Annotated in this window: 103 protein-coding genes and 1 pseudogene (2 of these 104 cut by a window edge); 65 read left to right on the top strand and 39 right to left on the bottom strand. The window is 71.3% G+C overall.

The annotated features are described in order from the left end of the window. Together ACYSUO_RS05085 and ACYSUO_RS05080 are read left to right on the top strand one after the other, a co-directional pair. Positions 1-44: pseudogene (locus ACYSUO_RS05085) on the top strand (tetratricopeptide repeat protein) (its annotated part extends 751 nt beyond the left edge of the window); the annotation flags it as partial. Between the two features lie 312 nt (positions 45-356). After that, entirely contained in the window at positions 357-1,064 is a 708-nt protein-coding gene (locus ACYSUO_RS05080) for a hypothetical protein (protein ID WP_461774773.1), read from the top strand. A 69-nt stretch (positions 1,065-1,133) separates the two neighbouring features. Here the strand turns inward: ACYSUO_RS05080 and ACYSUO_RS05075 are convergent, their stop codons facing one another. After that, positions 1,134-2,435 carry a DUF1015 family protein gene (locus ACYSUO_RS05075; RefSeq protein WP_461774751.1) on the bottom strand — a complete coding sequence of 434 codons (1,302 nt, stop codon included), beginning with the start codon at positions 2,433-2,435 and terminating at the stop codon, positions 1,134-1,136. Positions 2,436-2,507: 72 nt separating this feature from the next. Between ACYSUO_RS05075 and ACYSUO_RS05070 the strand changes: the two genes are divergently transcribed. The 4 genes from ACYSUO_RS05070 to ACYSUO_RS05055 all read left to right on the top strand — a co-directional run bounded on the left by ACYSUO_RS05070 (position 2,508) and on the right by ACYSUO_RS05055 (position 6,730). Then, entirely contained in the window at positions 2,508-3,575 is a 1,068-nt protein-coding gene (locus ACYSUO_RS05070; RefSeq protein ID WP_461774750.1) for an HAD hydrolase-like protein, read from the top strand. 160 nt (positions 3,576-3,735) lie between these two features. After that, positions 3,736-4,782: a FecCD family ABC transporter permease gene (locus ACYSUO_RS05065; protein ID WP_461774749.1), complete on the top strand. Its 1,047-nt coding sequence runs from the start codon at positions 3,736-3,738 to the stop codon at positions 4,780-4,782. After that, the gene (locus ACYSUO_RS05060; RefSeq protein WP_461774748.1) at positions 4,779-5,858 is read left to right on the top strand and encodes a FecCD family ABC transporter permease; all 1,080 of its coding nucleotides are present in this window, start codon (positions 4,779-4,781) and stop codon (positions 5,856-5,858) included. Before ACYSUO_RS05065 ends, ACYSUO_RS05060 begins: the two co-directional genes overlap by 4 nt. Then, complete coding sequence (locus ACYSUO_RS05055; RefSeq protein ID WP_461774747.1) at positions 5,855-6,730, top strand: ABC transporter ATP-binding protein; 876 nt, start codon at positions 5,855-5,857, stop codon at positions 6,728-6,730. Before ACYSUO_RS05060 ends, ACYSUO_RS05055 begins: the two co-directional genes overlap by 4 nt. Here ACYSUO_RS05055 and ACYSUO_RS05050 read toward each other — a convergent pair. Beyond that, positions 6,714-7,061 carry an SCP2 sterol-binding domain-containing protein gene (locus ACYSUO_RS05050; RefSeq protein WP_461774746.1) on the bottom strand — a complete coding sequence of 116 codons (348 nt, stop codon included), beginning with the start codon at positions 7,059-7,061 and terminating at the stop codon, positions 6,714-6,716. The genes ACYSUO_RS05055 and ACYSUO_RS05050 overlap by 17 nt on opposite strands. A gap of 42 nt (positions 7,062-7,103) precedes the next feature. Here ACYSUO_RS05050 and ACYSUO_RS05045 point away from each other — a divergent pair, with 42 nt between their 5' ends. The 6 genes from ACYSUO_RS05045 (at position 7,104) to ACYSUO_RS05020 (ending at position 13,165) form a co-directional block, all read left to right on the top strand. After that, on the top strand, positions 7,104-7,388 hold the full coding sequence (locus ACYSUO_RS05045) for a hypothetical protein (protein WP_461774745.1): 285 nt from the start codon (positions 7,104-7,106) through the stop codon (positions 7,386-7,388). Between the two features lie 6 nt (positions 7,389-7,394). After that, on the top strand, positions 7,395-8,210 hold the full coding sequence (locus ACYSUO_RS05040; RefSeq protein ID WP_461774744.1) for a TlyA family RNA methyltransferase: 816 nt from the start codon (positions 7,395-7,397) through the stop codon (positions 8,208-8,210). Next, a complete protein-coding gene (locus tag ACYSUO_RS05035) occupies positions 8,207-9,112 on the top strand; it encodes an NAD kinase (RefSeq protein ID WP_461774743.1) in 906 nt (301 codons plus the stop codon). Before ACYSUO_RS05040 ends, ACYSUO_RS05035 begins: the two co-directional genes overlap by 4 nt. Before the next feature lie 136 nt (positions 9,113-9,248). Continuing rightward, the gene (recN, locus tag ACYSUO_RS05030) at positions 9,249-10,973 is read left to right on the top strand and encodes a DNA repair protein RecN (protein ID WP_461774772.1); all 1,725 of its coding nucleotides are present in this window, start codon (positions 9,249-9,251) and stop codon (positions 10,971-10,973) included. 101 nt (positions 10,974-11,074) lie between these two features. Then, complete coding sequence (locus ACYSUO_RS05025; RefSeq protein ID WP_461774771.1) at positions 11,075-11,821, top strand: hypothetical protein; 747 nt, start codon at positions 11,075-11,077, stop codon at positions 11,819-11,821. 213 nt (positions 11,822-12,034) lie between these two features. After that, on the top strand, positions 12,035-13,165 hold the full coding sequence (locus ACYSUO_RS05020) for a glycosyltransferase family 4 protein (RefSeq protein WP_461774742.1): 1,131 nt from the start codon (positions 12,035-12,037) through the stop codon (positions 13,163-13,165). A gap of 17 nt (positions 13,166-13,182) precedes the next feature. On the opposite strand, the gene ACYSUO_RS05015 is transcribed toward ACYSUO_RS05020, so the two are convergent. Then, positions 13,183-14,862 (bottom strand): PucR family transcriptional regulator, encoded by a 1,680-nt coding sequence (locus tag ACYSUO_RS05015; protein WP_461774741.1) that lies wholly within the window; start codon positions 14,860-14,862, stop codon positions 13,183-13,185. Positions 14,863-14,924: 62 nt separating this feature from the next. Further along, the gene (locus ACYSUO_RS05010; RefSeq protein ID WP_461774770.1) at positions 14,925-16,727 is read right to left on the bottom strand and encodes a glycoside hydrolase family 15 protein; all 1,803 of its coding nucleotides are present in this window, start codon (positions 16,725-16,727) and stop codon (positions 14,925-14,927) included. A gap of 539 nt (positions 16,728-17,266) precedes the next feature. Between ACYSUO_RS05010 and ACYSUO_RS05005 the strand changes: the two genes are divergently transcribed. The 11 genes from ACYSUO_RS05005 to ACYSUO_RS04955 all read left to right on the top strand — a co-directional run bounded on the left by ACYSUO_RS05005 (position 17,267) and on the right by ACYSUO_RS04955 (position 30,201). Next, on the top strand, positions 17,267-18,961 hold the full coding sequence (locus ACYSUO_RS05005; RefSeq protein WP_266721180.1) for a CTP synthase: 1,695 nt from the start codon (positions 17,267-17,269) through the stop codon (positions 18,959-18,961). Between the two features lie 117 nt (positions 18,962-19,078). Further along, entirely contained in the window at positions 19,079-19,717 is a 639-nt protein-coding gene (locus tag ACYSUO_RS05000) for an NUDIX domain-containing protein (RefSeq protein ID WP_266721182.1), read from the top strand. A gap of 348 nt (positions 19,718-20,065) precedes the next feature. Further along, positions 20,066-22,048, top strand: a complete 1,983-nt coding sequence (locus ACYSUO_RS04995; RefSeq protein ID WP_461774769.1) for a tetratricopeptide repeat protein — start codon at positions 20,066-20,068, stop codon at positions 22,046-22,048. A gap of 143 nt (positions 22,049-22,191) precedes the next feature. Continuing rightward, complete coding sequence (gene ald / locus ACYSUO_RS04990; protein ID WP_461774740.1) at positions 22,192-23,307, top strand: alanine dehydrogenase; 1,116 nt, start codon at positions 22,192-22,194, stop codon at positions 23,305-23,307. Between the two features lie 342 nt (positions 23,308-23,649). After that, positions 23,650-24,828 (top strand): ParA family protein, encoded by a 1,179-nt coding sequence (locus ACYSUO_RS04985; RefSeq protein ID WP_461774739.1) that lies wholly within the window; start codon positions 23,650-23,652, stop codon positions 24,826-24,828. Further along, positions 24,813-25,400 carry a hypothetical protein gene (locus tag ACYSUO_RS04980; RefSeq protein WP_426904533.1) on the top strand — a complete coding sequence of 196 codons (588 nt, stop codon included), beginning with the start codon at positions 24,813-24,815 and terminating at the stop codon, positions 25,398-25,400. Before ACYSUO_RS04985 ends, ACYSUO_RS04980 begins: the two co-directional genes overlap by 16 nt. A 27-nt stretch (positions 25,401-25,427) precedes the next feature. After that, positions 25,428-26,504, top strand: a complete 1,077-nt coding sequence (locus ACYSUO_RS04975) for a segregation and condensation protein A (protein ID WP_461774738.1) — start codon at positions 25,428-25,430, stop codon at positions 26,502-26,504. Then, complete coding sequence (scpB, locus tag ACYSUO_RS04970) at positions 26,501-27,136, top strand: SMC-Scp complex subunit ScpB (protein ID WP_461774737.1); 636 nt, start codon at positions 26,501-26,503, stop codon at positions 27,134-27,136. The genes ACYSUO_RS04975 and scpB overlap by 4 nt, the downstream gene beginning before the upstream one ends. An 11-nt stretch (positions 27,137-27,147) precedes the next feature. Then, the gene (locus tag ACYSUO_RS04965) at positions 27,148-28,350 is read left to right on the top strand and encodes a pseudouridine synthase (RefSeq protein ID WP_461774736.1); all 1,203 of its coding nucleotides are present in this window, start codon (positions 27,148-27,150) and stop codon (positions 28,348-28,350) included. Between the two features lie 91 nt (positions 28,351-28,441). Next, positions 28,442-29,188: an NUDIX hydrolase gene (locus tag ACYSUO_RS04960; protein ID WP_461774735.1), complete on the top strand. Its 747-nt coding sequence runs from the start codon at positions 28,442-28,444 to the stop codon at positions 29,186-29,188. After that, entirely contained in the window at positions 29,185-30,201 is a 1,017-nt protein-coding gene (locus tag ACYSUO_RS04955) for an ADP-ribosylglycohydrolase family protein (protein ID WP_461774734.1), read from the top strand. Before ACYSUO_RS04960 ends, ACYSUO_RS04955 begins: the two co-directional genes overlap by 4 nt. A gap of 37 nt (positions 30,202-30,238) precedes the next feature. On the opposite strand, the gene ACYSUO_RS04950 is transcribed toward ACYSUO_RS04955, so the two are convergent. The 4 genes from ACYSUO_RS04950 to ACYSUO_RS04935 form a co-directional block, all read right to left on the bottom strand. Next, the gene (locus ACYSUO_RS04950; protein ID WP_461774733.1) at positions 30,239-30,946 is read right to left on the bottom strand and encodes a nucleotidyltransferase domain-containing protein; all 708 of its coding nucleotides are present in this window, start codon (positions 30,944-30,946) and stop codon (positions 30,239-30,241) included. 22 nt (positions 30,947-30,968) lie between these two features. After that, positions 30,969-31,478 carry a Rieske (2Fe-2S) protein gene (locus ACYSUO_RS04945; RefSeq protein WP_461774732.1) on the bottom strand — a complete coding sequence of 170 codons (510 nt, stop codon included), beginning with the start codon at positions 31,476-31,478 and terminating at the stop codon, positions 30,969-30,971. Further along, complete coding sequence (locus tag ACYSUO_RS04940) at positions 31,475-32,053, bottom strand: DUF6529 family protein (protein WP_461774731.1); 579 nt, start codon at positions 32,051-32,053, stop codon at positions 31,475-31,477. Before ACYSUO_RS04940 ends, ACYSUO_RS04945 begins: the two co-directional genes overlap by 4 nt. Before the next feature lie 82 nt (positions 32,054-32,135). Beyond that, complete coding sequence (locus ACYSUO_RS04935; protein ID WP_461774730.1) at positions 32,136-32,813, bottom strand: hypothetical protein; 678 nt, start codon at positions 32,811-32,813, stop codon at positions 32,136-32,138. 224 nt (positions 32,814-33,037) lie between these two features. Between ACYSUO_RS04935 and aroH the strand changes: the two genes are divergently transcribed. The 5 genes from aroH (at position 33,038) to der (ending at position 37,499) form a co-directional block, all read left to right on the top strand. Next, complete coding sequence (aroH, locus tag ACYSUO_RS04930) at positions 33,038-33,400, top strand: chorismate mutase (protein WP_266721209.1); 363 nt, start codon at positions 33,038-33,040, stop codon at positions 33,398-33,400. After that, positions 33,397-34,482 carry a prephenate dehydrogenase gene (locus tag ACYSUO_RS04925; RefSeq protein ID WP_461774729.1) on the top strand — a complete coding sequence of 362 codons (1,086 nt, stop codon included), beginning with the start codon at positions 33,397-33,399 and terminating at the stop codon, positions 34,480-34,482. Before aroH ends, ACYSUO_RS04925 begins: the two co-directional genes overlap by 4 nt. A gap of 125 nt (positions 34,483-34,607) precedes the next feature. After that, the gene (gene cmk / locus ACYSUO_RS04920) at positions 34,608-35,300 is read left to right on the top strand and encodes a (d)CMP kinase (protein ID WP_267070951.1); all 693 of its coding nucleotides are present in this window, start codon (positions 34,608-34,610) and stop codon (positions 35,298-35,300) included. Further along, complete coding sequence (locus tag ACYSUO_RS04915; protein ID WP_461774728.1) at positions 35,297-35,944, top strand: lysophospholipid acyltransferase family protein; 648 nt, start codon at positions 35,297-35,299, stop codon at positions 35,942-35,944. The genes cmk and ACYSUO_RS04915 overlap by 4 nt, the downstream gene beginning before the upstream one ends. A 79-nt stretch (positions 35,945-36,023) precedes the next feature. Next, positions 36,024-37,499, top strand: a complete 1,476-nt coding sequence (gene der / locus ACYSUO_RS04910) for a ribosome biogenesis GTPase Der (protein WP_461774727.1) — start codon at positions 36,024-36,026, stop codon at positions 37,497-37,499. A 102-nt stretch (positions 37,500-37,601) separates the two neighbouring features. Here the strand turns inward: der and ACYSUO_RS04905 are convergent, their stop codons facing one another. Then, positions 37,602-37,889 carry a hypothetical protein gene (locus ACYSUO_RS04905; protein ID WP_461774726.1) on the bottom strand — a complete coding sequence of 96 codons (288 nt, stop codon included), beginning with the start codon at positions 37,887-37,889 and terminating at the stop codon, positions 37,602-37,604. A 205-nt stretch (positions 37,890-38,094) separates the two neighbouring features. Then, positions 38,095-38,895, bottom strand: coding sequence for a hypothetical protein (locus tag ACYSUO_RS04900; protein WP_461774725.1), 801 nt, complete (start codon positions 38,893-38,895; stop codon positions 38,095-38,097). A gap of 400 nt (positions 38,896-39,295) precedes the next feature. Between ACYSUO_RS04900 and ACYSUO_RS04895 the strand changes: the two genes are divergently transcribed. Then, positions 39,296-39,931 (top strand): LysM peptidoglycan-binding domain-containing protein, encoded by a 636-nt coding sequence (locus tag ACYSUO_RS04895; protein ID WP_461774724.1) that lies wholly within the window; start codon positions 39,296-39,298, stop codon positions 39,929-39,931. Positions 39,932-40,041: 110 nt separating this feature from the next. Next, positions 40,042-40,599, top strand: a complete 558-nt coding sequence (locus tag ACYSUO_RS04890; RefSeq protein WP_461774723.1) for a transglycosylase family protein — start codon at positions 40,042-40,044, stop codon at positions 40,597-40,599. Here ACYSUO_RS04890 and ACYSUO_RS04885 read toward each other — a convergent pair. The 3 genes from ACYSUO_RS04885 to ACYSUO_RS04875 are packed head-to-tail and all read right to left on the bottom strand — an operon-like array spanning position 40,577 to position 44,445. Beyond that, positions 40,577-41,362, bottom strand: a complete 786-nt coding sequence (locus ACYSUO_RS04885) for an ATP-binding cassette domain-containing protein (protein ID WP_461774722.1) — start codon at positions 41,360-41,362, stop codon at positions 40,577-40,579. The two genes, ACYSUO_RS04890 and ACYSUO_RS04885, sit on opposite strands and share 23 nt — an antisense overlap. Next, complete coding sequence (locus tag ACYSUO_RS04880; RefSeq protein ID WP_461774721.1) at positions 41,359-43,968, bottom strand: ABC transporter permease subunit; 2,610 nt, start codon at positions 43,966-43,968, stop codon at positions 41,359-41,361. Before ACYSUO_RS04880 ends, ACYSUO_RS04885 begins: the two co-directional genes overlap by 4 nt. A gap of 12 nt (positions 43,969-43,980) precedes the next feature. Next, positions 43,981-44,445 (bottom strand): hypothetical protein, encoded by a 465-nt coding sequence (locus ACYSUO_RS04875; RefSeq protein ID WP_461774720.1) that lies wholly within the window; start codon positions 44,443-44,445, stop codon positions 43,981-43,983. A 157-nt stretch (positions 44,446-44,602) separates the two neighbouring features. On the opposite strand from ACYSUO_RS04875, the gene ACYSUO_RS04870 reads away from it, so the two are divergent. The 4 genes from ACYSUO_RS04870 (at position 44,603) to ACYSUO_RS04855 (ending at position 48,707) form a co-directional block, all read left to right on the top strand. Then, entirely contained in the window at positions 44,603-45,208 is a 606-nt protein-coding gene (locus ACYSUO_RS04870) for a hypothetical protein (protein WP_461774719.1), read from the top strand. Further along, the gene (locus ACYSUO_RS04865; protein ID WP_461774718.1) at positions 45,183-46,463 is read left to right on the top strand and encodes an ABC transporter substrate-binding protein; all 1,281 of its coding nucleotides are present in this window, start codon (positions 45,183-45,185) and stop codon (positions 46,461-46,463) included. Before ACYSUO_RS04870 ends, ACYSUO_RS04865 begins: the two co-directional genes overlap by 26 nt. A gap of 166 nt (positions 46,464-46,629) precedes the next feature. After that, positions 46,630-47,880: a glycosyltransferase family 4 protein gene (locus tag ACYSUO_RS04860; RefSeq protein ID WP_461774717.1), complete on the top strand. Its 1,251-nt coding sequence runs from the start codon at positions 46,630-46,632 to the stop codon at positions 47,878-47,880. A gap of 56 nt (positions 47,881-47,936) precedes the next feature. Continuing rightward, the gene (locus ACYSUO_RS04855) at positions 47,937-48,707 is read left to right on the top strand and encodes a hypothetical protein (RefSeq protein WP_461774716.1); all 771 of its coding nucleotides are present in this window, start codon (positions 47,937-47,939) and stop codon (positions 48,705-48,707) included. Positions 48,708-48,748: 41 nt separating this feature from the next. Here ACYSUO_RS04855 and ctaD read toward each other — a convergent pair whose 3' ends face one another. After that, positions 48,749-50,434, bottom strand: coding sequence for an aa3-type cytochrome oxidase subunit I (gene ctaD, locus ACYSUO_RS04850; protein WP_461774715.1), 1,686 nt, complete (start codon positions 50,432-50,434; stop codon positions 48,749-48,751). Between the two features lie 333 nt (positions 50,435-50,767). On the opposite strand from ctaD, the gene ACYSUO_RS04845 reads away from it, so the two are divergent. After that, entirely contained in the window at positions 50,768-50,983 is a 216-nt protein-coding gene (locus ACYSUO_RS04845) for an I78 family peptidase inhibitor (protein WP_327664062.1), read from the top strand. Positions 50,984-51,104: 121 nt separating this feature from the next. On the opposite strand, the gene ACYSUO_RS04840 is transcribed toward ACYSUO_RS04845, so the two are convergent. After that, positions 51,105-52,094 (bottom strand): phosphatase PAP2 family protein, encoded by a 990-nt coding sequence (locus tag ACYSUO_RS04840; RefSeq protein WP_461774714.1) that lies wholly within the window; start codon positions 52,092-52,094, stop codon positions 51,105-51,107. Between the two features lie 222 nt (positions 52,095-52,316). Continuing rightward, a complete protein-coding gene (locus tag ACYSUO_RS04835; protein ID WP_461774713.1) occupies positions 52,317-53,450 on the bottom strand; it encodes a hypothetical protein in 1,134 nt (377 codons plus the stop codon). 260 nt (positions 53,451-53,710) lie between these two features. On the opposite strand from ACYSUO_RS04835, the gene ACYSUO_RS04830 reads away from it, so the two are divergent. Further along, positions 53,711-55,342, top strand: a complete 1,632-nt coding sequence (locus ACYSUO_RS04830) for an MFS transporter (protein ID WP_461774712.1) — start codon at positions 53,711-53,713, stop codon at positions 55,340-55,342. A gap of 30 nt (positions 55,343-55,372) precedes the next feature. Here the strand turns inward: ACYSUO_RS04830 and ACYSUO_RS04825 are convergent, their stop codons facing one another. Further along, on the bottom strand, positions 55,373-55,822 hold the full coding sequence (locus tag ACYSUO_RS04825; RefSeq protein WP_461774711.1) for a cell division protein SepF: 450 nt from the start codon (positions 55,820-55,822) through the stop codon (positions 55,373-55,375). Between the two features lie 329 nt (positions 55,823-56,151). Here ACYSUO_RS04825 and ACYSUO_RS04820 point away from each other — a divergent pair, with 329 nt between their 5' ends. The 9 genes from ACYSUO_RS04820 (at position 56,152) to adhE (ending at position 67,682) form a co-directional block, all read left to right on the top strand. Beyond that, positions 56,152-57,414, top strand: coding sequence for a DUF5685 family protein (locus ACYSUO_RS04820; protein ID WP_461774710.1), 1,263 nt, complete (start codon positions 56,152-56,154; stop codon positions 57,412-57,414). 219 nt (positions 57,415-57,633) lie between these two features. Then, positions 57,634-59,994 carry a sensor histidine kinase gene (locus ACYSUO_RS04815; RefSeq protein ID WP_461774709.1) on the top strand — a complete coding sequence of 787 codons (2,361 nt, stop codon included), beginning with the start codon at positions 57,634-57,636 and terminating at the stop codon, positions 59,992-59,994. Then, positions 59,991-60,419, top strand: coding sequence for a roadblock/LC7 domain-containing protein (locus tag ACYSUO_RS04810; RefSeq protein ID WP_327664068.1), 429 nt, complete (start codon positions 59,991-59,993; stop codon positions 60,417-60,419). The genes ACYSUO_RS04815 and ACYSUO_RS04810 overlap by 4 nt, the downstream gene beginning before the upstream one ends. Continuing rightward, the gene (locus ACYSUO_RS04805) at positions 60,416-60,766 is read left to right on the top strand and encodes a DUF742 domain-containing protein (protein WP_461774708.1); all 351 of its coding nucleotides are present in this window, start codon (positions 60,416-60,418) and stop codon (positions 60,764-60,766) included. The genes ACYSUO_RS04810 and ACYSUO_RS04805 overlap by 4 nt, the downstream gene beginning before the upstream one ends. Next, complete coding sequence (locus tag ACYSUO_RS04800; RefSeq protein ID WP_461774707.1) at positions 60,750-61,346, top strand: GTP-binding protein; 597 nt, start codon at positions 60,750-60,752, stop codon at positions 61,344-61,346. Before ACYSUO_RS04805 ends, ACYSUO_RS04800 begins: the two co-directional genes overlap by 17 nt. A gap of 234 nt (positions 61,347-61,580) precedes the next feature. Next, on the top strand, positions 61,581-62,486 hold the full coding sequence (locus tag ACYSUO_RS04795; RefSeq protein ID WP_461774706.1) for a S1 family peptidase: 906 nt from the start codon (positions 61,581-61,583) through the stop codon (positions 62,484-62,486). Positions 62,487-62,666: 180 nt separating this feature from the next. Next, entirely contained in the window at positions 62,667-63,599 is a 933-nt protein-coding gene (locus ACYSUO_RS04790) for a slipin family protein (RefSeq protein ID WP_461774705.1), read from the top strand. Positions 63,600-63,829: 230 nt separating this feature from the next. After that, the gene (locus ACYSUO_RS04785; RefSeq protein ID WP_461774704.1) at positions 63,830-64,912 is read left to right on the top strand and encodes a S1 family peptidase; all 1,083 of its coding nucleotides are present in this window, start codon (positions 63,830-63,832) and stop codon (positions 64,910-64,912) included. Positions 64,913-65,084: 172 nt separating this feature from the next. Then, positions 65,085-67,682 (top strand): bifunctional acetaldehyde-CoA/alcohol dehydrogenase, encoded by a 2,598-nt coding sequence (gene adhE, locus ACYSUO_RS04780; protein ID WP_461774703.1) that lies wholly within the window; start codon positions 65,085-65,087, stop codon positions 67,680-67,682. A 78-nt stretch (positions 67,683-67,760) separates the two neighbouring features. Here adhE and ACYSUO_RS04775 read toward each other — a convergent pair whose 3' ends face one another. Continuing rightward, complete coding sequence (locus ACYSUO_RS04775) at positions 67,761-68,807, bottom strand: DUF3533 domain-containing protein (protein WP_461774702.1); 1,047 nt, start codon at positions 68,805-68,807, stop codon at positions 67,761-67,763. 200 nt (positions 68,808-69,007) lie between these two features. Between ACYSUO_RS04775 and ACYSUO_RS04770 the strand changes: the two genes are divergently transcribed. Next, complete coding sequence (locus ACYSUO_RS04770; protein ID WP_461774701.1) at positions 69,008-72,508, top strand: DNA polymerase III subunit alpha; 3,501 nt, start codon at positions 69,008-69,010, stop codon at positions 72,506-72,508. Continuing rightward, positions 72,505-73,524 (top strand): DNA polymerase Y family protein, encoded by a 1,020-nt coding sequence (locus ACYSUO_RS04765; protein ID WP_461774700.1) that lies wholly within the window; start codon positions 72,505-72,507, stop codon positions 73,522-73,524. Before ACYSUO_RS04770 ends, ACYSUO_RS04765 begins: the two co-directional genes overlap by 4 nt. Before the next feature lie 10 nt (positions 73,525-73,534). Here the strand turns inward: ACYSUO_RS04765 and ACYSUO_RS04760 are convergent, their stop codons facing one another. Next, positions 73,535-73,909: a cupin domain-containing protein gene (locus tag ACYSUO_RS04760; protein ID WP_461774699.1), complete on the bottom strand. Its 375-nt coding sequence runs from the start codon at positions 73,907-73,909 to the stop codon at positions 73,535-73,537. Between the two features lie 97 nt (positions 73,910-74,006). On the opposite strand from ACYSUO_RS04760, the gene ACYSUO_RS04755 reads away from it, so the two are divergent. Further along, complete coding sequence (locus tag ACYSUO_RS04755) at positions 74,007-74,453, top strand: MarR family winged helix-turn-helix transcriptional regulator (RefSeq protein WP_461774698.1); 447 nt, start codon at positions 74,007-74,009, stop codon at positions 74,451-74,453. 78 nt (positions 74,454-74,531) lie between these two features. Here ACYSUO_RS04755 and ACYSUO_RS04750 read toward each other — a convergent pair whose 3' ends face one another. Both ACYSUO_RS04750 and ACYSUO_RS04745 read right to left on the bottom strand, forming a co-directional pair. Continuing rightward, complete coding sequence (locus tag ACYSUO_RS04750) at positions 74,532-75,512, bottom strand: lytic polysaccharide monooxygenase auxiliary activity family 9 protein (RefSeq protein WP_461774697.1); 981 nt, start codon at positions 75,510-75,512, stop codon at positions 74,532-74,534. A gap of 131 nt (positions 75,513-75,643) precedes the next feature. After that, positions 75,644-76,333, bottom strand: a complete 690-nt coding sequence (locus tag ACYSUO_RS04745; protein ID WP_461774768.1) for a response regulator — start codon at positions 76,331-76,333, stop codon at positions 75,644-75,646. Positions 76,334-76,480: 147 nt separating this feature from the next. Here ACYSUO_RS04745 and ACYSUO_RS04740 point away from each other — a divergent pair, with 147 nt between their 5' ends. The 4 genes from ACYSUO_RS04740 to ACYSUO_RS04725 are packed head-to-tail and all read left to right on the top strand — an operon-like array spanning position 76,481 to position 79,989. Beyond that, complete coding sequence (locus ACYSUO_RS04740; RefSeq protein WP_461774767.1) at positions 76,481-77,464, top strand: Bug family tripartite tricarboxylate transporter substrate binding protein; 984 nt, start codon at positions 76,481-76,483, stop codon at positions 77,462-77,464. Positions 77,465-77,478: 14 nt separating this feature from the next. Beyond that, positions 77,479-78,009 carry a tripartite tricarboxylate transporter TctB family protein gene (locus ACYSUO_RS04735; protein ID WP_461774696.1) on the top strand — a complete coding sequence of 177 codons (531 nt, stop codon included), beginning with the start codon at positions 77,479-77,481 and terminating at the stop codon, positions 78,007-78,009. A 4-nt stretch (positions 78,010-78,013) separates the two neighbouring features. Then, complete coding sequence (locus ACYSUO_RS04730; protein WP_461774695.1) at positions 78,014-79,522, top strand: tripartite tricarboxylate transporter permease; 1,509 nt, start codon at positions 78,014-78,016, stop codon at positions 79,520-79,522. Then, the gene (locus ACYSUO_RS04725; RefSeq protein ID WP_461774694.1) at positions 79,519-79,989 is read left to right on the top strand and encodes a GNAT family N-acetyltransferase; all 471 of its coding nucleotides are present in this window, start codon (positions 79,519-79,521) and stop codon (positions 79,987-79,989) included. The genes ACYSUO_RS04730 and ACYSUO_RS04725 overlap by 4 nt, the downstream gene beginning before the upstream one ends. Before the next feature lie 36 nt (positions 79,990-80,025). Here the strand turns inward: ACYSUO_RS04725 and ACYSUO_RS04720 are convergent, their stop codons facing one another. Beyond that, positions 80,026-80,163 (bottom strand): hypothetical protein, encoded by a 138-nt coding sequence (locus tag ACYSUO_RS04720; RefSeq protein WP_461774693.1) that lies wholly within the window; start codon positions 80,161-80,163, stop codon positions 80,026-80,028. A 108-nt stretch (positions 80,164-80,271) separates the two neighbouring features. On the opposite strand from ACYSUO_RS04720, the gene ACYSUO_RS04715 reads away from it, so the two are divergent. Beyond that, the gene (locus ACYSUO_RS04715; RefSeq protein ID WP_461774692.1) at positions 80,272-80,883 is read left to right on the top strand and encodes a class I SAM-dependent methyltransferase; all 612 of its coding nucleotides are present in this window, start codon (positions 80,272-80,274) and stop codon (positions 80,881-80,883) included. Here the strand turns inward: ACYSUO_RS04715 and ACYSUO_RS04710 are convergent. After that, positions 80,876-81,397 carry a ribonuclease FAU-1 family protein gene (locus ACYSUO_RS04710; RefSeq protein WP_461774691.1) on the bottom strand — a complete coding sequence of 174 codons (522 nt, stop codon included), beginning with the start codon at positions 81,395-81,397 and terminating at the stop codon, positions 80,876-80,878. The genes ACYSUO_RS04715 and ACYSUO_RS04710 overlap by 8 nt on opposite strands. After that, positions 81,375-82,310: a GNAT family N-acetyltransferase gene (locus tag ACYSUO_RS04705; RefSeq protein ID WP_461774690.1), complete on the bottom strand. Its 936-nt coding sequence runs from the start codon at positions 82,308-82,310 to the stop codon at positions 81,375-81,377. The genes ACYSUO_RS04710 and ACYSUO_RS04705 overlap by 23 nt, the downstream gene beginning before the upstream one ends. Positions 82,311-82,381: 71 nt before the next feature. Between ACYSUO_RS04705 and ACYSUO_RS04700 the strand changes: the two genes are divergently transcribed. Further along, positions 82,382-82,747 carry a GntR family transcriptional regulator gene (locus ACYSUO_RS04700; protein ID WP_461774689.1) on the top strand — a complete coding sequence of 122 codons (366 nt, stop codon included), beginning with the start codon at positions 82,382-82,384 and terminating at the stop codon, positions 82,745-82,747. Between the two features lie 127 nt (positions 82,748-82,874). On the opposite strand, the gene ACYSUO_RS04695 is transcribed toward ACYSUO_RS04700, so the two are convergent. After that, positions 82,875-83,969: a DUF5925 domain-containing protein gene (locus ACYSUO_RS04695; protein ID WP_461774688.1), complete on the bottom strand. Its 1,095-nt coding sequence runs from the start codon at positions 83,967-83,969 to the stop codon at positions 82,875-82,877. A gap of 162 nt (positions 83,970-84,131) precedes the next feature. Between ACYSUO_RS04695 and ACYSUO_RS04690 the strand changes: the two genes are divergently transcribed. Continuing rightward, complete coding sequence (locus tag ACYSUO_RS04690) at positions 84,132-85,553, top strand: GH39 family glycosyl hydrolase (RefSeq protein WP_461774687.1); 1,422 nt, start codon at positions 84,132-84,134, stop codon at positions 85,551-85,553. A 33-nt stretch (positions 85,554-85,586) separates the two neighbouring features. Here the strand turns inward: ACYSUO_RS04690 and ACYSUO_RS04685 are convergent, their stop codons facing one another. From ACYSUO_RS04685 to ACYSUO_RS04665, 5 genes are all read right to left on the bottom strand, one after another. Next, positions 85,587-89,555, bottom strand: a complete 3,969-nt coding sequence (locus ACYSUO_RS04685; RefSeq protein ID WP_461774686.1) for a lipopolysaccharide biosynthesis protein — start codon at positions 89,553-89,555, stop codon at positions 85,587-85,589. Next, positions 89,548-90,360 (bottom strand): polysaccharide deacetylase family protein, encoded by an 813-nt coding sequence (locus tag ACYSUO_RS04680; protein WP_461774766.1) that lies wholly within the window; start codon positions 90,358-90,360, stop codon positions 89,548-89,550. The genes ACYSUO_RS04685 and ACYSUO_RS04680 overlap by 8 nt, the downstream gene beginning before the upstream one ends. A gap of 44 nt (positions 90,361-90,404) precedes the next feature. After that, the gene (locus tag ACYSUO_RS04675; protein ID WP_461774765.1) at positions 90,405-91,409 is read right to left on the bottom strand and encodes a glycosyltransferase family 2 protein; all 1,005 of its coding nucleotides are present in this window, start codon (positions 91,407-91,409) and stop codon (positions 90,405-90,407) included. Between the two features lie 20 nt (positions 91,410-91,429). Then, positions 91,430-92,260, bottom strand: coding sequence for a glycosyltransferase family 2 protein (locus ACYSUO_RS04670; RefSeq protein ID WP_461774685.1), 831 nt, complete (start codon positions 92,258-92,260; stop codon positions 91,430-91,432). Positions 92,261-92,656: 396 nt separating this feature from the next. Continuing rightward, positions 92,657-93,067, bottom strand: a complete 411-nt coding sequence (locus ACYSUO_RS04665) for a hypothetical protein (RefSeq protein ID WP_461774684.1) — start codon at positions 93,065-93,067, stop codon at positions 92,657-92,659. Between the two features lie 225 nt (positions 93,068-93,292). Here ACYSUO_RS04665 and ACYSUO_RS04660 point away from each other — a divergent pair, with 225 nt between their 5' ends. Further along, entirely contained in the window at positions 93,293-94,102 is an 810-nt protein-coding gene (locus ACYSUO_RS04660; RefSeq protein WP_461774683.1) for an SGNH/GDSL hydrolase family protein, read from the top strand. Between the two features lie 35 nt (positions 94,103-94,137). Here ACYSUO_RS04660 and ACYSUO_RS04655 read toward each other — a convergent pair whose 3' ends face one another. The 4 genes from ACYSUO_RS04655 to ACYSUO_RS04640 all read right to left on the bottom strand — a co-directional run bounded on the left by ACYSUO_RS04655 (position 94,138) and on the right by ACYSUO_RS04640 (position 100,492). Next, the gene (locus ACYSUO_RS04655) at positions 94,138-95,811 is read right to left on the bottom strand and encodes a serine/threonine-protein kinase (protein WP_461774682.1); all 1,674 of its coding nucleotides are present in this window, start codon (positions 95,809-95,811) and stop codon (positions 94,138-94,140) included. A gap of 49 nt (positions 95,812-95,860) precedes the next feature. Further along, positions 95,861-97,396 (bottom strand): nickel transporter, encoded by a 1,536-nt coding sequence (locus ACYSUO_RS04650; protein ID WP_461774681.1) that lies wholly within the window; start codon positions 97,394-97,396, stop codon positions 95,861-95,863. Beyond that, positions 97,393-98,751 (bottom strand): tetratricopeptide repeat protein, encoded by a 1,359-nt coding sequence (locus tag ACYSUO_RS04645; protein WP_461774680.1) that lies wholly within the window; start codon positions 98,749-98,751, stop codon positions 97,393-97,395. The genes ACYSUO_RS04650 and ACYSUO_RS04645 overlap by 4 nt, the downstream gene beginning before the upstream one ends. A 178-nt stretch (positions 98,752-98,929) precedes the next feature. Then, positions 98,930-100,492: a DUF4331 domain-containing protein gene (locus tag ACYSUO_RS04640; RefSeq protein ID WP_461774679.1), complete on the bottom strand. Its 1,563-nt coding sequence runs from the start codon at positions 100,490-100,492 to the stop codon at positions 98,930-98,932. A 324-nt stretch (positions 100,493-100,816) separates the two neighbouring features. On the opposite strand from ACYSUO_RS04640, the gene sigK reads away from it, so the two are divergent. From sigK to ACYSUO_RS04620, 4 genes are all read left to right on the top strand, one after another. Then, positions 100,817-101,359, top strand: coding sequence for an ECF RNA polymerase sigma factor SigK (sigK, locus tag ACYSUO_RS04635; RefSeq protein ID WP_461774678.1), 543 nt, complete (start codon positions 100,817-100,819; stop codon positions 101,357-101,359). Further along, positions 101,356-102,135, top strand: coding sequence for an anti-sigma factor (locus ACYSUO_RS04630; RefSeq protein WP_461774677.1), 780 nt, complete (start codon positions 101,356-101,358; stop codon positions 102,133-102,135). The genes sigK and ACYSUO_RS04630 overlap by 4 nt, the downstream gene beginning before the upstream one ends. A 126-nt stretch (positions 102,136-102,261) precedes the next feature. Then, positions 102,262-102,531: a hypothetical protein gene (locus ACYSUO_RS04625; protein WP_425835700.1), complete on the top strand. Its 270-nt coding sequence runs from the start codon at positions 102,262-102,264 to the stop codon at positions 102,529-102,531. Positions 102,532-103,014: 483 nt separating this feature from the next. Next, entirely contained in the window at positions 103,015-104,730 is a 1,716-nt protein-coding gene (locus ACYSUO_RS04620) for an amidohydrolase (protein WP_461774676.1), read from the top strand. An 18-nt stretch (positions 104,731-104,748) separates the two neighbouring features. Here ACYSUO_RS04620 and ACYSUO_RS04615 read toward each other — a convergent pair whose 3' ends face one another. Beyond that, entirely contained in the window at positions 104,749-105,534 is a 786-nt protein-coding gene (locus ACYSUO_RS04615) for an ABC transporter permease (protein WP_461774675.1), read from the bottom strand. Further along, positions 105,531-106,508, bottom strand: coding sequence for an ATP-binding cassette domain-containing protein (locus ACYSUO_RS04610; protein WP_461774674.1), 978 nt, complete (start codon positions 106,506-106,508; stop codon positions 105,531-105,533). Before ACYSUO_RS04610 ends, ACYSUO_RS04615 begins: the two co-directional genes overlap by 4 nt. A 63-nt stretch (positions 106,509-106,571) precedes the next feature. Here ACYSUO_RS04610 and ACYSUO_RS04605 point away from each other — a divergent pair, with 63 nt between their 5' ends. Further along, positions 106,572-107,282 carry a TetR/AcrR family transcriptional regulator gene (locus ACYSUO_RS04605; RefSeq protein WP_461774673.1) on the top strand — a complete coding sequence of 237 codons (711 nt, stop codon included), beginning with the start codon at positions 106,572-106,574 and terminating at the stop codon, positions 107,280-107,282. Between the two features lie 75 nt (positions 107,283-107,357). Here the strand turns inward: ACYSUO_RS04605 and ACYSUO_RS04600 are convergent, their stop codons facing one another. The 3 genes from ACYSUO_RS04600 to hmgA all read right to left on the bottom strand — a co-directional run bounded on the left by ACYSUO_RS04600 (position 107,358) and on the right by hmgA (position 110,807). Beyond that, positions 107,358-108,575 (bottom strand): type ISP restriction/modification enzyme, encoded by a 1,218-nt coding sequence (locus ACYSUO_RS04600; RefSeq protein ID WP_461774672.1) that lies wholly within the window; start codon positions 108,573-108,575, stop codon positions 107,358-107,360. Positions 108,576-108,666: 91 nt separating this feature from the next. Beyond that, the gene (locus ACYSUO_RS04595; RefSeq protein WP_461774671.1) at positions 108,667-109,416 is read right to left on the bottom strand and encodes a GntR family transcriptional regulator; all 750 of its coding nucleotides are present in this window, start codon (positions 109,414-109,416) and stop codon (positions 108,667-108,669) included. A gap of 53 nt (positions 109,417-109,469) precedes the next feature. Next, positions 109,470-110,807, bottom strand: a complete 1,338-nt coding sequence (gene hmgA / locus ACYSUO_RS04590; RefSeq protein ID WP_461774670.1) for a homogentisate 1,2-dioxygenase — start codon at positions 110,805-110,807, stop codon at positions 109,470-109,472. 180 nt (positions 110,808-110,987) lie between these two features. Between hmgA and ACYSUO_RS04585 the strand changes: the two genes are divergently transcribed. From ACYSUO_RS04585 to ACYSUO_RS04570, 4 genes are all read left to right on the top strand, one after another. Beyond that, complete coding sequence (locus ACYSUO_RS04585) at positions 110,988-111,476, top strand: hypothetical protein (protein ID WP_461774669.1); 489 nt, start codon at positions 110,988-110,990, stop codon at positions 111,474-111,476. 222 nt (positions 111,477-111,698) lie between these two features. Next, on the top strand, positions 111,699-112,310 hold the full coding sequence (locus ACYSUO_RS04580; protein WP_461774668.1) for a TetR family transcriptional regulator: 612 nt from the start codon (positions 111,699-111,701) through the stop codon (positions 112,308-112,310). A gap of 171 nt (positions 112,311-112,481) precedes the next feature. Beyond that, the gene (locus tag ACYSUO_RS04575; RefSeq protein WP_461774667.1) at positions 112,482-113,885 is read left to right on the top strand and encodes a CitMHS family transporter; all 1,404 of its coding nucleotides are present in this window, start codon (positions 112,482-112,484) and stop codon (positions 113,883-113,885) included. Positions 113,886-113,906: 21 nt separating this feature from the next. After that, positions 113,907-114,213, top strand: the start of a protein-coding gene (locus ACYSUO_RS04570) for an MFS transporter (protein ID WP_461774666.1). 920 nt of this gene lie beyond the right edge of the window; 307 of the gene's 1,227 nt are visible here — the first part of the coding sequence; it begins with the start codon at positions 113,907-113,909; its stop codon lies off the right edge, out of view.

Raw genomic sequence — 114,213 nt, 5'->3', positions numbered from 1 at the left:
ACCGGCGCGACGACAATCGCGGTGGGGGTTTCCGGCGGGACGACCGTCGGGACGACAACCGTGGTGGCGGGTTCCGCCGTGACGACCGCGACCGTGACCGTGATCGTGGGCCGCGTCGTGATGACCGGCGTGACGACAACCGTGGTGGCGGCTTCCGGCGGGATGACCGGGGCGGGCGTCCCGGTGGGTTCCGTGGGCGTGACGACCGGCGTGATGACCGTGGGCCGCGTCGTGACGACCGCCGTGACGACCGGCGCGGTGGGCCGCGGGTGCGGGACGACCGGGAGCGGGACCGTGAGCCGATCAAGCGGCTGCCGATCCCGGACGACGTCTCCGGTGCCGAGCTCGACAAGAGCGTGCAGCAGGAGCTTCAGTCCCTGCCGCGCGGGCTCGCCGAGGATGTCGCCATGAACCTCGTGATGGTGGCGCGTCTGATCGACGAGGACCCGGAGCGCGCGTACGCGTACTCCAGGATCGCGCTGCGTCTCGCGTCGCGCGTCGCCGCCGTGCGGGAGGCCGCCGGGTTCGCCGCGTACGGGAACCAGAAGTACAGCGAGGCGCTCGCCGAGTTCCGGGCCGCGCGGCGGATGACCGGGAGCGCGGAGCTGTGGCCGCTCATGGCCGACTGCGAGCGCGGGCTCGGGCGTCCCGAGAAGGCGCTGGACATGGCCGGTGCCCCCGAGGTGTCGAAGCTGGACAAGGCCGGGCAGGTCGAGATGCGGCTCGTGGCCGCCGGCGCGCGGCGGGACATGGGGCAGCTGGACGCCGCCATCGTGACCCTGCAGAGCCCCGAGCTCGCTTCGAACTCCTCGCAGCCGTGGACCGCGCGTCTGCGCTACGCGTACGCCGACGCGCTGCTGGAGGCCGGGCGCGAGGGCGAGGCGCGGGAGTGGTTCGCCAAGGCCGTCGAGTCCGACAAGGACGGCAGCACGGACGCGTCGGACCGGCTCGCCGAGCTGGACGGTGTCGAGTTCGTGGACGCCTTTGACGACAGTGCCGAGGACGGCGCCCCGGCGCCGCAGGGCGACAGCGACAGCGCGGGCGTCGAGGGTGACGAGCGGTAGAGCGTGACATGAAGAACGGGCGGGCTCCCTCAGGGAGCCCGCCCGTTCTTCGTTTCGCAGCCGTCGTACTCAGTCGTCCGTGAGCGTGCGCAGCACCAGGCCCGTGGCCGGCTTCGGGCCGAACGACGTGGACTTGCGGGGCATCGTCACGCCCTGGCGGGCCAGCTCGCGGACGACCTCCTCGCGGACCGGGTGCATCAGGACCGCCGTGCCGCCGTCTTGGCGCGCCTTGTCGACCGTCGCCTGCGTGTCGTGGATGTACGTGACGTCGGCGGGGGAGTCCTCCGGGATGCCCCAGACGTCGCCGAGGAGCGTGGAGTGCAGCACTGTGGCGTCGAGGGTGCGCCAGGCCTCGGGGCGATCGGCCGGGATCGTACGGTCCAGGAGCGCCGGGTCGGGGCGGTCCAGGAGGTGGTACGTGTCCTCGGTGCCGGTGAGGAGGAAGGCGTTGCCGTGGGACGCCGCTTGAGCCAGGGCCTCCATCGCGTGCGGGAGCGGGCCGGCGACCTCGCGTACGCGGAAGTGCGGGGCGGCCGCCGCCAGGGCCCGGTCGAGGGGGAGGCGGCCCAGCAGGCGGTGGATGGCGCGGACCCGGAGGGGGTAGCGGGCCGTGTCGACCAGGAGGACCAGGCCGTAGTCCCAGGGGGTGCGGTCCGTCGAGCCGTGTTCGGTGCGCAGGCGCAGGTAGGTGGCCCAGCGGTGGTGGCCGTCCGCGATCAGCGCCTGGTGGGCGGCGAGACCGTCCTGGACCTGGCGCTGGTCGGCGGGGTCGGTGAGCGCCCAGAGGCGGTGGCTGTAGCCGTCCTCGGTGGTCGTGGAGAGCAGCGGGGCGCGCTGGACGGTGCGCTCGATGACGGCGGTGGCGCCCGTCGCGTTGCCGTTGCCCCGGTAGGTCAGCAGGAGCGGTTCGAGGTTCGCGGCCGTCGTGCGCATCAGTCCCGCCCGGTCCTCGACCACATGCGGCATGACGTCCTCGTGGGGGAGGACCACACCTTCCGAGGCCTCGGAGAGGTGGAGGGCGCCGATGATGCCGCGCTGCAGCATGTCGCCGTTGCGCTGCTCGTATACGTAGAAGGCTGGTTCGGCGTCGGGGGCGAGGACGCCCTCGGCGAGCCAGCGGTGCAGGGTGGCGGCCGCCAGTTCGTTGCGGGTCCGGGGCTCCACGGCCTGCGGCAGGATCAGGCGGACGATGTTGTGCGGGTCCGCGTTCTCCAGGTGCAGCAGACCGTCCGGCCGTACGACCACGTCGTACGGGGGTGAGGTCACGGCGGCGAGGCTGCCGACCTGTTCGGGGACGTAGCGGACGCCCCTGAACGGGATGAGGTCCAGGCCGTTGCTGCCCGACTGTGCCGTGCGACCTGCAGTGTTCATCCCCGCATCGTACGAGTGTCAGTGCCGTGAGGGATGATCGGGGGAGTGGGATCGAGCGAGGAGAGATGCGGAATGAGCCAGGGCCACAGTGCGAGCGGGACGGCCGACAGTGGGGCCCGGCTGCGGCCCGGTGGCAGCGAGCGAAAGCTGAGCGAGGCGTACGACACCGCGCTGCTCGATCTCGACGGGGTCGTGTACGCGGGCGGGCAGGCCATCGCGCATGCCGTCGAGTCGCTGGCGGTGGCGCGTGGCGGCGGGATGGGGCTCGCGTATGTCACGAACAACGCGCTGCGCACGCCGGATGCCGTGGCCGAGCATCTGACCGAGCTCGGTATCCCGACCGGCGCCGCCGATGTCATCACGTCGGCGCAGGCCGTCGCGCGGCTCATCAGCGAGCAAGTGCCCGAAGGGGCGCGGGTGTTGGTGATCGGGGGCGAGGGCCTCCGGGTGGCGCTGCGTGAGCGGGGGCTCGTGCCGGTGGACTCCGCGGACGACGACCCGGCCGCCGTGGCGCAGGGGTACGGCGGGCCGGACATGGCGTGGGGGCGGTTCGCCGAGGCCTGTTACGGGATCGCGCGCGGTGTGCCGTGGTTCGCGTCCAATACCGACCTGACGATTCCGAGTGCGCGCGGGATCGCGCCGGGGAACGGGGCGGCGGTGGAGGTCGTCCGGATCGCGACGGGTGCCGAGCCGCAGATTGCGGGGAAGCCGTTGCCGCCGATGCATCGCGAGACGATTCTGCGGACCGGGGCGAAGACTCCGCTGGTGGTCGGGGACCGGCTCGATACGGACATCGAGGGGGCGTTCAACGGGGGCGTGGATTCGCTGCTCGTACTGACCGGTGTCACCGATGCCGCGCAGCTGCTTGCCGCGCCGCCGCAGCATCGGCCCACGTATGTGGATGTGGATCTTCGGGGACTGCTTACCGGGCAGCCGGAGGTCGAGGAGGTTCAGGGCGGCGACGGTGGGTTCCGGTGCGGGGGCTGGACGGCGCGTGCCGGGAGCGGGGAGCTGGAGCTGGAGGGGGACGGTGCCGCGATCGACGGGTTGCGGGCGTTGTGCGCCGCCGCCTGGGCGGCTGCCGGGGACGGGGCGTGCGAGCTGGATTCGGGAAAGGCGGTGGCTCGGCTGGGGCTGTAGGCGGGGCGTTTGTGCCGGGGGAGGGAAAGTCGCCCCCTCCGCCCCTTCCCGTCCCGTCCCTGGGGGCTGCGCCCCCAGACCCCCAAAAAAGATGCGCAGTTCCCCGCGCCCCTGGGGGAGCGGGATGTGACCGAGTTGCAGGGTAGGCTAACCTAACTTCGTGTTGGTCGACAGTCCTCCCGAAGCCAGCGCGGTGACCGCTCCCGCGCCCCCCGACCGTCGTGCGTTGATACGCACCGTCGGGCTGCTCGCGTCTGTCCTGGTGCTGGTGGCCGTCCTTGTGGCGAGCATCGCCGTGGGCGCCAAACCGCTCTCCCTGGACCAGGTCTGGCACGGCCTGTTCCAGGACACCGGGAACTACGCGGACGTGGTCGTCGGTGAGCGTGTCTCGCGCACCCTGCTCGGCCTGCTGGCCGGAATCGCGCTCGGCCTCGCCGGCGCCGTCCTTCAGGCGCTGACCCGCAACCCCCTCGCCGACCCCGGCATCCTCGGCATCAACATGGGCGCCTCGGCCGCCGTCGTCTCCGCCATCAGCTTCTTCGGGGTCACCTCGCTCACCGGCTACGTATGGTTCGCCTTCGCGGGCGCCGCAGCCGTGGGTGTCCTTGTCTACGCGCTCGGCGGCACCCGCAACGCGACGCCCGTGCGGCTCGCGCTCGCCGGTACCGCGATCAACGCGGCGCTCTCCGGCTATCTCTACGCGGTGATGATCACCGACGACATGGCCCTCAACCGGATGCGGTTCTGGCAGGTCGGCTCGCTGGCCACGTCCACCATGCACACCATCCAGCAGGTGTGGCCGTTCATCGCCGTCGGCGCCGTGCTCGCGCTGCTGCTCTCCCGCCCGCTCAACGCCATGGCCATGGGCGACGACACCGCACGCGCGCTCGGCGCCCACCTCGGCCGCACCCGCGCCCTGAGCATGGTCGCCGCGACGCTGCTGTGCGGCGCGGCCACCGCCGCCTGCGGCCCGATCGCCTTCGTCGGCCTGATGGTGCCGCACATGGTCCGCTCGTTCACCGGCCCCGACATGCGCTGGATCATGCCGTACGCGGCGGTCCTCTCGCCCGTCCTGCTGCTCGGCGCCGACGTCATCGGCCGGATCGTGGCCCGCCCGTCCGAGCTCCAGGTCGGCATCGTCACGGCCGTCATCGGCGCGCCGGTCTTCATCGTGCTCGTACGTCGCCGAAGGATGGCCCAGCTGTGACCGCCACGAAGAACGCGACCGAGACCCGTACCAAGAAGGCCGCGAAGACCAAGGCGATACGCACCCCGGGCGGCCTCTCCGTCCGGCTCGACGTCCGATCGCTCGTCGTCGTGGCGATCCTCCTCGTGGCGGCGCTCGCCGCGAGCGTCTTCCTCATCGGCACCGGCGACTTCCCGATCCCGGTCTCCGACGTGCTGCGCACCCTCGCGGGCAACGGGGACGCCGGTCAGGAATTCATCATCAACGACCTGCGGCTTCCGCGGGTCCTCGTCGGCCTGCTCGTCGGCGCCGCGCTCGGCCTGTCCGGCGCGCTCTTCCAGTCCGTCTCCCGCAACCCGCTGGGCAGCCCGGACGTGCTCGGCCTCGGGCAGGGCTCGACCGCGGGCGCGCTCGTGATGATCGTGATCTTCGGGGGCAGCGCCACGCAGGTCGCCCTCGGCGCGCTCGTCGGCGGTCTGGTCACCGGGTTGGCGATCTACGTCCTCGCGTGGAAGCGGGGCGTGCACGGCTACCGGCTCGTCCTCGTCGGCATCGGCGTCTCCGCGTTCGTGACCGCGATCAACGGCTATCTGCTCACCAAGGCCGACTTCGTGGACGCCGCCCGCGCCACCGTGTGGATGACCGGTTCGCTCAACGGCCGTGACTGGGCGCAGGTCTGGCCGCTGCTGATCATGTTCCTCGTCCTGATCCCGGTCGTCGCCGCGTACGCGCGTCCGCTGCGGATGCTGGAGATGGGCGACGACGCGGCGGGCGGCCTCGGCGTGCGCGTCGAGCGCACCCGGCTGCTGCTGCTCACGGCCTCCGTCGTGCTGACGGCCGCCGCCACCGCGGCCGCGGGCCCCGTCACCTTCGTGGCGCTCACCGCCCCGCAGATCGCCCGCCGGCTGACCAAGTCGCCGGGGCCGAACCTGGCGGCGTCGACGATCCTGGGCGCGGCCCTGCTGATCGTCGCCGACCTGGTCTCGCAGCGGGCGTTCGGCGCCGACCAGCTGCCCGTCGGCGTGGTCACCGGCGTCGTCGGCGGCATCTATCTGCTGTGGCTGCTGGTCACTGAGCGGAAGGCGGGGCGGATATGACCTCGCGCGACCCGCACACGCCCCGCCCCTCTCGTACGAACCAAAGGAGCACCGCAGTGAACAGGCTGATAGCCGACGACGTGACCCTCGGATACGACCAGCGCGTCATCGCCGAGAAGCTGTCGGTGGAGATCCCCGACAACTCCTTCACGGTGATCGTCGGCCCGAACGCCTGTGGCAAGTCCACGCTGCTTCGCGCCCTGTCGCGGATGCTCAAGCCGAGCGCGGGCCGCGTCCTGCTCGACGGCAGCGTCATCCAGTCGATGCCCGCCAAGAAGGTCGCCAAGACGCTCGGCCTGCTGCCGCAGTCGTCGGTGGCGCCCGACGGCATCACCGTCGGCGACCTCGTGGCCCGCGGCCGCTACCCGCACCAGGGGCTGCTGCGCCAGTGGTCGTCCGACGACGAGCGGATCGTCCAGGAGTCGATGGCCTCCACCGGCGTCGCCGAGCTCGCCGAGCGGTACGTCGACGAGCTCTCCGGCGGCCAGCGCCAGCGCGTGTGGATCGCCATGGCGCTCGCCCAGCAGACGCCGCTGCTGCTGCTCGACGAGCCGACGACGTACCTCGACATCCAGCACCAGATCGACGTCCTCGACCTCTGCGCCGAGCTGCACGAGGAGCAGGGGCGCACGCTCGTCGCCGTCCTGCACGACCTCAACCACGCGGCCCGCTACGCCACCCACCTCATCGCCCTGCGCGACGGCGCGGTGATCGCCGAGGGCGCGCCCAAGGACATCGTCACGGCCGAGCTCGTCGAGCAGCTCTTCGGCATGAAGTGCCAGGTCATCGACGACCCGGAGACGGGGACCCCGCTGGTGGTGCCGGCCGCGCGGCACGCGCGCCGCAAGGAGACCGCTACAGCAGCGTCCTGAGCCGCAGCAGATCGCGGAACGAGGCCTCGAGCTTCACGCGTCCCGATGCCCACGCCTTGGCGAAGTTCAGCTCGCCCTCGACCATCGACACCAGATCGTCGCCGGTCATCGCGAGCCGGATCTGCGCCTTCTCGGCGGGCGGCCCGGGACGCGTGTCGAGGACCTCGATCCGGCCGTCCTTGAGTCGGCCGGAAAACGTCACGTCGAGGTCGGTGATCCGGCAGCTCAGCGAGCGGTCCAGGGCCGCGGCCGTGCGCACGTCCCCGTCGGCCCCCGCCATGTTGTCCGAGAGTTTGTCGAGCGCCGCCCGGCACTCCTCTGTCGTCGCCATCGTGATCGACGGTACACCGGCGCTTCGGGGTAGCGTCGGGGCATGAGCGAGACGCCCACCGAGCCCACCGACGTGCCGGAACCCGCGCAGGAACCGGCAGCGGAACCCTCGTACGACCCCGCGGCCCCCGCCCCGCTCGGAATCGGGCGCACCCCCACGGACAACGCCGAGGTGGACGCGTCGCTGGAGCGGCTGGGCGATGTGGACCACCTCGCCGCGGACGGACACGCGGAGGTGTACGAGGATGTACATCAGGGGCTGCGGAACGCGCTGACCGCGCTGGACGCACGCCCCCCGTCCCCCTCTACGCATGACAACAGGAGCTGAACCACCGTGGCAGGTGTGGCACGTCGCCGCCTCGACGCCGAACTCGTCAACCGCAAGCTGGCGCGTTCGCGCGAGCACGCGAGCCAGCTGATCGCCGCGGGCCGGGTCAGCGTCGCCAAGATCGTCGCGACCAAGCCCGCGACGCAGGTCAACGAGGGCGTGTCCATCGTCGTCGCGGCCGACGACAGCGACCCCGAGTACGTCTCGCGCGGCGGGCACAAGCTCGCGGGCGCGCTGGAGGCGTTCGGCCCGCAGGGGCTCGTGGTCAAGGGACGCAGGGCGCTGGACGCGGGTGCGTCCACCGGTGGGTTCACCGATGTGCTGCTGCGGGCCGGTGTCGCGCACGTCGTGGCCGTCGACGTCGGCTACGGGCAACTCGCGTGGTCACTGCAGAGCGATGAACGCGTCACCGTCAAGGACCGTACGAACGTACGCGAATTGACGCTGGAGGCGATCGATGACGTACCCGTGGACCTCGTGGTGGGGGACCTGTCCTTCATCCCGCTCGGCCTTGTGCTGCCCGCGCTCGTGCGGTGCGCGGCTCCGGAGGCGGATTTGGTGATGATGGTCAAGCCCCAGTTCGAGGTGGGCAAGGAGCGGCTCGGCAGCGGGGGCGTCGTGCGCAGCCCCGAACTGCGGGCCGAGGCGGTGCGCAGGGTCGCCGAGCAGGCATGGAAGCTCGGGTACGGCGTGCGCGGCGTGACCGCGAGCCCCCTGCCGGGACCGTCCGGGAACGTCGAGTACTTTCTGTGGCTGCGTGCCGGGGCGGAACAGCTCGACCCGGCCGACGTAGATCGCGCAGTGGCGGAGGGGCCGCGTTGACACAGACCCGAGCTCGTACGGTTTTCCTGCTCGCCCACACGGGGCGGCCCGCTGCGATCCGCAGCGCCGAACTCGTCGTACAGGGGCTGCTGCGCAGCGGCCTCGGCGTGCGGGTACTGGAGTCCGAGGCCGAGGACCTGCCGCTGCCCGACACCGTGGAAACGGTGAAGGAGGCCACGCCGTCCTGCCTCGACGGCTGTGAGCTGCTCATCGTGCTCGGCGGGGACGGAACGCTGCTGCGCGGCGCCGAGTTCGCGCGGGCGTCCGGGGTGCCGATGCTCGGGGTGAACCTGGGCCGCGTCGGCTTCCTCGCGGAGGCGGAGCGCGACGACCTGGACAAGGTCGTCGACCGCGTCGTCACCAAGGAGTACGAGGTCGAGGAGCGCATGACGATCGACGTCGCCGTGCACCGCAACGGTGACGTCGTGCACCGGGACTGGGCGCTCAACGAGGCGGCGGTCCAGAAGATCGAGCCCGAGCGGATGCTGGAGGTCGTGCTCGAGATCGACGGCCGGCCCGTCACGGGATTCGGCTGCGACGGCATCGTGTGCGCGACCCCGACCGGGTCCACGGCCTATGCGTTCTCCGCCGGCGGGCCCGTGGTGTGGCCCGAGGTCGAGGCGCTGCTCATGGTGCCGATCAGCGCGCACGCCCTGTTCGCGAAGCCGCTCATCACGTCGCCGGACTCGGTGCTCGCCGTCGAGGTCCAGCAGCACACGCCGCACGGCGTGCTGTGGTGCGACGGACGGCGGACCGTGGAGCTGCCGCCGGGCGCGCGGATCGAGGTGCGCCGGGGCGAGGTGCCGGTCCGGCTGGCCCGGCTGCACCACGCGGTGTTCACCGACCGGCTCGTGGCCAAGTTCGCGCTCCCGGTCGCCGGGTGGCGTGGCGCCCCGCACTGACCGGCACGTTCGAGTGACGGCGGCGTGAAGGTTTGTCGCCGTAACCGCCCTCCTACCTGCGGAATCGGGGTAGGGGGCCGGGGTCCGTCGCACGGACGGCCTTGGACCTCGTAAGGTCAGAGGCGTGTTGGAGGAGATGCGGATACGGTCGCTCGGAGTCATCGACGACGCCGTGGTCGAGCTTTCGCCCGGCTTCACGGCGGTCACCGGTGAGACGGGCGCGGGCAAGACCATGGTCGTCACCAGTCTCGGCTTGCTGCTCGGCGGGAGGGCCGACCCCGCGCTCGTACGGATCGGCGCGAAGAACGCCGTGGTCGAGGGGCGCATCGCCGTGCCCGCCGACTCGGGCGCGCGTGAGCGGGCCGAGGAGGCCGGGGCCGAGCTCGAGGACGGGGTGCTGCTGCTCAGCCGCACCGTGTCCGCCGAGGGGCGCTCCCGGGCGCACCTGGGCGGGCGGTCCGTGCCGGTGGGTGTGCTGAGCGAGCTGGCCGACGAACTGGTCGCCGTGCACGGCCAGACCGACCAGCAGGGACTGTTGAAGCTCGGCCGCCAGCGGCAGGCGCTCGACCGGTACGCGGGGGACGCCGTCGCGGCGCCGCTCGCCAAGTACGGAGCCGTCTACAAGCGGCTGCGCGCCGTCGGCACCGAGCTGGAGGAGATCACCACGCGCGCCCGTGAGCGGGCGCAGGAGGCGGATCTGCTGCGCTTCGGGCTCGAGGAGATCGGCGCCGTGGAGCCCCGGGCCGGCGAGGACGTGGAGCTGGCCGAGGAGGCCTCCCGGCTGGGCCACGCGGAGGCGCTGGCCTCGGCGGCGGCCGCCGCGCACGCCGCGCTCGCAGGCAACCCCGAGGACCCGGAGGGCGTCGACGCGCAGACTCTCGTCGGCGGCGCGCACCGGGCCCTGGAGGCCGTGCGCTCCCACGACTCGGCGCTCGGCACGCTCGCGGAGCGGATCGGCGAGGTGCAGATCCTGCTCACCGATGTCGCCGCCGAACTCGCGGGCTACGCGGACGATTTGGACGCCGACCCGCTGCGGCTGGCCGCGGTGGAGGAGCGGCGGGCGGCGCTCACGGCGCTCACCCGCAAGTACGGCGAGGACGTGACGGCGGTGCTGGCCTGGGCCGAGACGAGCGCCGCGCGCCTTCTCGAACTCGACGGCGACGACGAGCGGATCGGCGAGCTGACCTCGGAGCGCGAGTCGCTCCGCGGCGAACTGGGCGTACTGGCGCAGGAACTGACCCACGCGCGCGTGGAGGCGGCCGACCGCTTCGCGGCGGCGGTGACCGAGGAGCTCTCCTCGCTCGCGATGCCGCACGCCCGGGTCTCCTTCGACATTCGGCATACCGAGACGGACGCCGCCGACGGCGTCGAGGTCGACGGGCGGAACGTGGTGTGCGGGCCCAGTGGTGTCGACGAGGTCGAGCTGCTGCTCGCCCCGCACCCCGGCGCGCCGCCCCGGCCCATCGCGAAGGGCGCGTCCGGCGGTGAGCTGTCGCGCGTGATGCTCGCCGTGGAGGTCGTCTTCGCGGGCAACGAACCGGTACCTACGTATCTCTTCGACGAGGTCGACGCGGGCGTGGGCGGCAAGGCCGCCGTCGAGATCGGCAGGCGTCTCGCCAAGCTCGCGAAGTCGGCGCAGGTCGTGGTCGTCACGCACCTGCCGCAGGTCGCCGCGTTCGCCGACCGGCAGCTCCTGGTCGAGAAGACCCACGACGGCTCCGTGACGAGTTCCGGTGTGACCGTGCTCGAGGGTGAGGACCGGGTGCGGGAGTTGTCGCGGATGTTGGCCGGGCAGGAGGACTCGGAGACGGCGCGGGCGCATGCGGAGGAGTTGTTGGCGACGGCGAGGTCGGACGCGTGACGGGTTTGTTGCGGGTGGGCGTCCGCCGGTCGCGGGGCTCTGCCCCGGGCCCCGCGCCTCAATCGCCGGCGGGGCTGGAATGGGGCCCTGCGCCTCGACCACTGGCGCGGCTTGATTCCGCCGCAGTCGCTGCAGGCGTCACCCGTGGTGCGCTCGGGCTTCTGCGGCGCGTGAAGCCCGATGGAGTCGGGGAGCGGAAGAATTACGCGGGGCGGACCGTCGATCTGTGTTCGGGGCCTGCCGCCACGGTGGGTGCCGCGGCGGGGGCGCTCGTGGCGGCTGAGCCGGGCGCGCGTGGTGCCGCAATGCTCGCCACGCTCGTGGCCGGGGCCTGCGGCGGATACGACGACGTGGCGGGGGCCGGTGATCCGCGGCGCGGCTTCCGGGCCCATCTGGGCGCGCTGCGGGACGGCGAACTCACCAGCGGCGCCGTAAAGTTGTTCGGGATCTCGGCGGCAGGGCTCGTCGCGGGCGGACTGCTCAAGGAACGGTTTGTCGACAAGGTGCTCGCCGGTGTCGTCATCGCCGGCACCGCGCACCTCGTCAACCTCGTCGACGTACGGCCGGGGCGCGCGGCCCAAGTGACCCTCGCCCTGGGCGTTCCCGGCCTGCTGCGCGGCCCGCTCGCCACCGCGCCGATGGGCGCCGCCGCTGCCGTGCTGCCCGACGATCTCGCCGAGCGCGGGATGCTCGGCGACGCGGGCGCGCACGCGCTCGGTGCCGCCGTCGGCGTCGCCATCGTCGCGGGGAACGGGCGGCCGGGGCTGGTGGCGCACGCCGCCGGGCTCGTCGCGGCGACCGTGTACGGGGACCGGGTCAGCGCGCTGGCGCAGGGCTCACTTACGTAAGCATCGGGCCTCTCAACTCACCCATGTGGGTGGTCCGGTGTGCCGTGTTGCCCAGGACCTGGCGGTGCGGGACGGCGACCGGTGCCGGAACATCGGTATGGGCTGGCATCCTGGGGGACCGACGGTATACGTATCCCTGAGCCCGTACTCTCCGTATACCTAACCCCTTCCGTACCTACCGAGTTCGCCGACACCCTTCAGGAGCCCGGCCGCGTGAGCCACCCCAGCAGCCCGTCAGCGCACGGACAGTCGACGCTGCGCACTGTGCAGGTGCTGGGCGGCGGCAGTGCGGGCAGCAGCGCTCATGTCCGGTCCCTGACCGCGGGGTTGGTGGCCCGCGGCGTGCGGGTCACGGTGTGCGCGCCGATGGCGGCCGAGCGGGCGTACGGGTTCGCGGACGCGGGCGCCCACCACCTTCCGGTGCCGCGCCGCAGCGATCCGGCGTCCGTCGCCGCGCTCCGCGTCGCCTGCACCGACGCCGACCTCGTGCACGCGCACGGGCTGCACGCCGGGCTGCGCGCCGCCCTCGCGCTCAGCGGCCGCCGCGTCCCGCTCGTCGTCACCTGGCACACCCGCTCGTACGCCGAGGGGGCCCGCGCCCACCTGCTGCGCGCGCTGGAGCGGCGCGTGGCCAGGGCGGCGGCCGTCGTCCTCGGTACGTCCTCCGACCTTGTGGACCGGGCGCGGGCGCGCGGCGCGCGGGACGCCCGGCTTGCCGCGGTGTCCTTCCCGGCGCCGTGCGGACCGCTCCCGGAGGGCGAGGAGGCCGAGCGCACCCGCAGCAAGACGCGGGCCGAACTCGGCTGTGTGGACCGGCCCTTACTGATGGCCGTCGGCAGCCTGGAGCGGCACCGCGGCTACGACGTGCTGCTCGACGCCGCGCACGCGCTGCTCGGGCTCGACCCCGTGCCGCTGCTTGTGATCGCGGGGGAGGGGCCCGAGCGGCCCGCGCTCCAGCGGCGCATCGAGGCCGAGGGCCTGCCGGTGCGGCTCGTGGGGCGCCGCGACGACGTCGCCGAACTGCTGCACGCCGCCGACGTCGCGGTGCTGCCCAGCAGTTGGGAGTCCCGCTCGCTGCTCGCGCAGGAGGCGCTGCACGCGCGCGTACCCCTCGTGGCGACGGATGTCGGCGGCATGGCCGAACTGGTCGGCGACGGCGCGGAGTTGGTCCCCTACGGAGACGCGCCCGCGCTCGCCCGCTCCGTGGAGCGGCTCCTCGCCGATCCCCGGCGGCGGGACCAACTCAAGGAACGCGGCGCCGCGCAGGCGGCCTCCTGGCCGACCGAGGACGCGACGGTCGCCCAAGTGCTGAGCGTCTACGACGAGTTGACGGGCTATCACTAGAAGCCCGACCGCAAGGTCTAGAGCGTGACCGAGGTGTGTCGCCGTGCGCGCAGTGCCAGGCTCAGCGCGAGCACCGTCTGCGGATCGTCCAGGTCCGTGCCGAGCAACTCGCCTATCCGCGCCAGGCGGTTGTAGAGCGTCTGCCGGTTCAGATGGAGTTCGCGCGCCGTCTCCGCCTTGCGGCCCGCGTGCGCCAGATAGGTCTGGAGCGTGGGCAGCAGCGGCGGCTTCGCCCGTCTGTCGTGCTCCTGGAGCGGGCCGATCGCCCGCTCCACGAACGCCGCCAGGGCGTCCTCGTCGCGGCGGGACAGCCGCCACAGCAGCAGGTCGATGTCGAGGCGCCGCGCGTCGAACCACGGCCGGTCGTCCAGGCCCTGCGCCGCCGTCGCCGTCTCCGCCGCGTGCCGCAGCCCTGCCGCCGCCGCGGCCCAGCCGCCCGCCCCGCCGACCACCACGACCGGCGGGGGCCCGCCCGCCCGCTGCATCCCGGCCCGCGCCACGCCCGCCCGCAGCGCCGCCGCGACCCGGTCGGCGACCGCCGTGCGCTCCGAGTCCGAGCGGAGCCCGAGCAGCAGCGGCACCCGCCCCTCCACGGGACGCACGCCCAGCAGCACCGGCACCCCGACCGAGGCCAGCTCCTCCGACACCGCCCGCGCGAGCACCGCCCAGCCGCCGCCCGGCGAGAGGCCCATCGGTGTCTCCGGCGTGCCCGGCAGCCTCATCACGACGGGCAGCAGCGGCCCGCTCCCGGTCGGCTTGAAGCCGAGGACGCGGGCCTGCGCCGGGGCGTCGTCCGGCGTGATCCGGCCCTCCGCGAGGTCGGTGAGGAAGTCGCCGCGCCCGCGCGCGGCCAGCTCCTCCTCCTGGCGAGCCTGCATCAGCACCACGGCGAGCGAACCGGCGGCCCGCTCGGCGGCGATCCGGTGCACGGGCGCGAGCGACCCCGACACGGGCAGCAGCACGAGCCTGGCCCGCACGGACCCGGCTCCCGGGCCACCGCCCGGCACGTCGACGAGGACGGCCCCGCCCGGCGGCTCGTCCTGGTGCGTGCCGCGCATGCCCTCCCACACCTGGAGCGGATCGGTGATGTCGTCCTCGGCCCCGGCCGCGTAGAGCAGCTGCCCGTCGGCGGTCTCCAGGAAGACCGGGTTCCCGCTGAACTCGGCGAGAATGCGCAGGACTTGAGGGACTCCGCCGCCACCGAGCAGCGCGTCCGTGCAGCGCCGGTGCACCTCCTCCGCCCGCTGAAGCAGCGCGTAGTGCCCGTTGACGATCTCGGTGTGGATCTCCTCCGTCACCGTCACGAACGGCACTTCGCGGTGCAGCTGCACCAGCGGAAGGCCCGCCGCCCGCGCCGTCTCCACGAGGGCCGCGGGCAGCCGCGCGAACCGCTGGCCCAGCTCGATCACGAGCGCCGCGATGCCCCGCTCGGCCAGCTTGCGCACGAAGGCGCGCTGTTCGGCGGGGCGCGTCCCGATCCCGTAACCCGTGGTCAGCAGCAGTTCGCCGCCCTTGAGCAGCGACGCGATGTTCGGCACCTCGCCGGCGTGCACCCAGCGCACGGTCCGCTGGAGCCGCTCCGCGCCCGCCACCACCTCGGGAAGACCGCTGCGCAGCCCCGGCAGTTCCAGGGCGCGCCGCACGGTGATGCCGCCGGGCGAGGAGAAGGCGGAGAACTCGGGCGAGGTGCTGTCCATGACACGGACGCTACCGGCGCACACGCCCGTGCAACATCTCCGCCCCCGCCCGTGGCCCCGCGCTACCCGCCGTACGCCCCCGAAGCCGTCAGCCGCAGTGCCGTGTCGATCAGTGGCACGTGGCTGAACGCCTGCGGGAAGTTGCCGACCTGGCGCTGCAGCCGCGGGTCCCACTCCTCGGCGAGCAGACCCAGGTCGTTGCGCAGGGCCAGCAGCTTCTCGAAGAGCTTGCGGGCCTCGTCGACCCGGCCGATCATCGCGAGGTCGTCCGCCATCCAGAACGAGCAGGCGAGGAACGCCCCCTCGTCACCGGGCAGTCCGTCCACGCTGCCGTCCTCGCTGTCCGTCGGGTAGCGCAGGATGAAGCCGTCCGGCGTCGACAGCTCGCGCTGGATCGCCTCGATGGTGCCGATGACGCGCTTGTCGTCGGGCGGCAGGAAGCCCATCTGCGGGATCAGCAGCAGCGACGCGTCCAGCTCCTTGCTGCCGTACGACTGCGTGAAGGTGTTGCGCTCCTTGTCGTAACCCTTCTCGCAGACGTCCCGGTGGATGTCGTCGCGCAGATCGCGCCACTTCTCCAGCGGGCCGTCCGCGTCACCGGACTCGATGAGCTTGATGGTCCGGTCGACCGCGACCCACGCCATGACCTTCGAGTGCACGAAATGCCGGCGCGGACCGCGCACCTCCCAGATGCCCTCGTCCGGCTCGTCCCAGTGCTTCTCGAGGTAGCGGATCAGCTTGAGCTGGAGCAGTGAGGCGTAGTCGTTGCGTGTGAGACCCGTCATGTGCGCCAGGTGCAGCGCCTCGGTGACCTCGCCGTACACGTCGAGCTGGAGCTGGTGCGCCGCCCCGTTCCCGACCCGGACGGGGCCCGAGTTCTCGTACCCGGGCAGCCAGTCCAGCTCCGCCTCGCCGAGCTCACGCTCGCCCGCGATGCCGTACATGATCTGCAGGTTCTCCGGGTCACCCGCGACCGCCCGCAGCAGCCACTCGCGCCAGGCCCGTGCCTCCTCCCGGTACCCGGTGCGCAGCAGGGAGGAGAGGGTGATCGCCGCGTCCCGCAGCCACGTGTAGCGGTAGTCCCAGTTCCGTACGCCGCCGATCTCCTCGGGCAGCGAGGTCGTCGGCGCGGCGACGATGCCGCCGGTCGGCGCGTAGGTCAGGGCCTTGAGGGTGATCAGCGAGCGGACGACGGCCTCGCGGTACGGGCCGTGGTACGTGCAGTGCTCCACCCACTCGCGCCAGAACTGCTCCGTCGCCGCCAGGGCACCCTGGGGGTCCGGCAGCGGCGGCTGCTGGTGGTGCGAGGGCTGCCACTGGATCGTGAAGGCGACCCGGTCACCGGGCGCCACCGTGAAGTCCGAGTACGTCGTGAGGTTCTTGCCGTACGTCTCGGTCTCCGAGTCCAGCCACACGGAGTCGGGCCCGGCCACCGCGACCGTACGACCGTCCACCTTGTGCACCCACGGAGTGATCCGGCCGTAGCTGAAGCGCATGCGCAGCGTCGAACGCATCGGCACGCGCCCGCTCACGCCCTCCACGATCCGGGTCAGCTGGGGTGCGCCGTCGCGCGGCGGCATGAAGTCGGTGACGCGGACCGTGCCGCGCGGGGTGTCCCACTCCGACTCCAGGATCAGCGAGTCGCCGCGGTATCTGCGCCGCGCCGCGGTGGGCGGCTCGGCATCCGCCGCGTGCGCGGGACCAAGGCGCCAGAAGCCGTGGTCCTCGGTGCCGAGCAGCCCGGCGAAAATGGCATGCGAGTCGAAGCGGGGCAGGCACAGCCAGTCGACTGTGCCGTCCCGGCAGACCAGGGCAGCGGTCTGCATGTCTCCGATGAGTGCGTAATCCTCGATGCGCCCGGCCACGTGCATCTCCAGTCGAACGGCCACGGTTGGAGGGAAAAGTTGGAGCGAAGGGTTGGGGGATGAGACGAGTTGGGGGGATGGGACGACGGATCGTGTTCTTCCGTTGATACGCCGTCCGGATACGTCGTTGTCAAACGATCTGACGAGCCGGTTGTTCCGGTCGGGGTCGTGGCGAACGGACGGACTGCTCCGGTGAACGGTGGGGGACGGGCGGGGGTGTTGCCGTCGTGACGCCGTATTCCGTTGTGACTCGCCAGCCGAGTGTCCGAGCAGGATACGACGCGCTCAAGTGATCCGCGTGCCGCTCAGTACAACGCGTTGCGGCCGGACGGGTGGTGGCCGCGCCTCGTCCCACCTGCGTGGTGGGCCGTACGCGGAGCGTGGCCGGAAGCAGCCTCCTCCCGTCGCTGATACCCTGGTAGCCCGTGAGCCGGTGGTCATAGAACCCCCGAACCGCAGCGACGGCGCCTCCCGAAAACCTGGGCGAGCGCGTCGGCACGCACCCCCACGACCGCGACCACGGGAGCCCCCTCTTGGCCATGCAGCCGAAATCTTCGACGACCAAGCACATCTTCGTCACTGGGGGTGTCGCCTCGTCCCTCGGTAAGGGCCTCACCGCCTCCAGCCTCGGCATGCTGCTCAAGGCCCGTGGCCTCCGTGTCGTCATGCAGAAGCTCGACCCGTACCTGAACGTCGACCCGGGCACGATGAACCCCTTCCAGCACGGCGAGGTGTTCGTCACCAACGACGGCGCCGAGACCGACCTGGACATCGGCCACTACGAGCGCTTCCTCGACATCGACTTCGACGGCTCGGCCAACGTGACCACCGGCCAGGTGTACTCGCAGGTCATCGCCAAGGAGCGGCGCGGCGAGTACCTGGGCGACACCGTCCAGGTCATCCCGCACATCACGAACGAGATCAAGCACCGCATCCGCCGCATGGCGACGGACGAGGTCGACGTCGTGATCACCGAGGTCGGTGGCACCGTCGGCGACATCGAGTCGCTGCCGTTCCTGGAGACGGTCCGCCAGGTCCGCCACGAGGTCGGTCGCGACAATGTGCTGGTCGTCCACATTTCCCTCCTGCCGTACATCGGCCCGTCGGGCGAGCTGAAGACGAAGCCGACCCAGCACTCGGTCGCGGCCCTGCGCAACATCGGTATTCAGCCGGACGCCATCGTGCTGCGCTGCGACCGCGAGGTCCCGACCGCGATCAAGCGCAAGATCAGCCTGATGTGCGACGTCGACGAGGCCGCGGTCGTCGCCTGCCCCGACGCCCCCTCGATCTACGACATCCCGAAGGTCGTGCACAGCGAGGGCCTGGACGCGTACGCCGTCCGCAAGCTCGACCTGCCGTTCCGTGACGTGGACTGGACGCAGTGGGACGACCTGCTCGGCCGCGTCCACAAGCCGGACCACGAGATCGTCATGGCGCTGGTCGGCAAGTACATCGACCTGCCCGACGCCTACCTGTCGGTGACCGAGGCGCTGCGCGCCGGCGGTTTCGCCAACCGGGCAAAGGTCAAGATCAAGTGGGTCACGTCGGACGACTGCAAGACGCCGGCCGGCGCGAAGAAGACGCTCGCCGACGTCGACGCGATCTGCATCCCCGGTGGCTTCGGCGACCGCGGTGTGTCCGGCAAGGTCGGCGCGATCCAGTTCGCCCGCGAGAACAAGATCCCGCTGCTCGGTCTCTGCCTGGGCCTGCAGTGCACGGTGATCGAGGCCGCGCGGAACCTGGCCGACATCCCGGACGCCAACTCCACGGAGTTCGACGCGGCCACGGCCCACCCGGTCATCTCGACCATGGCCGAGCAGCTCGACATCGTCGCCGGTGAGGGCGACATGGGCGGCACCATGCGGCTCGGCATGTACCCGGCGAAGCTCGCCGAGGGCTCCATCGTGCGCGAGGTGTACGACAACAAGGAGTACGTCGAGGAGCGCCACCGTCACCGCTACGAGGTGAACAACGCGTACCGCGCCGAGCTGGAGAAGAAGGCGGGCCTGCAGTTCTCCGGTCTGTCCCCCGACGGCAAGCTCGTCGAGTACGTCGAGTACCCGCGTGAGGTCCACCCGTACCTGGTCGCCACGCAGGCGCACCCGGAGCTGCGCTCGCGTCCGACGCGCCCGCACCCGCTGTTCGCCGGTCTGGTGAAGGCGGCCGTGGAGCGCAAGGTCGCTGCCGCGAAGGGTGGCTCGGCCGGTTCCGCGGGGGCCAAGAAGGCCAAGTAAGGGCTCTGCGGGGCTTGTCACACGAGCGATGTACGGTAACCGGGGTGTACGCCTTTTGCGGCGTGCGCCCCGGTTTCTTGTGAGTACAGCTCATGCGTACGTAGGAGGGCTTTCGGTATGACGGCCAACACGCCGCTCGTGGACACCGCCGAGGAGTGGGAGGTCCGGGCGACCGACACCCCCTTCGTCGGGAACAAGACCTCCGTGCGCACGGACGACGTCGTGATGCCGGACGGCTCCGTCGCCCGGCGCGACTACCAGGTGCACCCCGGTTCGGTGGCCGTCGTGGCCCTCGACGACCAGGACCGGGTGCTGTTGTTGAAGCAGTACCGGCACCCCGTGAGCATGAAGCTCTGGGAGATCCCGGCGGGGCTCCTCGACATCCCCGGTGAGAATCCGCTGCATGCGGCGCAGCGGGAGCTGTACGAAGAGGCGCACGTCAAGGCCGAGGACTGGCGGGTCCTCACCGACGTCTACACGACGCCGGGCGGCTGCTCCGAGGCCGTACGCATCTTCCTCGCGCGGGACCTCTCCGAGGCGGAGGGTGAGCGGTTCGAGGTGGAGGAGGAAGAGGCGGACATGGAGTTCGCCCGCGTTCCTCTGGCCGAGCTGGTCCGGGGTGTGCTCGCGGGGGAGCTGCACAACAACTGCCTTGTGGTCGGCGCGCTTTCGCTGGCCGCGGCGTTGGCGGGGGACGGCCTCGACGCGCTCCGCCCGGCGCTGGCGGAGTGGCCTGCGCGGCCGTTCGAGGCGTAGGCCCCGGCCCGGCCCCACGGCGTTGCGGCCTCGGGGCTCTGCCCCGGACCCCGCTCCTCAATCGCCGGAGGGGCTTGATGTGTGGTCACATCATCCGCTGATCCGATTGGGGGACTCGGGCGCGCCGCTCGCCAAGGGGAGCCGTACACCCTCAACTAGGCTCGGGAACGCCCCCTGCCGACCCCCGGAGGGGATGGGTGAGACGGAGCGTGGCCCGTGACGGATCAGGCGGTCGAGTCGGACGACGTGACGGAGGTCGAGTCGGCCCCCGGACGGTCCCGCAAGCGGCGTCGCACCCGTCGGGGGCAAGAGGTGGCGGAGCGTCAGTTCCTGGGGCGTAAAAGGGAGTTGTCGCAGCTCAGGTCCGACATCGAGCGGGCCGGGCTCGACACTCTCTCCGGGCGGAAGGCGCCTCGTGCGAGGGTGCTGCTCATCGCGGGGCGCCCGGGCACGGGGCGTACCGCCCTCGCCGAGGAGCTGTTGCGGGACGTCCGCGAGCAGTACCCCGACGGCACCCTGCGGACCCGCCTCACCGCCCCCGACGGCACCCCCGTCCCCACCGAACGCGTCCTCCGCGACCTGCTGGACGCCCTCGAACTGCCCGCCCCGCCCGGTGAGAACGCCGACGACCTCTCCGAGCGGCTGCGCGAAGGACTCGCGGTGCGCCGCGTGGTGCTGCTGCTCGACGACGCGGGCAGCGCCGAGCAGGTCGACCCGCTGCTCCCCGACACCCCAGACTGCCTCGCCGTGGCCGTCGCCGAGGGTCCGCTGACCGGCATCCCGGACGTGCGGCCCTGCACGCTCGGCGGCCTCGACACCAAGGCCGCGCTCGAACTCCTCACCCGGCACACCGGTTCGGTCCGCGTCACCTGCGACCCGCGCTCGGCCGAATCCCTGGTGGAGCTGTGCGGCGCCGGGCCCGCCGCCCTGGAGATCGCCGGCGGCTGGCTCGCCGCGCGCCCCAAGGAATCCGTCGCCGACCTGGCCAAGCAGCTGCACGCCCTGGAGCCCGACGGGACCGCTCTCGCCCGTGTCTTCCGGTTCTCCTACGAATCGCTGCCCGGGCCCGCCGCCCGGATACTGCGCTACCTGTGCCTCGCCCCCGAGGGCTACGTCGACCCGCACACCGCGTCGGCGCTCGCCGGCTGCTCGGTCGCGGCGGCCCACTCCACCCTCGACGCCTTCGTCACCCTCGGCCTGGTCCGCGGCGTGGACTCCGAGCTGCCGCAGTACGAGGTGCCCGGCTGCCTCGCGCCGTTCCTGCGCGGCCTCACCGAGACGGTCGACCGGCCGGGCGAGGTGCACCTGGCCCGCGCCCGGATGCTGGAGCGGACCGTACGGCTGCTCACCTCGTGCCGCGCCGTCACCGAACCCTTCGACTCCCCGGCCCGCAAGAAGCTCGCAGGCCTGCCGAGCGCCCTGCGCTTCGCCGACCGGGAGGCGGCCGCCGAGTGGCTGCGCGTACGACAGCCCGCACTGCTCGCCGCGGCCCGACTGGCCGTCGCCGACGGGGAGTTGGACACGCTGGCCCGGCGCCTCATGGCCGCTCTCGTACGGGCGATCGTGGCGCACCGGGGCACCGAGGACGCCGCGCCCGAGCTGTACGGGATCCACCGGCTCGTGCTCGATGTCGCCGAGCGCCGGAACCTGCCGAGGGAGAAGGCCGCCGCCCTGCTCAACCTCGCCGACCTCGACGCGCGGACCGGCCGCACGCACGAGGCACTGGCCCGCTACCGGGCCGCTCTCGACGCCGGGCGCGCCGCGCAGGACCCGTACGCGACGGGCCGCGCGATGGAATCCGTAGGCGGCGCCTACCAGTCGCTCGGGGACTGGCAGCGGGCCGCCGACTGGTACGGGCGGGCCCTCGCGCAGCGGCTCACGCGCGGCGAGCGGGCCGACGCCGCGCGCCTTCACGGACGTATCGCGGGAGTCCACACGTACGCGGGCCGCTACGGCGAGGCACAGCGGTCGCTCCGCTCGGCCGTCGCCGGGTACCGCAAGGAGGGTGATGTGCCCGCCCAGGCGCGGGCGTTGAGCGAATTGGCGCGGGTGCTCGAATACGCAGGCCGGCCCGAGGAGTCGCTGCACACCTGCCAGGAGGCGATCGAGTGGGCGCGCCAGGCGAAGGACGCCCGGCTGCAGGCCGCGCTCCAGCTGCGCCTCGCCGACACCCTCGACCGGCTCGGCGACCCCACCGCGGCCAAGCTGCACCGGGGTGCGGCCGAGCGCATGCTGGGAGAGGAGCTCACCGGCTCCGACGGAGCGGAAGCAAACCCTTCGGAACAAGCCGCTAACACCTGCGAAATCCGTAGCGCATCCGCTGAAGATTGATGCATCGAAAGGCTAGACAGCTCAATAACCTTCATTAGACTGGCTCTGCCGCGGTCATCCGTGGCGTCTCCGGTGCGTCCCGTGGTGTGCCGGTATGTAGTGCATTGCCCGTTTAATCCCTGAGCCAAGGACCGTGATCGACGATGAAGGTCGGCATCCCCCGCGAGGTCAAGAACAACGAGTTCCGGGTGGCCATCACCCCTGCCGGCGTCCATGAGCTGGTACGCCACGGCCACCAGGTCTTCGTCGAGCAGAACGCCGGTGTGGGCTCCTCGATCACGGACGCCGAGTACGTCTCGGCCGGCGCGCAGATCCTCGGCACCGCCGACGAGGTCTGGGTCACGGCGGACCTGCTGCTGAAGGTCAAGGAGCCGATCGCGGAGGAGTACCACCGCCTCCGCAAGGACCAGACGCTCTTCACGTACCTGCACCTGGCCGCGTCCAAGGAGTGCACGGACGCGCTCCTGGAGTCGGGCACGACCGCCATCGCGTACGAGACGGTCGAGACCGCGAACCGCCAGCTGCCGCTGCTCGCCCCGATGTCCGAGGTCGCGGGCCGCCTCGCCCCGCAGGTCGGCGCCTACCACCTGCTGGCCGCCAACGGTGGCCGCGGTGTGCTGCCCGGCGGTGTGCCCGGCGTGCACGCGGGCAAGGCCGTCGTCATCGGCGGCGGCGTCTCCGGCTGGAACGCCGCGACGATCGCCATCGGCATGGGCTTCCACGTGACGCTGCTCGACCGTGACATCAACAAGCTCAAGGAAGCCGACAAGATCTTCGGTACGAAGATCCAGACGGTCATGTCGAACGCCTTCGAGCTGGAGAAGGCCTGCCTCGACGCCGACCTCGTCATCGGCGCCGTCCTCATCCCGGGTGCCAAGGCGCCGAAGCTGGTCACCAACGAGCTCGTGTCCCGCATGAAGCCCGGAAGTGTCCTTGTCGACATCGCGATCGACCAGGGTGGCTGCTTCGAGGACTCGCACGCGACCACGCACGCCGAGCCGACCTTCAAGGTGCACAATTCGGTCTTCTACTGCGTCGCCAACATGCCTGGCGCGGTCCCGAACACCTCGACGCACGCGCTGACCAACGCCACGCTCCCGTACATCGTGGAGCTCGCCAACCGCGGCTGGGCCGAGGCCCTGCGCCGCGACCCGGCCCTTGCCCTGGGCCTCAACACCCATGACGGCAAGGTCGTTTACAAGGAGGTCGCGGAGGCGCACGGCCTCGAGCACCTCGAGCTGGAGAGCCTCCTCGGCTGACCCGCCCCACGGACGACGTCAACGAAAGTCGTCAATCTCACGCCTACGGCCGGACCTTGTGAGGGGTCCGGCCGTACGTGTAATGGATCGGTACGGGTCCGGACATGGTCAACTCGCCTTGAACGTAACCCTTTACCCGATTCGCGAGGCGACGAAATGCACCGAAGAGCCGTCGTACGCCCTTGACATGAGGGTGTTTCGTTACCGACACATCGGGCCGGGTCCGGCGGATTGTGTTGCTGCGGACCGGTGACACGCCATAGAGTCGCCAACCGTCGGCATGGTGCCACGCTGACCTATCGATAAATGTTCCTGGCCATATCCAAGGAGGTAAGACGACTTGTGAATGAGTCGACATTTACTCCCGGGGGTGGCCAGCCAGGCGGACAGGTTCCCGCGGGGCTTCAGGCTGTCGGCCCCGTCGCTGTGCGTACCTTCGCTGCCCATCAGAGCAGTTATCAGGGCATCCCCCAGCAGAGTCCGACGCAGACAGCAGACCAGAGCATGGATGGCCATCACGTGAACGCCATGGCCGGCGACCGAAGCGGCGACACACAAAGTCACTTCGCCGACTACGACACCCTGCCCGAGGGGTCCTTCTACGACCCCGACGCCGAGTACGAGCCCGACCCCGAGTACGCGGCCACGCTCGCCCCCGACGCTGCCCGGCAGCGCCGCGAGCGCGTGGGTCCCACCGGGCGTCCGTTGCCGTACTTCCCGATTCCAGGACCGCTGACCGACCACGGCCCGGCGAAGATCATCGCGATGTGCAACCAGAAGGGCGGCGTCGGCAAGACCACGTCGACCATCAACCTGGGTGCCGCGCTCGCCGAGTACGGACGCCGGGTCCTGCTCGTCGACTTCGACCCGCAGGGTGCCCTGTCGGTCGGCCTCGGCGTGAACCCGATGGAGCTCGACCTCACGGTCTACAACCTGCTCATGGAGCGGGGCATGGCCGCGGACGAGGTCCTGCTGAAGACCGCGGTTCCGAACATGGACCTGCTCCCCAGCAATATCGACTTGTCCGCTGCCGAGGTGCAGTTGGTCAGCGAGGTGGCGCGCGAGTCCACGCTGCAGCGGGCGCTCAAGCCGCTGATGGCCGACTACGACTACATCGTGATCGACTGTCAGCCGTCCCTGGGCCTGCTGACCGTCAACGCGCTGACCGCCGCTCACAAGGTCATCGTTCCGCTGGAGTGTGAGTTCTTCGCGCTGCGTGGTGTGGCCCTGCTGACCGAGACGATCGAGAAGGTCCAGGAGCGGCTCAACCCGGACCTGGAGCTCGACGGGATCCTCGCCACGATGTACGACTCGCGGACCGTGCACAGCCGTGAGGTGCTCGCGCGCGTGGTCGAGGCGTTCGACGACAACGTCTACCACACGGTGATCGGCAGAACCGTTCGCTTCCCGGAGACCACGGTCGCCGGTGAGCCGATCACGACGTACGCCTCGAACTCGGTCGGTGCCGCGGCCTATCGCCAGCTTGCCAGGGAGGTGCTCGCCCGGTGTCACGCCGAGTGAGTCTGCCGGGGGCCGACGAACTGTTCCGTACGACCGGGGGCATGGGGCTGCAGGCGTCGTCCCCGAGACGCTCGGCGAACGGGGAGGCGCGGGTTCCCTCGCCTGCCGGGGAGAGCGACGAGGCGGCCGCGGCGGCCTCCGAGGGGGACGCGGAGGCGGCTCCCGCTTCCTCCGGTTCCGGGGAGCACTCCGCCGCCGAGGCCGAGTCGGACGCCGGGTCGCGGTCGCGGGCCGCTGCCGCGGAGGGCGCCGCCGACAAGGCGCAGCGCAGGGCCTCCGGCGGGGCGCAGGAAGGTTCCGGTGGGCGGGGTTCCACCGCGGCGGCGCGGAAGCGGTCGCGGGCGGCCAATCGGCGGCCCAGTGGGCGTGAGCGGCACGACGAGAAGATCACCGTGTACGTGTCCGCCGAGGAGCTGATGGACCTCGAGCACGCGCGGCTCGTGCTGCGTGGTGAGCACGGGCTTGCGGTCGACCGGGGGCGCATTGTGCGTGAGGCGGTTGCCGTGGTGCTGGCCGACCTTGAGTCCCGTGGGGACGCGAGCATTCTTGTGCGTCGGCTGCGGGGGCGCTAGGCCCTGGGCGGGTAGCGTCCTGCGTTGATGTCCGTGAACGAATCGTCTGAGCCGTCGGCGTCGCCCGGTCGTCGGCGTGCGCTGGGGCGGGGTGCGCTCTCCTCGCCGGAGGCGGGGCCTGAGCCGGGGTCGGTGCCGTCGGAACCTTCGGCCGGAGCCGGGGGCCGCCTTGCCCACCCTGCCGCCCCAGGCGGCAGATTGCCCAAGGCGGGGGCTGCGGCGGAGCCGGAAGTGGAGGTCGGCTCCCCGGAGGAGTCCGCGGACGTTGATGACGGGAAGTTCAAGGTTCGGCTGGATAATTTTGAGGGGCCGTTCGATCTTCTGTTGCAGCTGATCTCGAAGCACAAGCTCGATGTCACCGAGGTCGCCCTGTCCAAGGTCACCGACGAGTTCATGGCGCACATCCGGGCCATGGGGCCGGACTGGGACCTTGATCAGACGACGGAGTTTCTTGTCGTCGCCGCGACGCTGCTCGATCTGAAGGCCGCACGGCTGCTGCCCGCCGCCGAGGTGGAGGACGAGGCCGATCTGGCCCTCCTGGAGGCCCGCGACCTGTTGTTCGCGCGGCTGCTGCAGTACCGCGCGTACAAGCAGATCGCCGACATCTTCAGCGGGCGGATGGAGGACGAGGCGCGGCGGTATCCGCGGACCGTCGGGCTCGAGCCGCACCACGCCGAGCTGCTGCCCGACGTCGTCATCAACATCGGGGCCGAGGGGTTCGCCAAGCTGGCCGTGAAGGCGATGCAGCCCAAGCCCAAGCCGCAGGTGTACGTCGAGCACATCCACGCGCCGCTGGTGAGCGTGCAGGAGCAGGCGCAGCTCGTCGTCGCCCGGCTGAAAGAGGTCGGTGAGGCCCGGTTCCGGGACCTTGTCGCCGACACCGACGACACGCTCACCGTCGTCGCCCGGTTCCTCGCGCTGCTCGAGCTGTACCGGGAGAAGGCCGTGGGCCTCGAGCAGGAGACCCCGCTGGGCGAGCTGATCGTGCGCTGGACCGGGGGAGAGGACGGGACCGAGCCCGTGGTGACGGACGAGTTCGACCGGGCGCCCGAGGTGCCCGACCAGCCGGACCAGAAGCCCGACCAGAAGGAGGCTGCCACGTGAGCGAGCAGGACGTCCCCGGTGGCGTGGCCGAGCTGGAGCTCAAGCCGGCCCTCGAAGCCGTACTCATGGTGGTCGACGAGCCCGCCACCGAGGAGCATCTGGCCAAGATCCTGCAGCGGCCCAGGAGGGCCGTGAGCGACTCGCTGCGGGAGCTGGCCGACGAGTACCGCGTGCAGGGGCGCGGCTTCGAGCTGCGGCTCGTGGCGGGCGGCTGGCGGTTCTACACCCGGCCGGAGTACGCCGCCGCCGTCGAGGGCTTCGTCCTTGACGGGCAGGTGGCGAGGCTCACTCAGGCGGCCCTGGAGACCCTCGCCGTCGTCGCGTACCGGCAGCCGGTCAGCCGTTCCCGGGTCTCCGCGGTGCGCGGAGTCAACTGTGACGGGGTCATGAGGACCCTGTTGCAGAGGGGTCTGGTGGAGGAGGCGGGCGCGGAACCCGAAACAGGTGCGATCCTGTATAGGACGACGAACTACTTCCTGGAGCGGATGGGCCTGCGTGGCCTGGACGAGCTGCCGGAACTCGCGCCCTTCCTCCCCGAGGCGGACGCGATCGAGGGAGATACGCAGGAAGGGCTCCCGTCGTTCGACCCGGACGCACCCGATGCGCCGGGTGTCGAGGATGTACCCGACTAGACGGAACTTTGATGCGAAGCAGTAGCGGCAGGAACAGCAGCGGAAACAACGGCGGGAGCCGTGGTGGCAACAGCAGCGGCCGCGGCGGGAACAGCGGGGGCCGCGGCAGCCAGCGCGGCGCCGGCAACAACCGCGACGACAGGCGCGGCGGCGGCAATCGTGCCGACAACCGCGTCGACAACCGCGCAGACAAGCGCGACGACAAGCGTGACGACAGGCCCGCGCGCCCGAAGCGGCCGCGTCCCGAGGAGCGGCTCTACGACGTAGGCCCGAACGCCTCGAAGGAGGGTTCGAAGTCGGGCCGCGGCGCCTCCGCGCGCGGCGGCGCCAAGGGCGGCCCCAAGCGCGGTCAGCAGCAGGGCCCGGGCGGCCGCGCCCGTACGGCTCCCTCGCGTTCGCGTGAGTACGAGACGCGGACCGAGGAGCGCAACCGCGAGCGGTACGCGGGGAAGAAGGACGTCAAGCTCCCGAAGACGTTCCCCGGTGCCGAGCAGGAGGGTGAGCGCCTGCAGAAGGTGCTGGCCCGTGCCGGTTACGGTTCGCGGCGCGCCTGCGAGGAGCTGGTCGACGAGGCCCGTGTCGAGGTCAACGGCGAGATCGTGGTCGAGCAGGGCCTTCGTGTCGACACCGAGAAGGACGAGATCAAGGTCGACGGTCTGACCGTGGCCACGCAGTCGTACCAGTTCTTCGCGCTGAACAAGCCGGTCGGTGTCGTCTCCACCATGGAGGACAACGAGGGGCGGCAGTGCCTCGGCGACTACACGAACAACCGTGAGACGCGGCTGTTCCACGTCGGGCGGCTCGACACCGAGACCGAGGGCGTCATCCTGCTCACCAACCACGGTGAGCTGGCCCACCGCCTCACGCACCCGAAGTACGGCGTGAAGAAGGTCTACCTCGCGCACCTCGTGGGCCCGATCCCGCGTGACCTGGGCAAGCGGCTCAAGGACGGCATCGAGCTGGAGGACGGGTACGCGCGCGCGGACCACTTCCGGATCGTCGAGCAGACCGGCAAGAACTACCTGGTCGAGGTCACCCTGCACGAGGGCCGCAAGCACATCGTGCGGCGGATGCTGGCCGAGGCCGGCTTCCCGGTCGACAAGCTGGTGCGGGTCGCCTTCGGGCCGATCACGCTCGGCGACCAGAAGTCGGGCTGGCTGCGGCGTCTTTCGAACACCGAGGTCGGCATGCTGATGAAGGAGGTCGACCTGTAGGTCGGCCCGCGGGCGTTCGCGCCCGGGTCTTGTGTGCGGCGACCCCCTCCTTTTAAGGTCTGTTGGACCAATAAAGGGAGGGGGTCTTCGCATGTCCGACAACGGTCCTGTGGCGGGCTACGACAAGCACGCCTACGAACCCTTCGCCGTCACCGTCGACCTGGCCGTGTTCACGCTCCGGTCCGGGCGGCTGCACATCCTGCTCGTCGAGCGCGGTCACGAGCCGTACGCGGGGCGCTGGGCGCTGCCCGGCGGGTTCCTGGAGCCGCACGAGTCCGCGGAGGGGGCGGCGCGGCGCGAGCTCGCCGAGGAGACCGGGCTCGCCGATGTCGCCGGGCTGCATCTGGAACAGCTCCGTACGTACAGCGAACCGGGGCGCGATCCCCGGATGCGGGTGGTGTCCGTCGCGTTCGCCGCGCTCGTGCCGGACGCCCCGCAGGCGCACGGCGGCGGGGACGCGGCGCGGGCCGACTGGCTGCCGTACGGGACGCAGGGCCCGCTCGCCTTCGACCACGACCGGATCCTCGCGGACGCCCACGACCGGATCGGCGGGAAGCTGGAGTACACCTGCCTGGCCACCGCGTTCTGCCCGCCCGAGTTCACGCTCGGCGAGCTGCGGCAGGTCTACGAGGTGGTGTGGGGGACCGACCTCGACCCCGCGAACTTCCGGCGCAAGGTGCTCGCGACGCCCGGCTTCGTCGAGCAGGTCCCCGGCGCGTCCCGGCTCACCGGAGGGCGCGGCAAACCCGCGGCCCTCTACCGGGCGGGCGGCGCCACATCCCTGCACCCACCGCTGCTGCGGCCCGCGCACGAGCCGACCGAAGGATCCCGCCCATGACCCGCCGCCACGCCACCGGATCGCTGCTCGGGCTCGCCCTCGGGGACGCGCTCGGCTATCCCACCGAGTTCAGCGACGTACCCGCCATCCTCGACAAGCACGGGCCCTGGCGGGAGATGGAGCTGCCAGGGCACCCCGTCGCGTACATCACCGACGACACGCAGATGGCGCTCGCCGTGGCGCGGGCGCTGCGCACCGGCACGGCGAGCGGGACGCTCGGGCCGGAGGGCTTCGCGCGGCCCCTGCGCGCGGAGTTCGTCGACTGGTACCGCTCGCCCGACAACAACCGCGCGCCCGGCAACACCTGCCTGCGCGCGTGCGGACTGCTGGAGACCGGGAGCCGGTCCTGGCAGGAGGCCAGCCAGATCCACTCCAAGGGCTGCGGCGCCAACATGCGCGTCACGCCCCTCGGGCTCGCCCCCGGCCTGAGCGACGAACAGCGGGCGGGCGGCGCCCAGTTGCAGGCGGGCCTCACGCACGGCCACCCCACCGGCCTCGCCGCCGCCGACCTCACCGCGCACGCCGTCCGCCTCCTCGCCGAGGGCGCCGAGCCGACCGGGCTCGTCGGGATGCTGCGCTCGTACGCGTACGAGAACCGGGAGACGTACCACGAGGCCTGGCTCGGTGACCTGTGGCGGCGCGGCGACGCGGCCACGCCGCAGCAGTTCATCGCGCATGGCTGGGACGAGTGCCTCGGCGTGCTCGACCGGCTGCGGGACGCGCTGCGCGAGCCGTCCCCCGAGACCGACCCCTGCCTGGCCACGGGCGCCGGCTGGATCGCGGAGGAGGCCCTGGCCACGGCTCTCCTGTGTTTCCTGATGTTCGTGGGCGACCCGGTCCTGGCCTTGCGCCGCGCCGCCTGCACCTCCGGCGACTCGGACTCGATCGCGGCGCTGGCCGGGGCGTTCGCGGGCGCCCACCTCGGCGCCGACGCGTGGCCCGCGGACTGGGTGGAGCGGATCGAGCACCGGGACGAGCTGATCGGGTTCGGGGCGGAGTGGGACGTGGCGTAATTGGTAGGGGAGTTGGAGGCGCCACGACCCATCTCCCCTAGTGGTCCGGCTGCGCCTCCAGGGCCGAGGCCCGGCGTGTGCGGATCAGGAAGTCCTCGACCCGGGCGCGGTCCGGCTCCGTGGGGAGCGGGGTGCGGGCCGCCGCCTCCTCCGCCTCGGCCGCGAGGCGCGTCATCCGGCGGTCCACCTCCGGCCAGGTCACCTCGCCGCGCTTCACCGCGAGCAGTGCCGCGCGGTCCTGGCCCACGTCGATCGTCAGCCGTCCCGTGCGCAGCAGGTCGCGGCAGGAGATCAGGAGGCGGAGCAGGTGCATCGCGTGTTTCCAGCGCGGGGCGCCGTGCGTGCGGACGTCGGCCTCCAGCTTCTTGCGCTGGCTCGCCGCGTACCGGGCGAACGTCTCGTGCGCCCGGCGGGAGAGGAACGCCTCGCGCAGGGACAGGAGTTCGCGGCCGGTGTCCGTGATGTGCTCGACCAGCGGGGAGTGCAGACACTCCAGGATGTTCGGGTTGGCGCGCAGCGCGAGTTCGCAGAAGCGCTCAAGCTCCCACGAGAACTGTTCCTCGGCCGGCCCGTCGACGTGCGTCGGCGGCTTGTCGAAGCGCCAGAAGAGCGGCGTCGGGGCCAGGTACACGCCACGGCGGTCCGTGTCGCTCGCGTCCGTGGCCAGGCCGAAGGCGCGGGAGCCCATGACGCAGGAGTAGACGGTGTGGTCGCGCACCAGGTCGTGCGGGTCTTGCGGGGTCATCCCCGGAGCGTAGGCGGCCCCGTCAGGCCAGCGTGATCGAATTTCCGGTGACCTTGATCTGGCGGGCTCCGAGGGGGCTGCGGGCCGGGCCGTTCGCCACCGAGGCGTCGTCGACCTTGAACTTCGAGCCGTGGCACGGGCAGTTGATGGTGCCGTCGGAGACGTCCTTGACCGTGCAGCCCTGGTGCGTGCACACCGCGGTGAACGCCTTGAAGTCGCCCTTGGCGGGCTGCGTCACCACGACCTTGTCGTCGGGGAAGACCTTGCCGCCGCCGACCGGGATGTCGGACGTCTTCGCCAACTCGTCGCCCGCGGGCGGCTGTTCGGGGTCGCCGGAGGAGGGCTTGGCGGAGTCGTCCGCCCCCTCCGATTCCTCCGGCGCCTCGGATTTCTCCGGTGCCTCGGAGGACGGCGCCTCGTCGTCGCCTCCGCCGCCCTGGTCCTCGTCCCCGTACTTGCTGCAGCCCACCGCGAGCGCGCCCGCGCCGCCCGCGATCAGGACGCTCCTGCGTGATGTGGTGGTGCGCTTCATGTCGTCACTCCCACGGTCCGGAAGAACCACAGTGCAGACGTCAACCACAGCAGCGTCAGCACCGCGAACACAAGGCCGCCCACCACCGGCAGCAGCCAGCCCGGCAGCCGCTCCGTGCGCAGCAGCAGCATCTTGGCGCTGAACGCGCCGAAGAAGAAGCAGCCCAGGAGCGAGTGCCACATGACCCGCGTCGAGTACGTCTGGTAGCCGAGCGCGTAGAGGCAGTGCACCGCCACCGGCACCGCGAGCAGGAACGCGATCCGGCCCGACCAGCGGTGCAGCGCGGGCGCCCACGACGGGCCGCCCAGCTTCCCGTACACCATGAACGCCGAGACGATCTGGACGAGCGCGAAGGCGAAGGCCGCCGTCCCCAGCCAGGACTTCACCGCGCTCGTGCTGGAGAAGCCGGCGAGGTTGAACGCCGTGCCCGCCGGGTCGTGCACCTTCCCGTACGCGCCGAGCGCCACGGCCACCGCCGCCGCGACGAGCGCGGGCACCAGGTAGCGGGCCGCGGACGGGCGGCGGTGGTCCGGGTTCGGGAAGCTCTGGGTGGCGGCGTTCGGGTCGACGGTCATGGGAACCCTCTCTGAACCCTCTGCTCTCTGGAGCCTCTGCTGGCGGAACCCTCTGCGTGCTGCCCAGGGGACGACGTGCCCCTCAGGGAACGACCGGGCGGGCCGTCAAACGGTCGCCGTCGACCGTCACCGCCCCCGATTCCGGGTCGATGGGCGGCGCGGCGGACGGCTTGTCGTCACGGCGCACGATGCCCACCTGGCGGCCGTCGGGCAGCACGATCCAGCCGCCGTCGATCTCCGCGCCGCGCACCTCGGTGGTCGCCCGGTACAGGCCGGACGGCTTGACGGCCTTCTTCGCCGTGAAGCCGTAGGGCTGTTTCTGGATGGTCGTGGTGCCGCGCACCCGGTCGCCGGTGAGCCTTCCGTCCAGCTTCGCGCCGTGCTTGCCGGACAGCTTCATCTCACCGTTGTCCTCGACGTTCCCCTTCAGCCACGACTCCTTGGTACGGCCGTCGCAGAAGTAGGCGATCGCCTTGTCGCCGCGGATGGATATGGAGATCGCGGACGAGTCGTCGTCGGTGCGGCCCGCGTAGCTCGTCTTGGCGCGGGCCGTCCGCGTCGGGCTCGCTTTCGAGGGCGACGCCGACGGTTCGGCCGAGGCCGAGCCCGAGGGTGAGGTGGAGGGCGCGGGCGATGCCGTCGCGGCGGGAGCCTCCCCGTACGACGAAGTGCCCTCGCCCGTCGTCGCGTTGAGCGACAACACGAACAGGCCGAGGGCCAGTCCGGCGAGCAGTGTGTACAACGGCCCGGAGCGCTTCATGGCCGAGCCTCCCCCCGAGGCGGCAGCGGTACCGCCTCCATGCAAGCAGCTCCGGCCGGGTGGCGACAGGGGGCGGTTCGTCTGACATTGAGGTGGTCCGGGATTCCGCACAGGCGAATGTCCCGGTGTCCGTCTCGGCAGACGGGCGGCGCGCGCCCGCGTGTCCCGCCTTGATTACGCTGGTCTCCTATCCAATTGCGCGTACGTGGAAAAGGGGCAGTGACGTGGCGGTACGAGCGGTCCGGGGCGCCGTCCAACTCGAACGGGACGAGGCCGGCCACATGGACGAGCAGGTGAGCGAGCTGCTCACCGCCGTCCTCGAGCGCAACGAGCTGACCGCCGACGACCTGATCTCCATATGGTTCACGGCCACCCCCGATCTGCACTCCGACTTCCCGGCGGCCGCCGCCCGCAAGCTCGGCATCGTCGACGTGCCCCTGATCTGCGCGCAGGAACTCGACATCGCCGGCGCCCTGCCGCGCGTCGTCCGGATCCTCGCGCACATCGAGACCGAGCGGACCAAGGCCGAGGTCGCGCACGTCTACCTCGGTGCCGCGGCCACCCTCCGCAAGGACATCGCCCAGTGAGAACCGCACTCGTCATCGGTACCGGCCTGATCGGCACCTCCGCCGCCCTGGCCCTCGCCTCGCGCGGCGTCAGCGTGCACCTCGCCGACCACGACCCCGGGCAGGCCCGCACCGCCGCCGCGCTCGGCGCCGGGACCGACGAGGCGCCCGAGGGCCCCGTCGACCTGTGCATCGTCGCCGTCCCGCCCGCGCACGTCGCGGCCTCGCTCGCCGACGCGATGCGCCGCGGCCTGGCCCGTGCCTACATCGACGTCGCCAGCGTCAAGGGCGGCCCGCGCCGCGAGCTCGAGGAGCTGGGCCTCGACCTCGCCCCGTACATCGGTACGCACCCGATGTCGGGCCGTGAGCGCAGCGGCCCGCTCGCCGCCGACGCCGACCTCTTCGAGGGGCGGCCGTGGGTGCTGACCCCGACCCGTGACACGGACACCGAGGTCCTGAACCTGGCCCTGGAACTGGTCGCCCTGTGCCGGGCCGTCCCGGTCGTGATGGACTCCGACGCCCACGACCGGGCCGTCGCGCTCGTCTCGCACATGCCGCACCTGGTGTCCAGCATGGTCGCGGCCCGCCTGGAGAACGCCGAGGAGGCTGCCGTACGACTGTGCGGGCAGGGCATCCGCGACGTGACGCGGATCGCCGCCTCGGACCCGCGGATGTGGATCGACATCCTCTCCGCGAACCCGGGCCCCGTCGCCGACCTGCTCTCCGCCGTCGCGGGCGACCTGGAGGAGACGGTGCAGGCCCTGCGCCACCTCCAGTCCTCCGACGACGCCAAGCGCCGCGAGGGCGTGGACGGCGTCGAGACGATGCTGCGGCGCGGCAACGTCGGCCAGTCCCGGGTCCCCGGCAAGCACGGCGCGGCCCCGGCGGCGTACGAGATCGTGGCCGTCCTCATCTCCGACCAGCCGGGCGAGCTGGCCCGGATCTTCTCCGACGCGGGCGCCGCCGGCGTCAACATCGAGGACGTGCGGATCGAGCACGCGACCGGGCAGCAGGCCGGTTTCGTCCAGCTCATGGTGCAGCCGGCGCAGGCGCCGAAGCTGGGCGCCGCGCTGCGCGAGCGGGGCTGGGCGATGCGTCAGTAGCAGTGTCGGCAGGGGCGCCGGTGGAGGCACGTAAGAAGGGGTCTTCCAGAGCCAGTAACCTTGTCTGGGGCGCTGCCGCGCCTCGTACCCATGCCCCCGTGCAGTGAGAAAGGTGTCCGTCACCTATGGAAACCGCCGCGACCGCCGCCGCAGCAGTGATCGTCGCCATCGACGGACCCTCCGGCACGGGCAAGTCGAGCACCTCCAAGGCCGTCGCCGCCCAGCTCGGCCTGAGCTACCTGGACACCGGCGCCCAGTACCGGGCGATCACCTGGTGGATGGTGAACAACGGCATCGACCTGGACGACCCGTCCGCGATCGCCGCCGTCGCAGGCAAGGCCGACATCGTCTCCGGCACCGACCCGGGCGCCCCCACCATCACGGTGGACGGCACGGACGTCGCCGCCCCGATCCGCACCGGCGAGGTCACCTCCAAGGTCAGCGCCGTCAGCGCCGTCCCCGAGGTGCGCGCCCGGATCACCGAGCTGCAGCGCACCATCGCGCTCGGCGCCGAGAAGGGCATCGTCGTCGAGGGCCGTGACATCGGTACGACCGTGCTGCCCGACGCCGACCTGAAGATCTTCCTCACCGCCTCGCCCGAGGCCCGCGCCGCCCGCCGCTCCGGCGAGCTCAAGGGCTCCGACGTGAAGGCCACGCAGGAGGCCCTCGTCGCCCGCGACAAGGCCGACTCCAGCCGCAAGACGTCGCCGCTGGCCAAGGCCGACGACGCCGTCGAGGTCGACACGAGCGACCTCACGCTGCAGCAGGTCATCGAGTGCGTCGTCACCCTGGTCGAGGAGAAGCGAGCCTCCAAGTGACCCAAGCGCCCTCCGAGCGAGGCGCCGAAGTAGGTCGGCGCATCGGCGTCGGCCTCATGTACGGGCTGTGGAAGCCGCGGGTCCTGGGATCCTGGCGGGTCCCGGCGGCCGGACCGGTGATCCTCGCGGTGAACCACTCCCACAACATCGACGGCCCCATGGTCATGGGCGTCGCCCCGCGTCCGACGCACTTCCTGATCAAGCAGGAGGCGTTCGTCGGACCGCTCGGCCCCTTCCTCGAAGGCATCGGGCAGGTGAAGGTCGACCGCACGAGCGCCGACCGCACCGCCATCACGCGGGCGCTGGATGTGTTGAAGCACGGTGGCGTCCTGGGAATCTTTCCGGAGGGCACGCGCGGCGACGGCGACTTCGCGTCGCTGCGGGCCGGACTCGCGTACTTCGCGGTGCGCAGCGGGGCGCCGATCGTTCCGGTCGCCGTCCTGGGAAGCACGGAGCGCCCGGGACGGTTGATAAAGAAGCTGCCCCCGCTCAGGAGCCGGGTCGACGTCGTCTTCGGCGACCCCTTCGAGGCGGGCGACGGCAGCGGACGGCGTACCCGCAAGGCGCTCGACGAGGCCACCGTGCGCATCCAGGAGCGGCTCAGCAGCCACCTGGACCATGCCAGGCGCCTGACCGGGCGCTGAGCGAGACTTTCAGTAGTGCGTGTGTTCCCAAGGGGTACGCGCACCGATCACCACGAATGAACGACGAGGTACGGACTTCATGAACGACCAGATCCAGCCCGAGGGATCCCCGGAACACGAGCACGGGGAGCTCGGCGACGCTGAGTACGCGGAGTTCATGGAGCTCGCCGCGGAGGAGGGCTTCGACCTCGAGGACGTCGAGGGCGCGCTCGACGCGGCGGGCCACGGTCCGCTGCCCGTGCTCGCCGTCGTCGGCCGCCCGAATGTCGGCAAGTCGACCCTGGTGAACCGCATCATCGGGCGCCGCGAGGCCGTCGTCGAGGACAAGCCCGGCGTCACCCGTGACCGCGTCACGTACGAGGCCGAGTGGGCGGGCCGCCGCTTCAAGGTCGTCGACACCGGCGGCTGGGAGCAGGACGTCCTCGGCATCGACGCGTCCGTGGCCGCGCAGGCCGAGTACGCGATCGAGGCCTCCGACGCCGTCGTCTTCGTCGTCGACGCCAAGGTCGGCGTCACCGACACCGACGAGGCCGTCGTGCGCCTGCTGCGCAAGGCCAACAAGCCCGTCGTGCTCTGCGCCAACAAGGTCGACGGCCCGAGCGGCGAGGCGGACGCCTCGTACCTGTGGTCCCTCGGCATCGGCGAGCCGCACCCCGTCTCCTCGCTGCACGGCCGCGGCACCGGCGACATGCTCGACGCCGTCCTGGAGGCGCTGCCGGAGGCCCCGGAGCAGAAGTTCGGCGGCTCCGGGCTCGGCGGACCGCGTCGGATCGCCCTGATCGGCCGCCCGAACGTCGGCAAGTCCTCGCTCCTGAACAAGGTGGCCGACGAGGACCGCGTCGTCGTCAACGAGCTGGCGGGCACCACCCGCGACCCGGTCGACGAGCTGATCGAACTCGGCGGCGTCACCTGGAAGTTCGTCGACACGGCGGGCATCCGCAAGCGCGTCCACCTGCAGCAGGGCGCCGACTACTACGCCTCGCTGCGCACCGCCGCCGCCGTGGAGAAGGCGGAGGTCGCGGTCATCCTGATCGACGCCTCCGAGTCGATCTCCATCCAGGACCAGCGGATCGTGACGATGGCGGTCGAGGCGGGCCGCGCGATCGTCCTCGCGTTCAACAAGTGGGACACCCTCGACGAGGAGCGTCGCTACTACCTGGAGCGCGAGATCGAGACCGAGCTCGGCCAGGTCGCCTGGGCGCCCCGGGTGAACGTGTCGGCGCGCACGGGCCGGCACATGGAGAAGCTGGTCCCCGCGATCGAGACGGCCCTCGACGGCTGGGAGACGCGCGTCCCGACGGGCCGGCTCAACGCCTTCCTCGGCGAGCTCGTCGCCTCCCACCCGCACCCGGTCCGCGGCGGCAAGCAGCCCCGCATCCTCTTCGGTACGCAGGCCGCCTCCAAGCCGCCCCGGTTCGTGCTCTTCGCCTCCGGCTTCATCGAGCACGGCTACCGCCGCTTCGTGGAGCGCCGTCTGCGCGAGGAGTTCGGCTTCGAGGGCACGCCGATCCACATCTCCGTACGCGTGCGTGAGAAGCGCGGCAAGAAGAAGTAGGCCCCCTCAGTAGGAGGCAGGGCGCGGTAGGCAGCAGTGCGGACGAACGCCGCCGGTGGAGACATCCACTCGGCGGCGTTTTTCTGTGCGGGGCGCGGGAGGTCAGTGCTCCCGGCGCGGGCCCGGCGGCAGGGCCGCGGGATAGTGCCGTCCCGTGGTGTGCTGCGGCGGGTACGGCTGCCAGCGCGGCGGGTGGTGCGGGCGCGGGCCGTGCAGCGGGTCGAAGCCCCTGAACCCCAGGTCCTCCTCGCCGCTGCGGTCGCCGGGCAGCGTCCGGAAGGACCGGCTGTACTCCGCGTACAGGGCGTCGTAGATGGGGGTCACCGAGGGACCGCCCCCCGCGTGGCTGCCCCCGGCATGGCGGCCCTGCTGGTCCTCCGCGGGGCGCATCGAGGGAATTTGGTTCTGATACGGCTGGTGCCGTCGGGACGAAGGGGGCGAAGAGGACGTGGCGGATGAGGTGGGGTCGTATGGGTGCACGTATGTGCCAACGAACCGGGCCCCCGACGGATGCGCCCTTGGCCTGCGCTGTTGCAGGCTGTCAGCGGTGTGACCGGCGCATTCGTGGGGGCCCGCGCGGTGCGGCGGGGGCGGCTCAGGTGCCGGCGAGCGGCATGGCGGCGGCCACCAGGCGGCCGTTCGCCGCGGCCTTGTCGAGGGCCTGACGGAGCAGGTCCTCGCGCGGCTGGTGGCCGATCGAACCGTGGGAGGCGGCGAAGACGAGGACCGTCTGCGTCTTGTTCGCCGCGGTCCGCCAGCCCTCCGTGACCAGGAGCGGCTGGTGCGCCTGCCACCAGGCGACCTGGGCGGGGGAGCCCCCGGTGCCGGGCTGCAGGATCGCGTGCAGCTGGCCCATGGCGAGCAGCACCGACCAGCCGCCGAGGGTCGAGGGGACCCCGTCCAGGGAGGCGGTCGGCATGAAGCCCTGCTCGATCAGGAGCGGCAGGAAGTCGTCCCCGTCCGTGGTCGTGCCGGGGCGGGCGATGGGGCCGGTCGGCTCGACGACGAGGGCGGGGTGCGTCGTGTCACCGATCAGTACGAGGCCGCTGGTGACGCCGAGCACGGCCTGCGAGGGTGCGGCCGGGGTGCCGCCGTCCGGCTGGGCGGCCGCCGGGTCCTGCCCGCCGCCGATGGACTGCACGGCGCCCTGCAGCTGGTCCTCCGCGACCTGGACGACCTGCGAGGGCAGGCAGGCGGCATGGGCGAAGGCGAGCACGGCAGTCTCGTCGCCGACGAACAGGACGGTGCTGGTCGGCTGCTGCTGCGAGTCGCCCGGCGTGCGGCAGGAGGTGCAGTCGTAACTGCCGGGGGCGTTGTCGCCGGCCATCAGGCGGTCGGCTTCTTCGTCGCCGATCTCGGCGCGTACGTCGTTGCTGACGTCGAGCAAGCGAGGCACGGGGACTCCTCAGGGATCTCTTGGACCGATCGGGGTGATCGGCCACGGTCAGGCGAGTGCTTATGAAGGGACAACGGATGATCTGTGTCCTCGGTCACGCCCGGATCGGAACGGAATCACCTCATCCGGCGCACACCGTGAACGACCGCCCGGAACCCGTCACTCCCCGCCAACTTGTTGGTTTTCCAAGGAAGTTGGACCGGTGAGCTGAGTCACAGATCATCAGGGCGACAGGTCGACAAATACCGAAATCCCTGTATGTATCGGTTGGCCGGAAATCGCCGGTACCCGGGGTAACGGCGAACTGGCCTGGCGGGACAAGCCATTGGTTGCCGCGGCCCTCGTGCGCTGCCTAGATTCCACCGCCGTCCGCAACGAGCAGTCCACGAGAGGGATTCTCATGTCCGCGCCGAACCGTATGGCTCGCACGACAGCGGTCTTCACCGGGGTGGCCCTCGCCGCCCCGCTCGGTCTCCTCGCCCTCGCCGGCCCCGCCCAGGCGGCGGACGGCGGCGTCTGGGACCGCATCGCACGCTGCGAGAGCGGTGGCAACTGGCAGATCAACACCGGGAACGGCTACTACGGAGGGCTTCAGTTCTCGGCAGGCACCTGGCGTGCGTACGGCGGAGGGGCGTACGCCGCGACGGCCGACCGGGCCACCAAGGGGCAGCAGATCGCTGTCGCGACGAGGGTGCAGCGTGCGCAGGGATGGGGCGCATGGCCCACGTGTTCGGCACGGGCCGGGGCGTACGGCAGTGCACCGGGAGCCCAGGCGGCGCCCAAGGCCGTGCCCAAGGCCGCCCCGAAGGCGGCGCCGAAGGCCGCGCCCAAGGCCGTGCAGAAGCAGCGCGGTTCCGGCCACACGAACCGCGGCGCCGCCCGCGGTGGCGGCTACGTCGTCCGCGGCGGCGACACCCTCGGCAGCATCGCCGCGGCCCACGGCACCAGCTGGCAGCGCCTCTACGCCGCGAACCAGGCGGTGGTCGGGGGTGACCCCGACCTGATCATGCCGGGGCAGCGGCTGCGCCTCGCCTGATCGCACATGCACCGCGTGGCCCCACCCGGTCCGCCGACCGGGTGGGGCCACGCGGCGGGCACGGCGCGGCACGACGGGCGGCCGCGCATCGGCTGCCTAGCGTCCGCGCTATGGACGTGACCGCTACGTTTCCGAAGGCGCACGGCCCGCGGCGGTGGGCGGCGGCCCTGCTGGGCGTGCTGCTCGCACTGACCGCGCTGCCGGCCCTCGCCCCCAGGGCGGATGCCGCCGAACCGTACGACTGTGCCAAGACCGAGTGGCCGTGGTCCTGCCTCGCGGAGTGCGAGAGCGGCAACGACTGGGACGAGAACACCGGCAACTCCTTCTACGGAGGGCTCCAGTTCCAGCAGTCCACGTGGGAGGAGCACGGTGGCTTGAAGTACGCGCCGCGCGCCGACCTCGCGACCCGCGCCGAGCAGATCAAGGTTGCGGAGGAGGTGCTGCGCACCCAGGGCTGGGAGGCGTGGCCGGTCTGCTCCAAGCGGTACGGGCTCAAGGGGCGCGTCCATGTGGTGCAGCGCGGCGACACGCTGGCGTCCATCGCGCGGCGCTTCAAGGTGGAGGGCGGTGCGGAGGCGCTCTACAAGGCCAACCGCGACGTGATCGGGTCGCACCCGGACCGGCTCGAGGAGGGGGCGACGCTGGTCATTCCCGAGCCGGGGAAGTAGTCGGGCTGATCGGGTTCGGTCGGAGCGGCGGGGTCTCGGTGGCCTCGCCCCGGAACACGACCGCGCCGCGGCCGAGTTCGTAGACGAAGACCGTCGCCCCGCCCGGCACCTCGCCCGTCGCCCCGCTCGGCGCTCCGCGCAGGCCGGGTGGCAGGCGTTGCTCGGCGAGCACCACGCAGGCGTCGAGTTCGCGCAGAAGGGCGTACGTGCGGGTGGCGACCGGCGGGGCCATGCCCTGGGTGGGCTCGTCGACGAGGACGACGCGGGCGGGGGCGAGCAGGGCGCGGGAGACGGCGAGCATCCGCTGCTCACCGCCGGAGAGGGTGCCGGCGCGGCGGGCGAGGAGCGGGCGCAGCTCGGGGTAGGCGTCGAGGGCGGCGCCGAAGGCCCGTTTGTTCGCCGCTTTGTCTGCCGCTGTGGTTTCTGCTTTGTTTGCCGCCAGCCGGAGGTTGTCGGCGACGGTGAGGTCGGCGAAGACGGCCTGCCGGTCGGGTACGAAGCGCAGGCCGGCCGCGGCGCGGGCGTGGGCGGTGTGCCGGGTGACGTCGACTCCGTCCCACACGACGGACCCGGCGGTGAGCCGTACGGTGCCGGCGAGGGCGCGCAGGGCGGTGGTGCGACCGGAGCCGTTCGGCCCGAGCAGGACGGTGAGCGCGTGGGCGGGGGCGGTGAGGGTGACGCCGTGGAGGGCTTCCAGGGGGCCGTAGCGGACGCGGGCGTCGCGCAGTTGGATGCCGGCGCGGGCGCCGGGGCCGGACGTCATGAGGGCTCCGGGGTGCGGTCGAGGACGGAGTCCGGGGCGCCCGAACCCACGATGCGGCCCGCCGCCATCACGTGGACGGTGTCCGCGAGTTCGGCGACGAGGTCCAGATCGTGCTCGACGACGAGCACGGCGACGCCGTCGGCGGCGAGCGCCCTCAGCAGCCGGGCGAGGGCGGTGACCTCTGCGGGGTCGAGCCCTGCGGTCGGTTCGTCGAGCAGCAGCACGTGCGGGTCGCCGGCCAGTGCGCGCGCCAGTTCGACGCGGCGCAGCGTTCCCGTGGGGAGGCCGCGCGTCTCCTGTTCGCCCCGCAGTCCGAACAGGCGCGTCATCCGTTCCGTGGCTGCCGGGTCCCGTACGCGGCCCTGTTCGGCGCCGATCCGGATGTTCTCGGCGACGGTCAACGAGGGGAAGACGACGAGCTGTTGGAAGGTCCGTGCGATGCCGAGTCGGGTGCGGGTGTGGGCGGGCAGCCGGGTCACGTCGCGTGGGCCGAGCCGGATCCTGCCGGTGTCCGGGCGTAACGTCCCGGCGAGGCAGTGGAACAGGGTGCTCTTTCCGGCGCCGTTGGGTCCTACGACGGCGGTGATGGTGCCGCTGGGGAGGTGGATGCGTACGTCCTGGAGGGCGGGGTGGGGGCCGTAGGTGACGGTGAGGTGGGTGGCGGTGAGTGTGGCGGGGGTCGGGGCCGGTCTTGTTGCGGTGGTCCGCGCCCACGTCACGGGGCTCTGCCCCGGACCCCGCTGCTCAATCGCCGCAGGGGCTTGAGGTGCCGCAGGGGCTTGAAGTGTCAGCAGCTCCCGGGCCGCCGACCCCCGCCCCGTAAGACGGCCGCGGCCCCGGTTCCAGCCCCGGACGTTAAACCCCCGGCCCACCAGCACCGCCAGTACCCCGATGGCCAGTGCCGCCACCCCGCCCCGAGCCCCCGCGTCCAGGCCCACCAAGAGGCCCGCGCCGAGTAGTGCGGCGAAGGGGCTGTCCGCGCCGAGGACCACTATCGCCGCGAACCACAGCAGGCCCCGTATCGGGTCGTACGCCGACGGGTCGAAGGAGTGCAGGCCGAACGTGAGCAGGCCGCCGCCCAGTGCCGCGAGGCCCGCCCCCACCACGAACACCGCGACCTTCAGGGCAGGCACCCCGACCCCCGCCGCCGACGCGCCCGCCTCGTGGTCCCGGACCGCCGCGAGGGCCCGGCCGACCCGCCCCCGTCGCAGGCCTGCCACGAGTGTCAATGCCCCGGCCAGCAGGGTGAGTTCGAGTAGGTAGAAGGTCCGGTCGTCGCCGAAGCCCGCGGGGCGCGGTGGTGTGAGGCCCGACGTCGCGTACGGCTGCGCGAACACGAATCGGCTCACCCCGACCCCCACCGCGAACGTCGCCAGCGCCAGTGCGAGGCCGTGTCGCCGGATCGCGGGCGCGGCGGTCAGAAGGCCCAGTGGGGCCACCAGAAGAACCGCCACCAAGAGGGCTGGCAGGCCCGGGAGTTGGGGGAGGCCCGGGAAGTGGCCCGTCGTGAGCAGTGTCGCGAACAGGGCGCCCAGGCCCGCGAATGCGCCCTGTCCCAGGGCCAGTTGGCCCGCCCTCCCCGTCACCAGCACCAGTGACAGCAGGATCAATGCGAGTGCCGGGACCTGGATCGACGTCCGCAGGTCCGGGCCCGCGAACCCGAGCGGCAGCAGGAACAGCACCCCCGCCACCAGCCACGCCTCCCGCGGAGCGGCCCGCGTCCGGCGCGTCACCGTCGTCGGCAACGCCCCCTTCCCGCCCACCCCCGGGAGGGCGAGCGCCGCGATCAGCAGCGCCACCACGAACAGGTTCGCCCCCACCGCCTGGACGAGCGGCTCGGCCCACCCGCGGGGATGCAGCCGCGTCAACTGGCTCTGTGCGACCCCGATCGCGAGCGCCGCCCCCACCGCCACCCCGAGCCGTCGCATGCCCGCCGCGACCGCCACCGCCACGACCTCCATCACCAGCAACGGCAGACCGTAGGGGTCGAGACGTACGTAAGGGGCCAGGAGTACGCCCGTCAGGCCCGCGGTGAACGTGCCGAACGCCCAGCCCGCCGCCGCGACCCGGTCCGCGTCGATGCCGCCGAGCACGGCCAGCGGACGGTTGTCGACGACCGCCCGCAGCTCACCGCCGAACCGCGTCCAGCGCGTCACCGCCCACACCGCGACCCCGATCGCGCAGGCCACCGCGAGCTGCCCCCACGGCTCCCCGGGGAGCAGCCTCGGCGCGTCCTCCTGCGCTCCCGTGCCCCACAGGAGCGCCGCCGTCCCGACGAGGAGGACGAAGACGCCGATCGAGGCGACCAGAGTGCGCGCCGGATCGCCGCCCGACACGGCCAGTGGTCTGAACACCCAGCGTTCCAGGGCGAGTCCGAAACCCGGCGCCACCACCAGGAGCACCAGCGCCGCGGCCGCCCACAGCGGCGCCTCCCACACCACCACCAACTGCCGCAGCAGATAAGCGCAGAGCATCGCGATCGCGCCGTGCGCGAAGTTGAGGACGCCCGTCGCCCGGTAGGTGACGATCAGGCCGATGCCGGTGAGCGCCGCCGCCGCTCCCACCGAGAGTCCGGCGAGCGTGAGGTCGTACGTGAGGGACGACACGACCCGGACTCCTCAACTCCCGTTGGGTGGTTCGCAGATGGGGCACGGGGCCAGTCCCGCCTCCGTGATCGCGCCCGCGTCCGCGGGGACCGCCTGCGGCTTGCCCTCGACGAGCGGGCAGTCGGAGCGGTGCCACAGCGTGCCGCCGGGCATCATCAACAGTCGGCCACTGGAGGCGGCCAGGGGTGCGGGATCCAGGGTGTCGGGCGCCGGATCGGCCGTGACCAGCAGCTCGTAGAGCCGCTCCACGCGCGACGTGGCGAGCGTGTTCCTGCCGTACGTGAGGAGCACCGCGCCCGCGATGATCAGGGCCGCGCCCGGCACCGTGCAGGAGGCCAGATAGGGGAGCTGGCGCTCGGCGAAGCGTTCGCCCGACATTCCGTACCAGCCGACCACGCAGAGCACCGCCCCGACGGCGAGCGCCGCGAGCCCCGCCCACAGGGCCGGGTGCACAGAACGTAGTCGGGCAGTCCGCATCGCCGGCCCCCACTGGTGTGCGCGTGTGTCTGGTCTTGTCCGCCGATCGCTTGCACTATGCCTTCTGGAGTCCAACTCGGAAAGCTCCGGGGGCAGTTGGCCGATCACTTTGATCCGGTCGGCCCCGCCCCCGGACCGACACCCGGCGGTGAGCCTGATGATTTTCGGGAGCACACCTCGCACACTCCGCACACCTCGCGCGACTCGCGGACGGGGCCCGGCGCTCGCGCTCGCCCTGGCCCTGGTTCTCGGCCCGGCCCTGGCGGCCTGCGGCGACGACAGCGGCGGTGACGACAGCGCCCCGCCGACGCCGAGCTCGAAGCCGACCACGAGCAAGGAGCCCACGAACGAGGAGCCCACGAGCGAGGAGCCCTCGTCGGAGCGGCCCGACGGGAGCGGGCCCGCCGACCGTGCCGCCGCCGAGAAGGAGATCAAGGCCAACTGGAAGAAGTTCTTCGCCCCGAAGGTGTCGATGGAGGAGAAGGAGGACGTCCTGGAGAACGGCGCCAAGATGCGCCCGGTCCTGAAGGGCTTCAGCGGCGACAAGCGCGGCGGCCAGGTGGAGGCCACCGTCACCGAGGTCGCCTTCACCTCGGGGAGCGAGGCGGACGTGACCTACGCACTCGCCCTCAAGGGCGCGACGGTGCTGCCCGACGCCAAGGGAACGTCCGTCGAGCAGGACGGCACCTGGAAGGTGTCCGTCAACACCCTGTGCGCGCTGGTGCAGCTGAGCGGGAATGCGTCGCCGGGTCCCGGCTGCTGAGGCCCTCGCCGCGAGTCTGGTCCTGGTGGCCGTCGCGGCCTGCGGGTCCCGGCTGCCGGAGAGCGACTTCGAGGACCGCTCCGCCCCCGCGCCGCGCTCCACCGCGCCCCTCCACGTCGGCATCATCACCAGCGCCACCAGCCCCGTCGGCGGCGCCACCTTCACCGACACCCGCGACGGCGCACAGGCGTACTTCCGTAACCTGAATCGAAAAGGCGGCATCCAGGGGCGCCGCGTCGAGGTGCACCTGTGCGACGACGGCGGCAGCGGTGTCGGCAACACGTCCTGCGTGCACAAACTCGTCGACGAGCAGAAGGTCGTCGCCCTGGTGGCCACCACGGCGCTGGACTACGCGGGCGCGGAACGCGTCTCCCACGCGCGCGTGCCCGACATCGGCGGCCAGCCGATCGGCGCCGCCTACGACACCTATCCGCACCTGTACGGGATCTACGGCAGCCTCGCCCCGCGGAACGGGACGCCGGGCTGGGGCGGGAAGCTGTACGGCGGCACCGAGGTCTACCGCTACTTCAAGCGCGAGCACGGCGCCCGCACCGCCGCCGTCGTCTCCTACAACCAGGCCGCTTCGGCCGCGTACGCCCGCCTGGTGACGCGCGGACTCAAAGCCGAGGGCTATCGCGTCGTCGGCGAGCAGCTCGACTTCGCGCTCCCCAACTTCCGGGCCGCGGCCGCCGACCTCAAGGACGCGAAGGTCGACCTCGTCTTCGACGCCGTCGACGCGCACGGCAACGCGAAGCTCTGCGAGGCCATGGACGAGGTCGGCGCCCGCGTCACCGCGAAGGTCACGAACGTACAGAACTGGACCTCGTCCGTCCGGTCCGCCTACAAGGACGCGCCGCACTGCCGCGCCTCCCTGTGGGCCACCGGCGCGAGCCGCAACTACGAGGACACCGGGCACCCCGCCGTACGCGCCTTCCGCGACGCCACCAAGAATCTGAAGACGCACTCGCAGTGGCAATTGGAGGGCTGGGCCGCCGCGATGTGGTTCACGGACGCCGCCCGCTCCTGCCGGACGGTCACGCGCGCGTGCGTCGACCGTTTCATGGAGCGCCGCGTACGGTACTCGGCCGATGGCCTGCTGCTTCCCGTGGCATTCGCGAGGCTGGCGGAGCCGCCGAGAACTCGAGAGGCGTGCCTGTCGGTCGCGAGATGGACCGACGCGAAGGGCTGGGTCACCCAGAACGGCGGTATGACGCACACCTGTTCTGACGTCCCGCAGCTCTCCTACCAGCCATGATGTGACCCCTGATGGGCGATTTCGCCAGTTGGTTCCCGAAAACAGCTACCAATTCCGCATCTGTTCAGGAACAAGATGATGATGAGGAACAACCCTCGCCAGGTCATCTCCGTCTAACTACCCGGTAGGCGGAGAAGACGGACTGTTCAGACAGATACGAGGGCGCATGCAGATTTCTTTCCTGATTCACAATGCGTACGGGATCGGAGGGACGATCCGCACCACGTACAACCTTGCCAGCGCGCTTGCCGACCACCACGACGTGGAAGTCGTATCCGTCTTCCGGCACCGGGACGAACCGGTGTTCTCGCCGGACCCGCGCGTGCGGGTCCGCCACCTGGTCGACCTGCGCAAGGGCACCGCGGGGTACGAGGGCGACGACCCGGAGTTCCAGCGGCCCGCCGCGGTCTTCCCGCGCAGCGAGGGGCGCTACGAGCAGTACAGCGCGCTCACCGACCGGCGGATCGCCGAGCACCTCGGCTCGCTGGAGGCCGACGTCGTCGTCGGCACCCGGCCCGGGCTCAATGTGCACCTCGCCCGGGACACCCGGCGCGGAGTGCTGCGCGTCGGCCAGGAGCACCTCACCCTCGGCACGCACTCCACCGAGCTCCGCCGTGAGCTGCGCGGCAGCTACCCGCGCCTCGACGCGCTGACCACGACCACCGAGGCCGACGCCTTCGCCTACCGCGAGCAGCTGCGTCTCCCGGGCGTGCGCATAGAGGCGATGCCCAACCCGGTTCCGCAGCCCGGCATCGCGCCCGCCGACGGCAGCGGCAAGTGGGTCGTGGCGGCCGGCAGGCTCGCGCCCGTGAAGCGCTACGACCTGCTGGTGCGCGCCTTCGACCAGGTGCGCGCCGAGCGGCCCGACTGGCGCCTGCGCATCTACGGGGGCGGCAAGCAGAAGGACAAGCTGCGCCGGCTCATCGACGAGCTCGGCCTCTACAACCACGTGTACCTCATGGGGCCCGCCCACCCCATAGAGCCGGAGTGGGCGAAAGGTTCCCTCGCCGCGGTGACGTCGAGGTTCGAGTCCTTCGGCATGACGATCGTCGAGGCGATGCGCTGCGGTCTGCCGGTGGTCGCCACCGACTGCCCGCACGGCCCCGGTGAGATCATCGACAACGGTGTCGACGGCCGGCTCGTCAAGGTCGGCAGCGTCGAGGCGATCTCCGGCGGCCTGCTCGAACTCATCAACAACGACACCCTGCGCCAGGAGATGAGCGCCCGCGCCCTCAGGGGTTCCGAGCGCTTCGACCCGGCGCGGATCGCCGAGCGCTACGAGGACCTGTTCGGCTCGCTCGCCGGCCGCGGCTCCCTCGGGCTGCTGCACCGGGCCCGCGGTTCGCTCCTCGGCGGCGCCTACGCGGTGCGCGACGCCCTGCGACCGCGACCGCAGCGGAAGGGACACCCCGTATGACAGCCCCCACGGCTCCGCCACCGCCGTGCCCCGAAGACAGCGACAGGAGCGTCCGCATGCCGCCCCGAGCCGACTGCATCGCCGACTCCGCCGGCGGGCTCACCTTCGACGTCACCGACCACGGGTCGCCCGACCCGGCGACCCTGGTGCTCGTCGACCGGGCCTCGGGGCAGACGGTGCGGCTGCCGCTCACGCCCACCGGCGAGGGGCGGCTGCGGGCGTCGCTGCCGATAAGCGTCTCCGTCGCCGAGGGCCGCTGGGACGCGTACGCACAGGTCGCGGGTGACGAGCCGGTGCGGCTCGTGCCGGGCGTCAACGACCTGCGCTCACTGGTGGATCGGGCGCCGAGCGGCTCGCGCGGCTACGTCGCCGTACGCATCCCGTACACCACCAAGAACGGCAACCTCACCGTGCGCAGCTGGCTGCGGGCGCCGCACGCCGAAGCTGGCGAACTGCTCATCGCCGACGGCGAGCTGACCGTGCACGGGCGGGTCTACGGCGCCGAGTTCACCGCGAAGGCGTACGCGGAGATCCGCTCCCGGGCCGTGCACGGCCCGGCGCTGCGCGGCGAACTGGACTGGGACGGGCCGCGGTTCACGCTCCGCATCGGCTACGACGAGCTGCGCGAGGGCCGTTGGGACCTGTGGCTGCGGCCCGCGGGGGACGACGGGCCGCGGGTGCGGCTCGCCCGGCTGCTCGACGACATCGCCGACAAGAAGCCCATCTTCACGTACCCGGCGACGCGGGTGACCGTCCCGGGCCGCGGCGAACTGTCCGCGGAGGCCTACTACACGGGCGCCAACGACCTCTCGATCCAGGTGACGTGACGTCGACCTGAGACAGGCCTTGTCAGGCCTTTGGGGCCCGACTACGACTTCCGGTGCGAGACGGCGGGCCGGTCCTCGTGCGCCGCGAACTCCGGGTGGTGCAGGTCGAACGCCGGGGATTCCGAGCGGATCCTCGGCAGCGTGACGAAGTTGTGGCGCGGCGGCGGGCAGGCCGTCGCCCACTCCAGGGACCTGCCGTACCCCCACGGATCGTCGACCTCGACCTTCACCCCGTACTTCGCCGTCCTCCAGACGTTGTAGAGGAACGGCAGCGTGGACAGGCCGAGCAGGAACGCGCCGATCGACGAGAGCGTGTTCAGCGCCGTGAAGCCGTCCGCCGACAGATAGTCCGCGTACCGGCGCGGCATGCCCTCCGCGCCCAGCCAGTGCTGGACCAGGAACGTCGTGTGGAAGCCGACGAACAGCGTCCAGAAGTGGATCTTGCCGAGCCGCTCGTCGAGCAGCTTCCCCGTCAGCTTCGGCCACCAGAAGTAGAAGCCCGCGAAGGTCGCGAAGACGACCGTGCCGAACACCACGTAGTGGAAGTGCGCCACCACGAAGTACGAGTCGGTGACATGGAAGTCCATCGGCGGCGAGGCGAGGATGACGCCGGTCAGGCCGCCGAAGAGGAACGTGGTCAGGAAGCCGATCGACCACAGCATCGGCGTCTCGAACGACAGCGAGCCCTTCAGCATCGTCCCGGTCCAGTTGAAGAACTTCACGCCCGTGGGCACCGCGATCAGGAACGACATGAACGAGAAGAAGGGCAGCAGCACCCCGCCCGTGGCGAACATGTGGTGCGCCCACACGACCACCGACAGGCCGGTGATCGCCATCGTCGCGCCGACCAGCATCGAGTAGCCCCAGATCGGCTTGCGGCTGAAGACCGGCAGGATCTCGCTGATGATCCCGAAGAAGGGCAGCGCGATGATGTAGACCTCGGGATGCCCGAAGAACCAGAAGAGGTGCTGCCACAGCAGCGCACCCCCGTACTGCGCCTCGAACACCACGGACCCGAACCGCCGGTCCGCCTCCAGGCAGAGCAGCGCGGCCGCGAGCACCGGGAACGCGAGCAGCACCAGGATCGACGTGAACAGCGTGTTCCACGTGAAGATCGGCATCCGGAACATCGTCATGCCGGGCGCCCGCATCCCGATGATCGTGGTCAGGAAGTTCACCGAGCCGAGGATCGTGCCGAACCCGGCGAGCGCGAGCCCCATGATCCACAGGTCGGCCCCGATGCCGGGGGAGCGGGTCAGGCTGTTCAGCGGCGCGTACGCGAACCAGCCGAAGTCCGCGGCCCCGCCCGGCACGACGAGCGAGCCGAGCACGATCAGGCCGCCGAAGAGGAACAGCCAGTACGAGAACATGTTCAGGCGCGGGAACGCGACGTCCGGCGAGCCGATCTGCAGCGGCATGATCTCGTTGGCGAAGCCGGCGAAGGTCGGCGTCGCGAACAGCAGCAGCATGATCGTGCCGTGCATCGTGAACAGCTGGTTGTACTCCTCGTTGGAGAGCATCTGCATGCCCGGACGGGCCAGTTCGGCCCGCATGAGCAGGGCCATCAGCCCTCCGATGAGGAAGAACGCGAACGACGTGACCAGGTAGAGGTGGCCGATCTTCTTGTGGTCGGTCGTGGTCAGCCAGTCCACGACGATCCGGCCCGGACGCCGCTCGCGCGCGGCCCCCACCGTCGCAGGCCCGGCCTGCACCCCGGTCGTACCCATCGCTTGCCCCCTCGCTGCTCTGCTGCGCGCCTCGGGCCTGCTGCGGACTCAGGCCATGATGCTCGCGCGGCACCCGTGGCGACAGAGGGCGTACCGCTGTTTCTGGCATGGACAGACAATTCCCGGACGGCCTCAACTCGCCCGTGCCGCCGCCGGATTCGGAATGCCCGGGGAATTGCGCGCGGGCCGTCGCAATTCCCCCCGCGCCGCGCAGAGAAAGCGAAAGTAAGAAGCGAGTAAGAAGCAGGAAACCCTCGAACGTGTGAGGAACTCCTAATAGCCAACTGTCCTGATCTTGTGACAAAAGTGTGACGCGCGGCCTACGGTGGCGGCATGGCACCCATTCCCACCCCGCCGACCGACCCGCAGGACAATCCGGACGCGTATCTCGGCCTCGAAGCAGAGGCCGCCGAGTCGCAGGCCCGTGGCCGCGGCTGGACCTCCGTGAGGCAGTTGCCGCCCGGCGCGATCATCACGATGGAGTACTTGACCGGCCGGCTGAACTTCGAGGTCACGGACGGAAGAGTGACGCGCTGCTGGAAGGGCTGAAGGCCCCTGAAGCGTGCGAAGGCCCCCGAACCTGCAAGAGGTTCGGGGGCCTTCGCGGTGCGGGGCTTGGTTGTGCGTACCGGGCCCCGCTGTCTGTGGGCGCGCTCGTCCGTGGGCGCGCTCAGGACACCGTTCTCGTCGACGGCGTCCCGCGCGTGACTCTCTCCGAGGTCGGTCGGCGGCTGCCCGCCGGAGTGATCGGCGTGCGCTCACCGCGCGGGGTGTGCGGGCCCTGCGGGAGCAGCTGGCGGCTCGATCTGGTGGTCCCGACGGACTCGCGCGTGCGGGCGGTGGTCAGCGCGGGGACCGGAGCCGGCTCGGACTCGGGCTGTGGCAGCCGGGCGCCGGAGCGGCGACCGAGCAGGCGGTCTCGCAACGAGAGGATCCACGCCTCCGCGCGCGCCACCAGCGGCTCGAACCAGGGCAGCGCGAGCAGGATGAGCAGGCCCGCGGCCCAGCCGAGCAGCACGTCGCTCAGCCAGTGCGTACCGAGATAGACCGTGGTCAGGCCGACGCTCAGGGAGATCACCGCGGAGACCGCGGACAGCCAGCGCCTGGCCCGCGGGGTGGAGGCGAGGTAGGCGAGGATGCCCCAGGTCACCACCGCGTTCGCCGTGTGACCGGACGGGAATATATCGCCGCCCTGCCACATCTCGCTCGACCCGATGGTGGTGGCGTAGTGCGGGCCAGCGCGGCCCATGCCGTACTTGGCGGCGCCCACCGTCACGTTGAGCAGCAGCAGCGAGGTGCCGAACATCAGCAGCGGGCGCAGCGTGTGCTGCCGCCACGAACGCCAGCCCAGCCACGACATCACCATGACGGCCGTCGGACCGCGCTGGCCGAGGACGACCCAGTAGTCGAGGAAGGCGTGGATGTCCGGCCACTGCTGGTACGGCCGGAAGAACATGACCTGCCAGTCGACAGCGACCAGCCACGACGTGGCGAGCACCGCCACCACGATCGTGAGGTAGAAGGACAGGGTCAGCCCGAAGAGCACGACCCGGTGCCGGCTCATGTGGGGGATGTCCACATGGGTCGGTCGTTCGGGCTCGCGATCGAGCCTGGCGAAGACCCGCTCCACACGGCGGGTCAGGTTTCGTTCGGTACGCACCCAATCGACGCTACAGCGACCGGCAGGTGGACAAGAACGAATCAGGGGCTTTGTGATGACGATGTGATGTGGGATTGATCTCAGGTGGCCGATTATTACCACGATTTCAGCCACCCGGAAGGAATGATTCCTGAATTCAAAGATCGTTTCCGGGGCCCATTATATGACGCTTATGAATGCGTTCACCTGATGCCCGTGCGGAATTGGCCGTTCACTCACCGCTCACGGCGGACCCGACCCGTTCAACCAGAACGCTCCGTAGACCGCCGACAACGCTGCGAGACCGCCGACCACCCATGCCGACCTGCGCGGTCGCCATCGGGCGAGCGCCACCGCGAGCGGCAGCAGCAGCGGGAACGCGGGCAGCAGCAGCCGCGGCTTCGAGCCGAAGTACCCCGAGGCGCACAGCGCGAGCACGACCACGATGCCCGTGTAGACGAGCACCGGCACGGGCTGGTGCTGCCGCACCCCGGCGACGTACAGCCAGATCACCAGCGCTACCCCGACGATGAGACCGATCCCGGCCAGTGCGCCCAGCGGTGACGTGAACTGGTCCCCGATGAAGCGGGCGAAGGCCACGCCCCCGTCGAAGCCGTTGCCCCACTGCGCCTGCACGTCGAGATAGCCGAAGAGCCCGCCCCCGGTCCGCTGCCCGACCCACAGCACGTACGCCGCCGCGCCCGCCGGCGCGAGCAGCACACCGAGCACGAGCCGCCACGGGGCCCTGCGCTCCTTCGCGATCCACAGCGCCGCCGCCACCCACACCGCCACCACGACGGCCGCCCCGATCGGCCGGGTCAGCCCCGCGAGCGCGGCCAGCAGCCCCGCGCTCACCCAGTGCTGTCGCAGCACCGCGTACAGTCCCCACGCCGCGAGCGCCGTGAAGAGCGCCTCGCTGTACGCCATCGACGCCACGATTCCGACGGGCAGCGCACCCCACAGCACGGCGAGCCAGATCCCCGCCCGCCTGCCGTGCAGCAGATCCCCGACGGCGAAGATCCCCCACGCCGCCGCCAGTGAGGCCAGCAGGCTCACCACGAGGCCCGCGTCCGCGTACGACAGGGGGCTGACCGCCGAGACGAAACGTTCGAGCCACGGAAGCAGCGGAAAGAACGCGAGGTTCGAGTGCACGGTGCCGTCGGGCAGCGTCACCGACCAGCCGTAGCCGTGCTCGGCGATCCGCGTGTACCAGAGGGAGTCCCAGCGGGCCGTGAGCAGCGTGTGCGCGCTCTTGCCCGTCGCCGCGCTCCAGGCCGCGAGCACCAGCAGGCCGAGCGCCCGCACCGCGGCGTAGCCGAGCAGGGCGGGCGCGGCAAGCCGCAGCGAGGGTCGATGTCGTTGGTCCACGTCCGTCACGGCCCCGATTATCGGCATCCGTCCCGTGCGCCTCACCAGCAGGCCCCTTTCCCCGGAGTGGTGCACGCCACACCCGCTCGCGGCTGCCTTGAGAGGTCCGCCACGTGTCATTGGCGAGAACTCGCGTACGCTGACGGCTTACTCGCCTTATCGCAGCGGGGCCGGGAGACCGCTCCTCCCGAGCCGGAACCAGGGCAAGGCCCGTGGGCCTCCCCAGTCCTGGAAACCGCCGAACGCGAGGAACACTGGGAGGTACGTACATGTCCGGGACGAACACGGCCTCCGGGCGCGCGCTCGGGCGCCTGGCCGCCATGGGAACCCGACCCCATCGCTGGGTCGTCCTCGTCGTCCTGTGCACAAGTCTGCTTCTGGTCGCCCTCGACTCGACCATCCTCTACGTCGCGCTGCCCGCGGTCACCGAGGACCTCAAGCCCACCTCCGTCGAGCTCCTGTGGATCGGCGACGCGTACCCGTTGGTGTGCGCCTCGCTGCTGATCCTGTTCGGCACGCTGGGCGACAGAGTCGGCCGCCGCAGGATCCTGCTGCTCGGCTACGCCCTGTTCGGCGCGGCCTCCGCGCTCGCCGTGTTCTCCGACACCGCGCAGGTGCTCATCGTGGCCCGCGCGATCCTCGGCATCGGCGGCGCGATGATCATGCCCGCGACGCTCTCGATCCTGCGCGACGTCTTCCCCGACCGGCACGAGCGGGCCGTCGCCATCGGCGTGTGGACCGCGGTCGCCGCGGTCGGCGCCGCCACCGGACCCGTACTCGGCGGCTTCCTCGTCGAGCACTTCTGGTGGGGCTCCGTCTTCCTCATCAACATCCCGCTGATGCTGATCATGCTGCCGCTGTGCCGGGTCCTCGTGCCCGAGTCCAAGGGCCGCAGCGACGGCCCGTGGGACCTGTTCGGCGCGCTGCTCGCCGCGCTCGGCGTGCTCGGTGTCGTCTACGGCATCAAGGAACTCGGCACCAAGCGCGATCTGCTCGACGCCGAGGCCGTGCTGCCGTTCGTCGTCGGCGTCGTGCTGCTCTTCCTCTTCGTGCGCCGCCAGCGCCGCCGCGAGCACCCGCTCATCGACATGAAGCTGTTCTCGCGGGTCGCGTTCTCCACGTCCGTCGGCTGCATCGTCATCGCGATGCTCGCCCTCGTCGGCCTCGAACTGATCGCGGTCCAGTACCTCCAGCTGGTGCTCGGCCTCAGCCCGCTCGAGACCGGCCTGCGGATGCTGCCGCTGACCTTCGCCGCGATGACCGCGGGCGTCCTCGGCTCGGCGAACCTGCGCCGCTTCGGGCCGCGCGCCATGGTCTCGTCCGGCTTCGCGCTCACCGCCTGCGCGGTGCTGATGCTCTGCGCGATGGGCCAGCAGGACCAGCCGTGGCTGCTCGGCTTCGGCTTCGTCCTGCTCGGCTTCGGCTTCCAGACCACGCTGTTCGGGGCCTACGAGTCGATGCTCACGGAGGCACCCGCGGACGACGCGGGCGGTGCGGCCGCGATCGGCGAGACCTCGTACCAGCTGGGCGCCGGCATGGGCATCGCGCTGCTCGGTTCCGTGATGAACGCGGCGTACGCGCCGGGGCTCGGCGGTGTGCCGGGGGTCTCCGACGGCACGTCGACCGCCGCGGGGCACTCGCTGGGGGAGGCGTACCAGATCGCCGCGCAGCTCGGGGGCGCGGCGGGGGACGCACTGCGGGAGGCCGCGCGCGCCGCGTTCGTGCACGGTCTGCACGTCACGCTGGTCGTCAGCGCGGTGCTGCTGTTCCTCGGGGCGGTCGCCGCGCTGCGACTGCCGAAGCGGATGGAGTGCGAGGCGGACGAGTCGCCCGCGGCGGACGACGCGGATGTGGCGGCGCCGCGGCGGGCTTCGTCACCAGCCGAGTCCTCGGCCGCGTGACGTGCGGTCCGGGGGAGGCCCCCGAACCGCTCAGCTCTGATTGAAGAAACCGTCCGTCGGTTCCTTGGTGTCACGGCCGGAGACGATCTGCGTGTCCGCGGGGCTCAGCAGGAACACCCGCGTGGCGACCCGGTCGATCGAACCCCGGAGCCCGAAGATCAGGCCCGCGGCGAAGTCCACCACGCGCTTGGCGTCGGCCGCCTCCATCGCCGTGAGGTTCATGATGACCGGAACCCCGTCCCGGAACATCTCCCCGATGCGCCGCGCGTCCCGGAAGCTGTCCGGGGTCACGGTGCCGATCCGGCGGCCCTTCTCCTGGGCCTCCTCGGAGGCGACCTTCACGCGCGGGTCCGTGACCCAGGCTGCGTCGCCGGCGGCGGCGGGCTCGGGCCCCTCGTCGTAGTCGTCGTCGTAGTAACGCTCTTCATCGTTGTCGTCGACGAGGCCAAGCCAGGCACTCGCCTTGCGCACCGATCCCATGGACGCCTCCTCTCACAGCGGTTCCTCTGCGTTCCGCATGTCGTGCATCCCCAATGTTCGTCCATGATGCAGACGTGACGCCAAGGGGATAGCCGCCGCGCGGGGCTTTCGTGACGGTACTGGTGCACAGTCTGCGCCTGTTCATGCCGGATTTCCCAAGGGTTGTACGGGACACGGCTGCTGATGGTGAGTGAAATATGATTCTTCACGGCGTATGGGTGACCTTCGGTGCGTACGGGTGAACGGGAAGGTCGTGCAAGGGCTCGATACGATGCCGTCGTCTCGCGGTCCAGGTGACGGACCATCATTCGGTGTACGGGGGAGTCTTCTTGTTCGGCATGGTTCGGCCCTGCTCTCATCGGCTCGGTGAGAGCCTCAAGACCCAGTGGATGGCCCATCTCTGCGGGCTCTGTCTGGCACTGCGCGGCGACCACGGGCAGTTCGCCCGTGTCGTCACCAACTACGACGGCTTGCTCGTCTCTGTTCTGACGGAGGCTCAGAGCGAGCGGTCCGGCGCGGCCGGTGGTTGGCGGCGGCAGGCCGGGCCCTGTCCGCTCCGGGGCATGCGTGGCGCGTCCGTCGCGCAGGGCGAAGGCGCGCGGCTCGCCGCGGCCGTCTCCCTGGTGCTCGCCTCGGCGAAGGTGCGCGACCACGTCGACGACCGGGACGGCCTGTTCGCGCGCAGGCCGGTGGCCGTGGCCGCGCGGAAGGTCGCCGCGAGCTGGGGAAGGGCCGGTGCGCGTACGGGATCTGACGTCGGGTTCGACACGGCGGTGCTGCTCGACGCGGTCGAGCGGCAGGCCGGGATCGAGGCGCTCGTCGGGCCCGGCGGCTCCGTCCTGACCGTGACCGAACCGACCGAGACCGCGACCGCCGCCGCCTTCGCGCACACGGCGGTTCTCGCCGGGCGGCCGGGGAACGCCGAGCCGCTCGCCGAAGTGGGCCGGTTGTTCGGGCGGCTCGCGCATCTGCTGGACGCCGTCGAGGACCAGGACGCCGATGCCGCGTCCGGCGCCTGGAACCCGCTGTCCGCCACCGGCACGTCGCTCGTCGAGGCGCGGCGCCTCGCCGACGACGCCCTGCACGGCATCCGGCTCGCGCTGCGCGACGTCGACTTCGTGGACGACAAGCTGGCGCATCTGCTGCTCGCGCACGAGCTGGGGCGCTCGGTGGACCGGGCGTTCGGGACCGAGGCGCACGCGCACGGGCACGGGCATGGGCACGGGGGCCACGAGGCGTACGGGGGCGGGAATCCCTACGGCGGTGACGGCCATGGCGGCGGGAACCCTTACGGCGGTGGCAATCCCTACGGCGGCGACCCGAACGGCGTCGGTGGGCCGGGCGGTCCGGGAGGCCCTGGCGGGCCCGGTGGCCCGGGCGGTGGTGATTTCTTCGGGAAGTCGCCGAAGCCGGGGAAGCGGGGGCTGCTCGCCGGGTGCGCCGTCGCGATCGGGCTCTGCTGCACCTGCAAGGTGTGCTGCGCCGAGGAGTACGAGGGCGCGTGGTCCCGGAAGAAGCGCGAGGGCTGCTGCCGGAACTGCGACGGCTGTGATTGCTGCGACTGCTGCTCGTGTTGTGACTGCGGTCTGTGACGGCGGACTCTGACTGCGGGCTGTGAGGTGCTGGCCCTGTATACGGGCCGGGGTGGTCCGAACGTGTGGTGCGGGGTCACCTGCACGCCTACGGAAAGGCTGTTTCGGTGGTGTAAAACAACCACCTGATGAGGTGACCGGGGCCGGTGAGGGCTCGTTGGCCGGGCGCGGAAGCACCGTTTCCGCACCGTCAACTCGCCCTCTCCATAAGGCATTTCAGTGGACCTCGTCTCGTCGGTGACGGCATCCGTCACCGCCTCCTCCCGACCCAGAACCATCCGCACACGACTCCTGCGCATCCTTGCCCTGGCCACGGCCGTACTCCTCACCCTGCTCGGCTTCTTCGCGGCCGAGCAGATCTCCGGCTACCGCAACGCCGCGGCGACCGCCGCCGACGCCCGGCTCGAGGTCACCCTCCAGGGGCTCGTCCACGAGCTGCAGAAGGAGCGCGGCCTCACCACCGGATACGTCGGCGGGGTACGGCAGTTCAGCGCGAAGCTGCCCGCCCAGCGCAAGTCGACCGACACCGCGCGCGTCGCCCTTCAGGACGCGCTCGACGAGCGGGGCACGTCCGCCGCCGCGTCCGACGCGCTCGGGCGGCTCGACTCGCTCGCCGGGATCCGCAAGAGCGCGGACGACGGCTCCGGGCAGGTGAAGCCCACCTTCGACTACTTCACGCACACCATCGCCGAGCTCGTGGGGCTCGGCCGGGCCCTCGACGACGTCGCCGACGGCCCCCTGCGCGACTCCTACCAGTCACTCCAGACCCTGGGCTCCGCCAAGGAGTTCATGGGGCAGGAGCGGGCCATCGTGCTCGGCTCGGTCCGGGCCGGCGGGCACTTCCGCGGCGACGACTACAGCGCCTTCATGGAGATCCGCTCCGGCCGGCTCGCCGCGCTCGACACGTTCCCGCGCACCGCGACGGAGGCTCAGGAACGCCGCCTGGACGCGGCGCTCGCCACGCCCGACGCCGAGCGGGCCCTCGGCTACGAGTCGACGGCCGTGCACGGCGCGGGCCGGCTCAGCCCCCGCGACGTACCGCCCATGGCCTGGTGGGACTCGATGACGTCGACCATCAACGGGCTGCGGGACGTGCAGGTCTCCATCGGGGACGACGTCGAGAACAGGGCCGCGCAGCTGGAGAGTTCGGCCCAGCGCGACCTGCTGCTCTTCGTTCTTCTCGCGCTCGCCGTCATCGCCGCCCTCGGCGCGCTCGCCCACGACTGCGTACGCTCCGTGTCCGCGCCGCTCACCGGGCTCGCCCGGGAGGCGCGCGAGGTGGCAGGGGCGCGGCTGCCGCGGGCCGTCGCCGCCGTGCAGACGGCCGGTGACGCCTCGCCCGAACCGCCCGCGCCGCTCGCCCTGGACGCCCGCGCGGGCGCCGAGGTGCGGGAGGTCGCCGACGCCTTCGACCGGGTGCAGAGCGCCGCGTTCGACCTCGCCACCGAGCAGGCCGTGCTGCGCAGGAACGCCACCGACTCGCTGGTCAGCCTCGGGCGGCGGAACCAGAACCTGGTGCGCCGTCAGATCAGCTTCATCAACAAGCTGGAGCACGAGGACGCCGACCCCGAAACCCTCGCCAACCTCTTCGAACTCGACCACCTGGCCACCCGTATGCGCCGCAACGCCGAATCGCTGCTCGTCCTCGCAGGCGAGTCGAGCCCGCGCACCTGGTCGACGCCGCTGTCCGTCACGGACGTGCTGCGGGCCTCGCTGTCCGAGGTCGAGGAGTACCGGCGGGTCACGCTGCGGCGCGTCGAGCCCGCCCACATCTCGGGTGCCGTCGTCGCCGAACTCTCGCACCTGCTGGCCGAGTTGGTGGAGAACGCGCTCAGCTTCTCGCCGCCCGACTCCGACGTCGAGATCGAGGGGCGGCGTACCAGCGAGGGCTATCTCGTCGCCATCGTCGACCACGGGCTCGGCATGGACACTCGGGCGCTCGCCGAGGCCAACGTACGGCTCTCCGGCAACGCCAGCTTCATGGCCGAACCCACCCGCTTCCTCGGCCACTTCGTGGTCGGCGCGCTCGCCCGCAAGTGCGGGATCGAGGTGCGGCTCGGCGAGGCGCCCGCCGCCGGCGCGGTGGCCCGGGTACTGGTGCCCGCGGGGCTGCTCACGGAGGCCAGGCCCAAGGTCGGGAAGGCCGGGATCGCCGAGAAGGCCGAGAGTGCGGAGAAGGGCGGGAAGTCCGAGGAGCCGGCCGTGCGGCCCGCCACGCTGCCCGCCCCTCGCAAGGAGGCGCGGACGCCGGTCGCCGCGGGCGCCGAGGCCAAGTCCCGTACGAAGCAAGCCGGTTCGGTGTCCTCCGCGTCCCGAACCCGCAACGGACTGGTCAAACGGCCGCAGCGCAGCGCCATCTCCAAGGCCGTGCACGAGACGGCATCGCCGCCACCGTCACCCGCGCCCGACGGACCCGCCGCCGAGCGCACCCCCGAAGGGGTGTCCGGGATGCTGTCGGGCCTGCGCAGCGCCCATATGCGCGGCTCCATCAGCGTCGAGAAGGAGCGCGCCGCCACGCGGGGCAAGCAGGGGAACACCGAGGCCGGGGACGGCGCCGAAGGGCAGGACGACACCAAGTGACCACCGTCGACACGCGGGGCGACTCGCAGACCTTCAACTGGCTGCTCGCCAACTTCGTCCGCTCCACCGACGGCGTGCGCGACGCCGTCGCCGTCTCCTCCGACGGGCTGCTCATCGCGGTGTCGGACGGGCTCGACCGCACCGAGGCGGACCGGCTCGCCGCCATCGTGTCGGGCCTGTCCAGCCTCGCCCGCAGCGCCTCGAAGCGGTACAGCTTCGACGGCGTGAAGCTCATCATGATCGAGATGGGGCGCGGTTTCCTGCTCGTCTCGGCGATCCGCGACGGCAGCTGCCTCGGCGTGCTCGCAGACAGCAGCGGTGAACTCGGGCTCGTGGGCTACGAGATGGCCGTCCTCGCCGAACGGGCGGGGGACCTCCTCACTCCGGCGCTCATCGCCGACCTGCGGGAGACGCTGCCGCGATGAGCGAGCCATCGGAAATGCCGGACGAGGGGCAGTTCGTCCGTCCCTTCATCATCACCGGTGGACGCTCCCTGCCCGCGCAGGCCGATCTGCGCCTGGAGACCCTCGTGGTCGCGCTCGACGCGGCGGAGGGGGCCGCGCCGCTCGCGTTCGAGCACCAGCGCATCGTGACGCTGTGTCAGGAGCCCACCACCGTCGCGCACATCGCGGAGGCGGTGGGGGTTCCGCTCGGAGTCGCCAAGGTGCTCGTGGCCGACCTCGTCGTCGGCGGCCGCCTGTCGTGTTCGCAACCCGCGGAGCTGCCGCTCCACACCCTCGAAAGGATCAGGGACCATGTCAGGGCGCTCTGAACGCATCGCCCCGCTGGCCGTGAAGATCGTGGTCAGCGGTGGGCTCGGCGTCGGCAAGACCACGTTCATCGGGGCGGTCTCCGAGATCGAACCGCTGGACACCGAGGCCTCCATCACGCAGGTCTCCGTGGGCGTCGACTCGCTCGACGGGGTCGAGGACAAGACGACGACCACCGTCGCCCTCGACTTCGGCCGCATCACGCTCGATCCGACCCTCGCGCTGTATCTGTTCGGCACCCCCGGGCAGGACCGGTTCTCGTTCCTCTGGGACGACCTGGTGGAAGGCGCACTCGGGACCGTGGTGCTCGTCGACACCCGGCGGATCGAGGACTGCTTCCCCGCGCTCGACTACTTCGAGGCGCAGGGGGCGCCGTTCGTGCTCGCCGTGAACCGGTTCGAAGGCGCCGAGCGGTTCGAACTGGCCGAGATCCGTGAGGCGTTGGGGATCGGTGACGACGTGCCGGTCGTCGAGTGCGACGCCCGGACCCGGGCGTCCGTACGCGATGTGCTCGGCGCGCTGATGGACCAGGTGATCGGGGTGCGCACGCGGCCACGGCGGGTGCCGGCGCTGTCCCGTTGACCCGGAACGCCCCCGCCCCGCGCTTCCTCCAGCGGGGCGGGGGCGTATTGCGAAGATCTGGCGGAAGTCCAAAAGGCGCTCTTGTGCACGGCAGTTGAGCGGGCGAATACTCCCGTTCAGCGATTGTCAGGAGCACGACGTGTCCGGAATCCGGATCCTCGCCGTGCGCCTGGCTGCGCCTCACGGGCCCCATCCCCACGAGGGCCCCCGACTTCCCTATGGGAGGAACGAGCAGTGAGGAACAAGCGCAGTACCCCCCGCAGCGGCAGAGCCAGATCGACCCGGCTGATCGCCGTCGGTTCCGGTCTCCTGGCCGTGGCAGCTTTCGCGATTCCCTCCGCCAACGCGTCCGACACAGCGAACACGTTCAGCGCAGCGGAACTCACGCAGACCCGTGACGCGGTGCGTTCCGCCGATGTCGCCGGCACCGCGTGGGCCGTCGACGCCAAGACCAAACAGGTCGTCGTCACCGTCGACAGCACGGTCTCGCAGGCCGAGATCAACAAGATCCGCAAGGAAGCGGGTGACACCGCGGGCGCCCTCAAGATCGAGCGCACGGCGGGCACCTTCAAGAAGCTGGTGTCCGGCGGCGACGCCATCTACGCGAGCAGTTGGCGCTGCTCCCTCGGCTTCAACGTCAAGAACAGCGCAGGGGCCTACTACTTCGTGACCGCCGGGCACTGCACCGACGGCGCCGGGACCTGGTGGTCCAACTCCGGTCGCACCAACGTCATCGGCAGCACCACCGGGTCCAGCTTCCCCGGCAACGACTACGGCATCGTCAAGTACCCGACCACTGCCTCCACACCTCCCGGCACCGTCGGCAGCGTGGACATCACGCGTGCCGCCACGCCGTCCGTGGGCACCACCGTCACCCGCCGCGGCTCCACCACCGGTATCCACAGCGGCCGGGTCACCGCCCTCAACGCCACCGTGAACTATGGCGGCGGCGACATCGTCTCCGGCCTCATCCAGACCACGGTCTGCGCCGAGCCCGGCGACTCCGGCGGCCCGCTGTACGGCGGCTCCACCGCCTACGGCCTCACCTCCGGCGGCAGCGGCAACTGCTCCTCCGGCGGCACCACGTTCTTCCAGCCGGTGACGGAGGCGCTCAGCGCGTACGGCGTGAGCGTCTACTGATCCGACCGCTCCACCTCTGATCACGTTCGGCAGTCGCAGCCAGCAGCAGGAGCCCCCGCCCGGCCATTTCGGCCGGGCGGGGGCTCTCCCTGTGTACGGGCTCTCCCTATGTGTCCCTTACGGGGCTACCGTCGAAGTACACGCCTTTTGCGCCCACTTCGGACCCTGGGGGACCGTGAGATGGTCGAGGAACTGGTGACGGCGGGAGTGGCCGTCTTATGTGCCGGCGGGGTCTACGTGATGTCCGCGGCGCGGGTCGTCAAACAGTACGAGCGCGGGGTGGTGTTCCGGCTCGGCCGGCTCACCCGGTCGGTGCGGGGGCCCGGGTTCACGATGGTCGTGCCGTTCGTGGACCGGCTCCGCAAGGTCAACATGCAGATCGTGACGATGCCGGTGCCCGCGCAGGACGGCATCACGCGGGACAACGTGACGGTGCGGGTGGACGCCGTCATCTACTTCAAGGTGGTCGACGCTGCCGAGGCCGTGGTGCAGGTCGAGGACTACCGGTTCGCCGTCTCGCAGATGGCGCAGACGTCGCTGCGCTCCATCATCGGCAAGAGCGATCTCGACGATCTGCTGTCGAACCGCGAAAAGCTCAACCAGGGCCTTGAGTTGATGATCGACAGCCCGGCCGTCGGCTGGGGTGTGCAGATCGACCGGGTCGAGATCAAGGACGTATCGCTGCCGGAGACCATGAAGCGGTCGATGGCCCGGCAGGCCGAGGCCGACCGTGAGCGGCGTGCCCGTGTCATCAACGCCGACGCCGAATTGCAGGCCTCGAAGAAGCTCGCCCAGGCCGCCGAGGTGATGTCCGACCAGCCGGCCGCGCTCCAACTGAGGCTGCTGCAGACGGTGGTGGCGGTCGCCGCCGAGAAGAACTCCACGCTGGTGCTGCCGTTCCCGGTCGAGCTCCTGCGCTTCCTGGAGCGGGCCACGCCCGGGGACGCGGCGCACGCGGCGAAGGCGGCCGTCACCCAACTCGCCGAGGGGGCACTGCCGGGGCTCACCGAGACGCCGGCGCCCACGCCCGCGTTCGAGAAGAAGAGCGCGACGGGCACCCCCGAGCCCGTGGTGAACAACGGGCAAGCAGGGGCGAAATCCGGACAGGACTAGACCTCACCCTCCGCCCATCCATGGGTGCGCGGTGTGTTTGTAGTGGGGATCGACGTGCGGCGCGGGGGCGCACCCAAGTGGTGAAGGGCGTACGACGTTTGACGAACGCGCGTCCGGAAGTCGACCTTGTGTGCCCCCTGTGACGGTCGGGATAGTGGCCCAGTCAGCCTCACGGATCCGGTCCGACCCCACTCGAACCGGTATCCCAACCCCCCACAGGAGGACGTGAGTTGAAGCACCGACGCATACCCAAGCGGCGCGCCGCAGTGGTCGGAGCGGGAATCTTCGCCCTGGCCGCAGCCGGCATCACCTTCCAGACTGCGAACGCCAGCACCGACACTCCCGACCTGGTGGCCCAGAAGCTCTCGATCGCCAAGGCCGGAACTCTCGCCTCGAGCCTGACCAAGGACCTGGGCGAGAACTCGGCGGGCAGCTACTACGACGCCAAGACCAAGCAGCTCGTCGTCAATGTCCTGAACGACGAGGCCGCGCAGACGGCGCAGGCCGCCGGCGCGAAGGCCAGAGTCGTCCAGAACTCCCTCGCGGAGCTGAAGGGCGCACGGACGACCCTGAAGCAGGACGCGACCATCCCGGGCACGTCCTGGGCCGTCGACCCCGCCACCAACAAGGTCGTCGTCACCGCCGACCGCACGGTCAAGGGCGCCGACTGGAACCAGCTCACCGGAGTCGTCGAGAAGCTCGGCGGCAAGGCCGAACTCAAGCGCAGCCAGGGCGAGTTCAAGCCGTTCATCGCGGGCGGCGACGCCATCAGCGGGGGCGGCGGCCGCTGTTCCCTCGGCTTCAACGTGGTCAAGGGCGGCGAGCCGTTCTTCCTCACGGCGGGCCACTGCACCGAGTCGATCTCCACGTGGTCCGACTCCAGCGGCCAGGAGATCGGCACGAACGCCGACTCCAGCTTCCCGGACAACGACTACGGCCTGGTGAAGTACACGGCGGACGTCGACCACCCCAGCGAGGTCAACCTCTACAACGGTTCCGCGCAGCAGATCACCAAGGCGGCGGACGCCACCGTGGGCATGAAGGTGACCCGCTCCGGCTCCACCACGCAGGTGCACGACGGCACGGTGACCGGCCTGGACGCCACCGTGAACTACGGCAACGGCGACATCGTCAACGGCCTCATCCAGACCGACGTCTGCGCCGAGCCCGGTGACAGCGGCGGCTCGCTCTTCTCGGGCGACTCGGCGGTCGGCCTCACCTCCGGCGGCAGCGGCGACTGCACGGCCGGCGGCGAGACCTTCTTCCAGCCGGTGACGGAGGCGCTCTCCGCCACGGGCACGGAAATCGGCTGACCGGCACGTTCGTACCCCGCCCCCGGGAAACCGGGGGCGGGGCTTTTTCGTGGCGCCCCGCATCCGCAGGGACTTTGGTCCCGCAGGTCAGGGCCGTTCTCCGCCCCCTCAGCGGAGCGTAAAGGTGTGGAATTGAGGCATCAGCGAAAAGGCGTGAAAAAGGGAGCCTGCCGTGGATGTCGAGGGGACAGTCGACGAACTGGTCGCTGGAGCGCGTGAGGCGCTCGCGAGGTTCGAGACGTACGACCAGGAACAGGTCGACCACATCGTCAAGAAGGCGTCGCTCGCGGCGCTCAGCCACCACGGAGACCTGGCGAAGGCCGCCGTCGAGGAGACCGGCCGGGGCCTGTTCGAGGACAAGGCGGTCAAGAACCTCTTCGCCTGCGAGCACGTCGTGAACTCGATGCGCGGCCTGAAGACGGCCGGTGTCATCTCCCGCGACGAGATCAACGGCATCACCGAGATCGCCGAGCCGGTCGGCGTGATCTGCGCGATGACCCCCGTCACCAACCCCACGTCGACCACGATCTTCAAGGCGCTGATCGCCCTGAAGACCCGTAACCCGATCGTCTTCGCCTTCCACCCCGGCGCCCAGAAGTGCTCCGCCGAGGCCGCGCGCATCGTGCGCGACGCGGCGATCGAGGCCGGCGCCCCCGCGCACTGCGTGCAGTGGATCGAGGAGCCGTCCATGGCGGCGACGGGCCTCCTGATGAACCACGAGGGCGTCTCCACGATCCTCGCCACCGGCGGAAACGCCATGGTCAAGGCCGCGTACTCGTGCGGAAAGCCCGCCCTCGGCGTCGGCGCGGGCAACGTGCCCGCGTACGTCGCGAAGGACGCCAAGCTGGGCCGCGCCATCCACGACATCGTGCTCTCCAAGGCCTTCGACAACGGCATGATCTGCGCCTCCGAGCAGGCCGTCATCCTCGACCAGGAGATCTACGAGGACGGCATCGCCGAGCTGCAGCGGCTGAAGGCGCACGTGGTGACGGCCGCCGAGAAGGCCAAGCTGGAGGAGTTCGTCTTCGGTACCACCGCCCACGGCAGTGACTGCGCGGGCGCCAAGCTCAACGCGTCCGTGGTGGGCAAGTCCGCCGCCTGGATCGCCGAGCAGGCCGGTTTCGAGGTCCCCGACGACACCTCGATCCTCGTCGCCGAATGCGCGGAGGTCGGCCCCGGCGAGCCGCTCACCCGCGAGAAGCTCTCCCCGGTCCTCGCCGCCCTCAAGGCCCGCGACACCGGGCACGGGCTCGAACTCGCCGCGCAGATGGTCGAGTTCAACGGTCTCGGCCACTCCGCCGCCATTCACACCGAGGACGAGGAGCTGGCCGAGGAGTTCGGCCGCCGCGTCAAGGCGATCCGCGTCATCGTCAACTCACCCTCGACCTTCGGCGGCATCGGCGACGTCTACAACGCCTTCCTCCCGTCGCTGACCCTCGGCTGCGGCTCCTACGGCCACAACTCCGTCTCGAACAACGTCTCCGCGGTCAACCTCGTCAACATCAAGCGGATCGGGCGGCGCAACACCAACATGCAGTGGTACAAGATCCCGCCGAAGATCTACTTCGAGCGGAACGCCATCAAGTACCTCGCCGAGATGGACGACGTGCACCGCGTCACGGTGGTCACCGACAAGACGATGGGCGCCCTCGGCTTCGTGCAGAAGGTGTCCGACATCCTCAACTCGCGTACGCAGCCGGTGACTTTGCAGGTCATCGACAACGTGGAGCCGAACCCGGAGCTGGCCACCGTGCAGGCGGGCGCCGCCGTGATGCGGGACTTCGGGCCCGACACGATCGTCGCGCTCGGCGGTGGCTCGCCGATGGACGCCGCGAAGATCATGTGGCTGATGTACGAGCACCCGGAGATCGAGTTCGCGGACACGAAGGAGAAGTTCTTCGACATCCGCAAGCGGGCCTACACGTTCCCGCAGCTGGGGGAGAAGGCGAAGCTCGTCGCCATCCCGACCACGTCGGGCACCGGCTCCGAGGTCACCCCCTTCGCCGTCATCTCCGACCCGGCCGCCGCCCAGAAGTACCCCCTCGCCGACTACGCGCTCACCCCGAACGTCGCGATCATCGACCCGATGCTGCCGATGAACCTGCCGCCCACGGTGACCGCCGACTCCGGCTTCGACGCGCTGACCCACGCCACCGAGGCGTACGTCTCCGTGTACGCGAACGACTTCACCGACGGCCAGTGCCTCCAGGCGATCAAGCTCATCTTCGAGAACCTGGAAGCCTGCGTGAAGGACGGCGCCAGGGCCCCCGAGGCGCGCGAGAAGATGCACAACGCGTCGACCATCGCGGGCATGGCCTTCGCCAACGCCTTCCTCGGCCTCGTCCACGCCATGGCGCACACCCTCGGCAACACCTTCCATGTCGCCCACGGCCGCACCAACGCGCTGCTCCTCCCGCACGTCATCCGGCACAACGGCACCGTTTCGTACAAGGCGACGCCGTGGCCGAAGGCCGAGACGTACAAGGCGCCCGAGCGGCTCCAGGACATCGCGAAGATGCTCGGCCTGCCGGCCGCCACCCCCGAAGAGGGTGTCGAGTCCTACGCGAAGGCGGTCGAGGAACTGCGCGAGCGGTGCGGGATCCCGGCCTCGTTCCGCGAGGAGGGCGTCGACGAGCAGGCGTTCATGGAGGCCCTGCCGCAGCAGGCCATGAACGCCTACGCCGACCAGTGCGCGCCCGCCAACCCGCGGATGCCGATGATCGACGACATGCAGCGGCTGATGCGGCAGGCGTACTACGGGACCGAGTAGGGCCCTCGGGGCTTCGGTCCGAGCCCGTCGAGTCGTGTCACCTCACGACTCGACGGGCTCCGTCGCAGCGTGTGACCGTCACGATTCGGCGGGCTCCGCCGCAGCCGCCGTCCGCACTACACCCCGCCGCTTCTCGCGCAGGCCCGACACGAGCAGCGTCGCGGCGATGCCCACCACCGCCCACGCGGACAGGACGAGCAGGGACTGGGTGAGGTCGTTGCCCTTGAAGTAGGCGATGGAGCGGGCCGCCCAGGTGCCCGCGCCCGGCGGCAGCCACGGGCCGATCGCCTGCCAGAACGGCGGCAGCATCGGCAGCGGGAAGGCGCCGCCCGCGCTCGGGTTGCCCGCGACGACGATCAGCAGCACCGCGAGACCGATGCCGACGACGCCGGTGAGTTCCTCCAGGGCGAGCGTGATCGCGCCGACCGCGAGGGTGATCAGGGCGCCGAGCCCGGCCAGGCCCCAGAAGGATCCTGGCAGCGCGCCCAGGATCGAGTCGCCGATGATCAGCGAGCCGCCGATGCCGCCCACGATCGAGAAGACCGCGAGCGAGCCGAGCCGGATGGCGGCCCGCTGCGGGCTCGCCGGCTTGGACCCTGCGCTGATCGACATGATCGAGGCGCACAGATAGCCGCCGACGCACCAGCCGACGACCAGGTAGAAGGCCGAGAGGCCGTCGAAGTCCTGCACCGATGCCGGCGCCACGTCGACGGTCCGCACCGTGCGCTGCTGCTGGGCGTCGATCGTGGTGGCCAGCCCCTCCAGCGCGGACGCCAGGACGGTGCCGCCGCCGGACGCGACGTAGAGGGTGTCCCGGGGGCTCTTCGCGTTGAACACCAGGGCGCCGTCGATCTCCCGGTTCATGACCTGCTCGCGCGCCGTCTTCGCGTCCTTGACCACCCGCGCGTCGAGCGGGGACCCCTGCAGCTTGTCCAGCTGCTGCGCGAGCTGCTTCGCCGCCGCGGGCTGCGGCGCGACGACGCCGAACGCGACGTCCTTCGGCTTCGGATTGTGCAGCGCCCCCACGTACGAGGTGATGAACAGGAGCTGGAGAGCCAGGACACCGATGACGAGGAGCGCGGCTCTGGGTGTGACGGCGTTCTTGAACTCTTCGGCGAACTTCATGCCTCAACGCTCGGGTGAGGCCCCGGCTCATGCAGTCGGGGAGGGCCGAACGGGTGGGTGGCGGGTCCTGGGCGGTGGCTCCCGGGTGGCGGTTTCGACTCGCACAAGTATTCGAACATGGTTTACGGTGAGGGCATCGGCCCTGATGAGGCTGGTGTGACAGGTCGGATAGAGGGGGGAGTAGTGACGAGGTGGTTCGGATGCGGGGTTTTACGCATCTGCACACCGCCTCAGGCTTCTCCCTGCGGTACGGGGCCTCGCATCCGGACGCGCTCGCCGAGCGGGCCGCCGCGCGCGGGCTCGACGCGCTCGCCCTGACCGACCGGGACACCCTCGGCGGCGCCGTCCGCTTCGCCAAGGCCGCGAGCAGGGCCGGTATCCGGCCACTGTTCGGGGTGGACCTCGCCGTCGCCGCACCCGCCGAAGCCGCCGAACGCACCGAACGGCGGCGCACCCCCGCCCGGGGCGGCGCCTTCGTCGACGAGACGGCGCAGCGCGTGGCGTTCCTCGCCCGGGACGGCGCGGACGGCTGGGCCGAACTGTGTCGGCTCGTCACCGCGGCGCACCGGGATGTCACCGCCGTTTCCGGGCAGGGCCGACGCCCGCTGCTGCCCTGGGACGTGCTCGGCGAAGAGGGCGCGGACCACGTCTTCGTACTGCTCGGCCCCGACTCGGACGTCGGCCGCGCGCTCGCCGCCGGCCGCCCGGACCGCGCGGCCCGGCTCCTCGCGCCCTGGCGTGAGCGGTACGGGAGCGCGGCGCTGCGCATCGAGGTCGTCTCCCACGGCCTGAGCGGCACAGGACCCGGCTCGCTGCGGCACGCCGCCCGCGCCCTCGGGTTCGCCGCGGACCAGGGGATCACCCCCGTACTCAGCAACGCCGTCCGCTACGCCGACGCCGGACAGGGCCCGGTCGCGGACGTGCTCGACTCCGCGCGCCGCCTGGTGCCGATCGACCCGCGCGGCACGCTCGACAGCGGCGAGCGGTGGCTCAAGCCGGCCGCCGACATGGCGCGCGTCGCCGAGCAGGTCGCCGAGGCCGCCGGATACGGCGCCAACACCGCGCGCCGCCTCCTCGCCGTCACCGAGGAGACCGCCCAGGCCTGCCGCGTCGACCCCGAGGACGACCTGGGGCTCGGCCGGGTGTACTTCCCCGAGCCGGACCTCGTCGGCGCCGCCCGGCGCACCCCCGACCGGGTGCTTCGCTCGCGCTGTGACGCCGCGATGCTGGCCCGCCGCTACGACTACAAGCGCCGGTACTGGGAGCGCCTGGAGGACGAGCTGGGCCTGATCGAACGGCAGGGCTACGCCTCGTACTTCCTCACCGTCGCCCAAGTGGTTTCCGATACGCGGGAGTTGGGCATCCGGGTCGCCGCGCGCGGCTCCGGCGCGGGCTCCCTCGTCAATCACCTGCTCGGCATCGCCACCGCCGACCCGGTCGAACACGGACTCCTCATGGAGCGCTTCCTGTCCGAGCAGCGCATGGAGCTGCCCGACATCGACATCGACGTGGAGTCCGCCCGCCGCCTGGAGGTCTACCGGGCGATCCTGGACCGCTTCGGACCCGAGAGGGTGGCGACCGTGTCCATGCCGGAGACCTACCGGGTCCGCCATGCCGTACGAGATGTGGGCCTCGCTCTCGGCATGGAGCCGGCCGAGGTGGACCGGCTCGCGAAGTCCTTCCCGCACATCCGCGCCCGCGACGCCCGCTCCGCGCTCCAGGAGCTGCCGGAGCTGCGCGGCATCGACCCGGAGGCGTACCCGCCGAAGCTGTGGGACCTGGTCGAGGCGCTCGACGCGCTGCCGCGCGGGATCGCCATGCACCCGTGCGGGGTGCTGCTCTCCGACACGACCCTGCTGCGGCGCACCCCGGTCGTGCCGACCAGCACCGAGGGCTTTCCCATGTCCCAGTTCGACAAGGAGGACGTGGAGGACCTCGGGCTGCTCAAGCTCGACGTGCTCGGGGTGCGGATGCAGTCCGCGATGGCGCACTCGGTGGGCGAGATCGAGCGGGTGACCGGCAACCGCATCGATCTCGACGACCCCGAACAGGTGCCGCCCGGCGACCCGAAGACGTATCAACTCATCAAGTCCTCCCAGACCTTGGGCTGCTTCCAGACCGAGTCGCCCGGCCAGCGCGATCTGCTCGCGCGGCTGCTGCCCGAGACCTTCCACGACCTGGTCGTGGACATCTCGCTGTTCCGTCCCGGGCCGGTCGCGGCCAACATGGTCGACCCGTTCATCAAGGCACGGCACGGCAAGCAGGCCCCCGCGTACCCGCATCCGGATCTGAAGGACGCGCTGGAGGAGACGTGCGGCGTGGTCGTCTTCCACGAGCAGATCATCCGGATCCTGCACGTGATGACCGGGTGCAGCCTCGCCTTCGGCGACTACACGCGGCGGGCGCTCTCGAAGGCGGACCAGGTCGGGCGGGTGCGGACCTGGTTCGAGCAGCAGGCGCGGGCGCGCGGATACACGGAGGAGGTCGTGACACGGACCTGGGAGATCATCGAGGCGTTCGGCGCGTACGGGTTCTGCAAGGCGCACGCCGTGGCGTTCGCCGTGCCGTCGTACCAGTCGGCATGGCTGAAGGCGCACCATCCGGCTGCGTTCTACGCGGGGCTGCTCACGCACGACCCCGGCATGTATCCGAAGCGGCTGCTGCTCGCGGACGCGCGGCGGTGGGGGGTGCCGGTGCTGCCGCTCGATGTGAACGCGTCGGACCCGGCCTATCGAATCGAACTGGTGTCTGATGGCGGGGACGATTCCGGCCGTTTCGGCGGTTTCGTCCACGGGATCCGGCTCGCGCTCGACGATGTGCGTGGCATGAGCGAGGCCGAGGCGGAGCGGATCGTCGCGGGGCGCCCCTACGTCTCGCTCCAGGACTTCCTCTCCCGTGCCCGCCCGTCCCGTCCGGTCGCCGAACGGCTCGCGCAGGTCGGCGCGTTGGACGCCTTCGGTCGCAACCGGCGGGACCTGATGCTGCACATCGCCGAGTCGCAGCGGAGTGGACGGGGCGGTGCTCAGGGGCAGTTGGCGCTCGGCGAGACCGACGCGGCCCCCGACACGGTCGCCCCCGCCCAGCTGCCCGACCTCGACGACGTCGAACGGCTCGGCGCCGAGCTCGGCGTGCTCGGCATGGACACCTCGCGCCATCTCCTGGGCGAACACCGGGAGTTGCTCGACGAGCTGGGTGTGGCCTCCGCGCACCGGCTGAAGGATCTGCCGCACGGGCAGGTGGTCCTGGTCGCCGGCGCGAAGGGTGCCGTGCAGACGCCGCCGGTCCGCTCCGGCAAGCGCGTCATCTTCACGACGCTCGACGACACCTCGGGCCTTGTCGACTGCGCGTTCTTCGAGGACAGCCACGACGCGAGCGCGCACACCGTCTTCCACTCCTGGCTGCTGCTCGTACGCGGCGTGGTGCAGCGCAGGGGCGGCGGCAGCGGAAAGGCGCTGTCGGTCACCGGATCCGCCGCCTGGGACCTGACCGAACTCGCCGAACTGCGCCGCACGGGCGGCCTGTCCGCGGTCACGGACCGGCTCACCGCGGAGCGGCCCACGCCGGACACACCGGCGGACGGCCGCAGCATCCGCCTGGAGACAGGCTACGACCTGCACCCCTGGGCGGACCTCCAGCCACCCGGCGAACCCGTCAAGCAGAGCCGCAAGTTGTGGCACCAGAGTCCGGGTAGCGCGGGATGACGCGGACGACGCGAGGAAGTGAGGAAGCGGTGCCGACGCAGATCCTGTACGTCCACTTCCACGACCTGGTGGACGAGCAGCTCTACCTCCATCTGCTCGCCCTGCTGGCCGAGTTCACGCCCCTCGTGCAGGCGCTGCCGCCGGACGCCGCGCTCGCCGATGTCACGGGCAGCCTGCGCTACTTCGGCACGGACGCGGTGGCTCTGGCCGAGCGTATCCGGGCGCGGACCGGAGGCCTTTACGGGCTGCGTTCGACCATCGGCGTCGCCGCGAACCCGATGCTGGCCCGGATGGTCGCCGTCGACGGGCCGCCCTCGGCGGTTCGTGAACTCCCCGACGACCTGGACGCGGTCGCCGCCTTTCTCGCCCACAAGTCCGCCGCCGCCCTGCACGGCGTGGGGCCCGCGACCGCCCGCACCCTGTCCTCGTACGGCCTCGACAGTGTCGGGAAGATCGCCGCCGCGCCGCTCGGCACCCTCCAGCGGATCCTCGGCGCCGCCGCGGGGCGCCGGCTCTACGACGCGGCCCGCGGCCTCGACCCGACACCGGTGGTCCCGGCGGCCCCGGCCCGCTCGATCCGCGTCGAACACGACTTCCCGCAGGACGAGTTGGACCGCGACCGGCAACGCGCCGCACTGCTCGCCCTCACCGACCGGCTCGGCCTACGACTGCGCGCCGAGGAGCAGACGACCCGCTCCCTCACCCTCACCGTCCGCTACGTGGACCGCAGCACGACCACGCGTACCCGCGCCCTGCGTGAGGCGTCCGCCCACACCCCGACGCTGACCTCGCTCGCGTACGAACTCCACGACCGGCTCGGGTTGCAGCGGGCCCGCGTGCGGTCCTTCGCGTTGCGGGCCGACCGCCTGGTACCGGCCGAACTGGCCTCCCGGCAGCTCCTGTTCGACCCGACCGACGAGCGGGACCGCCGCATCGAGGACGCGGTCGACCGCGCCCGGAGGAAATTCGGCCCGACCGCGATCCGCCCGGCCGCGGCGCCACCGCACGCGGCCTGACCGGTCGGCACTACCGGGCCCACGGCGGGGCGATACGCGTCCCGTCCGCCAGCTCCGCCTCAAGACCCACCGACGTCGTCACCCACATCGTCGCCGGCTCGTCCGCCGGGTTCTCCACCCCGAGCGTCGTACCCGCGTTCACGATCGCGGTGTCACCCGGCGCGAGGGTGTGCGGGGTGCCGTCGAGGGAGAGCCGCAGGGTGCCGGTCAGCAGGTGGAGGATCTCCTCGCGGGAGACCGTGTGCGCGGGCCCCTTCGTGCCCGCGGGGATCTCGCCCCGCCAGGCGCACAGCTCCTTGCTGCCGGTGGCGGGGGTGGCGTACGAGACGAAGCGGACGCCGTGCAGTTCGTGGACGACGGCCTCCGAGGCGCGGATCACCGGCATGGCTTCTCCTTCATGGCTTGTCCTGCGCGATAGTCAAGCTGCTTGACCATATAGTCAGGCTGCTTGACCATCTCGTCAAGGGTGTTTGAATGGCCGCGTGCAGAACGCCGAAGCCCTGAGCCTGACCTCCGCCCTGCTCGCCGCCGCGAGCGAGCTGACGCGACGTATCCACGAAGGGGTCGTGGCCAGGGGGTTCGACGACATCCGGCCCGCCCACGGCTTCGCCTTCGTACGGCTCTCCTACGGGGACGCCACCGCCACGGAGCTCGCCGCGCACCTCGGTGTGACCAAGCAGGCCGCGAGTCAGCTCGTCGACGAGTTGGTGCGCAAGGGGTACGCCGAGCGGCGGCCCCACCCGCAGGACGCGCGGGCCCGGCTCGTCGTGCTGACCGGGCGCGGGTGGGACTGCACCCGGGCCGCGGAGGAGGCGTCCGCCGAAGCGGTGCGGCCCTGGGTCGAGCGGCTCGGGGAGGGTGAGGCTCACGCACTCGCCGAGCGGTTGCTCGCCATCGCGCCCAATGGGCCCATCAGGCCCACCTGGTGACGGTCCGTCCGATCCACGCATGAGAACCGCCGCCTCCCGAAGGACAGGGAGGCGGCGGTCCGGTCTGTGGCGCTGCGGTCAGCGGCCGTGGCGGCCGGCCGTCGTCGCGCGGCGGCGCATCGAGGCGAACAGGCCCGCCGCGCCGATCGCCAGGGCGGCCGCGCCGCCCATCGCGATGTACGGGGTGGTGGAGTCGCCACCCGTCTCCGCGAGGCTCTGCTTCTGCGAACCACCCTGCGCGGCAGGGGAGTTGGCGTCGTCCGCGGCGGCGGGCGCGGCCGACTCGTGGGTCTCGTGCGTCGTGTGCGCGTCGTCGCCCATCTCCATACCGCTGTGGTCGACCGTCGACTTGTCGGCGTCCGCCGCGATCTGCTCGTCCGACGGCTCGGCGGCCGTGGTGGACGCCGAGGCGGTGGACGCGCCGCCGTACGTCACGTCCGAGCAGGAGTAGAACGCCTCCGGGCTGTCCGAACGCTGCCAGATGCCGTAGATCAGCTGGCGGCCCGTGCGGTCCGGGAGCTTCCCGGAGAACGTGTAGTAGCCGCCCGACGCCGTCGGGTCCGTCTTCGTCGCGACCGGGTTCTCCATGTCCAGGTCGGACCACTTCAGCGGCTTCGACGGGTCGTAGCCCTGCTTCGTCATGTAGAGGTTGAAGGTGCCCTTGTGCTGGGCGGTCACCTTGTACTTGAAGGTGTACGAGCCGGCCGAGACCTTCGTCGCGGGCCAGTCGTCGCGGGCCAGGTCCATGCCCTTGAACTCGTCGGAGTTCGCCGAGCACAGCTTGCCGTCGGGGATGTTCTCCTGGTGCTTGCCGGCCGCCTCACCGTCACGGATGCCGTTCCAGTCGTACAGGGCCTGCGGGCCGCCCTCGGCGACCGCCGCCTTGCACGCCGCCGACGTGGGGCTCTCGGCGCCCTCCGCGTAACAGGCGGCGACGCGGCTGGCCGGATCACCGAGCGTGCCGTGGGCTGCCGCGGGGGTCGCGGACAGGGCGGTGAGGGCGAGGGGGATCGCTCCGACCGTGGTGAGCGCGGCGAGCTTGCGACGGCTTGCGGGCATGGGGGTACTCCTTGATCGAGTGCATCGGGGGGTGTGGCAAGGAAGTTAGCCCGAAAAAACGCGCTGTTCGGCCCTTGGGAGCGCTCCGAGTGGATCTTTATGGCCCCCTTAAGACGCCCCTCAGACTCCGCTCAGGACACCCACCGATACCGCCGCTCCGGCCGCCCCGTCCCGCCGTACCGGAGCGTCACCCGCGCCCGCCCCGTCCCCGCGAAGAACTCCAGATACCGGCGCGCGCTCACCCGCGACAGCGTGCCCGCCTCCTGGGCGCACTCCGTCGCCGACAGGCCGCCCGGGTGGGCGCGCAGCGTCTGCTCCACCAGGTCCGCGGTGTGCGCGGCGAGGCCCTTCGGCAGTTCCCGCGACCCCGGCGGGCGGGCCCCGAAGATCTGGTCGACGTCCTCCTGACGGGCCTCGTCCAGATCGTCGAGCCGGGTCCGCAACGCCGCCACATGCCTCAACTGCTCCTGCAACGCGGCCTGGTTGAACGGCTTGATCAGATAGTGCAGCGCCCCCGCCCGCAGCGCCGCCCGCACCACCTCCGCGTCCCGCGCCGCCGTGATGAACAGCGCGTCCACCGCGGTACGGGCCGGATCCCGCTCCTCCGCGGCCCGCAGCGCCCGCAACACCTCGATGCCGTCCATGTCCGGCAAGTACACGTCCAGAAGCACCAGATCGGGCCGCAGCGACTCCGCGGCGCGCAACGCCTCCGCGCCGCTGTGCGCCACTCCGGCCACCACGAACCCGTCCATCGCGGACACGTACCGGCTGTGCAGCTTCGCAACCATGAAGTCGTCGTCCACGATCAAGACCTTGATCAAGACCTTTGTCACTGGCGCAGAGTAGGTGCGCGACCACAAGGACCACAACGTCCGTTGCTTGCGGAAGGGAGACAGCTTGTTAACGCGTAGGCAACATGTGGGCCACTTCACACGAATCCGAAACCGAACCAGTAGGTGGTGGCACACGTGCGCCTGCGCACACCCCTCGCCCTGCTCGGGGCCGCGCTGCTCGTCCTGGTGGGGCCGCCGCTGCTCACCTCGGGCAGCGGCGCCGACACCGGCACCCAGATCCCCGGCCTGCGCCTCATGGTCCCCAACACCCCCGGCGGCGGCTACGACATCACGGCACGCACCGCGGCCAAGAACGCCGAGGACGCCGAACTCACCCACAACGTCGAGGTGTTCAACCTGCCCGGCGCGGGCGGCACCGTCGGCCTCGCCCGCCTCGTCGGCGAACACGGCAACGGAAAACTCGCGATGTCCATGGGTCTCGGTGTCGTAGGAGCCGCCCGCTCCAACCACTCCCCGAAGACCCTCGCCGACACCACGCCCATCGCCCGGCTCACCGAGGAGCCCGATGTCGTCGTGGTCGCGAAGGACTCCCCGTACAAGAACATCAAGCAGCTCATCGACGCCTGGAAGAAGAACCCCGGCAAGCTGCCCGTCGGTGGCGGCTCCTCGCCCGGCGGCCCCGACCACCTGGCGCCCATGCTGATGGCGCGCGCCGCGGGCATCCAGCCGAAGAAGGTCAACTACGTCCCGTTCGACGGCGGCGGCGAACTCCTCGCCTCCATCCTCGGCAACAAGGTCGCCTTCGGCGTCTCCGGCGTCGGCGAGTACCTGGACCAGATCAAGAGCGGCGAACTGCGCCTCCTCGCCGTCACAGGACCCGAACGCGCCAGCGGCCTCGACGGCCCCACGCTCAAGGAGTCCGGCTACGACGTGGACTTCACCAACTGGCGCGGCATCGTCGCCCCGCCCGGCCTGTCCGGCACCCAGCGCGACAAACTCACCCACCTCGTACGGAAGTTGCACGCTTCCAAGGAGTGGAAGAAGTCGCTGAAGACGAACGGCTGGGACGACGCGTTCCTCGTCGGCGACGACTTCGGGACGTTCCTCGACGCCGAGGACAAGCGGGTCGTGTCCGTACTGAAGGAGCTGGGCCTGTGAATCCGGTAGAGCCCGTGACGGCCACCGAAACCCGCTCGGACGAGGGCACACGCACGTCCTGGCTGCGCGACCACTCCGAACTCGGCGTCTGCGTACTCCTCTTGGCGCTCGGCGTGCTCGTCCTCACCGACGCGCTCACCATGAACGTCGACATCGCCCAGCGCGGCCCCGTCGGCCCGAAGACCGTACCGATCGTCGTCGGTATCGGGCTGCTCGCCGTCGCCCTCCTGCTCGCCGTCGACGTACTGCGCGGCGGCAGGGGAGAGGCCGAGGCCGGCGAGGACGTCGACCTGTCCGAACCCGCCGACTGGCGCACCGTGTTGCTGCTCGCGGGCGTCTTCCTCGCCACCGCCGTGCTCATCGAACCGATCGGCTTCCCGCTCGCGGGCGCGCTGCTGTTCTGGGGCGCCGCGTACGCGCTCGGCAGCCGCCACCTCACCCGCGACCCCCTGATCGCCGCGGGCCTCTCCCTCCTCACCTTCGTCCTCTTCAACAACCTGCTCGGCGTCCCCCTGCCGGGCGGCCCCCTGATGGAGGTGCTGTGACCCCATGAACGCCCTCAACTCCCTCCTCGACGGCTTCGGTACAGCCCTCACGCCCATCAACCTCCTGTGGGCGGCGATCGGCGTCCTGCTCGGCACGGCCATCGGTGTCCTGCCCGGCATCGGCCCCGCGATGGCGGTCGCCCTTCTGCTCCCGGTGACGTACGGCCTCGAACCCACCGGCGCGTTCATCATGTTCGCGGGCATCTACTACGGCGCCATGTTCGGCGGCTCGACGACCTCGATCCTCCTCAACACCCCAGGTGAGAGCGCCGCCGTGGTCGCCGCCATGGAGGGCAACCCCATGGCGAAGTCCGGACGCGGCGCACAGGCCCTCGCGGCCGCCGCCATCGGACACTTCGCCGGCGGCATGATCGGCACGATCCTGCTGGTCGCCCTCGCCCCGAAGGTCGCCTCGCTCGCCGTCGACATCGGCGCGCCCGACTACTTCGCCATCATGGTCCTCGCGTTCATCGCGGTGACCTCGGTCCTCGGCTCGTCCCGCGTACGCGGCCTGGCGTCCCTGTTGATCGGCCTCACACTCGGCCTGGTCGGGTTGGACCAGATGACCGGCCAACAGCGGCTCACCTTCGGCTCGTTGCAGCTCGCCGACGGCATCGACGTCGTCATCGTCGCGGTCGGCCTCTTCGCCATCGGCGAGGCCCTGTGGGTGGCCGCCCATCTGCGCCGCACGAGCGGCGAGGCGATCCCGGTCGGCCGCCCCTGGCTCGGCGGCTCCGACGTGAAGCGCACCTGGAAGTCCTGGCTGCGCGGCCCGCTCATCGGCTTCCCGTTCGGCGCGATCCCCGCGGGCGGCGCCGAGATCCCCACGTTCCTCTCCTACGTCACCGAGAAGCGCCTCTCCAAGCACAAGGACGAGTGGGGCAAGGGCGCCATCGAGGGCGTCGCGGGCCCCGAATCGGCGTCCTCGGCATCCGCGGCCGGCACCCTGGTCTCGATGCTGACGCTCGGCCTGCCGACGACCGCGGTCGCGGCGGTCATGCTGGCGGCCTTCCAGCAGTACGGAATCCAGCCCGGCCCGCTCCTCTTCGAACGCGAACCGGAGCTGGTCTGGGGCCTCATCGCATCCCTCTTCGTCGGCATGGTGCTGCTCCTGGCGCTGAACCTGCCCCTGGCCCCCGTCTGGGCGAAGCTGCTGCGCATCCCGCGCCCGTACCTCTACGCCGGCATCCTCTTCTTCGCCGCGGTCGGCGCGTACGCGGTCGGAGGCGAGGCCATCGACCTCGTCATCCTGCTGATCATCGGCCTCATCGGCTTCGGCATGCGCCGCTACGGACTGCCCGTGCTGCCCGCCGTCATCGGCGTCATCCTCGGCCCGAACGCCGAGCAACAGCTGCGCCGAGCCCTCCAGATCAGCGACGGCAGCGTCAGCGGCCTGGTCAACACGCCGTTCTCCGTCACGGTCTACGCGGTCGTCCTGCTCATCGTGGCGTGGCCGCTGCTGAAGAAGCTGGTGGTGCGCGGGAGGGGAAGTGACGTAGACAGGACGGCATGACCAACGAGAGCCCAGCACCCGGGATCCGCCTGGCGACAGCCGCGGACGTGCCCGCCGTCAAGGCGGTCACGGACGCGGCGTTCCACCACTACATCGAGCGCATTGGCGTCGTGCCCGCGCCCATGGAGGCCGACCACGCGGCGAACGTGGCGGCGGGCCGGGTGTACGTCACCGGGGAACCGGACGTGCTCGGCCTGGTGGTGGTCGAGCCGCGCTCCGACCATCTCTTCCTCGACAGCATCGCGGCCCACCCCGACGCCCATGGGCAGGGGGTGGGCCGCCGTCTGCTCACCTTCGTGGACGAGCACGCGCGCGTACTGGGCCTTCCCGAGGTGCGGCTCTACACGAACGCACTCATGTGGGAGAACCAGGAGCTGTACCCGCGCTACGGATACGAGGTCGTGGAGCGCCGTACGGACGGCCCTTTCGACCGGATCCACTACCGCAAGCGGCTGGGGCCGTCCTGACGGCTCAGGGTCTGCGCAGCATCCGTCCGGCCCCGCTCACTCGTCCGGCCACCACGTCTTGCGGACGTCCTTGCGCACTTCGGGGCGTTCCTGCTTCATGTCTGCCGCATCCTCGCGCAACCGGCGCGTGATGGTGCTCGCCCCGGTCGGCTTGTGCATGGTCACTCGGCGCATGGTGCCTCCTGTACCTACACGGGCCCCAACGTGGTGCCGTTGTAGACCTGTTCCCGGAGCGTGGCCCTTCGAAGCGCAATTGTCAGTGGCGGATGTCACGGTGGGGCCATGACGACATTTGGGGGAACGCCCGAAGGCGCGATCGACTGGGACGCGATGGCGGGGGAATTCGACGACGAACCCGACCATGGGCTGCGGGATCCCGAGGTGCGTGCCGCCTGGGCCGAGAGGCTGGCCGGGTGGCTGCCGGAGCGGGAATGTGACGTGGTCGACCTCGGCTGCGGGACGGGGAGTATGTCACTCCTCGCGGCCGAGCGGGGGCATCGTGTGACCGGAGTGGACAGTGCGCCCGGGATGTTGGAGCTCGCCCGGCGCAAGCTGGCGGGGCGTGACGCGGAGTTTCTGCTCGGGGACGCGGCGGAGCCGCCGGTGCCGGCGGGGGCGTACGACGTGGTGTTCGCGCGGCACGTGCTGTGGATGCTGCCCGACATGGGGGCCGTGCTGCGGCGGTGGGTGTCGCTGTTGCGGCCCGGTGGGCGGATCGTGCTGGTGGAGGGGGTCTGGGGTGAGGTGAGTCCGGCGGGGATACCTGCGGCGCGGCTGGCGGACGCGCTCGCGCCGCTCGTCGCGGGCGTCCGCCGGGAGCCGCTGTCGGGGGACGCGCGGCTGTGGGGGCGGGAGGTCGCGGACGAGCGGTACGCGGTGGTCGGCGTTACGTGAGGTGATCCGGGAGGGGCTCCGGGAGGGGCGGGAACTCGCCTCGTTTCGCCAGGAGTTCGAGGTCGTCCAGGGCCCGCATCGCCGCCTGGGCGGCCTCGGGGGCCCGGTCGGTGAGGCCGCTCTCGGCGAACTCGTCCTCGTCCAGGCGGATCACCTGGCTGCCGTCCGCCGACACCCACAGATCGAGGTCGAGGTCCTCGGAGCGGATGTCGCCGTCGTCGGCGCGCACGGCGGGGCGGGTGATGTCGCAGTACCAGCCCTTCAGCGTGCCGTCGCCGGTGCGGACCTCCTTGACGGCGTACCAGCGGTCGCGCCAGTAGTGCTCGGTGAAGACGTCGCCGGGGGCGAACTGGACGAAGCCGAAGTCGCGTACGCCGTCGCCCGCCCAGGCGGCGCGGACGGTGATGCGGGTGCCGTCGTCGTGGAGGAGGTCCACCGGGTAACGGATCTTTGTGCGGCCCGCTTTGACCAGGTGGACGTGGAGGGCGGTGTCAGGGGGTGAGGGTGCGGACATGGCGGATCTCCGTCGTGTCGAGGGTGTAGCCGAACCATTTGTTGATCGCGAGCATCGGTTCGTTCCCGGCGTCGTTTCCCGTGTACGCCACCGTGATGCCCGCGGCGCGGGCCCGGTGCAGGGAGTCGTTCTTGGCGAGCTTGGCGAGGCCGCGGCCGCGGAAGGCGCGGGCCGTGCCGGTCATGCCCGAGACGTAGCGTCCTTCGCCGTCGGTGAGGGCCGCGGTGAAGGCCGCCGGGGTGCCGTCCACGACTGCGACCGTCGTCAGGGCCTGGTTGAGGAGGGGGTGGTGCCAGGTGTCGCGCAACCACTGCTCGTAATCGGTGAGTTCGGCCTGGATGTCGCCGGGCTCGTCGGTGGTGGTCTCCGCGTCCAGGTCGAAGAGGGGGCGGGGGTCCGCCGCGTAGTCGGAGGCGGTGCGCAACTCCACGTTGGGTGGGGCGGGTTGGCGGGGCGGGAGGGTGCCGGTCGTGAGGTCGAGGCGCAGGAAGTGGGCGCTGCGGCTCGAGCGGTAGCCGTGGGCGGCGGCCCAGGCCAGGTTGCGCGGGGCGTCCAGGGCCCAGCAGTGCACCTCCGTGGCGCCGTGCCGGCCGAGGTGTTCCTCCGCCGTGCGCAGGAGGAGGGTGCCGGCGCCGCGGCCCGTGTGCTCCGGATGCACGTATACGTTCGCGTAGCCCTGGCCCGGCTCCGGGCTGTCGTACGCGATACCGACCTGGGCCGTGCCGATCACCTCGCCGTCGCCGGTCTGCGCGAGCAGCTGGCGGTAGTGGGCGTCGGGGTGGGCGTTTGCGGCGGCGTACGCGACGGAGGCCGGGGTCGCGAGCATGGCGGGGAGGCAGGTGCGGCGGATCCGGGCGAAGGCCTCGGTGTCGGCCGGACGGTCGAGGTGCAGCGCGCGCACGATCACGGTCATGGGGGCGCACGCTACGCGCCGCGCGCCACCGGGTGCCTCCTATTTTTCGGTGCTGCGGGAGAATCGACCGCGTGACCTTGAAGATCCGCATTGACGACAGTGCCGCGCCGTACGAACAGGTGCGGGCCCAGATCTCCGAGCTCGCCCGGTCGGGGGTGCTGCCCGTCGGGTACCGGCTGCCCACGGTGCGCGGGCTCGCTGAGGAACTCGGCCTCGCCGCGAACACGGTGGCCAAGGCGTACCGGGCCCTCGAGACGGACGGGGTGATCGAGACGCGGGGGCGCAACGGCACGCTGATCGCGGCCGCGGGGGATGCGGCGGAGCGGGAGGCGTCGTCGGCGGCGCAGGCGTACGCGGAGCGGGTGCGGCGGCTCGGGCTGTCGGAGGAAGCGGCACTCTCCGCGGCCCGGGACGCTGTGCGCGCGGCGTACGCGTAGGCGGGGCCGGGCCACTCGTAGCGGTGCGCGGCACCGGGGTGCCGCCTTGCCCACCCTGCCGCCCAAGGCGGCAGATTGCCCAAGGCGGAGCGGCACCTCGAGCCCCGTGGCGTAAGGGGACCAGGGGCTACAGGTAGAGCCCCGCCTCGCGGTCCGTCCGTTGGTCCGGTACCGCTGTCGGAGACACCCCGCGGCGCAACGCGTACAGCTCCGCCAGCGTCGCGCCCTCGCGGCCCACCCCCTCGTCCGTGCCGAGCCAGTCCGTGGACTCCTGGCGGGTCAAGGGGGAGACCTCGATGCGGGCCAGGCAGCGGCCGGGGCGGACCACCGCGGGGTGGAGGCGTTCCAGGTCCTCGTTCGTCGTGACGCCGACCAGGACGTTGCGGCCCTGGCCCAGCAGGCCGTCCGTCAGGTTCAGCAGACGGGAGAGCGCCTGGCCCGCCGTGTGTTTCGCCTCGCCGCGGATCAGCTCGTCGCAGTCCTCCAGGAGGAGCAGGCGCCAACGCCCGTTCGCCGAGCCGTCGTCCTCGCCGATCGCGATGTCCATGAGGTAGCCGACGTCCGAGAAGAGCCGCTCGGGGTCGAGGACGCAGTCGACCTGGCACCAGTCCCGCCACGACCGGGCCAGCGTGCGCAGCGCCGACGTCTTGCCCGTGCCCGGCGGGCCGTGCAGGAGGAGCAGGCGGCCCGCGATGTCCTCGGGGCGCGTCTTCATCAGCCCGTCCATCGCCTCGGCGACCGGCGCCGTGTAGTTGGGGCGCACCTCCTCCCACGTGCCGGCCGAGATCTGGCGCGTCGTACGGTGCGGGCCGCGGCGCGGGGACACGTACCAGAAGCCCATCGCCACGTGCTCCGGCTGCGGCTCCGGCTCGTCGGCCGCACCGTCCGTGGCCTGACCAAGGACCTTCTCCGCCAGCTCCGCCGTCGTCGCCGTCACGGTGACGTCCGCGCCCCTGCTCCACCGGGAGATGAGCAGCGTCCACCCCTCGCCCTCGGCGAGCGTCGCGCTGCGGTCGTCGTCGCGCGCGGAACGCAGCACCCGGGCGCCCGGCGGCAGCAGCGTCGCGGCCGAGCGCACCCGGTCGATGTTCCTCGCGTGCGAGTAGGGCTGCTCGCCCGTGGCGAAGCGGCCGAGGAACAGCGCGTCGACGACATCGGAGGGCGAGTCGCTGTCGTCGACGCCCAGCCGGACCGGCAGCGCGTCGAAAGGGTTCGCAGACATGCCGCCATGATCCGGCACGAACGGGTCTCCCGCACGCAATTTCCGCAGCGTGCCCCGGCTTCGTACCGGCCGACACGCGCACCCCTGCTGTCGAACCTCGTTACGAGTCCGTGGCAGCGGAGCCGGTCCTTCCGCCAACTCCCCTCGTTACTCTTGTCCTTGATGGGACGTCATGGGTGGGAATCGGGGGCACGGCGATGGCGACTCATCGCCCTGCTCGGCGTGGGTATGGCCGTACTGGCCCTGGTACTGACCGTGATCAACACGCTGCCGGACGGCAAACAGAGCACCGCGGGCACCACCACCGACGGTGAGAGGGTGCACGGCACCCCCGGTGAGCCGCCGAAGGAGCTGGGGCCGCAGGTCGGCTGGGGGTTCACGCACACGCAGTTCTCCGCCGACGAGGGCTCGTCCGCCGCGACCGAGCGCGCGGAGAAGCTGCTGGGGGAGCGGCCGATGCCGCAGAACCAGCACATCATGGGCTGGGGCGCGAGCAACCCGGAGCCGGTGAAGGGGCGTTACCAGTTCGAGGAGATGGACCGGCGGATCGACTTCGTCCGCAAGTCCGGCGGCACGCCCGTGGTCACGCTGTGCTGCGCGCCCGACTGGATGAAGGGCGGCAAGGCCGGCGTCGGCAACACGGACTGGAGCAAGGCCAGCCTGGAGACCGCCCCGTCCCCCGAGCACTACAAGGACTACGCGAACCTCGCGGCGACGGTCGCCAAGCGGTACCCGTACGTACGGCACTTCATCGTCTGGAACGAGTTCAAGGGTTTCTGGAACGACGGCAAGGGCCGCTGGGACTACGAGGGGTACACGAAGCTCTACAACCTCGTCTACAAGGCTCTGAAGGATGTCCGCAAGGACATCATGGTCGGCGGGCCCTACCTCGTCATGGACAGTCTCCATCCCCAGCAGACCGACGGGACCTCCGATGCCGTCAAGGGTGCCTGGGGGCGGATGGACGAGCGGATCGTCGAGGCCTTCGACTACTGGAACAAGAACAAGGCGGGCGCCGATTTCGTCGTCGTCGACGGGTCCAGCTATACGAACGACGACGAGATGCTGCCGGACGAGTTCGCCGCCACCGACAAGTTCACCGACGTCAGCGAGTGGATCGAGCGCGAGACCGACGGGCTGCCGCTGTGGTGGGCCGAGTACTACGTGGAGCCCGCCGACAGCAGGGACGAGCGGCAGGGCTGGAGCGAGCCGCACCGCGTCGCCGTGCAGGCCTCCGGGATGATCGCGATGGTGATGGGCGGGGCGACGTCCGGGTTCTACTGGAACCCCGAGGACGAGAAGGGCGCGGGCTGCGCCGGCTGCCTGTGGCGGCCCACCGACCGCGCCTCCGGCGGCGGCGCGCTGCCGATGTACGGCCTGGTGTCGCGGTTCAACGAGGAGTTCGGGCCCGGCACGAAGTTCGAGAAGGTGTCGGTGGCCAAGGACGACGTGCCGAACGTGCGGGTGCTCGCCGACGACAAGGCCGTGCTCGTCGTGAACACCCTGAAGCGGCCGATCAGCGCGAAGATCGACGGCAAGCGGTTCGAGATGCGGGGCTATGAAGTGAAGTGGCTGCGGCGGTAGTGCTGCCGCAGCCACTTCAACCCCTGCGCGTCCTCAGTTCAGGCCCATCGTGATGAACCGCTGGATCAGCGACGCGAGCACCACCGCGAGCAGTGGCAGCGAGAACCAGAACGTGCTCTGCAGCCAACGGAGTTGACGCACGCTCGGCCGCAGCGCGACCCGGACCACCTCGCGCGCCGTGAGCAGCACGATCAGGGCGCCCGCCGCGAGCGCGCCCACCAACGACCACGGCGTCCAGGTGATCTGCGGCCCGATCGGCCCCGGTTCGGCCTTCGCGACCGGGCCCGGCGGCTCCTTGCGGAGCTGGTACATGGTCACGTCCGCGTTGACGTAGACCTTCTTCAACTCCTCGCGCCGGTCCAGGTTCTCGACGAGACGCGTGGGCCAGGCCTTGGAGTAGCCGACGTCCATCTGCAGATAGACGACCTGGCTCTTGTTGAGCATGAGGTACGAGTTGGGGCCCGCGTCCTTGAGCGCCTTGACGAGGGAGCCGACGAGCACCGGGTCGACGGGCGCGAGCGTCGGCACGTACTGGACCTTCTCCATGTCACGGGCGCCCCACGGCAGCGCGGGCGTCACGTTGTCGACCGTGTCGTTGCTCATCCACAGCAGCCGCACGGTCGGGTCGTCGTGGGCGTAGACGTAGTCCATCGCGGCGACCTCGCCCGGGCGGATCCGCTCGAACGGCTCGTTGCCCCAACGGGCCACCAGGAACCCGCCCATGAGGACCAGGCCCGCCATGAGCGCGGCCAGCGGGGCGAGGCTGATGCGGTCCTTGTCGCGCTCCTTCACCGTGGCGCCGGTGCGCGGGAAGAGCGCGAGGGCGGCGAGGATCGCGACGCCGGGCAGGGCGAACATAAAGACGCGCAGCGCCATCTCGCCGCCGTAGGACTGCATGCCGAAGCCCAGGAACGGCACGGCGGCCAGCACGAGCAGCGAGCGCTCGCGGTACTTCCATTCGCGGCGCCGCCACCAGCCCCAGCAGGCGAACGCGAGCACGGAGCCGGCGAGCAGCACGCGCGTGTAGAGGACGAGCTTGTGGCTCGAACTGCCGTCCTGGATACGGCCGGAGACCGAGGACGTCACATTGCCGCCGACGCCTCCGATCCCGCCGAACAGGTCGTTGAAGTGCCCCGACCAGTACGGCTCGGCGAGGAAGCCCAGCCAGACGACGACGATGACGCCGAACAGCAGCGGCAGGCCGCGCAGTTCGGACCTGCCGACCACGACCAGGACCGCGAGGACGCCCAGCATCACGAACGGGGTCAGCTGGTGCGCCGGGACCGTCGCCGCGAACAGGGCGATCAGGACGATGAGCAGCACCGCGCGCTGCCGTCTGTCGGTCGGCGCGACCTCGGTCTCCCCGGGGGCCCGCTTCGACCACAGCATCCGAGGCGCCCGGAAATACACCAGCAGGATCGCCACGAAGACCAGATAGAGGAGATACGTGAAGCCCTGCGGCGAGAAGTAGTCCTGGCCCACCCAGCCGCTCAGGACGAAGATCCAGACACTGGTCCACTTGGCGCGCCAGCTCGCCCGAACGGAGCGCAGCAGCAGGAACATCGGTGCCAGGTAGAGGAGTTGGATGGCCATCGGCCACCAGCGGATGACCTCGGTCAGATCATTGACGCCGCAGGCCTTCGCGAGGAACGCCGCCGCGGCGAAGAACCCGGGCCAGCTCCAGCGGGCGTCCAGGTCGGGGACCGCGGAGCCGGTGCGGTCGATGTAGTCCATGAAGCCCAGGTGCTGCCAGGCCGTCGCGAACCGCGGCTCCGCCTCGATGACGGCGGGCAGCGCGTGCAGGGACACGACCGTGGCGAGCAGCGTGAGCAACAACAGGCGTTTGTGCGGGCGTTCGAGCCACAGGAGCGAGGCGAAGACGCCGATGAGCAGGGCCGCGCCGAGCAGCGTCACGGGGGACAGGACGGAGATCAGTCCGAGCCCGCCCATCCGGTCCAGATCGGCCTCGCCCATCCCGAGGACGGGCCCCCAGTAGAGCCCGATGGCCGCCACGAGCAGCAGTGCGAGGACGACGACGGTGGGGGTGAGCCGCATCCGCTGCGCAGGTTGGGCGGGGCGTACCGGGGCGGCCGGATCCAGCTCCCACTCCAGATCCGACTCCGGATCGGCGGTCGGTCCGCGGCCGGGTCCGTATTCAAGATCGTAATCGGGATCAGAATCGAGGTCCGATTCGAGATCGGAATCGGGCCCGAGCCCGGTTTCGGGTTCGAAGGCCAGGTCGACGGCCTCCGGATACGGATCGGGAAGGACGGTCGAGTCGTCCGACCCGTGGATGTCGCTCGACGCCTGGGAGGCGGAGGCGGAAACGGAAGCAGGACCGGAAGCGGAGGCAGAGGCGGCGGCCGGCGGGGACGCCGACGTGGTCACCCACGTGGGCCTGCGCGTGCCGGCCGGCGGTGTCACGGGACCCGGGCGGACGTCGGGCCGCCGCTCCTGGTGGTCCAGATTCAGCTGCACCGCGAGCTGCAGCGTGTCCGAGTCCATCGCGTCCCGCAGCGCCCACTTGGGGCCCTCCTTCGCGGCCGGCTCCCTCCTCGGCGTGCCGAGGTCCGCCAGGTCGCCGTCGGGCGGCGTGTCCTCGGGCGTCGGCACGGCGGGCGCGGTGCGCACCACGCGCCACAGCTTCGGCGCGGCGATCGCCACGATCACGGCGAGCGAGGAGATCTCGGCGACGCCCGCGCCGGTGAGCCCCATCCGGGGCAGAAGCAGCAGCGTGAGACCGAGCACCAGCACGCACAACAGGCCCTGGAGCCAGGCGAGTCCGGAGGTGCGGCTCTGCGCGCGCAGCACCGCGAAGTACGTCTCCATGACCACCCGCAGCGCCGCCCCGACCGCGAACCAGCGCAGCAGCGGGGTCGCCGCGTCCGAGTAGGCGGCGCCGAAGACGTGCAGCACGTAGGGCGCGAGGATGAAGAGCAGGGCGCAGATCGGGAGCATGATGCGGGCCATGCGTCGCAGCGCGGCCCGGGTGTTGGCGGCGAGCTGCGCCGGGTCGTGTGAGCCCTCCACGGTCAGCGAGGCGCCCATGTTGATGGCCAGCAGGTTGACCGTGCCGCCGATCGTGGTCGCGATGTAGAAGTACGCGTTGTCCGCGGAGCTGACCTGCGAGGCGATGAGCACCGGCACCAGGTAGACGACGGCGAGCGAGAACAGCGAGCCCGTGTAGTCGCCCGCGAGGAAGCGGCCCATCTCGCGCAGCGACGGGGGTTCCGCCTTGCTGTCCGTGGCCGCGATGTGCCGCGGCACGAGCCGCCGGAACACGAGCAGGCCCAGCGGAACCACCGAGAACGCGATCGCGACGACCCACGACACGAACACCCCGGTCGCCGTGAACGACGCCGCGAACGCGACGAGCAGCCCCAGCTTCACCAGCGAGAACACCGTGTTGCCCACCGGCACCCACAGCGCGCTGCGCAGCCCGGTGAGCACCCCGTCCTGCAGCGTGAGCAGCGACCAGGCGATAACGGCGGCGATGAAGCCGAGCCCGTTCAGCGTCCCGTGCAGGAAGCTGTACGAGGGTCCCCAGATGTCGAGCGTGAGCAGGAAGATCAGCGCGGCGAACGCGACGGCGACCGAACTCCCCGCGTACGTACGGAAGATGACCCGCCCGGTGGCGTGCCCCGCGACCGGGATGAAGCGGGCGAGGGCCCCGGTCAGCGTCACGGCGGTGAGGCCCGCGAGGAACTTCATCGCCGCGATCGCCGCCGAGCCCTGACCGACCGCGTCCGCCGTGTAGTAGTGCGCGGCGGCCAGCCAGAAGCCGACGCCGAGCACACCGGAGATGCCGGTGTTCAGCATCAGCGCATAGGCGTTCCGGAACAGCTGGCTCCCGCCCCCCGACCCGCCCATGCCGTCTTCTGTGCCCTTCTTGCCGCGCCCCATACCGGGCAGCCGGAGCCGGCGGCCTGCGGGGGCCGGGGATCCGGCGTCGGTCGTGCTGGTCGGGCCGGCCTTGGCGCGGGCGGTCGTCGTGTCAGACACGGGTGAGTGGGCCCTTCTGGCGGAGCGGGCCGGGGATCAGGGCGGTCGCCCTGCGGCCGGCCTGCCGGGCTCTGCGGACCACGGCGTAGCCCTTGGTGAGGGCACGGTCCCTGGCGAAGGTACGGCCGATGGCACGGCCGTCGACGATCCGCTCGAACTCGGTGACGTCGGTCGAGCGGCGCACGGTGACCCGCCGCAGGGCGTAGGGGCCCTGGCGGCGCCGGGCCAGCGCGTTGCCGACGGCGAGCGACTGGGCGAACCCGGCTGCGCGCACCGCCTGCCGCACCCGCCGGTCGGAGTGCCCGTACGGATACGCGAAGGAGACCGGCGCCCGGCCCAGCTCGCCGGTGACGATCTCCCGGCAGCGCAGCAGCTCGAACTCCAGGTCCGTGTCGTCGAGTTGGTCGAGCTGCGGATGCGTGTGGCTGTGCCCGCCGATCTCCATGCCCTGCCCGGCGAGCGCCCGCACCTGGGGCCAGTCGAGCATCGTGTCGGGCCCGCCCCCGGTGTCGTACGCGCCGCGCAGCCACCCCGTCGAGACGAACAGGGTGGACGCGAAGCCGTGCTTGGCGAGGCTGGGCAGGGCGTGCGTGTGCACGCCCTCGTAGCCGTCGTCGAAGGTGATCAGGACGGGCCGGTCAGGGAGCGCCCGGCCGCCGCCGCGCCAGATCCCGGCGAGCTCGGCGGCGGTCAGCGGCGTGCAGCCGTGGTCGGCGAGCAGCTCCATCTGCTCGGCGAACTGGGCTGGTGATACCGAGAGTTGATGGGTCTCCGGCTTCGGATCGGGGGAGATGGCGTGGTACATGAGGATTGGCACGGCCCCGCCGTCGGACCACCGCTGCTGGGCGTTCACGCCGCCGCCTCCGTTCTCCCGACTTCCTTCGCGGGCGCGTCGATCTCCGCCACGGTGAATGTCGCACCCGCGCCGCGCGCCCGCCAACTGCCCAGCGCATAGCCCCCGGCCGCCGCCAGCACCCCGGCCACGATCGCCCCGGCGCGGCCCGCGCCCCCGGCCCGGCCGAGCGCGAAGTCCCGTACGCCGCGCGCCGCTCCGGCCGGCAGCACCCGCGTCGAGTAGGCACGCTCGGTCTCAAGTCCCTTGCCCGCACCGACACTTCGGGCGACCAGCGCCTTGGAGAGGCCCTCGGCGTAGGTGCGCGTACGGAAGTAGGCGAAGCGTTCACGGCCGGCCGGTACCCGGTGGTGGATGACGGCCCGGTCGTCGATCAGGAGCACCGCGTCCGGTCTCGCCCGCGTGATCCGGATGCACAGCTCCGTCTCCTCGCAGCCCAGCGGGCGCTTGTCGCCGTCCCGGCCGATGCCGGTCGCGAAGCCGCCCGCGATGTCGAAGGCGCCGCGCCGGAACGAGGCGTTGCCGCCGAGCACATTGCGCACCTCGACCTTGCCGCGCGGCAGCCCCTTGTACGAGCAGCCCACCACCCAGTCGAACTCCTCCGGGAACCAGCGGGGCCTGCGCCCCGAGGCCCAGATCGGCTCGGTGTGCCCGCCGACCGCGAGGACGCGCGGGTCGGCGTACCCCGCCGCGAACCAGTGCAGCCAGTCCCGCTCGGCGACGGCGTCGTCGTCGAGGAACGCGACGATGTCGCCGCGCGCGGCGGCGATCCCGGTGTTGCGCCCGGCGGAAAGCCCCCGCGGCCCCGCGTTCGCCAGCACCTCGACGCCCGGCTCGCCGTCGAACTTCTCGGTGAGACGGGCGAGAAGGGCCGGGTTGTGGTCGACGACGAGGAGCGTCTCCAGGGCGGCGTACGACTGTGCGCGCACGGAGTCGACGGCGGCGAGGATGTCGTTCCAACGGTCTTCGGTGTACACGCAGATGACGACGGACGCCGTCATCCGCGTGCCGTGTCGCTCCGTCAAGACCCGTCCCCCCGCACGAGGGTGAGCTTCGACGCGGTCTGCCTGCTGCGCAGGGCGCGACGGTTCGAGCGCTCCTTCATGATGACCTTGAGCACCCGCAGGCCGTCCCGGACGGCGCGCAGGTTGCTGGTGCCGTGGATGCGCAGGTACTCGTGGCTCGGTATCTCCTGGACCTTCAGGCCTGCCTTGACGACCCGGATGTTCATCAGGGTCTCCACCTCGAACCCGGTGCAGTCGAGGTCGATGTCCTCGAGGCAGTGCCGCCAGAACGCGTTGTACCCGTAGCAGAGGTCGGTGTAGCGGGCCCCGAACTTGGCGTTGACCGCCGAGCACAGCGCCCAGTTGCCGAGCTTGCGGATGGGCGTCATGTCGTCCGTGCCGCCGCCGTTGGCGAACCGCGAGCCCTTGGCGAAGTCGGCGCCTGAGACGAGCGCGGAGACGTAGGAGACGATCTCCTGGCCGTCCGCGGAGCCGTCCGCGTCGACCATGACGATGATGTCGCCGCTGCAGGCCTTGAAGCCGGTGATCAGGGCATCCCCCTTGCCCTTTCCGCGCTGCGGTACGACCACGACTTCCGGCCACAATTCCCTGGCCACTTCCACGGTGTTGTCGGTGGAATTCCCGTCCACCAGGACGACCTCGTGGATCCACTCGGGAAGGGTCTTGAAGACGTACGGAAGATTTTCCGCCTCGTTCATGGCCGGAATGACCACGCTGACCCGTGGCGCGATCGCCAGGTGCGTGGAGATGGCCCGGTAGCGGGCGGGAATTCTGCCTTCCGGCGATGTTCCCTCGGGTATCACCGGAGGCACAACGGAACTGCTCATGAGTCTGGTCCCTCTCGTCCGGTGGACCGCCCGCCCCCGGGCGGTCCGGCTTCGTGTCCGGTTCGAAAGGGGGGTTCTCACTGACGGCCGTGCCGGAAGAGCTCTCCGTACAGGCCGGGTGAGCTGGCATTGCACACCGGTTTGTCGGACCGGTCGCGCGGCACGCGACCCGGCTGCGCCGGACGCCGAAGCGAACGGCTCACCGGAACGCGGCACCCCCCTGCCGCGCCCCGCCCCGAACCTTCGCGATCCCGGTCCCTCCCCTTGATCGCATTTCCTGCTGGTCCGATGCGGGTGGATGTACGACGGTATTGATGATTGAGACTGTATGGCAAGACCTGGAACGAGGCCTCACGTTTTTATTGTTTTGGCCATTCCCTTAACTTCCGTCCCCTCCTAGTGGATTTTCCCGATCCGTTTACGAATCTCCTGGCCCGCGCCCCCGCGCAGCTGTCGGATGATCCATTGCAGAAGAAAAGCGGAAGCGCTGAGTACGGCCACGGCGATCACCCCGCCGTTCACCGACCAGCGGTGCACGGCGAGCATGCCCTGGGCGACCAGCATGACGACCGCGACCGCGCCGGCCACCGAGGTGAGCACCCGGGCCCACGGGTCGAGACCGCGCAGGGCGGCCGCGAACGCGGCGCCGGGCGCGGCGAGCAGGAAGAAGAGCGCGAGTGGCCCGCGCAGCGGGGATTCGGCGTGCGAGAGCGCGAGGACGAGACCCGCGCCTCCCGCGACGACGCCCGCCCCCGCGAGCAGCTGAAGGCCGTCCGATGAAGACGGCTTGATGCCGATGGTCTGCATTGGCGACTTTGCCCCCCGAAGCGCCGGATGCCGGGCTTCAATGTGGCGCAGTCCCGGGGCCGGCGTCAAGGACGCCACTGGGTCAACTCCGGAGCTTCGCAGTCCAGTTGGGTACCGCTCTACGGGCGTAGCGCCGTCGAGCCGAGGGTAAGTCACATCCGTGACATGAACCTGCAACAACAGTGGGCGGCAGAGACCCTGCTGATCCTGCTAAAGGGAGGTTCCATGAGATCTTTCCGGATTGCGGCCTACGTCTCCTCTTTCGCTCTCGCCGCGGTGGCAGCCCTGACCGGGGCGAGCGCCGCGCAAGCCTCCGATTCCGCCGCCGCCACGGGCTATGTGGCCCTTGGCGACTCCTACTCCTCCGGTGTCGGCGCCGGCAGCTACGACTCCGGCAGCGGCGCCTGCAAGCGCTCCACGAAGGCCTACCCGGCCTTGTGGGCAGCGGCCCACTCACCCTCAAGCTTTAATTTCACCGCTTGCTCGGGTGCTCGTACGGGTGATGTCATCGCCAACCAGCTCGGCCCGCTCGGCGCGGGGACCGGCCTCGTGTCGATCTCGATCGGCGGCAATGACGCGGGCTTCGCCGACGTCATGACGACCTGCGTCCTGTACGCCGAGTCCACCTGCGTGAAGCGCGTCAACGAGGCTCGTGCGTACGTCACTTCGACCCTGCCGAGCAAGCTCTCCGACGTCTACTCGGCGATCAGCACCAAGGCACCCGCCGCCCGCGTGGTGGTGCTCGGCTACCCCCGCTTCTACAAGCTCAGCGGCACCTGCGTGGCGGGCCTCTCCGAGAACGAGCGCTCGGCCATCAACGGCGCCGCGGACCTCCTCAACTCCACGATCAAGGAGAACGCCGCGACCCGGGGCTTCGCCTTCGGCGATGTGACCAGCACGTTTACGGGGCACGAGATCTGCTCCGGCGATTCGTGGCTGCACAGCGTCAACTGGGCGAACATCGGCGAGTCGTACCACCCCACGGCCGCCGGACAGTCCGGCGGCTACCTGCCCGTGTTCACCTCAGCCGCGTAGCAGGTTCCCGGTCCGCGTACCTCGGTGCGCGGACCTCAGTACGTGGGCGAACCGGTGGTGGCCCCGCTCGTCGGGGTCACCACCTTGCACGTGATGGCGTACGAGACGTAGTTGGACGTCGCCGCCACCGGGCTGCGCACCTCGACGCCGATCTGGTCGCGCAGCGTCCCGCCCTCCTCGTAGTGCGTCTGCGTGGTGGTGACCGTACGGGACTTGTTCGCGGCGCCCTTGGGCACGTTCAGCGTCTTCCAGCCGGGGTCCGAGGCCTCGCCGCCCCGCACCACCCAGCGGTACTGCACGGACGCCGGGGCGCGGCCCACCGTGATCGTCGCGGAGAAGGCCGGGGCCGCGGCGGCCGGCGGCGGGCACGGGCCCGAGTAACTGCCGCGCACGGCACTGACGTTGACCTTGACGGACTGGGCCGGGGTGGTCGTGTGACCGCCGCTGCCTGAGTCGCCGTCACCGCCGTTCCCTCCGTTGGTGGAACCGCCGCCGCTGCCACCGTTGTTGTCGCCGGTGGTGCTGCCGCCGGTGTCGCCTCCACTGCCGCCGCCACCGTTGTTGTCGCCCGTGGTGCCCCCGCTGTTCCCGCCCCCGGATGTGCCGCCGCCGTTGTTCGTGTTGGGGTCCGCGTCGCGGTTGAGCATGGCGTACGTGAGTCCTCCGATGGCGAGGAGGAGGATCACGATGCCCGCGATCATGGCTCGCGAGGCGCGGCGCGGGTAGCGGGAGTCGGGATCGGCGCCGACCGGGGTCGTGGTGGCCGTCTGTCCCGCGCCCATCGGGAGCGGGGCCGGGGGAGGCGTGGGCGTGTGCGCCTGCTGCGACGTCACCGTCGGCTGCGAATAGAGCGGGGAGGCCTGCACCGGGTCCGCGCGCAGGGTGCCGCCCGAACCGACGATGCGCAGGTTCTGCTCGGCCTCGGACGCCGGGGTCCGCTCGGCCGGATCCTTGCGCAGCAGCCCCTCGATCACGGGCGCCAGCGGTCCCGCGCGGCGCGGCGGCGGCAACTCCTCGTCCACGATGGCCCGCAGCGTGCTGAGCGGGGTGTCCTGGCGGAACGGCGAGTGCCCCTCCACGGCCGCGTACAGCAGCACGCCGAGCGACCACAGGTCCGACTCGGGCCCCGGGGTGCGCCCCAACGCCCTTTCCGGGGCGAGGAATTCGGGCGATCCGATGACCTCGCCCGTCATGGTGAGCGCCGACGTCCCCTCGACCATGGCGATGCCGAAGTCGGTGAGCACCACCCTGCCCTCGTTGGACAGGAGTACGTTGCCGGGCTTCACGTCGCGGTGCAGCACGCCCGCCTCGTGGGCGGCGCGCAGCGCGGCGAGCACCTCGGCGCCGATGTGCGCGGCGTGGGCCGGGGGCATCGGGCCCTCCTCGTCCAGCTGCTCGGCGAGCGAGACGCCGCGGACCAACTCCATGACGATCCACGGGCGTTGCTCCTCGGTGGCCACGTCGTACACCGTCACGACGTTGCGGTTCGTGATCCGCGCCGAGGCCCACGCCTCCCGCTCCAGGCGCGCGTACATCCGCTGCACCTCGGCGTCCGGGAGCCCGGCGGGCGCGCGCACCTCCTTCACGGCGACCTCGCGCCCGAGCACCTCGTCGCGGGCCCGCCACACGGTGCCCATGCCGCCCTCGCCGAGGGGGTCGAGCAGCCGGTACCTTCCGGCGACCACACGCTCAACCACGGGCGCCCCCATTCGTGGGAAGACAAGCAAGCGCGGCACGACAAGTCTGAACAAAAGTAGCTCAACCGAGCGCTGTTGCGGCCCCCCTGAACACCAATCCGCAGCCGAGCGCCACCACGACGAAGGCCGAACCGAACGGCACCGCGCGGCTCAGCCCACGGCGTACGAACGCGGCGAGCGGGCCGCGTCCGGGCCGCGGCAGATCCGCGAGGGCCTGCGCGATCCGGCCACCGATCCGCACCACCGTGAAGCCGACCGCGGTGAGAGTGAGCGCGAGTCCGGCTCCGTAGCCGAACACGAGCAGCAGGCCGAACCACGCCTTGCCGAGCGCGGAGGCGCCGACGAGCACGACGACGGCCGAGGGGCTGGGGACGAGGCCCCCGGCGAAGCCGAGGAACAGGGTTCCACGGAGGGTGGGTTGAGGCATCGGGTGCGGGTGCGGACGCGCGTGGTCGTGATCGTGGTCGTGCGTGTGCTCGTGCTCATGACCGTGGTCGTGGTCGTGGTCATGACCGTGTGTGTGCGCTCGGGCCGCCGTGCGGTAGCGCCACGCCCTGCGGAGCAGGCCCACCCCCGCGGCCGTGACCAGCACGCCGCTCGCCAGGCCCAGCCAGGCGATCACCGAGGGTGCGGCCGCGGAGCCGGCCGTGACGAGGATGCCCAGGGCGATCACGCCGAGCGTGTGCGTGACCGTCACCGACGCGGCGAGCGGCAGCACGTCCCGGAGCCTCGCCCGGCTGCGGGCCGCCGCGGCCGCCGCCATCAGGGTCTTCCCGTGGCCGGGCGCGAGCGCGTGCAGCGCGCCGAGGACCATCGCGATGCCGAGGGCCAACGCCCCGAAACCCGGGCCGAGTTCGTGCCGTGACACCAGTCCGGTCAGGGCCTCGGTCCAGCGGTCGGCGCTGCGGGGGAGCACCTCGGAACCGGCAGGACGGCCGCCGTCGGCGTCGGCCGCGCCGCCCGCCGCCGGGGCCGCCGGGCCGCCGGGCACGGCAGTGACCGAGGCCGCGACCCGGTCGGGAGGTGAGGACAGCAGGTCCTTCGGGTAGCGCGTCAGCCGGTCCGAGATCGACGTGGCGGGCACGTCCGAGGCCTTCAGCGTCATCCGGTCGCCGCGCGCGGTGATCTCGCGCCAGCCGGGACCCTCGGCGGCGCCGGTATGCAGCTCGACGCGCACCTTCCCGCCGCGCTTCTCGCGCGGCAGCGGCGCGGTGAACGCGCACTCCACGCGCAGCGTCTTGAGCCCCGCCTGGCCGGGGCGCAGCCGTGCCTCGGCCGTACGCACCTCAAGGGTGGCCCGACGCCCGTCGACGTCGGCCTCGGCGCTTCGCGCGGCACTCGCGCAGCGCTCCCTCGCCCACAACGCCCGCCCCCGCTCGTCGAGTTCGGGCCGCGCCTGCTGCGTCGGGATCTCCGCCAGGTCCTCCACGTGGTCGACGCGCAGAGCGTCGGAGCCGACGAGCAGCCCGTCGTAGTGGTTGACGGTGAAGTTGCCGAGCGGGTGCGCGGCGGCCCCCGGGGCGCCGGCCAGAAGGAGCCCGACCGTGGCGGCGCCGAGCACCGTGGGCAGGGCGACGTACCGCTTCCAGCGCCTCATCGTCCCGCCTCCTTCCCCGCGGCCCCGGCCAGCGCCGCCCGCGCGGCCTTCGCGCCCAGCGGCGAGAAGGCGGGGTTGCGGTCCAGCGCCTCGCGCAGCAGCTCGCGGCCCTCGGCCCTGTCACCCGCGGCCAGTTCGATCACGCCCCGGTGGTAGAGGAACGCGGCCTCGCCGAAGCCGGTGGCCGTGGCCCGCCGCGCGTACGGCAGTGCCTCCTTGTCCCGCCCGGCCGCGTGCAGCGCCCAGGCGAGCGCGTCCGCCGTGTGCACGGTGTGCCGGCGCTGCCACTCGGCGCGCGCCGCCCTGAGGCCCGCGGCCCGGTCGCCGTGCTCCGTCGAGGCGAGCGCCGTGTCCAGGTCGACGTCGACGCCGCCCGCCCGCGCGAGCCGCAGCCAAGTGTCGACGAGGGCGTACTGGCGCTTCGCCGCCTCGTCCTCGCCGCGCGCCTCGTAGAGCTCGCCGAGCTCCACCAGCGCGGACGGCAGCGGGGCGCGCGCTACGACGGTCTTCAGGTCGCGGATCGCGCCCGCCGTGTTCCCGCTCGCGGCCCGCGCCCTGCCGCGCCCCTCCAGGGCGGCGACGGCGGCCGGATCCGCGCGCAGGGCCGTCGCGTAGTGGCGCAGGGAGTCCTTGTACTCGCCCTGGCGCCAGGCGAGTTGACCGAGCGCGGTGGCCACGTACGAGACGTCTCCGGGCGATGTGGCGCCGGCGAGCGCCCGGCCCAGGACCTTGCGCGCCGTCGTGGCGTCGCCGCGCAGCTCATGTACGTATGCGAAGCGGGTGAAGCTCGGGATGCCGGGGCGGCGCGAGTCCGCGACGTCGGCCGCCTTCAACGCGCCCTTGTAGTCGCCGAGTTCGACGAGCGCGTCGACGCGGAGCGCCAGTGCCGCCTCGCCGTAAGGGTTGACCTTCAGGGCCTTGCGTGCGAGGCGCAGCGCTCCGTCGAAGTCGTGCCGGGCCGCGGCGAGCGCGGCCTGCCCGGCCAGCGCCGGGTCGTTGCCGGGGCGCAGCTTCAGGGAGCGGGCCAGGGCGCGCTCGGCCTGCGGATAGCGGGACGGGTCCGCGCCCACCCGCGCCTGCTCGACGTACGCCGTGCCGAGCGATGCCCACGATGCGTGGTCCCTGGGCTGGGCCTTCAGATGCTTCTGCAGCTGGGACACGCCCCGGTCGAGGTCGCCGGAGGCGAGCCGGGCCGGTGCCGGGTTCGGGGCGGTGCCCGTGGTCACGGCCTTCGGCGGGGAGCCGTCGTCGGCGACCAGGGCGCCCGCGGTGAGGGCGAGGGCGAGCGCGGTGCCCAGGGCGAGCAGCCGCCCGAGCCCCGACGCCCCGATCCCCTTGCCGGACAAGGCCTGCATGCGCGCTCCTAGGGACGTTTTCCGAGACATGAAGAGACGAAGAGGTGAAGAGACGAAGAGGTGAGGAGACAAAGAGACGGGTGGGAGGCGCGGCCCGCGGTGTGGAGGATCAGGCACGCGGGCCGCGCCGGTCAGTGGTTGCCCGGGGCCCGATCCGAGCGACAGGCCCCAGCGGTGCTCAGCCGGAGAACGGCGGACCGAAGCCCGCGCGCCGCCTGCTCCGGCCGCGCCACCACACGAGCGCGGTGCCGATCAGCAGGAAGCCGGCGCCGGCCGCCGCGAACGAGGCCGTCATGAGCGTGTCGTCGTCGCCGGAGTCCGAGGACACCGAGCTGCCGGTGAGCTGGTCGCGGACCTCGGTGTCGCTCTGCGTCGTGTTCTTGGCCAGCGGCCCGCGCGAGCCCTCCGTGGGCAGTGCCACGTACGGGAACGTCGACTCGAACTTCTTGTCGTTGGCGTCGACGGCGTCGCCCAGGTCGTTCTTCTTGCCGAGGAGTTCGCCCTCGACGACCTGGAGCTCGGCGTCCACGACGTCATCGGAGAGCCGACGGCCGTTCGGGAAGCCCGCCTTGTCGCCCTCGAGGACACCGAGACGCTTCGGTGAACTCGTCGGCGGTATCGACGTGTTGAGGCGCAACATCTCCGAGGGGCGCACGCCAGGCGGCTGGTTGAGGCCCTTCACGCCCTTCAGGAAGACGTCCACCAGGTCGTTGCGCGGCGTCTTCGGAGCCTTGATCTTGTAGATCGACTCGATCAGCTTGGGCAGCTCCGGCTCGGTCACGAACGGCAGGAACTGGCTGTCGTTCCACGGCGAGGACGCGTTGAAGCGGTCCTTGACCTTCTGCGGGTTCACCACCTCGTTGACCAGCGGGCTGCCGAGCCTGGACACCTGCTTCCAGTCGCCGCTCGCGTCCTTGCGCGAGGTCGTCGACCACACGCCGATGGTCGGCTGGTCCTTCGACTCGGTCAGGAACGCGGTGGGCACCTGGAGGGCGACCGTGTTCACGTTGTAGCCCTTGAGCGTGTCCCGGCCGACCTCGGAGAGGTTCCCGCCGTACAGCAGGTCGAAGACGCGCAGGTCGAGGAAGAACGGGTCGTCGGCCTGGCCCACGTACGAGGTGACGCCGCCGCCGACCTTCTTGACCGCCTGGTCGCGCAGCGTCTTGTAGTCGGGCATCGACGCCTTGCCGACGTTCGACGGCGCCACCGGGGCGTCGTCGGCGATCTTCGACTTGGACACGATCTTCTGGTCCTTGAGGCGCAGCAGATCGATGTCGTAGGTCTGCGTGACGTTGAGGTTCGGGTCGTCGAGGCTCTTCACCGGGCCGGTGTTGTAGAGGAACGTGTTCCCGTTCTTGGTGTGGGTCTTGAACGTCCACCGGTACAGCAGGTCGCCCTGTGCGTCGCCGTCGCTGTCGATGTGCACGTCGTACTGGGCGTCTTCGGGGAACGGGTAGAAGTTCGGGCCGCCCGCGGGCTCCTCGAAGGGGGTCCAGTTGGCCACCAGGGTGGTGGTGTCCGGCTTGTCGGGGCTCACGAACGCGTACACGTCGGTGTTGTCGTACTGGGGCTGGCCCGAGATCAGCGGGGCCTCGCGGTGGCTCGAGGCCTCGGCCTGCTGCGGGCCGATGCCCGTCGCGCCGGCGGCCGCGACACCGCCCGCGGCGAGGCCGCCGCAGACCAGGAGCGCCAGGCCCTGTCGCCGGTGCCGCATGCGTGCGCGGGGTGCGCCGCGTGCCATGTCTGGGCTTTCCGAAGCCGATGCTTTCGATGGCTTCGCTGACTGAGAGGTCATGGGTCCGTCCTCACGCGGTCCGTGCACGAAGTGCGGTTGACGCCAAGCCATTCGGCGCACCGCGCCCGGCGGATTGGTCGACCGCGGATCGATGCGGGGCGGATCGATGCGGGGCGGATTGATGCGGGGCGGGCCCGCGTTCCGCGCCCGTCCGCCCGTACTTCCTTCACGAAACTTCGCGGCGCCCCCGATCCGGACCGGGCCCGGCCGCGAACCACGGAGTGGGGGCGGCGCGGCACCGGGCCGCGCCGCCGGGCGGGAGGGGAACCGATGCGGGCGGACAAGTTGCTGCCGATGGTCGGGCAGGGCGACGTGCGGGCGTACGAGGAGCTGTACGAGCTGGTGTCGGGCGCGGTGTACGGGCTCGTGCTCCGGGTGCTGCGGGACCCGGCGCAGTCCGAGGAGGTCGCCCAGGAGGTGTTCCTGGAACTGTGGCGGGACGCCGCCCGCTTCGACCCGCGCAGGGGCACCGCGATGGCCTGGGTGCTCACCCACGCCCACCGCAGAGCGGTGGACAGGGTGCGCAGCGCCCGCGCGTCCCGGGAGCGCGAGGAGCGCGCCGCGAGCCGCTGGCACCGCACCGCCTTCGACGAGGTCGCCGAGCAGGTCGAGACCAACCTGGACCGCGAGTGGGTGCGCCGCTGCCTCGACGGGCTCACCGAACTCCAGCGCCGCTCCGTGACCCTCGCCTACTACGAGGGGTACACCTACCGGGAGGTCGCGCAGCGCCTCTCCGTTCCGCTCGGCACCGTCAAGACGCGGATGCGTGACGGTCTCACCCGGCTGCGCGCCTGCCTGGGGGACGCCGCATGAACGACCGGATCCCGAAGAGCCACCGCGTCCCGTGGGGCCCGCGTGTCCACTCCCTCGCCGGGCCCTACGCCCTCGACGCCCTGGAAGACCGCGAACGGGCCCGGTTCGAGCGGCACTTGACGCGCTGCGACTCCTGCGCCGACGAGGTGCGCGCGCTGACGGAGAGCTCGGTGCGGCTCGCCTGCTCGGCCTCCGTGGCCCCGCCCGCCGAGCTGCGCGAGCGGGTGCTGACCGCCGTACAGCTCACGGCCCAGGTCCCCGCGCCCCAGGCCCCCGCGGCGGACAGGCCCCGCACCGCGCCACGCGCGCGTGGGCTCCTCGTTCCGCTCGGTGTGGCCACGGGGGCGGGCGCGCTCACCGTGGCCGCGCTCTTCGCCGTGCAACTGGAGCGCACCTCGGACCGGCTCGACGAGCAGCGGGCCGCCGCGCGCGAGGTGGCGGCGGTGCTCGCGGCGCCGGACGCCGGTGCAGTCCGCGCGGACGGGCTGAATGTCGTCGCGTCGCCGGAGCGGGGCAGCGCGGTGATCACTGTCACAGGTCTCCAGGCGCCGCCCCGCGGCAAGGTCCACCAGTTGTGGCTCATGGAGCCGTCGGCGCCGCCGCGCTCCCTCGGTGTGCTGCCCGAGGACGGCTCCGACACGCCGGTGGTGGCCTCCGGCTTGACTCCGGACGCCTCCTCACTCGCTGTTACGACGGAGCCGAGCGGCGGTTCTGAGCGGCCCACAGGAGCCCCACTTGTCCAACTCGCCCTGGAATCGGTCGGATTCGGAGAGTGATCGCTTTCGAACCGTCAACCCCCTTACGAGGGAGGTGAATACTGCGACCGGGATACACGAGTGTCGCGCTGGGGCGATAGGGTTAACCTGCCCGGGCCGGGTGCCCTCGTACGGGTGGGGAGTGACATGGAACAGATAACAGTGCGCAGCAGGCCGCGAGTGCCTGCGATCACCTGCGGGAACAGTGCGACCAGTTCGCGCCTTGACCGCCATCTCTCGGTGCTCGGCGGTCCTGCCGTCCCGCAGCGCGAGACGGTTGAGGCGACGTCGCTGATGCGCGAGCTGACCACGCGTGACACAGCGCACGAGCGCAGCGGCAGCCGCGCGCGGATGCGGAGGGTTTCGCTCTTCGCGCCACTGCGGCGGCTTCGCCGCTCGCTGTTCGGCGGCCACTAGACAGCGGCCGCTCCAGCAAAAGACAAGGCCCGTATCGCGCCTCCGCGCCGTCCGGTTGTATCGCCGCGCATCACAGCGACCGTCATCCCCACGGCACGCGGCGGACACTCCGGCAAGGAGGACGATGCGGGCCTTTGTCATGCCTAGGCCCTGTCGCCAAACTCCCGTCTGCCCGGCGACGCCTGGCACGCACGCTCGCTGCGTTGCCGAAAAGCCCGAGTAGCTCCGCTACTAGGACTCTCCGGCGCCTTGCGATCGCACGCTTCCCCAAGCTCTCGGCTCCGCTCGAGCAGGGGAGGCCCCATTACGCCGCCGGGCCGCCCTGCGGGCGACGACGGGAGTTTGGCGACAGGGCCTTTCCCATACATCGCGTAACGCCCTTGTCACGCACAGATGTTGACGGGGCAACCTCCAGGGGTCAGTGTGGCGCGTGATCGTCGATGGCAGTTACAGCTACACCCACCTCACCCCCGGGAGGTACGCGTGTGTGACCTGCACGACCACCACGAGCACGAGATGCCCGAGTCCACGCCCGGATCGCAGATCAGCAGACGCCGCATCATGCAGATGCTCGGCGCCGCCGGAGTCACCACCGCGGCGATGACCGCCCAGGCGGACGCCGCGGACGCGGCCCCGCTCGAATACAAGGCACCCGAAGGTCTCGCGGAGGACAGCCCCGCCAAGACCGCAGCCCTCGCCTGGATCGGCGCCAACAGCTCCCGCATCACGGGCCTGAACGAGGAGATCTGGGAGCACGCCGAGCTGTCGCTGCGCGAGTGGAACTCCTCGCTCGCCGAGGCCGGCTTCCTCGAACGGGCCGGATTCGACGTGAAGTTCGGGACGGCCGGCTTCCCGACCGCGTTCACCGCGACCTACTCCTACGGCAGCGGCGGCCCGGTGCTCGGGTTCAGCGGCGAGTACGACGCGCTGCCCGGCCTCTCGCAGAACAAGGGCGTCGGACACCACGACCCGCGCGAGTACATCCACGACCCCTTCACCCCGAGCTACGGCCCGGGACACGGCTGCGGGCACAGCGCGCTCGGCACGGCGGCCGCCGCCGCGGCGGCAGCGGTCGCGCAGGCCGCCAAGCAGCACAAGCTCCCGGTCACCGTGAAATTCTTCGGCTCCACCGCCGAGGAGACCCTGATCGGCAAGACGTACGCGGTCAGCAAGGGCGTGTACGAGGGCCTCGACGCCTTCCTCGACTGGCACCCCTCCACCGCCAACGCCACCGGCTGGGGCACCAGCAACGCCATGACCGCCGTGACCTTCACGTTCCTCGGCGTCGCGGGACACGGCGGCACCCCGCTCGGGAACAAGTCCGCGCTCGACGCCGCCGTGATGATGGCGACCATGTCGGAGTTCCTGCGCGAGGAGAACATGGCGCCGAGCGCCCGGCTGCACTGGGTGATCAACAACGGCGGGGACATACCGAACGTAACTCCTGAAATCGCCGAGATCAGTTATTACGTGCGCGAAGGCAGCACCGCCCGCGTCCAGGTGCTGCTCGACAAGGTGATCGCGATCTCCGAGGCCGCCGCCAAGGCCTCGCAGACGAAGGTGCAACACCGCATCACCTCCGCCTGCTGGAACCAGCTGCCCTCCAAGTCCTTCGCGGAGCTGCTGCACGACAACATGCGGCAGATCGGTCCGCCGAAATTCAGCGCGGAGGCACACCAGTTGGCGAAGGACCTGCAGAAGTCGCTCGGGCTTCCCGAGGCCGGGATGCACGACAAGGTCGGCGAACTCAAGCCGCCCGACCCGGTGTTCCTCGGCGGCGGCTCGACCGACGTCGCCGACATCAGCTGGAACGTGCCGACCGTGTCGATGGGTTCGGCGCTCGCCCCCATCGGCACGAAGATGCACACCTGGTCCACCGCCGCCTGCGCCGCCGCGGCCCCCGGGCAGGCGGCCGTGCTCGCCGCCGCGAAGTATCTGGCGGCCACGGCGGTCGACCTGATCACCCAGCCGGAGCGGCTCAAGGCGATCAAGGACGAGTTCAAGGACCGCACGAAGGGCGTCGAGTGGAAGACGGCGATCCCGGACGGCTATGAGCCGCCCATGTACGAGCCGCCGGCGTGGTTCCTGAAGAAGACCGGGCAGAAGTGGCCGCCGAACAACATCACGTGGCCGCCGAAGCGGGTCGTGTCCCAGGAGAAGTTCTCCTCGCTGGGACCGGCGCTGGAGCCGCAGAAGTAGCCCTGAAAGTAAGGCTGTTCACCGTCCGCCGCGCGTGTAGCGGCGGACGGCGAGCGGCACGCACACCGCGAGCAGCACCGCGCACCACGCCAGCGATCCCGCCACCGGATGCGCCACGGGCCAGGCCGCGCCGTGCGGCACCGGCGCGTTGCCGAACATCTCGCGCACGGCCGTGGCCACCGCGCTGATCGGGTTCCACTCGGCGAGGGTGCGCACCCAGCCCGGCATCCCGTCGGTCGGGATGTACGCGTTCGACAGCAGCGGCAGCATGAACGTGGCGCCGCCCAACTGCCCCGCGGCCTCCTCGCTCTGCGAGGCGAGCCCGAGCAGGATCCCGACCCACGTCGCGGCGAACCGGAAGAGCAGGAGCAGCCCGAACGCGCCGAACGCCGCGGGCAGCCCGCCCTCGATCCGCCAGCCCATCGCGAGCCCCACGAGCACGAGCGGCACCAGGCCGACCGCCGTCGTCAGCAGATCGGCGACGGCCTGCCCGAGCGGCACCGCGGCCCGGCTCATCGGCAGCGTACGGAAGCGGTCCATCACGCCCCGGTGCGAGTCCTGGGCGGCGCCGAACATCCCGGTCATGATCCCGTTCGCCGCGGTCGCCACGAGCATGCCCGGCACCAGGAACGCCCGGTAGTCCGAGCCCGGCATGGCGAGCGCGGAGCCGAAGACGTAGCCGAAGAACAGCAGGAACACGATCGGCATCGTCTGCGTCATGATCAGGATCGCCGGCGAGTGCCGGACGCGCTGGAGGTGGCGGCCGAGCATGGCCGTGCCGTCGTAGAGGATGGCGGTACTCATGCGGCGACCTCCTGGGCCTGGTGACCGGTGACGGTGAGGCGCAGGAACACCTCGTCGAGGGTGGGCGGGCGCAGCGTCGCGTCGAGCAACGGGACGCCGGACGCGTCGAGTTCGCGTACGACTCGGGGGAGGGTGACGGTCGGGTCGAGGACGACGGCGCCCACGGTGCGGCGCTCCGCGTCCAACCGGGGCCTGGCGCCGGTGAGTTGGTCGAGGACGACGGCGGCCGCGTGCAGCGCCTGCTCGCCCGCCTCCTCGGCCACGACGACCTCCGCGTAGTGGCCGATCTGCGCCTTGAGCTCGGCGGGCGTGCCCGAGTGGGCGGCGCGGCCCCCGTCGATCAGCACGATGTCGTCGGCGAGCTGGTCGGCCTCCTCCAGGTACTGCGTGGTCAGGACGACCGTCGTGCCCTCGCGCGACAGCTCGCGCACGGCCTCCCAGATGCCGTTCCTGCTGTGCGGGTCGAGGCCGGTGGTCGGCTCGTCGAGGAAGAGCACGGCGGGGCGGGTGATCAGGCTCGCGGCCAGGTCGAGGCGGCGGCGCATGCCTCCGGAGTACGTGCGGGCGGTGCGGTCGGCGGCGTCGGTCAGCTCGAAGCGCTCGATCAGCTCGTCGGCGCGGGCCCGGGCGCCCGGCGCGCGCAGCAGGCGGGCGAACAGGCGGAGGTTCTCGCGGCCCGTGAGGTCACCGTCGACCGACGCGTACTGGCCGGTGACGCCGATGCGGCGGCGCACGGCGTGCGGGTCCGCGGTGATGTCGTGCCCGGCGACACGCGCGGTGCCCGCGTCGGGGCGGAGCAGTGTCGTGAGTAGTCGGACCGCGGTCGTCTTGCCCGCCCCGTTCGGCCCGAGCAGACCGCACACCGTGCCCTCGCGGACCGCCAGATCCAGGCCGCGCACGGCGTGCACGGCCTTCGGTCCCTTGCCGAAGCGCTTCTCCAGACCTTCACTAAGTACAGCGTACGTAGAAGTCATGCCGCCACCGTAGCGCACTACGTACGGTGTACGTAACTAGGATGGAGCGCGAGGTGATGATCAATGGCGGGCCGAGCGGCCGAACCCGAAGTGATCTGGGCGCGCCCCGAGCGCGCCGGGCGGGGGCCGAGGCCCGCGCACAGCAGGGCCGACATCGCGGCGACGGCGGTCCGCGTCGCCGACGCCGAGGGCATCGACGCGGTGTCCATGCGGAAGATCGCCGGTGAGCTGGGCATGGGCACGATGTCGCTGTACAACTACGTGCCGCGCAAGGAGGACCTGTACGAGCTGATGGTCGACGCCGTCAGTGCCGAGTACACGTTCTCGGAGCCGAGCGGCGACTGGCGGGCGGACATCCTCGGCCTCGCCCGGCAGTCGCGGGCGCTGATGCACCGGCATCCGTGGCTGCCCGGGCTGATGTCACCGGTCTACGGCTTCAGTCCGAACGCGCTCGCGTACCTGGAGTACTGCCTGACCTGCCTCGACCCGCTCGATCTGCCGTACGGCACGAAGATGGAGCTGGTCGCGGCGGTGACGAGCGTGGTCACGACGTACGTCGCGAACGAGATCGCCACGGCCGAGCGGACGCGTTCCCTGCCGTGGAGCGCGGAGCAGGAACAGGCGGTGCGGATCGCGTACTTGGGCGGGCAGGTGGCCTCGGGCCGATACCCGCGCCTCGCGGCGTCGTTCGCCGAGGACGCGGGCCCGATCGACCTGGAGGCGGTGTTCGAGCGGGCGCTGCGGAGGACGTTGGAGGGGTTCGCGGCGGGGTGACCAAGCCCTGGCTGGCGGTTCACGGGGCCCTGGTTCGGCCACCGGGGTTCGGCCGGGCGTGATCGGCTCGTGAGGTCAGAGGATCGCGAACTGGCCGCCCGGGCCCTCTTCTTGGTGGTCCAGGACGGTGGCCGGGTGGCGGGCGGGGTCCGGGACGGGCAGCACGCGGGCCCGTTCCAGGTCCTTCGTCGTGAGCGGGTCCGCGAGGGCGGCCTCGCGCAACTCGTCCTGCTGCGGGCCAAGTTCCGCGAGCAGTGTGAGGACCGTGATGAGTTCCAGGAGTTGTGACGTCCATGGTTGCGGCCAGGTCGACGGGCGCAGGGCCGCGAGTGTGCCGGGTTCGGCGGGCGCGGTGCGGCGTGCGAACCACTGCTCCAGGACCCCGACCCCGCTGACGTGGAAGTCCCAGGCCGCCGCCGGCACCGGGGAGATGCGCCCGTCGCCGACGACCAGGGCCTCCTCCTCGCGGTCGTAGAGGACCTCCGTGGGCCGGTCCGGCAGCGGGGCGCGCACGTACGGGCGGCGGCCGCCGGGCAGCTTGGGCCGGTCGCCGTCCGTGCCGCGCCGCTCCAACCACAGGACACGGCGCCCGAGTTCGACCCCGCGTGCCCACACGTCGGCGTCGTCCGGCAGTGGCACGCGGATGTCGGGGGAGCCGTCGCGGGCGCCCGCCACCAGGATCCACGCGAACAGATCGGCCGCCGTCACCTCCTGGTCGTACGCGCCGGAGAGGTGGGTGAGCAAGCCCGGCGCCACGTTCGGTTCCACGCCGCCGGGGCGGCGGTACAGCGGGCGGATGCGGCCGGGCCGGCCAGCGGGGGAGCGGCCCTCCGGGAGCACGGCGGACGCGAGCAGCGCGGGGCCGCCGGCGCCGGGCACGTACCCCTGCTCGACCAGGAACAGCTGCCGCTCGTCCGCGACCCGCCACAGCTCCGGTCGCGCCGCGTCGAGCAGGCGCTGGTCGGGGATGAGCCACTGCTCGTCGAACGGGCCGTGCAGCAGCGGTACGGGGTCCGGGCAGGGCCCCTCCGCGTGCGCCAGCGGTTCCGTGCCGGTGCGTTGGCCGGGGAGCTGGGCGGCGGCGGTGTGCAGGGTGCGGGTGCGTGAGGGTTCGAGGAGTGCCTCGCGTTCGGCCGGTTCGGCGCGCACGAACGCGTCCCAACGGGTCTTCAGGGACGCGGCGTCCGGAGCGACGGGCCAGCCGCGGCCGAGGCGCAGGGGCGCGACGGACCAGGGCATGAGGTCCGATAGGCGCGTCGCGTCGGTGAGCCGGTGGTTCGTCACGCCCGGCATGGTACGTCTCCCTCAATAAAGCCCCTGCGGCGATTGAGCAGCGGGGTCCGGGGCAGAGCCCCGCGTCCGCAACACCGTTGCCGCCGAGAATTCAGTCCGCATCCAACGTCACCGTGAACGAGAACCGGTCCCCCCGGTAATGGATCACCGCCACATCCAACACCCTGCCCTCCTCGTCGTACGTGACACCCGTGTAATGCAGGATCGGACTGAGCAGCGGCACTTCGAGGAGCCGCGCCGTCTCGGGATCCGCGAGCCGCGCCTGCACCGAGTCCGTGATCCGGCTGATCCGCACGCCGACCACGTCCCGCAGCACCTTCGTCATCGGCCACCGCTCCAGGTCCGCGAGGTCGACGCGGGCGCCGAGGTCCGGACGGAGGTAGTTGCGGGCGTGGTTCGTCGGCTCGCCGGTCTTCTCGTCGAAGCGCAGCCGGTGGTACGTGGGGACGGTCCCGGCCCCCGGGAAGTACTCGGCGAACGCCACGGGGACCGGCACCGTGGCGTGGTCGAGCAGCCGCGTCGTCATGCCGGACTGCTGCGCCACGATCGCGTCGACCGAGCCCAACAGGCGCACCGGCGCGCCCTGTTGGGCATCCGGCTCGATGAACGTGCCGCGGCGCCGGTGCCGCGTGATGAGCCCCTCGTCCTCCAGTTCCTTGAGCGCCTGACGCATGGTGAGCACGGAGACCCCGTAGTGCCCCGCGAGTTGTTCCTCGGTGGGCAGGCGCAGCGGGTCCTGGGGCGATCTTCCGAGTATCGAGGCGCGCAGGGACTGCGACACCTGATACCAGAGCGGCAATTTGCGGTTCAGGACGATCGAGTCCGGGGCGAATGACGTCACGGGTTATCCGTACCGGTCGTCGGGGGAGTGGTGCAATGCGGCGGCCATGCGGTCTATCCCCGGAAGTGGCGCTCCAGGCCACGCCACACGTCGTCGTAACCACGCTGCAGATGCCCGGCCGTCGAGGCCTGCGGGGCGAGGGTGACGGGCCAGCGTGTCTCGAACATGAAGGCCAGGCCGTCGTCGACCTTCTGCGGCTTGAGCTCGGCGGCGCTCGCCTTGTCGAACGTGTCCCGATCGGGCCCGTGCGCCGACATCATGTTGTGCAGCGACCCCCCGCCCGGCACGAAGCCCTCGGCCTTCGCGTCGTACGCGCCCTCGATGAGCCCCATGTACTCGCTCATCACGTTCCGGTGGAAGTACGGCGGCCGGAACGTGTCCTCGCCCACCAGCCAGCGCGGCGCGAACACGACGAAGTCGACGCCCGCGAGACCCGGGGTGTCGGACGGCGACGTGAGCACCGTGAAGATCGACGGGTCCGGGTGGTCGTACGAGATCGTCCCGATGACGTTGAAGCGGCGCAGGTCGTACACGTACGGGACGTGGTTGCCGTGCCAGGCGACGACGTCGAGCGGGGAGTGGTCGTACGTCGCCGACCAGAGGTTGCCGCAGAACTTGTTGATCACCTCGACCGGTCGCTCGTCGTCCTCGTACGCCGCGACCGGCGCCCTGAAGTCCCGCGCGTTCGCCAGGCCGTTGGCGCCGATCGGGCCGAGGTCGGGCAGCTGGAACGGGGCGCCGTAGTTCTCGCACACGTACCCCCGCGCGGTCGGGCTCTGCCCGCCATCGGACACAGTGTCGAGCAGCTCGACCCGGAAGCGGACACCGCGCGGGATCAGCGCGACCTCGCCCGGCTCGGCGGCGAGCACCCCGAACTCCGTGCGCAGCAGCAGCCCGCCGCGCTCGGGAACGATCAGCAGTTCACCGTCCGCGTCGCTGAACACCCGGTCCGTCATGGGGGAGTTGGCGTGGTACAGGTGCACGGCCATGCCGGTGCGCTGCGTCGCGTCGCCGTTGCCCCCCAGCGTCCACAGGCCGGCCAGCCAGTCCGTGCCGGGGGCGGGCTCCGGCAGCGGGTTCCAGCGGCGGCGGTTGGGGTCGGGAACGGTCTCGGTGAACGGGGCCGTGCGCACCCCGCCGTTGTCGACACGGCTGAACTCCGGGTGCGCCGCCGACGGGCGGATCCGGTACAGCCACGAGCGGCGGTTGTGTGCCCGCGGCTCGGTGAACGCGGTGCCGCTGAGCTGCTCCGCGTACAGGCCGAGCGGCGCGCGCTGCGGCGAGTTGCGCCCCTCGGGCAGGGCCCCGGGCACGGCCTCGGACCCGTGCTCGTTCCCGAAGCCGGAGAGGTAGGTCAGCCCCTCGGCGGTCTTGCGTACGTCCCCGCTCATCATCGCTCCCTGGTCAATGATTCCTATGCATCACCGTAGGATTCGCGGGTGGGCGGCGCAAGACCATCACCGTCCGTCGTATGGCTGATGCTCGGCGGTACCAGCGGCCGAGGGGAGGCCCGCGGGCGTCCTCCCCGCGAGGGATCCGCCGAACGTCAACGGTCCTCTACCGTCCCGGACATGCCCAGCTTTCCTGCCCTGCGAGCGGCCGCCGCGACGCTGCTGACCTGCGCCCTGCTCGCGGGCGCCGTGGGCTGCGGAGCCGACGGCGGCGGGCAGCGGCAGGCCGGGGAGGTCCTCTCGCGCACCGACGCCGAGGGCCATCACTACCGCCGGGCCCCCACGGAGGACGCCCCCGAGATCGGCCTGATCGTGAAGCCGCGGACGGGCCCCGCGGGCGGCTGGGAGGTCCGCATCTGGGTCCGGCGCTTCCGCCTCAGCCCCCACGGCACCCCGGCCCGGGCCGTCGGGCGCCGCGGCTACGCCCGGCTCTACCTCGACGGCCGCTGCCTCGCCCGGCTGCGCGCCGTCGACTACCGCCTGCCCGGCACCCGCCTGCACCGCGGCACCCACCACCTCACCGCCCGCCTCTACGCCGACGACCACACGGTGTGGGCGGTCGCGGACAAGCCCGTCGAGGCCACCGCGGACCTCACCGCATCGCCGTAGGGCCTGTCTTCAAACTCCCGTCTGCCTGGCGACGCCTGGCACGCACGCTCGCGGCGTTGCCGAAAAGCCCGAGTAGCTCCGCTACTAGGACTCTCCGGCGCCTTGCGATCGCACGCTTCCCCAAGCTCTCGGCTTCGCTCGAGCAGGGGAGGCCCCATTACGCCGCCGGGCCGCCCTCCGGGCGACGACGGGAGTTTGAAGACAGGCCCTAGTCTGGCCCGCATGGCCCACCCAACGCCCTTGCGCCGCAAGCCCGTTCAGCGGCGCAGCGCCGAGCGCCTGACCCGGATACTCGACGCCTGCGCCGAACTTCTCGACGAGACGGGCTACGACGAGCTGAGCACCCGCGCCGTCGCGCACCGCGCCGAGGTGCCCATCGGCTCGGTCTACCGCTTCTTCGGCAACAAACGGGCCCTGGTCGAGGCGCTGGCCGAGCGTAATCTCGACCGGTACGTGCGGCGGGTCACCGCGCGCCTCAGGGACGTCCCCGCCGGCGACTGGCGGGCCGCGATGGACGCGGTGCTCGACGAGTACCTCGCGATGAAGCGCACGGCGCCGGGCTTCTCCCTGGTCGACTTCGGCACCCAGCTCCCCGTGGGCGCCCCGGACGCCGACCCCAACCACCACGTCGCCGACACCCTCACCGACCTCCTCGCCCCACGCCTCGGCCGCGCCCCCGACGCGGCCCTGCGCCGCGCGTTCCTCGTCGCCGTCGAATCCGCCGACGCCCTGGTCCGGCTCGCCTTCCGGATCGACCCGGAGCGCGGGGACGCGGCGATCATCGCGGAGGTGCGGGAGCTGCTGCGGGCGTACCTGGCGCGCGTGCTCGACTGACGCCTTTCGCGCGCAGCACGCGAGTGAACCGCTCGTGACCTGGAGTTTTGCGCTTATTGCTCGCGTGTCAACATCTTGTTAACGCTTGTTCGGCCCACCTAGCGTCGCGCTGGCTGCCTCCCCCACGGCGGCTGTTCGAAGGCGAACGTAGACGTGAGAGGGCCCCTCCCCATGCTGACCATCCTCGGTTTCGGCATGATCGCCACCTTCCTGGTGCTGATCATGATGAAAAAGGTGTCGCCCATCGCGGCGCTCGTGCTCATACCGGCGCTGTTCTGCGTACTGGTGGGCAAGGGCGCCAACCTGGGCGACTACGTGATCGCCGGCATCGGTGACCTGGCGCCGACCGCCGCCATGCTGATGTTCGCGATCGTCTACTTCGGCGTGATGATCGACGTCGGCCTCTTCGACCCGATCGTGCGCGGCATCCTGAAGTTCGCGAAGGCCGACCCCGTCCGCATCGTCGTGGGCACGGCCGTGCTCGCCGCGATCGTCTCGCTCGACGGCGACGGCTCCACCACCTTCATGATCACCGTCTCGGCGATGTACCCGCTGTACAAGCGCCTGAAGATGAGCCTCGTCGTGATGACGGGTGTCGCCGCGACCGCCAACGGCGTGATGAACACGCTGCCCTGGGGCGGCCCGACGGCCCGCGCCGCCACCGCGCTCAAGGTGGACGCCAGCGACATCTTCGTGCCGATGATCCCGGCGCTCGGCGTGGGACTGCTCTTCGTGTTCGCCCTCTCGTACGTGCTCGGTCGCCGCGAGCGCAAGCGGCTCGGGTATCTCTCCCTGGACGAGGGCGTGACGGTCACCGAGACCGTCGAGGAGAAGGTGCTCGTCGGCGCCGGCAGCGGCACCAAGGGGACCGGCGCGGGTACCGGCGGTGGTTCCGCCTCCACCCCCTCGTACGAGAACGACGAAGGCGAGACGTTCTCCGGGCTCGACCCGAACCGGGCCACCCTGCGCCCCAAGCTCTACTGGTTCAACGCGCTGCTCACGGTGGTGCTCCTGGCCTCCATGATCATGGAGATCCTGCCGATCCCGGTGCTGTTCATGCTCGGCGCCGCGCTCGCGCTCTCGGTCAACTACCCGCACATGGCCGACCAGAAGGCCCGGATCGGCGCGCACGCAGAGAACGTCCTCAACGTCGCGGGCATGGTCTTCGCCGCCGCCGTCTTCACGGGCGTGCTGCAGGGCACCGGCATGGTCGACCACATGGCGAAGTGGGTCGTGGGCGGCATCCCGGACTGGATGGGCCCGCACATGGCACTCGTCACCGGCGTGCTGTCCATCCCGTTCACGTACTTCATGTCCAACGACGGCTTCTACTTCGGCATCCTGCCGGTGCTCGCCGAGGCCGGGAACGCGCACGGCGTCTCGACCCTCGAGATCGCCCGCGCCTCGCTCGCCGGACAGCCGCTGCACATGTCGAGCCCGCTGGTCCCGGCGGTCTACGTGCTCGTGGGCATGGCTAAGGTCGAGTTCGGCGACCACACCAAGTTCACCGTGAAATGGGCGGCGTTGACCGCGCTGGTCGTCCTCGGCGCCGGTCTGCTGTTCGGAATCGTGTGACCCGATGAATCCCGTGACCTCATGAGCCGTGCCTGGCTGCTCCGCCTCGTCATCGCCTTCAGCTTCGCGCAAGGGGCGGTGTCGATGGCGCGGCCCGCGGTCTCCTACCGGGCCCTCGCGCTCGGCGCCGACGAGCGTGCCGTCGGCGTCATCGCGGGGGTCTACGCGCTGCTCCCGCTGTTCGCCGCCGTGCCGCTCGGCCGGCGCACGGACCACGGCCGGTGCGCGCCGCTGCTCCCCGTGGGAGTCGTCCTCATCGCGGGTGGCTGCGCGATGAGCGGACTCGCGAACAGCCTCGTGGCGATGGCCGCCTGGAGCGGTGTGATGG

The organism is Streptomyces sp. UC4497, from assembly GCF_054871485.1.
The sequence above is the reverse complement of the archived record's forward strand: the minus strand, read 5'-3'. Positions and strand labels throughout refer to the sequence as shown.

Coding starts and splice junctions, on each gene's coding strand:
- ACYSUO_RS05075 (WP_461774751.1), bottom strand. CDS start 2,435: ATGAACACTGCAGGTCGCACGGCACAGTCGGGCAGCAACGGCCTGGAC.
- ACYSUO_RS05070 (WP_461774750.1), top strand. CDS start 2,508: ATGAGCCAGGGCCACAGTGCGAGCGGGACGGCCGACAGTGGGGCCCGG.
- ACYSUO_RS05055 (WP_461774747.1), top strand. CDS start 5,855: ATGACCTCGCGCGACCCGCACACGCCCCGCCCCTCTCGTACGAACCAA.
- ACYSUO_RS05050 (WP_461774746.1), bottom strand. CDS start 7,061: ATGGCGACGACAGAGGAGTGCCGGGCGGCGCTCGACAAACTCTCGGAC.
- ACYSUO_RS05045 (WP_461774745.1), top strand. CDS start 7,104: ATGAGCGAGACGCCCACCGAGCCCACCGACGTGCCGGAACCCGCGCAG.
- recN (WP_461774772.1), top strand. CDS start 9,249: ATGCGGATACGGTCGCTCGGAGTCATCGACGACGCCGTGGTCGAGCTT.
- ACYSUO_RS05015 (WP_461774741.1), bottom strand. CDS start 14,862: ATGGACAGCACCTCGCCCGAGTTCTCCGCCTTCTCCTCGCCCGGCGGC.
- ACYSUO_RS05005 (WP_266721180.1), top strand. CDS start 17,267: ATGCAGCCGAAATCTTCGACGACCAAGCACATCTTCGTCACTGGGGGT.
- ACYSUO_RS05000 (WP_266721182.1), top strand. CDS start 19,079: ATGACGGCCAACACGCCGCTCGTGGACACCGCCGAGGAGTGGGAGGTC.
- ald (WP_461774740.1), top strand. CDS start 22,192: ATGAAGGTCGGCATCCCCCGCGAGGTCAAGAACAACGAGTTCCGGGTG.
- ACYSUO_RS04975 (WP_461774738.1), top strand. CDS start 25,428: ATGTCCGTGAACGAATCGTCTGAGCCGTCGGCGTCGCCCGGTCGTCGG.
- ACYSUO_RS04965 (WP_461774736.1), top strand. CDS start 27,148: ATGCGAAGCAGTAGCGGCAGGAACAGCAGCGGAAACAACGGCGGGAGC.
- ACYSUO_RS04960 (WP_461774735.1), top strand. CDS start 28,442: ATGTCCGACAACGGTCCTGTGGCGGGCTACGACAAGCACGCCTACGAA.
- ACYSUO_RS04955 (WP_461774734.1), top strand. CDS start 29,185: ATGACCCGCCGCCACGCCACCGGATCGCTGCTCGGGCTCGCCCTCGGG.
- ACYSUO_RS04950 (WP_461774733.1), bottom strand. CDS start 30,946: ATGACCCCGCAAGACCCGCACGACCTGGTGCGCGACCACACCGTCTAC.
- ACYSUO_RS04945 (WP_461774732.1), bottom strand. CDS start 31,478: ATGAAGCGCACCACCACATCACGCAGGAGCGTCCTGATCGCGGGCGGC.
- ACYSUO_RS04940 (WP_461774731.1), bottom strand. CDS start 32,053: ATGACCGTCGACCCGAACGCCGCCACCCAGAGCTTCCCGAACCCGGAC.
- ACYSUO_RS04935 (WP_461774730.1), bottom strand. CDS start 32,813: ATGAAGCGCTCCGGGCCGTTGTACACACTGCTCGCCGGACTGGCCCTC.
- cmk (WP_267070951.1), top strand. CDS start 34,608: ATGGAAACCGCCGCGACCGCCGCCGCAGCAGTGATCGTCGCCATCGAC.
- der (WP_461774727.1), top strand. CDS start 36,024: ATGAACGACCAGATCCAGCCCGAGGGATCCCCGGAACACGAGCACGGG.
- ACYSUO_RS04905 (WP_461774726.1), bottom strand. CDS start 37,889: ATGCGCCCCGCGGAGGACCAGCAGGGCCGCCATGCCGGGGGCAGCCAC.
- ACYSUO_RS04895 (WP_461774724.1), top strand. CDS start 39,296: ATGTCCGCGCCGAACCGTATGGCTCGCACGACAGCGGTCTTCACCGGG.
- ACYSUO_RS04890 (WP_461774723.1), top strand. CDS start 40,042: ATGGACGTGACCGCTACGTTTCCGAAGGCGCACGGCCCGCGGCGGTGG.
- ACYSUO_RS04885 (WP_461774722.1), bottom strand. CDS start 41,362: ATGACGTCCGGCCCCGGCGCCCGCGCCGGCATCCAACTGCGCGACGCC.
- ACYSUO_RS04875 (WP_461774720.1), bottom strand. CDS start 44,445: ATGCGGACTGCCCGACTACGTTCTGTGCACCCGGCCCTGTGGGCGGGG.
- ACYSUO_RS04870 (WP_461774719.1), top strand. CDS start 44,603: ATGATTTTCGGGAGCACACCTCGCACACTCCGCACACCTCGCGCGACT.
- ACYSUO_RS04865 (WP_461774718.1), top strand. CDS start 45,183: ATGCGTCGCCGGGTCCCGGCTGCTGAGGCCCTCGCCGCGAGTCTGGTC.
- ACYSUO_RS04860 (WP_461774717.1), top strand. CDS start 46,630: ATGCAGATTTCTTTCCTGATTCACAATGCGTACGGGATCGGAGGGACG.
- ACYSUO_RS04855 (WP_461774716.1), top strand. CDS start 47,937: ATGCCGCCCCGAGCCGACTGCATCGCCGACTCCGCCGGCGGGCTCACC.
- ctaD (WP_461774715.1), bottom strand. CDS start 50,434: ATGGGTACGACCGGGGTGCAGGCCGGGCCTGCGACGGTGGGGGCCGCG.
- ACYSUO_RS04845 (WP_327664062.1), top strand. CDS start 50,768: ATGGCACCCATTCCCACCCCGCCGACCGACCCGCAGGACAATCCGGAC.
- ACYSUO_RS04830 (WP_461774712.1), top strand. CDS start 53,711: ATGTCCGGGACGAACACGGCCTCCGGGCGCGCGCTCGGGCGCCTGGCC.
- ACYSUO_RS04825 (WP_461774711.1), bottom strand. CDS start 55,822: ATGGGATCGGTGCGCAAGGCGAGTGCCTGGCTTGGCCTCGTCGACGAC.
- ACYSUO_RS04805 (WP_461774708.1), top strand. CDS start 60,416: ATGAGCGAGCCATCGGAAATGCCGGACGAGGGGCAGTTCGTCCGTCCC.
- ACYSUO_RS04800 (WP_461774707.1), top strand. CDS start 60,750: ATGTCAGGGCGCTCTGAACGCATCGCCCCGCTGGCCGTGAAGATCGTG.
- ACYSUO_RS04790 (WP_461774705.1), top strand. CDS start 62,667: ATGGTCGAGGAACTGGTGACGGCGGGAGTGGCCGTCTTATGTGCCGGC.
- ACYSUO_RS04775 (WP_461774702.1), bottom strand. CDS start 68,807: ATGAAGTTCGCCGAAGAGTTCAAGAACGCCGTCACACCCAGAGCCGCG.
- ACYSUO_RS04770 (WP_461774701.1), top strand. CDS start 69,008: ATGCGGGGTTTTACGCATCTGCACACCGCCTCAGGCTTCTCCCTGCGG.
- ACYSUO_RS04765 (WP_461774700.1), top strand. CDS start 72,505: ATGACGCGGACGACGCGAGGAAGTGAGGAAGCGGTGCCGACGCAGATC.
- ACYSUO_RS04760 (WP_461774699.1), bottom strand. CDS start 73,909: ATGCCGGTGATCCGCGCCTCGGAGGCCGTCGTCCACGAACTGCACGGC.
- ACYSUO_RS04750 (WP_461774697.1), bottom strand. CDS start 75,512: ATGCCCGCAAGCCGTCGCAAGCTCGCCGCGCTCACCACGGTCGGAGCG.
- ACYSUO_RS04730 (WP_461774695.1), top strand. CDS start 78,014: ATGAACGCCCTCAACTCCCTCCTCGACGGCTTCGGTACAGCCCTCACG.
- ACYSUO_RS04725 (WP_461774694.1), top strand. CDS start 79,519: ATGACCAACGAGAGCCCAGCACCCGGGATCCGCCTGGCGACAGCCGCG.
- ACYSUO_RS04720 (WP_461774693.1), bottom strand. CDS start 80,163: ATGCGCCGAGTGACCATGCACAAGCCGACCGGGGCGAGCACCATCACG.
- ACYSUO_RS04715 (WP_461774692.1), top strand. CDS start 80,272: ATGACGACATTTGGGGGAACGCCCGAAGGCGCGATCGACTGGGACGCG.
- ACYSUO_RS04710 (WP_461774691.1), bottom strand. CDS start 81,397: ATGTCCGCACCCTCACCCCCTGACACCGCCCTCCACGTCCACCTGGTC.
- ACYSUO_RS04705 (WP_461774690.1), bottom strand. CDS start 82,310: ATGACCGTGATCGTGCGCGCGCTGCACCTCGACCGTCCGGCCGACACC.
- ACYSUO_RS04695 (WP_461774688.1), bottom strand. CDS start 83,969: ATGTCTGCGAACCCTTTCGACGCGCTGCCGGTCCGGCTGGGCGTCGAC.
- ACYSUO_RS04690 (WP_461774687.1), top strand. CDS start 84,132: ATGGGACGTCATGGGTGGGAATCGGGGGCACGGCGATGGCGACTCATC.
- ACYSUO_RS04680 (WP_461774766.1), bottom strand. CDS start 90,360: ATGTACCACGCCATCTCCCCCGATCCGAAGCCGGAGACCCATCAACTC.
- ACYSUO_RS04675 (WP_461774765.1), bottom strand. CDS start 91,409: ATGACGGCGTCCGTCGTCATCTGCGTGTACACCGAAGACCGTTGGAAC.
- ACYSUO_RS04670 (WP_461774685.1), bottom strand. CDS start 92,260: ATGAGCAGTTCCGTTGTGCCTCCGGTGATACCCGAGGGAACATCGCCG.
- ACYSUO_RS04665 (WP_461774684.1), bottom strand. CDS start 93,067: ATGCAGACCATCGGCATCAAGCCGTCTTCATCGGACGGCCTTCAGCTG.
- ACYSUO_RS04660 (WP_461774683.1), top strand. CDS start 93,293: ATGAGATCTTTCCGGATTGCGGCCTACGTCTCCTCTTTCGCTCTCGCC.
- ACYSUO_RS04655 (WP_461774682.1), bottom strand. CDS start 95,811: ATGGGGGCGCCCGTGGTTGAGCGTGTGGTCGCCGGAAGGTACCGGCTG.
- ACYSUO_RS04650 (WP_461774681.1), bottom strand. CDS start 97,396: ATGAGGCGCTGGAAGCGGTACGTCGCCCTGCCCACGGTGCTCGGCGCC.
- ACYSUO_RS04645 (WP_461774680.1), bottom strand. CDS start 98,751: ATGCAGGCCTTGTCCGGCAAGGGGATCGGGGCGTCGGGGCTCGGGCGG.
- ACYSUO_RS04640 (WP_461774679.1), bottom strand. CDS start 100,492: ATGGCACGCGGCGCACCCCGCGCACGCATGCGGCACCGGCGACAGGGC.
- sigK (WP_461774678.1), top strand. CDS start 100,817: ATGCGGGCGGACAAGTTGCTGCCGATGGTCGGGCAGGGCGACGTGCGG.
- ACYSUO_RS04630 (WP_461774677.1), top strand. CDS start 101,356: ATGAACGACCGGATCCCGAAGAGCCACCGCGTCCCGTGGGGCCCGCGT.
- ACYSUO_RS04625 (WP_425835700.1), top strand. CDS start 102,262: ATGGAACAGATAACAGTGCGCAGCAGGCCGCGAGTGCCTGCGATCACC.
- ACYSUO_RS04615 (WP_461774675.1), bottom strand. CDS start 105,534: ATGAGTACCGCCATCCTCTACGACGGCACGGCCATGCTCGGCCGCCAC.
- ACYSUO_RS04610 (WP_461774674.1), bottom strand. CDS start 106,508: ATGACTTCTACGTACGCTGTACTTAGTGAAGGTCTGGAGAAGCGCTTC.
- ACYSUO_RS04605 (WP_461774673.1), top strand. CDS start 106,572: ATGGCGGGCCGAGCGGCCGAACCCGAAGTGATCTGGGCGCGCCCCGAG.
- ACYSUO_RS04600 (WP_461774672.1), bottom strand. CDS start 108,575: ATGCCGGGCGTGACGAACCACCGGCTCACCGACGCGACGCGCCTATCG.
- hmgA (WP_461774670.1), bottom strand. CDS start 110,807: ATGAGCGGGGACGTACGCAAGACCGCCGAGGGGCTGACCTACCTCTCC.
- ACYSUO_RS04585 (WP_461774669.1), top strand. CDS start 110,988: ATGCCCAGCTTTCCTGCCCTGCGAGCGGCCGCCGCGACGCTGCTGACC.
- ACYSUO_RS04580 (WP_461774668.1), top strand. CDS start 111,699: ATGGCCCACCCAACGCCCTTGCGCCGCAAGCCCGTTCAGCGGCGCAGC.
- ACYSUO_RS04575 (WP_461774667.1), top strand. CDS start 112,482: ATGCTGACCATCCTCGGTTTCGGCATGATCGCCACCTTCCTGGTGCTG.